The following is a 112,320-nucleotide window of genomic DNA, read 5'->3' on the forward strand; positions in this document are numbered from 1 at the left end:
CACCCGGCATAAAAGCGACGCCGTGCCTGATGCCATCGCCCGGCGGCGCTGCGCTGGCGCGGGCCTGGAGACAATCAGAGCCGGACGAGTAGGCCAGCCAGGATAAGCGCCGCTGTAGGATCAGAAGCGTAAAATTATGGCTCGCGGCGATCGGCCAGGTCCGTGAGCGGCTGCGCATCGTCGTTTGTGGAAACCTGCGGCGGCGACTTGCGCTTCCACTTCAGCTCGCTCACCAGCACCCCCGCGAGGATCAAGACGCAGCCGAGCAGAGCCAGCAGCGGCAGACGCTCACCGGCCAGCCGGCCAAAAATACCGGCCCATACCGGTTCACCAGTATAGATAAGGGTGGCCCGCGTCGGCGAGACGCTGCGCTGCGCCCAGTTCATGGTCACCTGAATGATCGCGCTGAAAATCCCCAGCCCCAGCGCGACGCCGAGCAGGGCCGGCGTCAACGGCGGAACCGCCTCACCCGCCGGCTTCATGGCGGCGAAAGCCACCAGCGACGCGGTCGCCAGCTGCACGACCGTCACCCGGCGGACATCGACTTTCCCGGCCCAGGCGCTGATAAGGATAATCTCCGCCGCGATCGCCAGCGCGCTCGCCAGAGTAATCATCTCCCCCACGCCAAGCGCCAGCAGATTATTTTCCGGCCCGGCCAGCAGGATCAAACCGATAAACGCCAGCACAATCCCCACGCAGGACATCACCCCCGGCATACGACCCAGGCACAGCCACTGCAGCAGCGGTACCAGCGGCACATACATCGCCGTGATAAAGGCAGATTTACTGCTGGAGATCGACTGCAGTCCCCAGGTCTGCAGGCCATACCCCAGCGCAATCGCCACGCCAATCGCCACCCCCGCCTTCACCTCCAGCCACGTCAGCCCTCGCAGGGTGCGCAGCGAGAGCAGGCCCACCGCCAGCGCGGCAGTCGCGAAACGCAGACCGACAAAAAACAGCGGCCCGCTGAGGCTCACCGCATACTGCACGGCAAGGAACGTCCCTCCCCAGAACATGGTGATCATGATGAGAAGAGCTTCCTGGCGGGTAATGGATAATTTTAACGAAGACATAAGGCAGCCATGACGATTAACGGGCGACCAGTGTGCAATCCGCCCGGCGGGAGCGCAACCACCGACAGATAAAAAAACCGCCGGCAGATGCCGGCGGCGAGGGCGATGCGGTTGGGTCGGGGAGATTAACACCGCATCAAAGAGAACAGTGCGAGTCGCGCGTTAACTTTCACGACTACCGTGACTGTTTTTACCCCCTTTTTTGCCAGCCTCTGAGGCGCGCTGAGGGTCATTTTTAAAATTCCCCCCGCTATGCTGGCCACCTTTACGTCCTGCTTCTGATGCTCTTTCACGGTCTTCAGCAAAGTTGCCAGAACCGCCACGATGGTTTGCCATTACTGACCTCCATTAGGTTAGACATCATAGTGCATTACGCGGGAGCGGCGACGCCGCTGTCTTACCGCGTATCTATAAGGTTAGTGAATGACTGCCGCTGACGGCGGCAAATGAAATATCCAGAAACAAACCCGGGCGAAAAAAGCCCCCTCGCGGCGCGTACGGGTTCTAACCTGCTCTGCTGGCGGAGAAAAAATAGTCGGCAAAAATGTATCCTGATGCTACACCCTTGCCACACCGGCCAAAATAGCAGGCACAACGCTTCCTCCTTCTCTCCCTTTCAGGCCGCGCGGTGCAAGGAAAAGTAAATAATGCTTTGTCATTTTGTTATAAATCAAATAAATGCCCGTTGGATTTGCACTCTCCGGCGGAGGCTTTATCTTTAAAGGTAACCAGCCATTTGGCTGGCTTATAACGCAACCGAGGAGTGATGGAAATGGCTAAAATTCTGGTGCTTTATTATTCCATGTATGGACACATTGAAACCATGGCTCACGCCGTCGCCGATGGGGCAAACCGGGTGGATGGCGTTGAGGTGGTTGTGAAGCGCGTGCCGGAAACCATGCAGGCTGAAGCATTTGCCAAAGCAGGCGGGAAAACGCAAAACGCGCCCGTCGCCACGCCGCAGGAGCTGGCAGAGTATGACGCCATCATCTTTGGTACCCCAACTCGTTTCGGCAACATGTCCGGTCAGATGCGCACCTTCCTCGATCAAACCGGCGGTCTGTGGGCGTCCGGCGCCCTGTACGGTAAGATCGCCAGCGTATTCAGCTCAACCGGCACCGGCGGCGGACAGGAACAAACCATTACCTCCACCTGGACGACGCTGGCCCACCACGGCATGATCATCGTCCCGATCGGCTACGGCGCCCAGGAGCTGTTTGATATCTCCCAGGTCCGCGGCGGTACCCCTTATGGCGCGACCACCATCGCCGGCGGAGACGGCTCGCGTCAGCCGAGCGAGGAAGAGTTAGCCATCGCCCGCTATCAGGGCGAACATGTCGCCAAACTGGCCGTTAAAGTCCACGGCTAATCTTCTGCAGGAGGAGTAACATGCCAACTCAAGAAGCAAAAGCACATCGCGTCGGCGAATGGGCAAGTTTACGTAACACCTCGCCGGAGATCGCCGAGGCGATTTTCGAAGTCGCCCACTACGATGAAAAACTGGCGGAGCAAATCTGGGAGGAAGGCAGCGACGAAGTGCTGGCGCTGGCCTTTGCCAAAACCGATAAAGATGCGCTGTTCTGGGGTGAACAGACGATTGAGCGTAAAAACGTCTAGGACGTTTATTTCCGCCAGGTCTCGCCCTAACCTGCTAAAAAACCCGGAGTACTCCGGGTTTATATGCCGCGCAATACTTTGAATCTTAAAGGATTAAAATTCAACGCATCCACTTAGCATCCATCAAGCCCCGTCTAGTGCGGGGTTTTTCATGTATCGTTGACGTTGCGTTAAAACGTAGACAGCGTTGACAAACAAGCCACGAGTAATCGTGGCTCAATTTGACTTCAACTATTCTCTATTTCCAGCCACACGCCTGCTGCAGGGGCTTTAATGCATTGTTCAACCCAGTTAACTCAAATGTGACCGATACGGGGCTTTCGTTGTAGGGGGTTATCCTTGCAAACATCTTTTCAGATTTAGCTAGAGCCTTAACAAAATCTATATCTCTGCCACTATAAAAGACCGCTTTGGTGTCGGTAGAAATCGACCAGCTTCTTTCCACGGCTTTCTGCTTATCAAGCCGGTAAAGCATACTTGTTTCCTCAAGTCCTAAGTACACATCCCAATTAATAAAAACTTCAGTTTTCTTTTCACGACAGGCCACAAAAATCGTTGGTGTGACTGTTTCGCCAAATGGGGTTCTGATGGAATCATTGCTAGGTAACATTAAAACCACGTTTTTTGAATCATCAACCGGAGATGTTGTTATATGGGTCAGCCATTTTCCGGGGTTCGGAGTCGCTTCTGCTACGGCAGGCTCATCCTCTTCTGCTGCATCCTGCGGAAAAAGCTTGTCATAACATGCTAATCGCTTGGTGCCATTTAATTCTGAGCGGCACTCATGGACCTTTTCTTTACTGATTGCCTCGTTTTTAACAACTTCAGCGTCTAAAGGTGCATTTTTGACTGAACTCGCCGGTTTGAAAGTTGGCGAGAAAAATCTGTCATAGCAGGTCAGACGTCTCTCATCCGTTTTTTCATCGGGGCATTGCTCTCTACTTTCAAATTTTTCAGCACTCTTCGTTCGCGAAGGAGGAATTGAATTGTCGTAACAAGAAAGACGCAGCGAGCTATCCTCAATCGACCGGCACTGAAGAACCCCTTTAAAGTCCCTTGACTCCTCTTGAGCGTGAGTAGCTAAAGAAACGGAAGCAGCTAAAAATGTCGCAATGAAAATAAAACTTTTCTTCATGAGGTCATCCTTTTGGTCTAGTAAGAAACACCAGTATTCCAATAACTATGTCGCCGATGACCCAAATAGTACCAATGGCCATCATTCCCAAACCCGCGCCTAAAGCGGCTCCTGCCCTTTCCGCTTCAGATGTAGCATGGCTTATAACTTCACCAGTTCCGCCTAGCCCTTTAAAAAGGACGTAGATCATGAAGATGTTAAATAAAATGAAGATCCATTTTATTAGTACCCCAAAAATTGAGCGACGCGGCTTTCTTAATTGTTTACCGCAGGATGGACACCTCAATGCTGAATCGCTCACTTCTTTCCGGCATTCCGGGCAGCTGACCAAAGCCATAGCAATCATCCCCATCGTTACTTATTAATTGTCATTTGTTACAAACAATTTTATTTTATCGGATAATTCTTCATTGACAAGAAAGAAACCCCGCGTTTGCGGGGGGGCTATTTTAAACTGGGAGGGTTAGTTGATCGCTACCGTAGTGTGAGGCAGGAAAGGCATCAGAGGGGATAAAGCCCGGCGGTAGAGTCTCACGCGGCGCGCGCTTTGTTACCAGTTTTTCAACGCTGTTTAGCGTGGTGAAAGTGATACTACATTCAAAATTCTGGCACTGGTGATAATGCCGAACCGTGGTATTGCTTAACGAGCGACTGGTGCGCGTTTTTGCAACGGCACCACAAACAGGACACTTAAACATGTTGGCCTCCCGGGGCGGGAGTTGAACTCGCTCATATTATGGCCGTTAACTCGCACTTTCTGCAATCCATTCAGGTATTTTCGCCTCAAGCTCCAGCCTGGTTTTGAATCCGCTGTCGTCTACCGTATGCCCCACCTTCGCGATTATCCAGTCCTGCTTGTCTATCGCATCTTTAAATCCCGTCACTGTTCCGTGCATCTCCGGATAAAGATCCGCGCGACCATAAGCCAGGGTTAATGAAAATTCAGCTGCGCCGCGCTGAAGCTGCTGCCACTTTGCTGCGGCCGCGCGCTGCGCCGCCATTTCGCTGCTGTATGTTGTGCGGAGTACAAACACATTACCATCTTCCCCAGCGATATAATCCCCCTCCCGGCTGCTGCTGCGCGGCTTGTTCTCCGTGGTTTTCTTGCGCTTCTTCACCGTGACTCTTTTCTTTTTGCCGAAGTTCAGATCCAGCCAGTAAGCCTGCACGCCAGTGTAAGCGTCGCGATCTGCAATACGGAACGAATGACGGTCTGCGCTACCGCGCGTAATGGCGAACTCCGGCAGCGCTTTGCCGTTCGCACTAACACCGCCCCCCGGCAGAATGAACAACAGGCAACCGTTTTTCACCGTAGCAATGGCGCCGAGAATATCCGCCATACGCGTCAGGAATGACATATCGCTCTCCTGGGTCTGGTCGGCGTGATCTATCTCGGCGTTTATCAGTTGCTCGGAAATAACCGGCTTCAGTTTGTAACGGTGAGCGATAGCCGACACGATGCGCTCTACCGTCACGTCATGCCACGACACCTCGCGTTTGATATTGAATTCATCGCGAAAATCAGCGCTGCGGGCGGTTATCTCGATGCGGTCTGGCGGCCCTGAATGCGCTACCTCATCGACAATATAAATCCCCTTGTAGATTAGCGGCTCCCCCTGCCAGCCGAGCGATAACGACAGCTCGGCGCCACGAGGTGGCAGCTCAATATCACCTTGGCTGTCATCAACGGTGATCGTCAGCTCGTCGGCGTTAAATCCCCGGTTATCCGTCAGCTCCAGAGAAATCATTTTCTCATCCAGCACGGTCAACGCCTTACCGCCAATCAGGACATTAAACGCCGGGATGCGCGACAACTCATCCTGGTATTTTTTGAAGTCCTGAGCGCCCGCATTCAGCAGGCTTTTTGCATTGTCGATTGTGTCTGTGTTCAGCGCCATGATTGCCCTCCGCCGCTGATAGTTCCATGCGCGCGCGAGGCATGCGACGGCTTTTTGTTGTCATGGAACGCCCACAACCACCGCCGCGAGACGACACCATGTATTTCAGGGATTATCACCCCGAACTCACTAAACATGATGGCGGTAGAGTATGACCGACAACTTTTTCCACGGGGCGCGCACCAAAGAAAACACCGACCTACAGACCGTAATCAACGATGTTGATTCAACGGTCATTGGCCTGGTGGCGGTTGCTGAGGATGCCGATCCCGAAACTTTTCCACTTGATACACCGGTGCTGATTACGCGAGTGATCAGCGTGCTGGGTAAGGCCGGCAAAACCGGCTCCCTGTACAAATCACTCAAGGCTATTTCCGACCAGGTCAGCACCCGCGTGATCGTCGTGCGTGTCGCTGAAGCTAAGACCGAGGAAGGCGCACAGACACAGTCTCAGCTCATCATTGGCGGAACGAAGGCAGACGGCAGCTATACCGGCATGTTTGCCCTGCTGACGGCAGAGCAAAAAACCGGTTATCGCCCGCGCATCCTCGGCGTACCAATGTATGACACGCAGGAGGTCACCGCGCAGTTACGCGTGATTGCAAAGCAGTTGCGGGCATTCTCTTACAGCTATTGCGATGGCTGCGAAACGATCACCGAAGCGAAAGCTTATCGTGAACAATTTGCAGAGCGCGAAGGCATGCTGATCTGGCCGAACTTCATCGCCTACAACTCACTAACCGGCGCCAACGAAGAATTTCCTGCCGTGGCTTATGCATTAGGGCTGCGAGCATTGATCGATAACGAGCAGGGCTGGCATAAATCGCTATCTAACGTGGCGGTTAAAAATGTGCTGGGGATTACCAAAGACGTGTTCTGGGCGCTACAGGCGGAAGACTCCGACGCCAACGAGCTGAACGCCAACGAAATTACCACACTGATTAAGCGTGACGGTTTCCGCTTCTGGGGCAACCGCACCACAGACACCGAGGAATATATTTTCGAGGTGTACACCCGTACCGCCCAGATCCTGGCGGACAGTATCGCCGAAGCGCAATTTACCACCGTTGACAGCCCACTCACCCCGGCGAACGTGAAAGACGTGGTAAGTGGTATTAACGCCAAACTTCAGGCACTCGTCACGGCGGGCAAGCTGATTGGTGCGGCGTGCTGGTTTGATATCGTCGATAACCCGACCACTGGCCTGCGCCAGGGTAAGGCTGTCGTGCGCTACAACTACAGCCCGGTTCCTCCGCTGGAAGATTTAACGCTGATCCAGACCTTCACCGATCAGTACTACGAACCGGCTTTTGCATCGCTGGGAGGTGCGTAAATGGCTATTCCTAAAAAACTGCGGCTGTTTACCCTCTTTGTGGACGGGGAAAACTATATCGGGAAAGTGCCGAGCGTCACACTCCCGAAGCTCACCCGGAAAACGGAAGACTATCAGGGCGGCGGCATGCTTGGTGCGGCAGGTGTCGATCTCGGCCTTGAAGCCGGGGCGCTTGATGCATCAATGATTGTCGGCGGCGTAGTCGAAGAGCTGATCCTGAAATGGGGCGGCGATATTGACGAATTGCGCCTGCGCTTTGTGGGTGAGATTTACAGCGGCGGTACCAGCTCGCTGCTGGAAGTCGAAATGCGCGGCCGCATCACTGAAATTGATCAGGGTGAAGCGAAACAGGGTGATGATACTAACCACACCTATGCGATCAAAAACACCTATTACAAAGAGTCAGTAGACGATAAGCCCCTGCTGGAAATCGACCTGCTGAACTTCATCTACAAACGCAACGGCAAGAGCCTCTATCCCGATCGCATTGCCTCCGCGCTGGGCCTCGGCCAGTAACTTTTTAACCACTACCAATGGCGGCCAGACCGGCCGCCCGGAGAATTATCAATGTCTGTTACTTTAAGCAAGCCTATCAAACGCGGTGATCAGGAAATTAAAACCATCGCTATCACCGACACTATCAAGCAGGCTGGCTCGCTGCGCGGCCTGAAACTGGTTGACGTGCTCAACTTCGATTATGACGCCGTTTCCACGCTGCTGACGCGCACAACCAGCCCGCAACTGACAGCTGTCGAGATTGCCACGATGGCGACCGGCGACTTTACCGCGCTGTGTGAAGAGATCACGCCTTTTTTGACGAAAGCGGAGCCGTCCGCAGTCACCGAAGCGGCGACGGCGAGCAATTAAGAGAAGCGGTTATCTCCGATATCGACGACCTGATCGCCGATATCGCTGTTATTTTTCACTGGCCGCCCTCCGAGATGTACGGCATGGAGCTGCGCGAGCTGATAGCCTGGCGCGAACGGGCGGCTATCAGAAGCGGCAACCATGACAAGGAGGATGACGACGATGGATCTTAGTATTCGCGTTGCATTCAGCGCCATTGATAAACTCACCCGTCCGGTCAACGCCGCCAGTAAAGCTATTGGCGGCCTTTCTGACTCCCTCAAGAAAACGCAGTCGTCGATCAAGGATCTGGAGAAAAGCGCAGCGGCATTCGACAAGCTACGCTCGCAGGCCAATGAAACGGCGCAGAAACTTAAAACAACCCAGCGGGCCTTTGACGGCCTCAACCAGAAACAGCGCGAAGGCGGCCAGCTTACCGAAGCCCAGGTGGCTCGTCTTGAATCGCTGCGCGGCAAGCTCTCGCGGCTAACGGATACCTACAACAAACAGACCACGCAGCTGCGCACAGCGGCGCAGGCGGTACGCCAGCACGGTGTTAATCTCTCATCCGGCAGCGGTGCAATTCAGAGTGCAATCCGGCGCACAGAGCAATATAACCAGACACTGGAGCGCGAACGCCGCCAGCTGGCGGCCACGACACGCGCACAAGCAAGCTATGAGCGCACCAAAGAAACCGCAGGGAAACTCCGTGGCGCTGGCATGGGGATGACACTTGGCGCAGCGGCTACAGGTTATGCGGCGGGGTCGTTCCTGGCGCCTGCGGTGGGTTTTGATGAGGAAATGTCTCGCGTACAGGCGTTAACCCGCCTCAGCAAAAACTCATCCCAGCTGGCCGACCTTCGCGCGCAGGCGAAAAAGCTCGGCGCCGAAACAGCCTTTACTACCCGCGACGCTGCGAGCGGTCAGGCATTTCTCGCGATGGCCGGCTTGACCCCTGAGGCTATTCAGGCAGCCTTACCCGGCGTGCTTAACATGGCGCTGGCCGGTGGCATGGATCTTGGCGAAAGTGCCGACATCAGTTCTAACATCCTGTCGCAATTCCGTCTCGATCCAAAGGAAATGGATCGTGTCAGTGACGTGCTGACTGCCGCCTTTACCCGCACCAACACCGATTTAACCAATATCGGTGAAGCCATGAAATACGCGGGTACCGGCATGGCCGGTCTGGGTGTTGATGTTGAACGTACCACCGCCATGATCGGCGTAATGGCGAACGTGGGACTCCGTGGCAGTATCGCTGGTACAGGTTTGCAAACGACGTTCTCCCGGCTTGCAGCGCCTACCACCACAGCACGAGCGGCGCTGAAACAGCTAGGTGTTACCGTGGCTGACGCCACCGGCAAGATGCGCCCGGCAGAAGCCATCCTCTCGGATATCTATAAATCCGTCTCGAAGTACGGCGATACCGATCAACTGTCCTTCTTCAAAGATATCGCAGGGGAAGAAGCGGCCAAATCATTCCAGGCACTGGTGAGATCTGCGGGTAGCGGTGAGCTGCAAAAGCTACTGGCAGATTTACGCGGATCACAGGGTGAAGCGCAGAAAGCGGCTAAAGTGATGGCCGACAACCTCAGCGGCGATCTGAAAAATCTGGATAGCGCATGGGAAGGCTTCCGCATCCAGGTGGAAGAAACCACCGACGGGCCATTACGTAAACTGACTCAGGGATTAAGTGACTTAATCACGTCAGCCAGTGAATGGGTTAAAGAAAACCCGCGGCTGACGCAGACGCTGATCCTTGTCGGTGGGGCGCTGACTGTCTTTGCCGGGGCGGTGGGTATTGCCAGCATTGCCGCCAGTTTTATCCTCGGCCCCCTGGCAAAACTCCGCCTGATTCTCAGCATGATCGGCATCTCATCAATTACCGCGACCGGCGGTATTTCGACGCTCGGCATGGCGTTCTCAGGCTTAAGAGTCATCCTTGCCTCACTGCTGGGGATCCCCGGCCTGATTCTGGCGGCGTTCATTACCGCTGGCCTGCTCATCTGGCGATACTGGGAGCCGATTAAGGCGTTTTTCTCCGGGCTGTTTACCGGTATCAGCCAGGGGCTTTCCCCACTGATTCAGTCATTTTCTTTTCTGGTGCCACTGTTTGATGCCATCAGCGCCGGGGTGGCGAAAGTCTGGGGCTGGTTCAGCCAGTTATTTACACCGATTGATTTTTCCCGCGATGCGCTGGATAAATGCGCCAGCGCCGGGAAAACATTTGGCGAGGTGCTGGGTGCCGCTCTTAATCTGCTTTTTACCCCGCTTCGCTTGCTGACCGAAGGAGTCAGCTTGTTGCTTGAAAAGCTGGGGCTAATCCCTTCAGGGATTGACGCTGCGCGGGCTAAGGCCAACAACCTCGAACCTAAAAAACCGACGTCGTGGGAGTGGGATCCGAAGCAAAAGAAAATGGTTCAAAAGGCGTGGGACTGGTCACCTAAAAAATCAGATTCCCCGGTTACCGCAGGCGCTCCGCCCGCTCCCTCGCCACTGTCCGGCAATACCGGCACGTTACGCCGCCTGAATAGCATTGCGGATAACACGAAGGCGACCGCCGACAACACGAAGGAAGCACGCAAAAAGATTGGCCATGGCGACATTATTTTTAAAAACCTGCCTCGCGCACTGGCCCTGCGCGGCGCCTATCAGGAGGCGCGGATCTCACCTCAGGCAGTACCGCGCGTTGCAGCTCCGGCGGCAGGCGGCATTCTCTCCGTTCCCTCAGCCACACAAGGCCCGCTGTCGGCGCCCGTTTCCGCCCCGACAAGTGGTGCGCCAGTGTTTAACCTGGTCTTTAACGAAGTAGGCCAGCATTCAGCGCGGGATCTGGAAAGAATGGTCAGGAATGCCGTTCACGATGCAATGGCCAGCACAACCAGAAGTAACCGTGGCTCGTTCCGCGACAGAGATTAGAGGTAATCAGTATGATGATGGTTTTCGGGATGTTTGTTTTTACGCTGCGCACGGCCCCCTATCAGCAGCTCCAGCACGCGCAGGAATGGCGGCACGTTAAGAACGACCGGGTTAATCAGTCTGCCGGGTGGCAGTACATCGGGCCGGGCGAGGATAATATTACCCTGTCCGGGGTGCTCTATCCGGAAATTACCGGCGGCAACCTGTCGCTTTCTGCGCTGGAGACGATCGGATATTCCGGCCGCCCCTGGCCGCTGATTGAAGGTGATGGCAGGATTTACGGGATGTACGTCATGACGCGGCTGGAGCGAGGGAAAACAGAGTTCGATCAGTTCGGTGGCGCAAAGAAAATTGAATTTACGTTAAGCCTCAGCCGGGCGGACGCGGATTTTCGTGAGAAGCTGCAATCATCCTCCATCGGCGATGCCCTGGCAGACCTTCAGAGCAGCGCCACCAAAGCCATTAATGCAACAACCAACTCACTTAATCGCCTCTTTTAATCCAACAAAAAGCCCCTCATTGAGGGGCTTTGCTATACCGGCAAACATCGCCATTTATGACCGTGCTGCAGAACGTTATTTTTGACGATGCTCGATACTATGCAACCCGCGCCCAGCACATCAGCAGGGTGTGTGATTCAACAACGCTGAACGATTTACCTTCGCCGAGGTTGGCTGTTTTGCCGTTGGCCGAGTGTTTATGCGGTGGGATCGTGACTTCGTGATCGTGCTCTCCGGCCTCATCTGTAACGCCCAGCTCTTTAGGGTTAAAGAGCTGACGCACATCACCGCCTATTTCCCAGGGATTATCTTTACCGGCTACACCACCATGATTGTGAACACCGCCGCGCGTGGTCTTCAGCTTCTGCTCTTCCTGTTCGCTGGTTTCGCCACTCACATCAATCTGTACGGCGGGCAGGTTGGCCTGCTGGAGTGTAACGGTATCGCTGCCGCCGATCTTCCCGACGTCCGAACCGTCAGCCTTGCCAACACGGATTGTTTTATTCTCGCCAGTATAAGTCCATTGCGACCACGGCCATTTCTCGTTCGGATCTACATTTTGAGCAAAGAAGCGTACCGTTCCCGGCGGGTTTTCCTCTTCCCAAAAGTCCCGGCGTGCCGCAGTGATAGCTTCGGCAATAACCTGCTGAATGCTGATATCAAGATCCCCGACTACCTGATCCGTGTAGTCCTTCGCCTCACTCTTGGCCTTATTCACTTCATCAACCGTAGCGAGGATAACTGACGGATCGGCTTTTAGCTCAACATCTGCGATATTGCTTACAGCGATCCAAAGGTTTACAGCATGCAGACGCCCTGAACCTTCCGCCAGTTGTGGCTTGTATGATGGTGGCAGACTTGCAACAGCAAGGCACACCCCATCATCATCATAGAGCGCGGCTTCCCGTAGCCAGAAACCACCAACCTGCGGAAGCATAATCATCTCTGCGCGAATAACATTCTCTGCACCATCGACAACGATAAGACGATTCAGCGGTGCGCGATAAACCTCGTTTACCAGAGATTCCTGTGCTGGATGCGGTATGACTGGGTTACCGCCGCCATCCCCAACCGCCATCACACAAAAGTTGACTGGCACACCAGACACGGCAGCAGCGGCTAACTTTTCAATACCGGCGGCGGTGAGGAATGCACTGTATTTTTTGTCGGACACAATCCGCCTCCTGTTTTATTGCTACGCCAGCGGCAGGATATCGCCGTACATTTCCATGATCACATTACACATATCCTGCTTTTGTGCGGCGGTCAGGTTGGTTCCTGACCATACGCCGGTCATGGCAATATCAACACTGCCGAGGAAGTCAGTCATGGTGTTATTCGCCCGGGCGGCCATAATCGGTTTAGCCGGTGACGGGATTGCTCGTGCAGTGACCGCCGTCAGCGCTCCGGAAACCAGCTGACCCGAAACCATCTTATGAACCTGAACGGCCTCACCGCTGACATCAAAAAACGCCAGGTGGAACTTGCCGGTATCCATCGCTACATCCAGTCTTGATTCAGCCGTACCGGCAGTACGCCCAACCACTGCACGCAGACGCCCGATCGCTGGCTCAAATACAAACGTGTCTCCCTGCGGGACAACATCTCCCCCCAGATAATTACCCATACCCAGCGAGCGCACTGCTGATGGACGGATAAGCACCATCTCTGTTTTTTTGATGTTATCAGTCACTTTGAGGTCATAGCCCCCGGTGTTGGCATCACCCGTAAAGTAATAATCGTGCTGAACCGGTGCGCCGACAGCGACCGGCGAAGCCCCCATTATCGTACGGCCATTCTGGGTTCCGTAAGTTGCCAGCGAAGCAAATGCCGCCTGAGGATAACGCGATCCGATAATGCATTCTGCGTCCCAGGTGGCCCCTGGAATATTGATTGATAAACCGTTAATTACTGCCATTTTTCACCACCGTATCAGAGGGTTAATTCGAACATAACGCTATAGTTGTCCATACGGATAACTTCGCCATTAAGACTGAATGAGACAATGTCGCCCTGACTGTCACGCAGGCAACCACGCGGCCCGCTGAGTCGGCCCGGTGATTTACCGGTCGTTCCGCCATGAAATGCATACTGGAGGATGGCCCCCTCTGGAATATCCGCAGCCGTGGAAATATTGACGGCGTCATAACGAAGGCTGACGCCAGTCAGTGGAATAACCTCACGGGTATCTGGATGCAGCAGCCGAAAACCGTAATTGCCAGGGTCAGAAACAATACTGGTATCAAAGACGAGCCGGCCAACCGGATTCAGCCACACGGTGGCAGCACGCCCCTGGCGCTTATGGCCCACAGGCATCAACGGCTTTGCCGTCTTACCGTCAACAAGTGCCCGCTTTTCCATCACGGAAATATAAAGCCCCTGAATATAGGAACTTCTGGCGGTGAGGTGTGCGCCATCCGTGTAATCGTGGATATACATCGGGTTAGTGAGATAGACATTTTCACGCGTCTGCGCCAGCTCCAGCAGCGCCATCGGGATTGTCGGATAGGCCGTGTTCGGTGTCCGGTTAATCCAGCTGCTGAACTGGTAAACAAAAATCGGCACATGAACCTCTTCGCCGCACACTGCCGATGCGTGGTCGTCTATCAGTTTCTGCATTTTGTCAAAAGTGGCCTGATAAACTGCTTTTGGCGTGCCTTTAGTCTGGTCGGCCTCTCCCTGCAGCCAGTACATAGCAACAGGGCGGTACGTTTTCCCCAGCTCCTGTGCGCGGGCGTAACCATAGGTAATGTCATCAAAAACACGCTGCATGTACCGTCCGGGATAGGCTGCCAGCACATCAATGGGCTGCCCTCCTTCGGCGGGAACGGATCCCAGTACAATGAGATCATCCGGGTTAAAACCGTAGTTCTCCGCCATCATCAGCTCGTACCAGCCGCGAATGCTGGCGCCCATTGGCGTTTCCCATGCATCACCGTTGGCGGTGCTTTTGAACGTTTCCACGTAGGGCAACAGCTTTGCGTGGTTTTCTGCTGAGGTTCCCGGACCATCCTGCGCCCGCACGCCACCGTTAAAACGCACGGCGGTATACAGGTCTGCAATCGTAATCAGCGCCTGGGTATTCACGCCCGCAGCAAGCGACTGCCCGAATCCGATTTTGTGGGCAATATCCGGCAGACGCGAAGAAATGGCCTGGCTGAAATAACGCAGAAAAGCCGGGGAAGTGATCGCCTTTACTTCCAGCGTTTCGGTACTGACACGCTTTGACTCGACCGCATTGCTTTCAATTTTCCCCGCGCACCAGGCACCGTTTTTTTTAAGTCCTACGCTTTTGTCTCCGTTATCGTCTTCCCAGGCCCACAAAAAATCGCTCATTACCCGCCGGGTCATTTCCGATGCATCCGGCAGGATCATTTTCCCGAGGCTGCGCAGAGTGTTAATCTCCGATTTACCGACTTTCAACACCCCGCCCTCAGTAATCGCCATACAGATATTCATCAGAACATCGTGTAATGCCAGCGCGTTCCCGTCGTCACCCTGCGATAAAAAAATATTACCGAGATTAAGGCGCTTCGCGTCTGCTGTACCGATTTCGGCTTTATTCATTTTTGCAAGCCCGGCAATCAGGCGGCCCACATCATCAATACCAACGGTAAAATTGCCGTTATCATCGGGGAATATGGTTTTCCAGCCGTCAGGTACGCTGCGCTTAAATAAGTCCGTCACCATGCCATAAAGCAGGTCGGTAAATTCCTTGCTTGGTAAAAACTTCCCTGTAGCCGTCGCCACGCCGTTAATATTCTGAAATTCCTGCGCCCAGGCGTGAGCATTGTCTGACCAGACAGCAAAGCGTGCCCCTTCGACGATACGGCCCGCATCAATATCAGACTGCGCCTCTTCTGCGCTGTTATAAGGACTGACACCCGACTGAAGCCCATCAACCATTTGTTTAAGCAGTAATGTACGGTTTGCCAGCTGGCGCGACTGAATATTTGCCACCCCATCAGCACCGCCCTCTACTTTATCCCCACGCTTGACCTGGTATATTCCTTCTTCCCAGCGGGGCGTTTCACTAATATTTGTCATATCACCTTCCGGTAAAATAATAATTGCCGCGGTATGTCGCTATTCCGTCGTAATAAATATCCTCATCAGGCTGGAATCCTGGCGGATAAACTGTCGTTGCCTCTCCATCAACTACCACTACCCCCGCCCATGCATAGCCATGCGTGCTGGTTGAAATTGTCATTTGTGCCAGATGACGGCTAACCGGCTTTGCTGCACCAACCAGACGGTTCAGCTCATCCAGTGTTTTGGGCGTTAATCCGACATCGTTAACATCGATCTCAATCCGGAAAGTCCCTGGTTCGTCGCCGACATCGAACCATTCCGCAAACGTCGCGGAAAAGCCCATATCTTCGATCACTCGCCGCACAGCTGCGCGGGTGCCCTTCCTGCGATGAAGCCAGTAGGATTGCTGGATTGACGCTATTTTTTTCTCTGCCGGCCAGTTCTTATCCCACCGATCAACCGACAGCGCCCACGCCAGATACGGCAATAAATCAACCGGGCATGCCGTCGGCGTCCACAGCGTGCGAATAGCTACCGTGATTCCGGACAGCTTCGCCGTGGCAGCTTCGGCGCCACGCATCCACGCGCTGGCAGAAGGAGGAAGAAGTGTGTTATTCATCCGTTCCGCCGTTTTCCAGGTTGTAGCCGATATTCCTGGCCGCCTGGATATCGCTGATCCTGATATCGTCCGGCGGGGCATTTAGCACGACACGCTGTACGCCCTGGACGTGGAGCGCCGCTGAAATGGCGGAGCGCGCCACGTCTCTGCTGATTTTTTTATCGTTCTGCTTCAGGAATTTTTGCAACGATGCATCAGCCGCATTGATGATCGGCTCTGACTCCGGCCCCGGATACAGGTACAGCGTGGCGTTAATTTCGTAATCGACGATCTCAGCGCTGCGCACCGTTACGCGATCACCCAATGGGCGAACCTCTTCATCGTTTACCGCTTCAGCAACGGCGGCCAGCAGTTCAGGCGACGCGGTGCCGTCACCCTCAGTGGACAGTACCGCAACGACTACCTCCGCCGGTGCAGGGCTGGAAGCCCGGGCATCAGCAACTTTGCCGCTGGCGCTGCGGGCAAAGTATTCATAGGCCCCCGATGGCCCGGCGACGCTCATTCCCTCAAAGGCGGACTGTGCTCGCAGACGTAATGCCTCGTCACTCTCCTTCTCAGCATCAGTTGTCTCGGTTGCTTCGGTCTTGATCAGGCGTTCGGTATCGAGATTCGCCGCGATATTATCCAGATCGTCGCCGGTCGAATGACTCAGCATGCAGGCGGCCGCCCCTTCGTTAATGCGCTGGCGCAGTAACATCTCGCGATATGCCAGTGCCTGGGCGAGTACATTTAATGGTTCAGACTCCAGCGCCAGGGCGGCAATAACGGCGGCCTGCTGATCTGCCGGATAAGCGGCTACCATCACCGCTTTCACCTCGATCAGAATTTCTTCAAAATCCAGTTCCTCGATAATGGTCGGCTGCGGCAGCTGCGAGAGGTCAATTGTCGGCATTTTTGGCGCTCCTTAACGTTACCGATCTGGTGCTCTTTTCCATGCTTTCAGTCAGCATTCCGGATAGCTCCGCCGTTACTGCACCCGAAGCAGAATAGTGAATATTGATAGCGTCAAGCGCGATCCGCGGCTCCCATGCAGCCAGCGCGATAACGGCGGCGCTCATCAGTTGCAGGCGCGTGACGTCGTTCTGCGGGCTGTCGATCAAATCCGGGCAAAGCGAGCCGTAATTGCGGCGCATAATGCGCGTATTAACTGGCGTCAGCAGAATATCGCCCACGGACTGCCACACATGATCTTCATCCGTCAGCGTCCCGGTACCGTTCGCATTCATACCGCGATAGCGCTCACTCATCTGGTGCCCTCCGTCCAGTCGCCACCGCGTTCAACTTTGCCGTGATTGTGGTTATCCACCTGCACGCCGTTAGATATAAACGCCCCGCCGGTATGATTAAAATCACCGCGCATTTCCCCGCCTTCGGTGATATCAAGATTTTTCGCGCGCAACAGGTTGGTGCAGTTCACCTCCGGCGTATCCAGAGTGACGATCACCGACGCCTCGATCACCGCCGATTTAATACCCGTCACCTGTAAGGCGCCCGCCTCGGCGTCATAACGAAAACGCGCACCATCAGGAGCCGTGACCACCATTTCATTGCGCGTCGCGCCCGGCGCCGGATTGTCGTTGCTGTACAGACTGCCGCCAATAATGGCCGTATCCGTGTTCCCGCCGAGACACAAGAGCCAGACCTGCTCGCCAATGGACGGCGGGATCCAGACCTTAAATGCCCCGGCCCGCTGCGCGTTCCAGCGCAACCAGGTCGTTTCCAGCCCGCCGCTCTGTACCCGAACGCGCCATTTTTCCTCGTCGATCTCCGTCACCGTGCCGGTGCGGCCGATGTTCTCCAGCAGGCGGATCAGTTCGGCAATATCCATCAGCGCACTCCCAGCGAATCAATCACCTGCCGGGCAATCATCATGCGATCCGTCTTACTCAGGCCCAGCAGTTCACGGCGGGGATAGCTCGCCATCGCGCCGCTGTCATTCACCCGATCACGCAATCCATACTGGTGAACGCGGGCAATACGGGCCGCCACGCCAGTGAATCCCACGCTTGCCCCTTCAGAGGTGGCGCGAGCTTTCAGAAAACGCGCGGTGCGCAGGCGGCGGAACATGGGATCGGCTTTCGTCGTATCACGGCGAGTCTCGTTGAAGCTGATATCGAGATAACGCTCGATATCAGCACGGTAAAACGACCGCACCGCGCCTCGCCCTTCATCAAATCCGGTCAACATGCGGCCACGACTACCACGCGTCGCCCGCCAGTTACGCAAGCGGCGCTCTTCCCCCTGCCAGATAAACCCGATCCCGGCCTGCGAACGCAGTACCCGGCGGTGCCGCTTCTGGTACGGTGTGCCGTCCGGCGCAACCTGCTTACCGATCCGCTGGCTCTGAGTACGGCGCAGCGTGGTGGCAATGCCTCTTGCCGTGCGCAGGCGACGTGCTGGCGTCATAGCGGAAAGGATTTCCGCGAAGACCTGATCAAGCTGTTGAAACAGCGCAGCATCGTTGCTCACGTCATCTCCCCCTCATAGCCCGGATCAAAGACCACTTCCCACGCACCGCCATTAATACGCGGACGGTCTTCCGCCAGGTGCGTAGCAACGGGTTTCCCGTTGACGTTCTCCACCATGACGCGTTCCCAGACCGGCACCTTAAACAGCACATCGGCCATGTCATCGCTGATAATGTCCGCGTCAAACTCAACTTTGCGGTTATTGTCCGGATTGAGCAGCAAATCAGGCTGGTAATGCCATACCCACGCCATAATCGGCAGCATGAGATCATCCACCTGCCCCGGAAAGTCCACGGCCAGCACCTGTATGGTGTAGCGATACATAAACGAGGGTTCGCCGGTCGCCTGCGTCTCAATGCTCCCCTTCTCCACCCAGACGGTGATCAGTTCAGGGTTGGCCTTACACCAGGTGTTTGCGGCGATCAGCGCCTCGCGTAACAATTCGGCTTTTTTCACTTTATCCCCCTGGCTATTCGCCGCAGTTCCAGCTCCTGAATGCCCGCCTTATCGGCGTTGCAGGTATCCAGCGCATCAAGCAGCGCATCAGACCAGAGCACAAGGCTCCCGTAGCGCATCGGTCTGGGCGGTGGCGCTGGCGTTTCAGTTTTTGCCGTCAGGCTTTCTGGCAAAGGCTCCTGAATGATCACCGGCGCCGACTTCGGCTGCGCGCTGGTACAGGCGGTCAGCGACAGCGTCAGGCACAAGAGCAGCAGCACAGGGATCGCCGGCCAGTTCAGTTTTGATATTTTCACGACGTTTCTCCCCGGCTTCGTTACGCTTTTGCCCCAGCGCTTTCACACTGGCTTCAATCTCGCTGACGTCCTGGCGCAGCGCCCGCACTTCGGCCAGTACATCGCTGGTCTGGTTCAGTTTTTGGGTAGCGTCTGCCAGCGCTTTTTCTGCGCCCTCTCGCTTGTTGGTTTCTATGGTTAACCGGATGCAGGCCACCGCCAGGAGGACACAGATCACCGTGATAACGGCAAGCAACCCTTTCACTTCGCCCCCTTAAACACAGGATCTGACAAGCACCACTCCCGGAACTCTTCCCGGCGGTTAACCAGTCCCTGTAAGCGCCTGCCGCCTGAGTTAACAAAATCCGTTACCCGCTCACAGACGCCGCGCCAGTCAGCCGATTGCGCGTTACGCCAGATTGTCGTTCTGACCTTCTTCCCCTGCCTGTTGGTGTACCAGGCAAGCCCGCTACAACCGACATTAAATGCGCCATCGACCAGCGCTTCGAAAACGCGCTGCGGTGCAGCTGCGCCGTTAAACTCGCGGTTAATGCAACGCTCTGCGCGCATCAGATCATTCACCCAGCGCTCTGCAATCTCCTGCTCGGCATACTCCCGGTTCTGCACTTTCCCGGTCGAGCCGATCCCCACGGTTAGTACGCCTGCCGGGCAGTAATACGGGGTCTTGCGACAATCCTCATATTTCGCCATCTTCAGTTGCGCTTCCGGGCTGGTACGCAGTGACTGCGGCCAGAGCACGGCGGCCAGCGAGATAATCGCGGCGACTGAGCAGGCAATAACGCCCTTTTTCATCGTGGCGCCTCCCTGATAGTGCGGATCAGCTCTTTCACGTCCTGCCGGTTTTCCGTGTCGTCGCGAATGGCGTCGATCAAATCGTTCAGCAGCACGTTATTGGTTTCATGGATACGGGCCATACGGCGGCGATGCATTTCACCTAACACCGCCACCACTACCCCTGTTACTGCCGCAATCGCCGTCAGCCAGTCCTTTTGCGTCATCATTCCGACGCTGCCGAGGAACACCGACCAGAGGTATGCGGCCCAATTCCAGGCGCGGTTTATTAACTCCATAGCTGCACCGTCTCCTTTGTCGCCGAGGCGCTTACCTCCGGCAGTTCCACCACCTGCCCGGCCTCCATGAAGATCTGATCAGCCAGTGACTTGTTCGCAGCAAGTACAATCTCGGTGACACCCTGGGTGGTGCCGTAATAACGCTGGCAAAGCAAATCCACCGTATCGCCCTGTAAGGCCTTCACTTTCATCAGAATGCCTCCGCAGAATTGCGAACTTCACCGCGAATATCGGAGATAGCCCAGCGCGCATCACGCCAGTGATCGTTTGCCTGGCTTGCCAGCGCAGCGGCTTTCTTCTCCCCGGCGTCGCCGGTCGTGTCCACATCACGGAACGTTTCGATCAGCAGGGCGCGGGCTATGCTGTAAACCGCGCGGCGCCAGCGGTAAACCTTCGCGCTCTGCCCGTTAATTTCCATTGCTGGCACGGTATCCAGTGATGCAAATCCGGCGTTCTGCTGTTCGATCCGCCAGGTATCGAGCTGGTCAGCGGTATGGCCCACCGCCTCGATAACAACATGCTTCAGCCGCGAAGTTGTCACCGTGCCAGTGATGCGCATCTCTTTACGGGCATCGCTCAACACGATTTCGGGCCAGAACACACCGGCGGTGACTTTCTCGCCGCCGTCGTTCACATCCGGCACATCCTCTGCTGAGGGGGTTATTGTGCGGGGGGCTACAAGGCTCATGGTGTAGTCTCCAGAAAAGGTGGCGGTGAGCGGACGGAGAAAAGAAAACGCAGTGCGTTGCAGATCTCCGACCGCGCCGCCAGCGCACGGGGCGCAAGTCGATTATTTGTTGGCGGCAGGCGCTTTTTTAGTTGTGGTTTTGCGCGCCGCTGGTTTTTTGGCTGTGCTTTTACGGACGGTTTTAGGCGCGGGCTTTCCGGCCACCACCGCCGTAACCGGTGGTGCTGCATGGCCATCACTCTGCCCCTCTTCGCCATCGTCGCCAGCAGACTCACCCCCGGTAATAGTCGCAGCAGCGGTTTTCTTCAGTTGGCTGGCGAGTTTGTCGATCAGCTTTTTCACTCCTGCGCCAGGATCCATGATCAGTGCAGTACGCAGCAGCCCTAGTGCGGTTTCCTGCTCGGCAGGCGTGCCGTTGCGCAGTGCAAAAGCGCGTGCTTTGTGGAGTTTGGCGCGCACCATATCTGGCATATCGCTGGCTGCGGTAAACTCGGCTACTTCATCGAGCACCGCCAGATATGGCGATACGTCTGTGCTGTCGTCGGCCTTAACCTGAACCAGGATCGGATCACAAATTTCATCGACCAGAGCTGTCGCCGCCGTGCGGTTAAATCGGTCTGGCATCGCCAGGTTATGCGCGATAACGTAACGCCCGATTCGCGCCGCCAGTGGATAATCACGAACATCTATCGCCCAAATCATCAGGCGCGTGATCACTTCATCCTGGCGGCCGCTATTACCTTCGAGCGTTCCCTCAATCCACCCCTCGTAATTGGGTAGCATCTGGCGCTTAAGCGCGGCTTTCGCCTGCTCGCCCTGAATTTTTTTAAGCGCGGCCATATCCATGCGCATGCGGTGCAGGATCTGCTCATGCGCAGTGCGCGCCGTATCGGACAAATCCTCAGCCTTGCCATGACGTTCAGCCATGACGCGTTGAAAATGTCGTTGTGCCGGTGTCAGCATTGTTTCTTCCCCGATGAACGGCGGGCCGAAGCCCGCCAGTGTGCGGTTACGCGCCGCCTTCCTGCGCCTCGGCAAAGGTGATGCCGTCGATAAATGCGACGTTGCCGTAGTCCTCGATCACAAAGTCATCGTTTGAGGACTGGTATGTCGCGATGCGGTTGTACTCCGGCTCTTCCTTGATCGTCCGGCGCAGTCCGCCGCGCTGGTAGTACACCGACAGGTTTTTAAACGGCGTGATCAATACGCCATTGACCGGGAAGTAAGGCGCAATGAAGGTAGGCATGTTGCCAACGCGTTCCTGCGCAACAATCAGCTGACCGGCCAGCATTTCGGTGTTCGGGTTGGTCTGGCTCATGGCGTTAATGGCCGGGAAATTACCGGTAGTCAGCAGGTCGCCTGCCAAGATCACCACGTTATCCGGATTGCGCTTGTGCCATTCATCCATAAGGCTGTTTTTCGCGTCATAGACCGCAGCGCCGAGGTTGCCGTAGGTACCTTTCGCAATGACTTTGTTATCTTCATCGCGTGAGGTGATGGTGACGCCGGAAATAACGCGGTGAGAGGCTTCAGTGCGGATTTTCTCCAGCCAGCCAATGCCGCAATCCTGCAACAGTGGGTTAGCGGCACGATCTGACGGGTCGCTGTATTTGGTGCCGTTAAAGCCAATCATGATGCGATCCAGCGACATCTGACGAGCCATCGCGGCGCTGATCAGCGGCTGGAAGTTCGGCATATGCGCCCAGGCATCGAGCTGTTCGTAGCTGATCCCGTAGTCGTAATTGACCTTACGGCACATGTAATCAAATGGCTCCATCGTATGATTTGCGCCCGGATTACGGCGGGTAGTGGTGCTGTTGTTGACACCAGCCATCGGGCCTTTGCTACCAATCAACACTTTCTGACCAATCTGCTGATTAACGCCAAACACGTTAATTTTGCTCAGGAAAGAATCGCTCTCCTGCGCTGCCTGCTCCAGCTTTTGCTGACGGGTTGGATCAACCGCAAATTTCGCAGCAACTGCCGCAGGCGATACGCCGTTTAACTGCGCCTGGCGCAAAATGTACTGGTCAAACAGCTGGCGGGTATTGTTTTCCATGTTCTCTGCTCTCGTTGTGAATATCAGTAATCAGCCAGTTGCGCGTTAGCGCCGCCGCCCGCCGGTGGTCGCTGGTTAAAGCTGGCATCGGTGGTGCTCAACTTTTGCCGCAGTTCGGCCAGCTCACTGGTGAGTTTCTCAATGGCGGCTTTGTCCTGCTGGCTCTCCTGCTCGGCGGTGTTAAAGCGGTCAATCTGCTCTGACTGCGATTGCGCCACGGCTTCAACGACCTGGTGCATCTGGCTGAAGCGCTGATCGTCGGTTTTCTGGCCCTTGCCGATGATGCTCATCACCCGGTTAAACCACTTAACCCCTTCATCACTGCGCTGGGCGGCCAGTTCGATCACCTCTGCCTCCAGGGCTTCGGTAAACATTGGCGCTTCGCCCTGCTGGTTGTTAAAGGCCATCACCGAGGCGCGTTGCTGCGCGGCAAACTTCAGGCGATCGGTACCCAGGCTCGCCGGGGTATCGGTCATCGCCAGCCCCACCACATAGGCTTTTCCGTTGAGGGCAAACTGAGGATGCAGCTCAATGCTTGAGTAGACTTTCTGGCCTTTATCGGTCATCTGCACCATGCGATCTGATGGCTCGATCTCGGCATAAAGGGCGGTTCGTCCTGCTAACGGGCCGTCGGTAATGTCTTCAGTGCTGAGTGCCACCACATCCCCCATCGCGCCAAAATCGCTATTCGGGAACATAGAGAGATAGTGCTCAATGTTGACGCGTGCGCCGTACACTTCCGGGTTGTAATTCGCTGCCGCATCGCGAAGGTGCTGCGGTTGAATTTCGCGGCCATCAACGGTATTTCCGGAGACGGCAACGCGGAATTTCTTACGTGCTTTTGCTGTGCCTGCCATGTTCGTTTACTCGCTCGGTTTCTGAGTTCCCGGAGATGATGGCAGGGGGTGACGTGCGCTCTCAACGCGTTGTTGTTGTGAGGGAATCACCACAACCAAAAGCGAGCGAAAGGGCACGCGCGCGCGGGTTAATCTCCCCGGCAGGAAGCGAGGAGGACAAATGGCGATTGAAGAAGCATTCATCATGCAGCGGGCGCGGCAGCTTTACTGGCAGGGGTACCCGCCAGCGGAGATTGCACGCCTGATGGGTATTAATCAGAACACGGTTTACTCATGGAAAAAGCGTGATGAATGGGACGCCACGCCACCGATCCAGCGCGTGACGACGTCCATTGATGCACGGTTGATACAGCTCACCACCAAAGACAAAAAGACCGGCGGCGACTTCAAAGAAATTGATCTGCTTACGCGCCAGCTGAAAAAGCTGGACAACGGCACAACAGCCACCCAGCCGAAGAAGAAGATCCGCAAGAAACAAAACTATTTCTCAGAGTCGCAGATTGCAGCACTGCGCGAGAATATTCTCGGCTCGCTGCACTGGCATCAAAGAGGCTGGTACGACAACCACCACTGGCGCAACCGCATGATCCTGAAAAGCCGTCAGGTTGGCGCGACATGGTACTTTGCGCGCGAAGCCCTGGTGCGCGCCCTTTCCGACGATGTGAAGTACAAGCATCAACGTAACCAGATCTTTCTGTCGGCGAGCCGCCGCCAGGCGTATCAGTTCCGCAGCTTTATCCGCTCTGCTGCCGCTGAGGTTGATGTTGAGCTGAAAGGCGGCGACATGATCCAGCTGTTTAACGGCGCCGAGCTGCATTTCCTCGGCACGTCCGCAGCGACGGCGCAGTCGTACACTGGCAATCTGTATTTTGATGAGTTTTTTTGGGTCGGCCAGTTTGCCAACCTGAAGAAAGTGGCCGGTGCGATGGCGACGTTAAAAGGGCTGACGCGTACCTATTTCTCCACCCCGTCAGCAGAAAGCCATGAGGCTTACCCTTTCTGGACAGGTGAAGCATTCAACAAAGGGCGCAGCCACGGAAAGCGGGTTGAATTCGATACGTCCTGGAAGACGCTAAACAGCGGGCTGATGTGCCCGGACAAAATCTGGCGCCAGATCGTCACATTGCAGGACGCCATCGATCACGGCTGGGACCTGACCGACATTGACGAAATCCGCGACGAAAACAGCCCGGAGGAATACGACAATCTGTACGGGTGCCAGTTCATCAAAAGCGGTGAAAGCGCCTTTGACTATAACCGGTTGCTGGCATGCGGCGCAGACGGCTACGACGACTGGCCCGACTGGCGCCCGTACGCCTCCCGCCCGATGGCGGATCGCCCGGTCTGGATTGGCTACGATCCCAACGGTGCCAGCGGCAAAGGCGACAGCGGCGCCATTTCAGTCAATGCCGTGCCGATGGTCGCCGGTGGCAAGTTCCGCACCGTCGAGACGCTTCGCATACGCGGGATGGAGTTCGAAGAGCAGGCCAATCTCATTATCGGCATGCTGAGTCGCTATAACGTGCAACACATCGGGATTGATGGTACCGGCATCGGTGAAGCCGTTTATCAGCTGGTTAAAAAGCACTTCCCGGCAGCAGTCTGTTACCAGTTCTCACCAGCCAGCAAACGCATGCTTGTGCTGAAGATGCAGCAGCTCGTTCGCGGCGGCCGCTGGGAATATGACCGGGGAGAGCTTGATCTCGTTGGCGCGTTCAACTCTGTTCGCAAGATTGTCACCCCCGGCGGCGTTATCACTTACGACACTGACCGCTCGCGCGGCGTCAGTCACGGCGATCTCGCCTGGGCGACGATGCTTGCCACCATTAACGAGCCGCTGGGACAGGAAGGCGGCAGCAGTATGACAGTTACGGAGTATTAACCTTGAGCAAACGAAAATCCATGCGCGGCAGGCAGTATGCCAGGGAGCAGGCCGATCTCGCCGTCTCGCTAAAAGCTGCACCCGAGCTGAACTCGTTCACATTCGATGGCCCCTGGCCGGTGAGTGGCGCGTATGACCTGCTCGATAACATGTACTGCGCCGACAACGGGCGATACTACGAAACGCCGGTTGACTGGTACGGGCTGGCGCGCCAGTTCGGCTATGCCAGCTGGCACCAGTCGGCGCTGTATTTCAAACGCAACGTGCTGGCCGGGTGCTTTATTCCGCACAAACTGCTTTCCCGCCAGGTATTCTCATCCTTCGCGCTGGACTGGTTCGTATTCGGGAACGGTTATCTGGAGATGAGGAAAAACCGGCTTGGCGGTTCTCTCGGCTTTCGTAACTCGCTGGCTAAATATACCCGTCGCGGCTCCGACCTGGACACCTACTGGTTTATTCAATCCGGGCTACAGGATCACCAGTTTACAACTGGCTCTGTCTGCCATGTTCTTAGCCCGGATATTCACCAGGAGATCTACGGTATGCCGGAGTATTTCGCCGGTTTGCTGTCGGCTAACCTGGCACATTCTGCCGACAAGTTCCGCAAACTCTATTACGACAATGGCTCGCATGCCGGGTGTATCGTCTACGTGAACAGCGCAATGGCCGATCAGGAGAGCCTCGACAAGCTGAAGAAGACGCTAACAGATACCCGACGCGGCGGGGCATTCAAAAACATTCTTCTTCACGCCCCTAACGGCGGCAAAGACTCCGTGCAGATCCTGCCGTTCAGCCAGATATCGGCAAAGGATGAATTCGTAGGGGTGAAGTCCTCCACCCGCGATGACATGTTAGCCGCGCATCGGGTGCCGCCTCAATTAATGGGCGCCATTCCGGAAGGCAACGGATCATTTGGCGATATCGAGAAGGCGGCCCGCGTCTTCGCCGTCAACGAGCTGACGCCATACATGGAAGCCATGAAGCATGTTAACGACTGGCTGGGCGAAGAGGTGATCCGCTTCAATCCTTACGCACTGCTCGAAAGCACGAAGTAACTCCAGGCCGCATCGTCATTTCTGACGGTGCGGTACCCGCCAACCCGTATCACCGCCTAGGCCACACAGGCCGCTCACTCACTTTCGAATCCCTACACTTCACCAGACGCCGCCAGCGCCATTCTGGCGCATTCACTCGTTCGCATCATCCGGATCTGCACCAGAAGTCAGCGCGCGACAGGACGTGACTGGCGAACGATACGACCCCCTCCCTTACCCCCTTTACGCGCGCTTGCTCCCCCGCCTCGCCTGCGCCCTAAACCTGCCTCTTTTTGTGCACTTTGTGCAGACCGCCCAAGCCCCGCCAGCTCTGATGATGGCCCTAATTTTGATGTATTGAAAAATTGTGCAAATTTGTTCACATTTATGCGTGGTTCGAAAAACATAAAGACAGGACGGGATGGTATGAAAATTGTGATCCAAGAACCGGATTTGAGTAACGGTTTTGATGAGGCAGATATTTTTAATCGTAAAAAACTATTTCACCAAATAGTAAGATTGATACAAAGCTCTCCCCAAAAGAGTCTTGTTTTCGCGCTTGATGATAAATGGGGCAATGGTAAAACTACATTTGTTAAAATGTTCCAATCCGAAATAGAAAAAGTAGATAGCTATGCAATAGACGCAATATACTTTGATGCCTTCGAAAATGATTATCAAAGTGATCCGTTTATATCTTTATCATCTCTTTTATATTCACACGTAGAATCAAAGAAAACCAAAGGAAAGAAGGTTGGAGATAAAATTCTTTCAGGGATAAAGAAAGTTGGCTCCAATCTCTTACTTAATGGTTCTAAATTTGCGCTAACAGCCATCTCAGGTGGGATCATATCATCCAATAAAATAGATGGGATAGGAGAAGTCATAACCGATTCTTTAAAATCAGACGTTGAGGGATTTATTGAAGACAGAATAAAATCAATAAATAATGAAAAAAAAGATATAAACGATTTCAAGGAAAGCTTAAAGGAAATAATCACAGTAACCAATAATAAAACCTTGATTATAATTGATGAACTGGATAGGGCAAGGCCTGATTATGCACTGGATCTTCTCGAACGAATAAAACATTTATTTTCAGTTGATGGTCTTGTTTTTCTTTTGGTTATGAATAGAGAGCAATTCGAAAAAAGCATTTCATGTAGATATGGAAACATTGACTCTAGAATGTATTTAAATAAATTTATTCATTACTGGTTTTCACTTCCTAAAAAAACTGTATCCTCCAAGCATGTGGTTTTAGGTAAATCACCAACAACAAATTTCGACTATATATCCCATGTTCTTGAAAAAAGTAACATCACCTCTTTTCACCCCTCAGGGGTTTTTATTAGAATACTATCATTCTTAATTGATAGAAATAACGCTTCTTTACGAGAAGTGGAGCGATGCCTATCCGTTCTCGCTGTAGTTGACAACCCTAAAGAGTTTAATGCGATTACAAATAATTACTATAATGCTGGGTTAGCACTAGTTGTATTTCTAAAAGTATTTAACCCAGCCTTGCTGGAAGAGTTGATTTTTCGTGAAACCAATTATTCTGATTTCATGTCAAAATTAAAAACCAATTTCCCTGATACCCAAAGCAATATAATCACTCAGAGTCACCTATCTTTTTTAACATCATTAGTTAGATATCATTTTTTAAGCAATGAAGAATTGAGACATATGCGCTTAAGTAAAGATCAGTGGATTATAGACATTGAGAACACAACGGTTCACAATCTTAGAACAATGATAATTGAAGATATTGCCTCGTCAATTGATAACATGCATATTAATTAAATTATTAAGACTCCGATAGGAGTCTTGATTTATAAAGCTCGCTTATAGTTCTCAACATTTAATGTTCCGTCACTTAATTTTAGCGTTTGCGCGTAGATATTAATACTAATGTTTCCGCCTATGCTGGATTATAATTAAGCATCTCTGTGTGTGTTTCAATTCTTTTTTCGGTTAACAACCTTACTCCAGCGCGTGATCAGGTCACGCACTGCCATATATTCGGAAGTTGGTTTATCTTTCTCGCCTGCCCGCCACACTTTCACCTCACGCAATTGGCCATTGTCCGCAGCGAGCAGGCTACCGCTGTGGCGAATGCGGGCGCCGCCTGCAACTGATCGCACAACTTCATCACCGACGAAAATCCAGCAATCGCGGAGCTGCGCGCCGATGCTGGCGATCATCTCTTCGGTGACGCCGTGTTTTTGCGGCGCTTCTTTTTGCTGTGCCTGGCGTAATGCGGCTTCTGCCTTTTTCTTCTGGTACTCCGCAACCGCCGCCACGTAGTTATCTGCGCGCCGTTCTGCCTCGATCCGCAGCTGTTCGCGCCAGCGCCGCTCGGCCTCTTCCGGCGTCAGTCTCATATCTTTCGCTTTCGCGGCGGTAACTTTTGGCCCCCATGTCAGCGCGGTTTCGTCATCAATCGATGTGCGCAGGCCGCGCGCGGTGCGCGTGAAGGCTTGATCTGAGCTTTCCCGAGCGGATTTTCTTAGCCTGCTGGTGATCTCCTGCCTTTGCTGGCGTGAATATCGCCTCAAAACATCGATATTCAGCGGAAGTTCTGTCACTGAACTGTCGCCGGGCGCGGTTATATCAGCTGGCACCGCCGTTTCTGACGGTGGTTTTTCGTCCGATCCGGCGCGCCCCGTACAGTTATTGACAGAACTCCGAGGGGCCGCTGCGCGGCCTTCTAAGGTCAAAACCTCCACCGGCGCGGGCTTGCGCTTCGGCACAATTTTGTAATCGGTGGTGCGGGTGAAAATGACCGACTCACGGATGGTGAGAGGGCAATAGACGCCGGTTATTTTGGCGACCGTGTCACCATAATCGTTGCCCTCTTCGGTATATTCGTAACTGATGCGAACGCGCAGGCAGTCGCGGGACACCAACGGGCCACCCTGAGCGTGGTTGTACCCCGGCCAGTCCGACGCGTCAGCGGCTGCGCGCGCCTCCTCGATCTCAGGATGCAGAACCAGCTCGCGATTACCTAACCGGCGCAGTTCGCGCCATGTAGTCACTGGAGCGCCGCCGATCTGTTGAAACTGGCGGATATTCCAGCGCGACGCCCACGCGCGCACGCGCTTCGCCATCTCTTTGACGGGCTGGCCGGATTCGTCGTCTAACTCGCCATCCATGCCGTAACCGTCAATATTTTTAGAGATGTACTTCGCGATATAGCCCGTTGCCGAGCCAAATTTTTCATCAATCGGTGTAACGGTAAAGCGGTGCTCCTGCGCGCCCGGCTCGTAGCCGTCCTCTTTCAGCGCATGCTTGCGGAAAACAGCCGTTGCAAACTCCACCTCTTCCGGGCGGAGAAACAGCAACAGATGCCAGTGTGGCGTTCCGTCATGGTGCGGTTCGGCAACGCGAAAACCGAATGCGCGGATCCCCTCGCGGCCCCATTTTGCACGGACGCGCGCCCAGACTTTGCATAAGTATTTCTGCGTTTGTCGCGGGCTGGCATCACGATATTTGTCATTGCGCTTGCCCGATTTTACGTGTGAAGAGTGATAGCGAGACGGTGCTGTTAGCGTGTAGAACATGCCAACCAGGCCCATTTCTTTTGCCATATCCTCAAAACCGCGCATGCGCACCATCAGCTCGGCGCGGGCGTTTTTAGGGTTGGACGTACTCCCCATGACCTTATCAAGCAGCGAGGTACGCTCGCCGGTGTCCTGGTCTTCCAGTTCCATTGCCTGAAGGTATTCAAAGTTCGCTTTTTTCTGGGCTATCCACTCTTTGAAGCACGGATCAGAACAATACGGCGAGGCTACCTTACTGACATAGCCAGCGGCGATCATGAGGTGCTCGCGCCAGCAGTCATGGATCCGGCGGATTTTACCTAACCACCACTTTTCTGACTGAAGGCGCGCAACGGCACGCAGCGCCTCTTCGGCCTCCAGCTTCTCTTCGCAATACCGGCTCCAGCCAGGGATCGCGATATTGAGCGCTGTCGCTTTACTGGCGATAAATCCGTATGCGTAAAGCGTGGAAAACTCAACATCAGCGGTTTTCTCATACTGAAAATCAAACTCGCGCATAAACTCGCTTTTCATCAGGTTGGCGAGCTTATAAGCCAGTCGTTTCAGGCGTTTTTTGTCCGCCCAAGGCAGCAGGTGAAAATCATCACGGAGGGGCGCAAGGATCGCCGGGAGCGCGGCCTGCGGTAGGTATTGTGCGTTTACCGCATCGACACGGCGTAAGACATGGCGTTCAAACGTACTGAACAGCCAGCGCACGGCCTCTTTTGGGTCGTGACGCTCCAGCGATTCCAGGCGCAGAGAGAACCGCTTGCGGATAAACGCCGGTAGAGTCTGAACCCGGCGGCGCAGGTAGTGGGCGCGTCCCTTGCGGTCGAATGCTTCACGCGCGGCACCTTCGCGCGGGCGCATGGGGGTGCGATAAACGGTATCGACCAAATCCGCATAGGCGAGCGTCTTCCGCTCGCCTTTCGGGGTGAGATACTCAATTTGAGGATCTGAGACGTGGTTGGGGTTGATAGCCTGCCGTTTGGCGTTCCATTCCCAAACTAAGGAGGAATAGTCAGACATGATCTGCCTTTTCTGGCTCGCCATGTGCGGCAAACTTTCTTGCCCTCAAACGCAGCAGATGGTTAGTATTGCCAACGCATACAGCAAAAAAGGGATAAAAATGAAAGATAAATATGTAGAAGGAAAAGTGAAGTCCTCCATTGATGAGAAAATCTCCGAAGTAGTCCGCAAAGCGAAGGATGCTGAACTTGGTGGCATGCCGATGCTGACAGCGATTCAAAATGAAGCTGGTGATATTTACCGCGTCATTACTGTTGATGGTCTTGGCGCATACCTGGCTCTCGTTCAAGGCATTGCTAAGCTTGGGCTGACTGATCTTCATGCAGATAACCTTAATCCTGGAAAATACGATTCATTGTTCGTTTTCAAGCAATAATCTCTGGCGGCAAAATGCCGCCTTTTGTTGCTTTTTTGACTTGTATTTATTGACATATTTCCATGCATCAACCTGTTCCAGCAGTCGATTCATTAGCTCATTTCCTTTGAGTTGATACTTCTCTTCGTACAAAGCCATTTAGTTTTCTCCTTTGATTTCACTACATTTTTATAAGAGACCACAGCGCATCCCAGACCACAGAGCCAACACGAAAGGCGAGATAGCCCATCGGGATTCAGAACAACAGCGAGCAAAGCGCACAGCAGATCACAAGGTTTCGCCAGAACCGGCGGTAATTGGTTTCTTCGTTCATTTGCGGATCCTCAGATCGTTACCGTGTCGCCGGGTTGAACCTGGCGGGCTTCTTTTTCGCTATCGCGGATGATGGTTGTGTTGCTGTATCTGCCCCAGCTCAACACCTCCACCTCGACGATCCAGAAATGGCGATATGGACGAACGTCCAAAACTCGCGTCACAACGGCATCAAGCGTGTTCATCAGATGGCTCCCCGTTATCGAATCCGGCGGCCGGGTCAAACCCGATCCATATCGCCGCCGGCCGCAGATGTTCAGTGGCGCTCGTCCAAGCTCCACATGCGCCAGAGTTGCAACCCGCATCGCCGCGAAGAGCGCCGATCACTTCACCGGCCATATCGCGGCTTTTGGCGCTGACAGAGCGGCGAACGCTGAAGGCATGGAGATTGAAAGCGGAGTAGATTTCGCGGGTTTCCGGGGTGTCGCTGTTGGATATCACCGCGCGGGTGCCGTGCTGGCGATGCGCATCGAGCAGGGTTGCAACCAGGTCGCGGTGATCGTCCAGGGTAAATGGCCTGCCGTAGGCGGTGAAGTTGGCGGTTTTGCTGGCCGGGATATAGGGGGGGTCGCAGTAAATAACGGCGTCATACGCCAGCTGCATAACGTCAGGAATGGTGTAGCGAAAATCGCCATCAATGAAAACGGCTTTTGTGTCGTTGGCCTTTTCGGCAAAGCTGCGCATCTCGTCAGCCGGAAAGTAAGGTGCGGCATACTTCCCGAGCGGGACGTTATGTTCACCCTTCTGATTGACGCGATATAGCCCGTTAAAACTATGGCGATTCAGGTACAGGAACAAAGCGGCATAAAGTAAAGCAGTGTCAGCCTTGCCCGTATCGCTCCACTGCATGGAGTTAAATAGCGCACGGCGCTTGTAATATTGCTCTTCGTTATTGCCACCCAGGAACATTCCGCGAGCGGTATCAATCAGTCGCTCGGTGTTGGAAGTCAGCACACGAAAGAAATTGATCAGCGCGCGATTGCTATCGCAGAGGATGTAACGGCGGTATTCCGTGTTCATAAACACGGTACCGCTGCCAACGAACGGCTCGATTAAACAATCGGCTTTCGGCAGTTGCATTAGCAGCTGCGGCATGACGCGGGTTTTGCCGCCAGCCCATTTGATAGGTGATTTAGTCATTGCGCGCCTCACAATGATTCGAGGTGCGGGGAGGTCAGGCGCTGCCAGATCTCGCAAACCTGCTCGGCCTGATAGATGGCGTCGGTTAAGGCGTTGTGTGCAACTGAGCGGCGCGGATGGGGGGCGTAACCGATAGCTCCGGCCACTGTAAGCAGCGAGCGGAAGCAGCATTCATTCCAATAAAGCCACGGCAGCATGGAAACGCCTTCGAGCGATGAGCGTTCAAATGCAGATTTGAGGATCGGGAAATCAAACGAACCGCCCTTGCACCACACCTTCAGATTCTTTTTCTTGGTTTCAGGGAATGCGCCTTCAATGAATTTGGCGAAATCCAGCATCACCTCAATTTCATGCGACTTCGCGCTTACCAGCTCGCTGATTGGTTCTTTATCCTGCCTGAGCCACCACATCACCGTGTCGGCGGAGATATGCGCGCCGCGATTCTGCGAGGTTCGCGGATCAATTGTTTGATAGAACGAAGGGCCGGTTTTACCGGTTGATGGTTCGAAGAAAACCGCGCCAATCGCGCAAATCACTGCATTCGGCTGGGTGCTGAGTGTTTCAATGTCGATCATTAAGTGGTTCATTGTTTGCTTTCCTCAGTGATGGTTAATTCGCGGGCGTCAGCCCACTGTTCGATTGATGAATAAATCTCTTCCGGGGTGGCGCTTTCCTTTTTCAACTGGCCAACATAAATACGCAGTAAGCCGAGCAGGTGCGCGCGTTCGTGTTTCCGTGCGTTGATGCTTATTTCCACAAAATCCGGATCGCTTATTCCGCTTTCCAGCTTGATTGACTTAACCCCCATGCGGCCTCCTGAAAAAGGCAAAACGAGTCCCCGGCAAAATGAATACCGTTGTTTTTAACGCTGGTTAATTAGTGGTTAGGGCGCGGCTTTCGTTTAATTGACTTGAATACCCTCTCATGCCAGTAATACAGAAAATCAATAAATGTCATTCGCGCACGCTCATGATTACCGCGAATTGTTTTTTCCAGACCGTAAATAATTAAATCTATTGACGGACTGTCAGGGCTAACGGCAATACGCGCACCGTTTCTCAGGTGAACCGTAAATCCCTGTTCGGCGTTTTCTATCGCCTCACGGATCAGCATCTCCTGTTCCCATGATGTTTTCTCTTCGGTGAAGATACTCATACAGCAAGCCCTACAACTGCTGGTGACGGTACCTCACCATTCATGATGGCGCTAACGAACGGACGAAGCTCGCTGAGGGCGTCATCATCATTCATGCAGAAGGCTGTACCGTAAACGTGCTGGACGCCGCTAGCTAATACGCCGTAATGCGACTTGCGGCCCTGTGGGTTGTTTTCCAGGTTGAAATAATAATCTTCCAGCATTTTATTAATCTGTTCAGCATAAAGGCGTTTCATTTCCCGTTCTCCTAATGATTAATAAAGTGGTGATTGGTGATAATACGGTCTATCGTTTTGCGCGCTTCAGATAATGCAAAGTCAATTCCGAAAGAATCACCATCTTTCATAATTTGATAACGCTTCTTGCCTACCCTGCGCGGTAATACGCGAATGGTGAAGCCGCAACAAATCCCGGCGTGCTTATTTATCCAGGTGACTTTAGGTAGATTATCGCAGTGGTTACCGCGAATGCTTCCCGCGAACTTGCCATGCTGTGAGTGGTGTTTATTCATGTAGGCCCATCCTTAAATAATAAACACCTGGATAAACTTAAGCGTCAGCGCAACAGCGATCGCGCCGATACAGACGCCTGCAATCGCAGTGACCATGAGTACTATTCTTTCTTTCAAATAAGGATTCATACCGTAGCCCCGCCACCAAACATGTTTACGCCCATATCATTCGCCAGCTTATTGGCTTTCTTGATCCAACCTGCTCGCCAGTCCTGTCGCTCAGGGGGTAGTTTCGACGTAGCTTCATGAACCATCTCAAGCCATTCGTTCCACAGAATCAGGAGGCGGCGAGTACTGCCATCAGGGCCAAGTACTTCGCGCTCAGTGACCATCGGTAAAAGGCGGCGATCCATCATGTGACGAACGGCTGACTCCGTTTTGCCGGTTCGACGAGAAAACTCATCAGCAGTGATCGGGTCTGGAATCTTAAACAGCGCGCTCAAAACTGCATCTTTCATGTGATAATCTCCACGTTTGGGGTATTGATGGTCTCAAATGCCCCAGACCACCAACCTATGAATGAAATATAATTCACATGTCGGAGAATTGCAACATGAGTATGAATGTGGCGGAAAAGTTGAAAATTATGCGCGAGAGTGAGCGCCTTACAAGTTTGCCAGAGGCGGCCAAAATGCTTGGCTTGAATCGTGACGCTTTGTGGCGTTACGAGGCAGGAAAAACAATCCCTAACACTGAGGTGATTATGAGCATTCTTAATCATCCTCGATTTGAAAAATATGCCCTGTGGTTCATCACCGGAAAGATTGCCCCTGAATCCGGGCAGATCGCACCGGCTCTCGCACACTTTGGGCAAGACGAAACAACGTCTCAGCCCTCAGACCAGAAAATTGGCTGAGCATCTTTCTTGCTTATCTCTATGAAAATCATCGCGTAACTATCTGTTACGTGACACCAGATCGCGTGTTTACCAGAGGTGACAGCTATGACCGTTAAGCTGCTCGATGGTGGACGCTATAAAGTGGATATCAGACCGCGTGGAGCGACAGGACGTCGTATACAGCGGATTTTCAACAAGAAAGCTGATGCTGTTGCTTTTGAAAAATATGTCATCAGCAATATGCACGACAAAGACTGGCTGGATAAACCAACCGATCACAGGCGGCTAAGTGAGCTGCTTGATAGATGGTGGGAGCTGCACGGCCGAAGTCATAAGTACGGTGAGAAGCGCCAGCGCGAACTTAAGCGGGTAATTAGTGATATGGGCAACCCTCGCCTTTCAAAAATCAATAAGGGGTTTATTGCTGAGTACAGAAGCCAGCGCCTTTATGAAGGGGTTAAGGCTTCGACTGTTAACCGCGACTTGAGTACGTTACGAGGCCTATTCCGTGTATTGACTGAAGCGGAAGATCTCCACGCAGAGAACCCACTAAAAGGGATCACAGATCTCAAGCAGGAAAGGCCAGAAATGTCCTATCTGAGTACTGAAGAGATCGAAAGGCTGCTTTCAGCTTTAAGTGGTGACGCCCGGCGCCTCACTGTTCTGTGCTTAAGCACCGGCGGCCGCTGGGGGGAATCGCTGAATATGCTGGCTCAGAACATGTTGCATGGAAAAGTGACGTTTACCAAAACCAAAAACGGGAAGGCACGCACCGTCCCCATTTCTGGTGAGGTCATGAAATACGTCAAAACCAAAACCACCGGCAGACTCTTCGACGTTGACTATGTCGAATATCGCAAGGTGCTAAGGGAAGTGAAGCCAGATCTACCCAAGGGCCAAGCTACGCATGTTTTGCGTCATACCTTTGCGGCGCACTTCATGATTAATGGGGGGAATATCTTGACGTTAAATAAAATATTGGGACATTCGAAAATTGAGCAGACTATGACTTATGCGCATTTTTCACCCGACCACCTTAGCGACGCAATTCACCTGAATCCGCTTAGTGATGGTATCCACATTCCATCCACTAAAATGGTGAATAGCGGTTAACGCCGATACCCCAGCAAGCAGCTAACCCCATGATCTATTAAGAATTAGCAAGTAGTTCATGGGGACAACAACCCGGATTGCTCCGGGTTTTTTACATTATTTCGCCGCCTCGTTGATCACCTTTTTAAAGGTCTCCAGCGGACAGAATCCCTGATCGTCAACCGGGCAGCCGTTAAGCGCCAGGGTGACCCGCTGCGGCGGGGCCTGCAGGGTTAACGCGTCGGCGTTACGCAGCTGTTCAGTACTTTGATAGACATACTCAATCTTCATCAGATCGCGATTACCGGCGCTGTCATGCCAGCGCTGAAACAGCAGTTTGCCGCCAATGGGCGTGCGCTCGTACTGGCCAGGTAGTTGATAAGGCTTAAAGTCCAGGGCCGTCAGCAGCGAGGCGATATTCGAGTCGTGCCCCACCAGCAGCGTGACTTTCGCCTTGTTGGCCTCCTCGCCCACCAGCGCGTTATCGATATATTTAACCAGCGGTTTGGCGACGTTTTGCGCCACTGCCGTCGAGGTAAACAGACTATCCTGGTAGCCGTTTTTCAGCTTCGACAGCACCTGCCATTGCTTATCGCTGGTGATTTCCCCCCACGCCACCTGGTCTTTCGGGAAACCTTCATAATATTGCAGGGTGAAGGCGTCCACCAGCGAGTTGCCCACCTTCAGCGGACCGGAAACCCCCGGCTCCTGTTGATAACCGGCGCTAAAGGTATCTTTACCCTCGCTCAGCGAGCAGACCTGCTTCTCTTTGCAGGAGGGCGAGTTGCGGTAATCGATCATCGTCTCCAGCAGCTTATAGCTCTCGGTCAGTTGCATCCCCTGACGCTCTTTTTCCATCGCCTGCAGCGCTTTCTCGCGAAACGCGGGGGAGTCGTCGGTAATAACCGGGTTGAAGGTCGGGTCCATGGTGCCCATCTGCGGCTGATGGTGCACCGTGATACCGCAGCCCGGGAACGCGCCGGTGATAAAGAACTGCGCGGTGGCGACGGTGCGCTGCAGGCTGTTGGCATAGGCGTAAACCGCGTTTTCCGGCGGGCACTCACCGCCGGTCACCAGCTTCTGCTGCGCCAGCCATTCGCGCATATAGTGGCCCATATACACCTCCAGCACGCCGCCTTTGGTGGTCAGCTGGCCGCCCGGCACATCCCACTGCGGCCAGGCCTTGGCGGTGGACTGCTCGAGCACGCTGCCGTTATTGGCCAGCGGCGCACGCAGGTTGTGACGGCTCATGATCAGCACCTGCTGCAGCTGATACCCCTCCGGGGCGGCCGAGTCCTGCGCCTGAGCGCCAGCGGATAACATCACCGCGCCGGCAACGGCGGCGGCAAGTAGACGTTTTTTCATCCCTTCATCCTTAGTCGTTTATTATCATCGCGTTAATTGTGACGGATTTATGACATTTTTCCTGGTAATCGCTCGCAAACTTAGACCGTAGCCGAAAATTTCCCCTGCCGGGCAAAGAGTTTTATAATGAAACAATTAACCTGGAGGCTTTCGTGAAACGTACCCGTCTGGAAAACAGCTGTTGCCCTATCGCCCGCTCCCTCGATGTTATCGGCGACTGGTGGTCGCTGCTGATCGTCCGCGATGCTCTACGCGGGGTGCGCCGGTTTAGCGAATTCCAGAAAAACCTCGGTATTGCCAAAAACATGCTCGCCGGGCGGCTGAAAATGCTGGTGGATGAAGGCATCCTGCGCCTGCAGCCGGCCTCCGATGGCAGCGCCTGGCAGGAGTATGTCCTGACCGACAAGGGCCGTGCCCTGCAGACGGTGCTGGTCGCCCTCTCCCAGTGGGCAGACGACTATCTGTTCGAGCCCGACGAACCGGCGACCCGGCTCATTGACCGTCAGCAGCGCCAGCCCCTGCGTAAGCTGGTCTTGCAGGCGGCGGATGGCCGTGAGCTGGCCCCGGCAGACATCACCATCGCTATTCCGCTGAACGACTAAACGCTGCCCGCGGCAGGCAAAAATGAAAAAGTCCGGACAAAATGGTTGCATTATTAAACCTAATATCTCATGCTGAATTTGGTTTAATAATGCAACCTTTTACGAGGCAATTCTCATGACCCAACCATCGCACACTGCTTTTATCACTGGCGCGTCCTCAGGTATCGGCGCGATCTATGCCGAACGACTCGCCGCCCGCGGCTACAACCTGATCCTCGCCGCCCGTCGTGAAGACCGGCTGCTGGCGCTCGCCGACCAGCTGCAGGCGCGCTACGCCATCCAGGCCAGCATCCTCAAAGCCGATCTTAGCGAAGAGCACGGGATTGCCGCCGTAGAGCAGCGTCTGCAGCAGGATCCCGCCATCGACCTGTTCATTAACAACGCCGGCACCGCGAAAATGGCGGGTTTTCTCGCCAGTACGCCGCGGGAGCACCAGGCGATTCATACGCTCAATACCACGGCGCTGCTGCGCCTGAGCTATGCCGCGCTGGCCGCTTTCATCTCACGACGCCGGGGAACGCTCATTAATATTGCCTCCATCCTCGCGCTACATACGCTGCCAGGTAGCGCGGTCTACAGCGCCAGTAAAGCCTGGGTGTTGAGCTTCACCCGCGGTCTGCAGGATGAGTTTGCCGACAGCGGCGTGCGTATTCAGGCGGTATTGCCGGCGGCGACCGCCACCGATCTCTGGCCGACCTCCGGCGTGGCGTTGAACGCCCTGCCCACCGGCACGGTGATGACCACAGAGGATCTGGTGGACGCCGCTCTCAGGGGGCTGGAGATGGGGGAACAGGTCACCTTACCACCGGTTCATGACCTGGGACTATGGGAGGCTTTTGAGCAGTCCAGACTGGCGCTGTTTACCAGCGCACGAACCGGACAGCCTGCGCCGCGGTATCGCTAAGCGGCACCTTGCGGCGGGCATTACTCCGGTAGCGGAACCGCCGTCAGGGTACAAATGGCCTCGTGCTCGCCGCCGCGGCGATCGGTGATCACCACCTTATCGCCCGCTTTTTTGCCTTCACACGGCTTGAGGACCTGCTCCACGATCTGCTCGCGGCTCGCCTGACGTTCACTTTCAGCCTGGCTGGCAAAGGCAGACAGCGCCAGCACCACGCCCAGCAGGCTGAGGGATTTCTTATACATGACTGACTCTCAGATCGTTCTTATTCGCGGTCAGCGTAACCCGCTGTACGCCGCACTTCTGTAAAATCACTTAACGGAGTGTTACATCCTTTCAGGTGAAACCCGGGCGGTCACATTCCTGCGGGAAATATTTTATCACAACCCCGCCGCCGGATATTCTCGCGATGAGGCGTCATCTTTCAGACATATCCCGATGTTATCTTCAAACAGAGCCCTGTATCTTTTTCCCTTTCTAAACAGAATATTAGGTTGGTCTATGTCGGGTCTTATTCTCTTTATCGTCGCGGTGGCGCTGCTGGGCGTCGCCATCTACAGCCTGGTGTCGTACCTCAAAGAGCGGCGCGCCAGTCAGTTACCTGTCCATAAAAAGAAGAAATAATACCTTCCGTTCCCCGCCGTTTTCTGCTGATTTCTTTACCGTCCTGTACTGTCCCTTACCGAACCAAAAACGAAGGCAGGCCTGTGGGCCTGCCTTCGCTCAAGCGCAGTATCAAACGTTTATGACTCCCAGGCCTGCTCCGCTTTGGTGGCATCGAACTGCGGCGGCGGTTTACGGAAGCGTCGGGTCAGGTAAGCCAGGTACAGCAGGCCAAGCGCCGCCCACACCAGACCAAGCGTTAGCGAGGTGGCCTCGAGGTTGATCCACAGCACGCCCACCGTCAACGCGCCGACCATCGGCAACAGCAGATAGTGCAGCCGATCCTTCCAGGTTTTGTTATACCCCTTGCGCCGCCAGAAGTGGTTGAACACCGACAGATTTACGAAAGTGAACGCCACCAGCGCGCCGAAGTTGATCAACGCCGTGGCGGTCACCAGGTCGAAGAACAGCGCCGACAACGCAACGATGCCCACCATAATCACGTTCAGCGCCGGGGTACGCCATTTCGGATGCACATAGCCAAAAATGCGCTCCGGGAAGACGTTGTCGCGGCCCATCACGTACAGCAGACGGGAGACGCTGGCATGCGAGGCCAGGCCCGATGCCAGGGTGTTAACAAAGGTGGTGCAGAGGAAAATCGACTGGAACAGCTTGCCGCCCACGTACAGCGCAATCTCCGGCAGCGCGGCATCGGGGTCTTTAAAGCGATGAATATCCGGGAAGAACAGCTGCATAAAGAACGACGCGACGATGAAAATAATGCCGCCGTACATCGCAGTAAGAAAAATCGCTTTCGGGATCACCCGTGCGGCGTCAGGGGTCTCTTCCGACAGCGTGGTCACCGCGTCGAAGCCGAGAAACGAGAAGCAGACAATCGTCGCGCCGGTAATAATCGGGATCAGATGCGCATTCTGGCTGATAAACGGCTGCAGCGACCAGACGGTCCCCACCCCCTCGCCTTTGTGCAGCCCCTGCACCACCAGAATGACAAACACCACCATGATCGAAATCTGCACGAGCACGAACAGGGTGTTGAAGTTGGCCACCAGGTTAACGCTTTTCAGGTTCGCGGCGGTCAGAATGGCGACAAAGGTGACCACCCACACCCATGGCGGCACCTCCGGGAACAGCGCCGAGAGATAGATCTTCGCCAGCAGGACGTTGATCATCGGCAGAAACAGATAATCGAGCAGCGACGACCAGCCGACCATAAAACCGACGTGCGGACTGATGGATTTTTGCGCGTAGGTATAGGCGGAACCGGCTTCCGGGAACTGACGCACCAGTTTGCCGTAGCTGATGGCGGTGAACAGCACCCCGGCCAGCGCCAACAGATAAGACGCCGGTACGTGGCCATTGCTGATGCCGGAGACGATGCCGAAGGTATCAAACACCGTCATCGGCGTCAGATAGGCCAGCCCCATCATCACCACTTGCCAGAGTTTGAGGGATTTACGCAGGCGTGGTCTGCCCGCCTGAGCGGCGTTATGCGCAGGAAGATTAATAGCCATCGCCCATTCCCCCCTTGCTGTTAACAGTTTGCGGGCCCAACGTCCGCGTGACAAACCTGCTTAGCAAAGGGGTAAGGCATAGATAAAAGGGTAAGACGGACCGGTGAGCGGTAGCTGGCTGGCATTCCATGCGGCCTGAACGGCCTCCCTCTCCCTGCGGATATTTGAACATCTGCATCATCTCATTTCCTCGTCACACACTGTGTCGTTAACTGAAGCCCCGTTGCCGCCTGCGCTCCTTAACGCGACATCCGGGAAATGGCTGGGCTCCCAGCAAAAAGGACGACCAGGCTCCGCTCAGGCCGTATGATGCTACTGATTACCAAACTCATGGGCCCCTCGCGGGGCGACCATCAGGCGTTTTTCAACATCCACTCAATTTCGGTTTCTGTGATAAGACGCTCAAACTGCAGTAATTCATCATGCTTACAGGCATGGAAAACGTGGCAGAAACGCTCACCGAGGCGCTCGCGCAGATGATCGTTCTGCATAAACTCCCACAGCGCATCGCTCTGGCGGATCGGGAACGGCAGGCCCTCTTGTTCCAGACCGTTACCTTCCACCTCTTCCTGCAAAGGCAGCTGGGGGTTATCCAGCCCGTGCAGAATGCCGGCAAAAATCGCCGCCATCACCAGATACGGGTTGGCGTCCGCCCCCGCCACGCGATACTCGACGCGGTGGTTCTGCCGCTCGCCGCACGGAATACGCAAGGCCACGGTGCGGTTGTTATGCCCCCACGAAGCCTGCGTCGGGACGTACATCCCCGGCTGGAAGCGGCGATACGAGTTCACGTTCGGCGCCAGCAGCGCCATCGAGGCCGGCATCAGATCGATCATCCCGGCCAGCGCGCGTTTGAGCAGCACAGAGTCTTCCCCGTCGCCGTCCACCAGCACGTTTTCCCCTTTATTGTTCAGCATGCTGATGTGGATGTGCATCCCGCTGCCCGCATGCTCTTCATAAGGCTTCGCCATAAAAGTGGCGTGCATCTTATGCTTCTCCGCCATTAAACGCACGAGACGTTTTAACGCCAGCGCATCATCGCAGGCATCCAGCACGTTATCGGTATGGTGAAGGTTGATTTCAAACTGGCCCGGCGAGGCTTCCGCCACCGCGCCGTCGGCGGGGATCAGCTGCAGTTTGGCCAGCTCGTCGATGTCATAAAGCACGTCGGCAAAGTGGTTCAGGTTATCGACGGAGTAGACCTGGCTTTGGGTGTTGCGATCGTCGGTGCCCGGCGCGCACGGCGGCTGGAGGTAGCCTTCGGCGTCGCGTTTGCGGTCCAGTAAATAGAACTCCAGCTCTACCGCTACCACGGGGAACAGCCCGCGCTGGCGCAACTGCTGCCAGAGGCGGTTGAGTACGTTCCGCGGCTCAACGTCAAAGGGAGCGCCATCTTCATCAACCATGGTCAGCTGTACCTGGGCTATCGATTGTGGGTCAGCCGCCGAAGGCGTTAAGGTGCCGGGTACCGGAATGCAGCTGCGATCCGGTTCGCCCATATCCTGACCCAGGCCGGCCTCTTCCACCACATTGCCAAGAATATCCATTGCAAACACCGAGGCCGGGAAATAACAGCCTTTCTCCAGTTTGCTCAGGCCGGCAACCGGAATGCGCTTGCCGCGGAAGCAGCCGTTCAGGTCGGTAAGGAGGACATCGACATACTGGGTATCGGGGTAGGTTTCGAGGTAGCGCTTCACTTCTTTCGCGAACGCGCTGACCCGTCTCTCTTCCGTCTGCTGAACAAAGTTCTCAACTTCTACGATATTGGTTTCCATGATTCACCGCCGTTGGTTGGGTTTCGGTCCTGTGCTCAGACCGTTAAATATAATGTCCACCCCATCGACTGTGTATGCAAATAAATTGTTTGTCAAATGTTAAATTAAGTTTGCAAAGGGCTATTTCCACTGCTAGATTGAGAAAATATTGAACGATATGGCCGTTAAACCCGCTATAGCGGTCATAATTTAGTCCACTTTGTGAGGGCGATCATGGAAAATATAATGTACAAGCCAGTTGTTGGCGTCGTGATGTGTAGAAACAGGCTTAAGGGTCACCAGACCCAGACTCTGCAAGAAAAGTACCTGAATGCCATTGTTAACCACGGCGGACTGCCGATCGCCCTGCCGCATGCGCTGGCGGAGCCGGAGCTGCTGAACGCGTTAGTCGATAAACTGGACGGGATTTACCTGCCAGGCAGCCCCAGTAATGTGCAGCCGCACCTTTATGGTGAAAACGGCGATGAGCCTGACGCCGACCCCGGGCGTGATCTTCTGAGCATGGCGCTGATTAACGCCGCGCTCGAAAGGCGCATCCCCATTTTCGCCATCTGTCGTGGACTGCAGGAACTGGTTGTCGCCACCGGCGGGACTCTGTATCGTCGTCTGTTCGAGCAGCCTGAGCTCCTTGAACATCGTGAAGATCCTGAACTGCCCGTCGAGCAGCAGTATGCGCCGTCCCATCAGGTTGAGGTTCAGGAAGGAGGATTGCTGTCGCAATTGATACCGGGCTGCAACACGTTTTGGGTAAACTCGCTACATGGGCAAGGGGCAAAAACCCTGAGTCCGCAGCTGCGCGTGGAGGCGCGAGCGCCGGATGGACTGGTGGAAGCGGTCAGCGTGAACGATCATCCTTTCGCGTTGGGCGTACAGTGGCATCCTGAATGGAACAGTAGCGAATACGCCCTGTCGCGTATGTTGTTTGATGGTTTTATCACCGCCTGTCAGGGCCATCATGCTGAAAAGCGGCGGCGCTGACCACTACCGTTAAGGAAATGCAAATATGAGCGATGACGGACTGGCGCCAGGGAAACGTCTGTCAGAGATCCGCCAACAGCTGGGTCTCTCACAGCGTCGTGCCGCCGAACTGTCTGGGTTGACACATAGTGCCATCAGCACCATAGAGCAGGACAAAGTCAGTCCTGCCATCAGTACGCTGCAAAAGCTGCTGAAAGTCTATGGGCTGTCGCTCTCGGAATTCTTTTCTGAACCCGAAAAGCCGGACGAACCCCAGGTGGTCATTAATCAGGATGACCTGATTGAGATGGGAAGTCAGGGCGTTTCCATGAAGCTGGTTCATAACGGAAATCCGAACCGTACGCTGGCGATGATTTTTGAAACTTACCAGCCTGGAACCACGACCGGGGAGAGAATTAAGCATCAGGGTGAGGAGATAGGCACCATACTGGAAGGTGAGATCGTGCTGACCATTAACGGTCAGTCGTATCACCTGGTGGCTGGACAGAGCTATGCCATTAATACCGGCATCCCGCACAGCTTCAGCAACACCTCGGCAGGCATCTGCCGCATCATCAGTGCCCACACCCCCACCACATTCTGATTATTTAGCCTGAACGAGGTTCAGGCTTTCTTCAGGCCTGTCGCGGCGGAATATCTATTTTCGTCGCGGCGAAGAAATCGTAGTAATTACGCCTGCGCCGTACGGAATATTATTTCCTGTTGGCCCCGAAATAATTAACGCCAGTGAATGGCGACTCGCTCCTGAATAATTCGGGTTGTAAACAACCTGTCGCCATTCAGGGGAATAAAACGGTATTCAACTCCGGGGATACGTTATGCCTGCGCCCGGCGCAGTGCCCCCGTGCAGCCTGAAAACGCCGAACTGATTAATGTGCCGATAATGTTTTTAAGGAGTCATGATGAATTTTCAGCACCTGGCTTACTGGCAGGAAAAAGCGAAAAACCTGGCCATTGAAACGCGCTTATTTATTAACGGCGAATATTGCGCCGCGGCCGATAATACCACCTTTGAAACTATCGACCCTGCCGCGCAGCAGACATTAGCGCAGGTCGCCCGCGGTAAAAAAGCCGACGTCGAACGGGCGGTGAAGGCCGCGCGCCAGACTTTTGATAATGGCGACTGGTCGCAGGCCTCTCCGGCCCGGCGTAAAGCGGTTCTCACTCGCTTTGCTGACCTGATGGAAACCCATTGTGAAGAGCTGGCGCTGCTGGAAACGCTGGATACCGGCAAACCGATCCGCCACAGCCTGCGCGACGATATTCCCGGCGCCGCCCGCGCCATTCGCTGGTACGCCGAGGCGCTGGATAAAGTCTATGGCGAAGTCGCGCCCACCGGCGGCAACGAGCTGGCGATGATCGTTCGTGAACCAATTGGCGTGATTGCCGCGGTGGTGCCGTGGAACTTCCCGCTACTGCTGGCCTGCTGGAAACTCGGTCCGGCGCTGGCGGCGGGCAACAGCGTGATCCTCAAACCCTCAGAAAAATCGCCGCTCACCGCCCTGCGTCTGGCCGGGCTGGCGAAAGAGGCCGGCCTGCCGGACGGCGTGTTGAACGTGGTCAGCGGCTTTGGCCACGAGGCCGGACAGGCGCTGGCCCTGCATCCTGATGTTGAAGTCATTACCTTTACCGGCTCCACCCGTACCGGCAAGCAGCTGCTGAAAGACGCCGGCGACAGCAATATGAAGCGCGTATGGCTGGAAGCGGGCGGCAAGAGCGCCAACATCGTTTTCGCCGACTGCCCGAATCTGCAAAAAGCGGTCAACGCCACCGCCGGCGGCATCTTCTATAACCAGGGCCAGGTGTGTATCGCAGGCACCCGCCTGCTGCTGGAGGAGAGCATCGCCGACGAATTTCTGACATTGCTGAAAGCGCAGGCGCAACACTGGCAGCCGGGTAACCCGCTCGATCCGGACACCACCATGGGCATGTTGATTGATAACGCCCATGCCGACAACGTGCACAGTTTTATCCGCGGTGGCGAAGCCAAAAGCACGCTGTTCCTCGACGGACGGAAAAATCCGTGGCCTGCCGCCGTCGGCCCGACCATTTTCGTTGACGTCGACCCGGCATCGACCCTCAGCCGGGAAGAGATCTTCGGTCCGGTACTGGTGGTCACGCGCTTCAAAAGCGAAGAAGAGGCGCTGCAGCTTGCTAATGACAGTGACTACGGTCTCGGCGCCGCCGTGTGGACCCGCGATCTGTCACGCGCCCACCGCATGAGCCGTCGCCTGAAGGCTGGCTCGGTCTTCGTCAACAACTATAACGATGGTGATATGACCGTTCCGTTCGGCGGCTACAAGCAGAGCGGCAACGGGCGCGATAAATCGCTGCACGCGCTGGAAAAATTCACCGAACTGAAAACCATCTGGATTGCCCTGGAGTCTTGATCATGACTGAACATACCACTAGCTACTACGCCGCCAGCGCCAATAAGTATGAACCGTTCCCGACGCTGGAGGGGTCCATCAACTGTGACGTCTGCGTCGTCGGCGGCGGCTACACCGGCCTCTCCTCAGCTCTGCATCTGGCCGAAATGGGCTACGACGTGGTGGTGCTGGAAGGGGCGCGCATCGGCTTCGGCGCCAGCGGCCGCAACGGCGGTCAGCTGGTCAACTCCTATAGCCGCGATATCGACGTCATTGAGAAGAACTACGGCCCGGATGCGGCCAAAATGCTCGGCAGCATGATGTTCGAAGGCGGCGATATTATTCGCGAGCGCATCCAGCGCTACCAGATCCAGTGCGATTACCGCCCGGGCGGCCTGTTCGTGGCGATGAACCATAAGCAGCTGGAAACCCTGGAAGAGCAGAAAGCCAACTGGGAACGCTACGGCAACACCCAACTGGAGCTGCTGGACAGAGAGGCCATTCGTCGTGAAGTGGACAGCGACCGCTACGTCGGCGCCCTGCTTGACCACAGCGGCGGCCATATTCACCCGCTGAACCTCGCCATCGGCGAAGCGGACGCCATTCGTCTGAACGGCGGCCGGGTGTATGAGCAGTCGCCGGTCACCCGCATCCAGCACAGCAGCCCGGCGGTGGTCAGCACCGCGCGCGGCCAGGTCACCGCGCGCTACGTGATCGTCGCCGGCAACGCCTATCTTGGCGATAAACTGGAGCCGGAGCTGGCGAAACGCAGCATGCCGTGTGGCACCCAGGTGGTCACTACCGCTCCGCTGTCGGAAGAGGTCGCCCGCTCGCTGATCCCGAAAAACTACTGTGTGGAAGATTGTAACTACCTGCTGGACTACTACCGTCTGACCGGCGACAACCGTCTGCTGTACGGCGGCGGCGTGGTCTACGGCGCGCGCGATCCGGACGACGTGGAGCGGCTGATTATGCCGAAGCTGCTGAAAACCTTCCCGCAGCTGCAGGGGGTGAAAATTGACTACCGCTGGACCGGCAACTTCCTGCTGACCCTGTCGCGGATGCCGCAGTTCGGCCGTCTCGATAACAATATTTACTACATGCAGGGCTACAGCGGCCACGGCGTGACCTGTACCCACCTTGCCGGACGCTTGATTTCAGAGCTGCTGCGCGGCGACGCCGAGCGGTTCGACGCCTTCGCCAAACTGCCGCACTACCCGTTCCCGGGCGGCCGCAGCCTGCGCATTCCTTTTACCGCCATGGGCGCCGCCTACTACAGCCTGCGCGACCGCCTTGGGGTTTAATCGCCTCTGCCGACGGCGCTGGCCGTCGGCTCATGCTGCGGATAGTGCTGCTGAAAGTAGTGGCGCAGAAACTCCACGGTGGTGCGAATTTTAGCCGACGTCGCCAACCGGGAGACATAGACTGCCCAGACGTTGGCAGGCTGAAAGAATTCCGGCAGCACATGCACCAGATGGCCGCTGGCGATATTCTCCCGGACGTCCCACCATGAACGTAACGCAATCCCCTGCCCGTCAAGACACCACTGATGCACAATTTCACCATGGTTGGACGACAGCGGCCCGGTCACCTTGATCGCATGCTGCCCCTCTTTGCTGTGCAACTGCCAGATGCCAAACGGATGATCGCGTTCTTTAATCACCAGGCAGGGTAAGGCGGCCAGATCGCTCAGCTGTTTCGGCGGTGGATGGCGGGCAAGGAATTGCGGCGAGGCGCAGAGCACGCGGTGGTTGGCCGCCAGCTGGCGGGCAATCAGATTCGGCGCGATATCATCGCCCACGCGAATATCGAGATCCACCCCTTCATTGACTAAATCCACCAGCCGGTCCTGGACATCGAAACGCAGTTCCAGCTGCGGGTACTGAAGGGCCAGCGCCGACAGCGCCGGGGCCACCACCCGGCGACCAAAGCCGAAGCTACTGATAATACGCAGCGTTCCCTGCGGCACCTGACGTACGTCGGAAAGCTCGTCCATCATCTCATCGACATCCTGCAAAATGCGCTGCGCCCATTCGTAGATCCGCTCCCCCTCCTCGGTAATGGTGACCCGGCGGGTAGTCCGGTGCAGCAACACCACATTCAGGGTTTGCTCCAGCAGCGAAACCCGCTTGCTGACGAACGCCGGTGATACGCCAAGCTCTTCGGCGGCGGCGGCGAACCCGGCCCGGCGAGCGACCAGCATAAAGACGCGTAAATCATTTAGCAGCGGCAGATTATTCATGATCTGTGTTTTATGTTTCACCAGTTAGCGTGATTAATTATGAACCAGTCAATTATAGGATAGGCAGGTGGTCAAACATCATCGCTAAAAAGTGAGAACCGGAATGAAAAAAACCTATCGTATTGCCGCCATCCCGGGTGACGGAATTGGCAAAGAAGTTCTGCCTGAAGGGATTCGCGTGCTGCAAGCCGCCGCACAGCGTTGGGATCTGTCATTGAGCTTCGAGCAGATGGAGTGGGCAAGCTGCGAATATTATGCCCATCACGGCAAGATGATGCCGGACGACTGGCGCGAGCAGCTGCAGGGCTTCGATGCCATCTACTTCGGCGCCGTCGGCTGGCCGGATACCGTTCCCGACCACATTTCGCTGTGGGGGTCGCTGCTGAAGTTCCGCCGTGAGTTTGACCAATACGTCAACCTGCGTCCGGTGCGTCTGTTCCCCGGCGTCCCCTGCCCGCTGGCGGGTAAAAAGGCCGGCGATATCGATTTTTACGTGGTGCGCGAAAATACCGAAGGCGAATATTCCGCCCTCGGCGGGCGCGCCAATGAAGGCACCGAGCATGAAGTGGTGATTCAGGAGTCGGTCTTTACCCGCCGCGGCGTGGACCGGATCCTGCGCTACGCCTTCGAACTGGCGCAAAGCCGCCCACGCAAAACGCTGACTTCGGCGACCAAATCCAACGGTCTGGCGATCAGCATGCCCTACTGGGATGAGCGGGTGGAAGAGATGGCCAAAAACTATCCGGATATTCGCTGGGACAAGCAGCATATCGATATCCTGTGCGCCCGCTTCGTGCTGCAGCCGGAGCGTTTTGATGTGGTGGTCGGCTCCAACCTGTTCGGCGATATTCTCTCCGATCTCGGCCCGGCCTGTACCGGCACAATCGGTATTGCGCCGTCGGCCAATCTCAATCCGGAGCGCACCTTCCCGTCGCTGTTCGAGCCGGTTCACGGATCCGCGCCGGATATCTACGGTAAAAATATCGCCAACCCGATCGCCACCGTGTGGGCCGGGGCGATGATGCTCGATTTCCTCGGCAACGGCGATGAGCGCTATCACGCCGCGCACAACGGCATCCTGGCGGCGATTGAGCAGGTGATTGCCAGCGGGCCGAAAACCCCGGATATGAAAGGCAGCGCGTCAACGCAACAGGTCAGCGACGCCATCTGCAAGGCCATTTTGGCGTAATTACCCCGCCGCTCCCCGGCGGCGCGGCGCTTACCGGGGCTACAAAAGGCACGATAATGTAAAAACACGGCCCTCAGCCCGCATCCCTGCGGGCTGCCCCGGCCTGCAGGGAACGTCTCAGCGATGTTGAGGCCGCCAACACTGGCAGTTTCAGCAACAATGCTGAATACATTAAAGGCAGGCCGCACGGACCGTAGCCCGGGTAAGGCGCAGCCGCTACCCGGGAAGACCTGCGCCAACTCCCCTCTCTTTTCGCTATGCAGAATCCCCCACGATTGACAAGTGGACCGCATCACAGCGGTGAACTTTATTAATTCCTGAAAGGACAGAACCTGCGCCAATTCACCTTTTATTATTTCCGTTCCGTGTTTTATTGCTTCACGAAACGGCCAATTGTTTAATTCATGTAACGAAGAAATAATCCGATTGTTAATAGCCTTTGCTACGAACCTTGACCCTACAGCGTGATAACAACGACAGGCTAAAGCCACCGACGGGCAATCATGCCCAGGAGATCACCCATGTTGAGCAACGTAAAGAAAAAAGATGTGCCGCTGATTGCCATCAGCCTGGCGGCCATTGTTTTCATCGCCGCTACATTAAGTCTCTTCCCGCAGCAAACCGCGCAGGCGGCTGATTCGATTTTTAACGGCGTGACCCGGCTGCTGGGTTCCACGGTACAGGTACTGGTGCTGCTGGCGCTAGGACTGGTGCTCTATCTGGCGACCAGCAAATACGGCAATATCCGTCTCGGCGAAGGCAAAGTCGAATACAGTACCCTCTCATGGCTGTTTATGTTTATCTGCGCCGGGCTCGGCTCCTCCACGCTGTACTGGGGCGTTGCCGAATGGGCTTATTACTACCAGACCCCGGGCCTGAACATTGCCCCGCAATCGCCGAAAGCGCTGGAATACAGCATCCCTTATTCTTTCTTCCACTGGGGGGTTAGCGCCTGGGCGACCTACACTCTCGCTTCGCTGATCATGGCCTATCACTTCCACGTGCGGAAAAATAAAGGCCTCAGCCTCTCCGGGATCATTTCAGCGATCACCGGAGTGAGTCCGCAGGGCTTCTGGGGCCGTCTGGTCGATCTGATGTTCCTGATCGCTACCGTCGGCGCGTTAACCATTTCGCTGGTGGTCACTGCCGCCACCTTCACCCGCGGCCTGTCAGCGCTGACCGGGCTGCCGGATAACTTCACCGTCCAGGCGTTTGTGATCCTGCTCTCCGGCGGTATTTTCTGCATGAGTTCGTGGATTGGCATCAACAACGGCCTGCAGCGCCTGAGCAAAATGGTCGGCTGGGGGGCGTTTCTGCTGCCGTTGGTGGTATTACTGGTTGGTCCGACCGAATTCATCACCAATAACATCATTAACGCCGTCGGCCTGACGACTCAGAACTTCCTGCAGATGAGCCTGTTTACCGATCCCCTCGGCGACGGCGCCTTTACCCGCAACTGGACCGTCTTCTACTGGCTGTGGTGGATCTCCTATACCCCGGGCGTGGCGATGTTCGTCACCCGCGTCTCCCGCGGGCGCAAAATCAAAGAGGTGATATGGGGACTGCTCCTTGGTAGCACCGCCGGCTGCTGGTTCTTCTTTGGGGTGATGGAAAGCTACGCCATGCACCAGTTCGTTAACGGCGTGATTAACGTACCGCAGGTGATGCAGACTCTTGGCGGCGAAACCGCCGTCCAGCAGGTCCTGATGTCGCTGCCGGCAGGTAAGCTGTTCCTCGCCGCCTATCTGTTCGTGATGATTGTTTTCCTCGCCTCGCACATGGATGCGGTGGCCTACACCATGGCAGCGACCAGCACCCGCAACCTGCGCGAAGGCGACGATCCGGATCGCGGCATGCGCCTGTTCTGGTGCGTGGTGATCACCCTCATCCCGCTATCGATTCTGTTTACCGGCGCTTCGCTTGAGACCATGAAAACCACCGTGGTGCTGACCGCCCTACCGTTCCTTGCCATTTTACTGATTAAAACCGGCGGCTTCGTGCGCTGGCTAAAACAGGACTACGCCCACGTGCCGGTCAATCAGATAGAAACCCATACGCCCGAGCCAATGATTAAAGCCGAGACGCTACCGGTTGGCACGGTACTCAAAGGCGACGGCCAGTCGCTGTAAAACCTCTTACTGACAATAATCACAAGGTGACCTTACATGAGCAATTTGAGCCCTGACTTTACTCTGCCGATTAACTTTTGCGCCAATCCGCAGGATGCCTGGACCATTCCGGCCCGTTTTTATACCGACAGCCAGGCGTTTGAGCACGAGAAAGAGCGCATCTTCGCCAATAGCTGGATTTGCGTCGCCCACGGCAGCGAGGTCGCCCGGCCGAACGACTACATCACCCGGGAGATCATTGGCGAAAATATCGTTATCGTCCGCGGCCGCGACAATATTCTGCGCGCTTTCTATAACGTCTGCCCGCACCGCGGCCACCAGCTGCTGAGCGGTGAAGGTAAAGCCAAAAACGTGATTACCTGCCCCTATCACGCCTGGGCCTTCAAGCTTGACGGCAATCTCGCCCACGCCCGCAACTGCGAAAACGTGGCGAATTTCGATAGCGAAAAGGCGCAGCTGGTGCCGGTTCGCCTGGAAGAGTATGCCGGCTTTGTGTTTATCAATATGAACCCGCAAGCGGAGAGCGTGGAAACGCAGCTGCCGGGCCTGCAGGACAAAGTGCTGGAAGCCTGCCCGGACGTGCATGATCTGAAACTGGCGGCGCGCTTTACCACTCTCACCCCGGCGAACTGGAAAAATATCGTCGATAACTATCTGGAATGTTACCACTGCGGCCCGGCGCACCCGGGCTTCTCGGATTCCGTACAGGTTGACCGTTACTGGCACACCATGCACGGCAAATGGACGCTGCAGTATGGCTTCGCCAAGCCGTCCGAGCAGTCGTTTAAATTCGAAGAAGGTACCGACGCCGCGTTCCACGGTTTCTGGCTGTGGCCGTGCACCATGTTCAACGTGACGCCGATCAAGGGCATGATGACCGTGATCTATGAATTCCCGGTGGATGAAGAGACCACTCTGCAGAATTACGACATCTATTTCACCAACGAAGAGCTGACTGACGATCAGAAAGCGCTGATTGAGTGGTATCGCGACGTGTTCCGCCCGGAAGATTTACGCCTGGTGGAAAGCGTGCAGAAGGGGCTGAAGTCCCGCGGCTATCGCGGCCAGGGGCGCATTATGGCGGATAACAGCGGCAGCGGTATCTCCGAGCACGGTATCGCGCATTTCCACAATCTGGTGGCCCAGGTGTTCCAGCCGTAATCGTTGAAGGAGTTGGCTATGTCCGTGTTTCACTCAGATCTGTTTCGCCAGCAGGCGCTGATTGCCGGAAGCTGGCGCGACGCCGACGACGGCACGACGCTTGCCGTCAGCAACCCTTCCACCGGCGCGACGCTCGGCCAGATCCCCAATATGGGTCGGGCGGAAGCGCAGCAGGCGGTGGATGCCGCCGCTGCCGCGCTGCCGGCCTGGCGCGCATTAACCGCCGCTCAGCGCGCCACGCAATTGAAAAACTGGCACCGCCTGATCCTCGAAAACAAGACCGCGCTGGCGCAGATCATGACCGCCGAGCAGGGCAAGCCGCTGGCGGAGGCGGAAGGTGAAATCGCCTATGCCGCCTCGTTTATCGAGTGGTTTGCCGAACAGGGCAAACGCACCAACGGCGAAATAATCCCCTCCCCTGGCGCGGATAAACGCCTGATGGTGATCCGCCAGGGCGTGGGCGTCTGCGCGGCGATCACCCCGTGGAACTTCCCGGCGGCGATGATCACCCGTAAGGCCGGCCCGGCGCTGGCCGCGGGTTGTACGATGGTGATAAAGCCGGCTAACGAAACGCCGTTTACCGCGCTGGCGATGGCGGAACTGGCGAATCAGGCCGGGATCCCGCAGGGCGTCATTAACGTCGTTACCGGCCAGTCGCGCGAAATTGGCGCGGTGTTCACCGGCGATGAGCGGGTGCGTAAACTCTCCTTTACCGGCTCGACCGAAGTTGGCCGCGTACTGATGCGCCAGTGCGCGGAATCCATCAAAAAGCTCTCTTTAGAGCTCGGCGGTAACGCGCCGTTTATCGTCTTTGACGATGCCGATATCGATAAAGCGGTCGAAGGAGCGCTGATCGCCAAGTTCCGCAACGCCGGGCAAACCTGCGTCTGCGTCAATCGCTTCTATATTCATCGCGCCGTCTACGACCAATTCTGCGATAAGTTCGTGGCCCGCGTCGCCGCCCTGAAAGTTGGCGATGGCAGCGAGTCCGATGTACAGATTGGCCCGCTTATCAACGCCGACGCCGGGCGCAAAGTCCAGTCCCTGCTCGACGACGCCCTGACCCGCGGCGCAACGCTGTTAACCGGCGGTAAAGCGCACCCACTGGGCGGTAATTTCTTCACCCCTACGGTTATCGGCGACGTACAGCCGGGGTCACTGCTGCTGCAGGAAGAGATTTTCGGCCCGGTGGCCGCGCTGGTGAAATTTGACGATGAGCAGCAGGTCATCGAGCAGGCGAATAACACCATCTACGGTCTCGCCTCCTATTTTTACAGCAACGATGCCGCCCGTATCTGGCGCGTCTCCGAGCAGCTGGAATACGGGATGGTCGGCATCAATACCGGGCTGATTTCCAACGAAGTCGCGCCATTTGGCGGAGTGAAGCAGTCCGGCCTTGGCCGCGAAGGGTCGGAACACGGAATCGAAGATTACCTGGAGATGAAGTATCTCTGCCAGGGGTTGTAAATGTCCTCTCCCGGCGGCGGCGCTGGCCACGCCGGGATTTTTGATGGAGTTCAGCGATGTCTGATTATCAAATGTTTGAGGCGATCGTTCGCGATGTTGAACAGATCACCGCCCAGGTGAAGCGTTTTACGCTGGTGTCGCCGACCGGCGCCCCGCTGCCGGGATTCAGCGGCGGCAGCCATATTATCGTCCAGATGCAGGATGGCGAGCAGCGCTACAGTAACGCCTATTCGCTGATGAGCTCGCCGCTGGATACCACCAGCTGGCAGATTGCGGTGCGTCTTGAGTCGCCTTCCAAAGGCGGCTCGCGTTTTATGCACCAGCAGGTGCGCCCGGGCGATACCCTGACGGTGTCCACGCCCAACAACCTGTTCGCCATCGAACCACAGGCGCGAAAACATCTGCTGATCGCCGGCGGTATCGGCATCACGCCATTCTTGTCCCATATTCCGGAACTGGAACAACGGCAGGCCGACTGGCAGCTGCACTACTGTTTCCACGACGCCGACAATAATGCTTTCGTCGATGCGCTCAGCGCCGCGCCGTGGCGAGATCGGGTCAATGTTCATGTATCAGCGCTCGGCAGCCGTCTCGACCTGCCGCGCCTGTTCGCCGACCTCGAGCCCGGAACCCACGTGTATACCTGCGGCCCGGCGGCGCTTAACGAGGCGGTGAAAGCCGCCGCCGAACGCCATCAGGTGCCCGCCAGTCAGCTGCACTTTGAGCAGTTTATCGTTGAGGATAAAGGCGGAGAGGCGTTTACCCTGGTGCTGGCGCGTTCCGGACGCGAATTTACCGTACCGCAGGACATGACCATTTTGCAGGTTATTGAGAATAACAAAGCGGCGAAGGTGGAATGCCTGTGCCGCGAAGGGGTGTGCGGCACCTGCGAAACGATGATTCTGGAAGGGGAAGCGGACCACCGCGATCAGTATTACAGCGAGGAAGAGAAAGCCAGCCAGCAGAGTATGCTGATCTGCTGCTCGCGCGCCAAAGGCGGCCGCCTGGTACTGGATTTGTAAAGCGCACACCGGCCGGCACCGCTGGCCGGTGTGCAGATCACAGTTCCAGCTCGCGGCGCAGCAGGTCGGCAATATCCTCGCTGCTCTCCGCGGATACCAGAGATTGGCGGAACTCCGCGTGCATAATGCGCCGCGCCAGCCGCGAGAAGATACGCATATGCTGATCGCCCGCCGAGTGCTTGTTCAGCGTCAGCATAATCACAAACTGCGCCTCTTCATCGCCCCACACCACCGGCTGCGCCAGACGGGCGACGCTGATGGTCGACTGCTCGATATGCTCGGATTTACTGTGCGGAATGGCGAAGCTAAAGCCCAGACCGGTGGAGAACACCGCCTCGCGGGCCCACAGGTCAGCCTCCAGCTTTCGCGGATAGCGGCAGCGTCCGGCCAGCAGCAGGTTATCCGTCATCCCTTTCAGCACCTCCTCCTTGCTGCGCCAGTCGCTATTGAGCGTAATGCACTCGGCGCTCACCAGCGGCACATCCTGCTGACGCATGCGGAACTGGGCCAACAGATGCTCCACTTCCAGTGAGGTACGGCACTGCATGGCCTGATTCAGCAGCTGGCGGCAGGCGCGGCTGTCCAGTTGCGCCAGGCGCGATTTGGTCGCCGGGATCGCCGGCGCGCTCATGCTCAATTCATCTAAACCGAGGCCTACCAGCAGCGGAAGCACCGATCCTTTGGCCCCCAGTTCGCCGCACAGACCGATCCATTTCCCCTGCCGATGCACCGCCTGTACCGCATAGTCCAGCGCGCGCAGGAAGGCGGGATTCAGGCTGTTATAATGGCGCGTCACTTTCGCATTATCACGATCGACCGCCAGCAGATACTGCGTTAAGTCGTTGCTGCCGATGCTAAAGAAATCCACCTCTTCACAACACTGATCGATGATAAACATCACCGACGGCACTTCCAGCATGATGCCGAGCGGGATCTTTTCATCAAACGGGATCTGCTCGGCGCGCAGCGACTGTTTGGCCTCCGCCAGTCGCTCTTTCACCCACAGGATCTCTTCCATTGATGAAATCATGGGGATCATAATCTTCAGCGAGCCGTGCGCCGAGGCGCGTAAAATCGCCCGTAGCTGAGTGTGAAACAGCGCCTGATACTCTTCATAGATGCGCACCGCGCGGTAGCCGAGGAACGGATTGTTTTCCGCAGGGATGTTGAGATAGGCCACCGGCTTATCACCGCCGATATCCATAGTCCGCACGATAATGCTGCGCCCGGCAGCGGGTTCCAGCGCCTGGCAGAAGATGTTGTAGAGCTCATCTTCCGACGGCGCGCTCGGGCGATCCATATACAGCATTTCAGTGCGGAACAACCCTACCGACTGCGCGCCCTGGTTGAATGCCGCCACCGCTTCCACCGAATGGGCGATATTGGTGGCGATCTCCACGCGGATACCGTCTTGCGTCTGCCCGGCTTTATCCAGCCATACCTGCTGCTGTTGCCGGATTTGCGCCTGTAGCCAGGCCTCCTGCTGATAGTAGCGCGCTACCGCCGGACTCGGATCCACCACCAGCAGCCCGGCGTTGCCGTCAATCTGCACCTGCGTATCCACCCATGGCAGCAGCGCGGCTAAATCCACGCCCACCAGAGTAGGGATATTGAATGAGCGTGCCAGAATCACGGTATGCGAGGTGGTGCCGCCGCTGCGCAGCAGCAGCCCTTTGAGATGCGTTTTATCCAGTTCCAGAAACTGGCTGGGGGTCAGCTCGTCGGCAAGACAAATGGCCGCTTCCCGCAACTGGCCCGGCGCCGGGAAACGGGCTTCGCCGTAGATATGCTGTAACAGCTGGAAGCAAACGTCGCGTACATCCAGTACCCGCTCCTGCAGATAGCTGTTGCCGGAGTCGCGGAACTGGGCGCAGAAGTGGTCGCCGGTGGCGACAATCGCCTGGGCGCAGCTCAACCCGGTGAGAATACCGCCAAGCAGGTGCTGGCGCAGCGAGGCATCCGTCGCCAGCGAACGGTGAGCTTCCAGGATCGCGCTGGCGGTGCCGTCATTGTCCAGCAGCCGCAGCTCGATATCTTTCACCAGCAGGCGCAGGCCATTATCCAGCGCCGCCTGCTCCTGTTCGGGACTGGCGGCGACGGGCAGTTCGCCCAGCTCGTGCAGATCGCGTGATTTGAGATGAACCAGCGTCCCTCCCGCGCTGCCGGCGCACACCGGGTGGGCATGAAACAGCGTCGGGTTCAGCCGCGAAAGCGACTCTGGCACCGGCTGGACATCCAGCGTTGGCGCAGCGGGCAGCGGCGCGTCACAGTGGGGAAATTCATCGCGCATAAAAGCCGTTAACGCGGCGAATGCCTCAGCTTCATCTTCGCCGCTGATAAGCAGCTGGCAGGCGTCGCCCTTCAGAGTATTGCTGCCGATAATCGCCAGCGCGCTCTTGGCATTTCCGCCGGTCTCGCGGCGCAAGTTCCGCCACTCAACCGCTGATGAAAAACGGTTACACAGCGTTTCGACCAGACTGGCCGGACGCGCATGCACGCCGTTGGGCAAATCACATGTAAATTCAATGACCAGAGCCATCGCCTTCCTCCAGAGCAATCCATTATTTCCTCAAAAAGTAATAAAAGACGGCCCCAGGGACTAGGTGATAAAACTGGCAATTACTGGACTATTGTACACACAATATTTTTTTATGCCCGCCATCACAATTCCACCCTGTTAGCGCTCATCTCTCCTGTCATCACTAAGATTTGAGGTGGATCGCAATTCTTTTCTCACCTTACAAATATCCAGTAAATGCACTTTTTCTCTACTGTTTAATACCCCGCCCTTTTTCTAATGTTGAGGCATTAATACTGTCACGGGCCCTACAGCGCTCAGGAGCAAGCAATGAACGAACTGGTGCAAATACTAAAAAATACCCGCCAGCATCTGATGACCGGCGTGTCACATATGATCCCCTTCGTGGTCTCCGGCGGGATCCTGCTGGCGGTCTCCGTCATGTTGTATGGCAAAGGCGCGGTACCCGATGCCGCCACCGACCCTAATCTGAAGAAACTTTTTGATATCGGCGTCGCCGGGCTGACGCTGATGGTGCCCTTTCTCGCCGCCTACATCGGCTACTCCATTTCTGACCGCGCCGCGCTGGCCCCCTGCGCCATCGGCGCCTGGGTGGGCAACAGCTTTGGCGCCGGTTTCTTCGGCGCGCTGATCGCCGGCATGATTGGCGGCCTGGTGGTCTATTACCTGAAAAAAATCCCCGTACATAAAGTTCTGCGCTCGGTGATGCCGATTTTCATCATTCCCATCGTCGGCACCTTTATCACCGCCGGGATCATGATGTGGGGGCTTGGCGAGCCGGTTGGCGCGCTGACCGCTAACCTGACCGGCTGGCTGCAGGGGATGCGCGAGGGCAGCATCGTGGTGCTGGCCATCATTATGGGTCTGATGCTGGCCTTTGATATGGGCGGCCCGGTGAACAAAGTAGCCTACGCCTTCATGCTGATTTGCGTTTCGCAGGGCGTCTACAGCGTGGTGGCTATCGCTGCCGTCGGTATCGCCGTACCGCCGCTGGGCATGGGGCTGGCGACGCTGATTGGCCGCAAATATTTCACCGCCGAAGAGCGGGAAACCGGCAAAGCCGCGCTGGTGATGGGCTGTGTCGGCGTGACCGAAGGGGCGATTCCCTTTGCCGCCGCGGATCCGCTGCGCGTCATTCCGGCCAATATGATTGGCGCCGCCAGCGGCTGCGTCACCGCCGCGCTGATGGGCGCCCAGTGTTACGCCGGCTGGGGCGGGCTCATCGTGCTGCCGGTGGTCCAGGGCAAGCTCGGGTTTGTTGCCGCGCTGCTGGTCGGCGCCTGCGTCAGCGCTGCCTGCGTCATCCTGCTGAAAGCCTTCGCCAAAAAGAAACCCACTGACGTCGCCGCTGACGATGAACTAGACCTTGATTTCGAAATTAACTAACAGACTGGAAGGAACAGATTATGACCCACATTATCGCTGTCACCGCCTGCCCGTCGGGCGTGGCTCACACCTACATGGCCGCTGAATCGCTGGAAAGCGCCGCCAAAGCCAAAGGCTGGCAGGTCAAGGTTGAAACGCAGGGTTCCATTGGCATTGAAAACGAACTGACGGCGGAGGAGATTGCAGCCGCCGATATGGTCATTCTAACCAAAGATATCGGCATCAAATTCGAAGAGCGTTTTGCCGGGAAAACTATCGTGCGCGTCAATATCAGCGATGCGGTCAAGCGCGCCGACGCCATCATGAACAAGATAGACAGCCACCTTTCCCAGAGCGCCTGAAGCCTTAAAAGGGCGCCTTCGCGCCCTTCGCCACAACATGGAGTTTATCATGACGAATCGTACCCAACGCCTGAAAGCCAGCCTGTTCGCCCAGCCGCGCGAAATCTCCCTTGAGCGCGCATTACTCTACACTGCCAGCCATCGGCAGACGGAGGGCGAGCCGGTGATTATCCGCCGGGCGAAAGCCACCGCGTGGATCCTCGATAAGGTGATGATTTCGATTCGTGAGGATGAACTGATCGCCGGCAACCGCACCGTCAAACCGCGGGCAGGGATTATGTCGCCCGAGATGGACCCCTACTGGCTGCTCAACGAGCTCGACGCCTTTCCGACCCGACCACAGGACCGCTTCGCGATAAGCGAAGAAGATAAGCAAATCTACCGCGAAGCGCTGTACCCCTACTGGGAAAAGCGTTCAATGAAAGATTTCATCAACGGCCAGATGACTGAAGAGGTCAAGGCCGCCGTCAACACCCAGATATTCAGCGTGAACCAGACCGATAAAGGCCAGGGCCATATCATCATCGACTATCCACGGCTGCTGAATCATGGCCTTGGCGCCCTGGTCGCCGAACTCAAAACGCACTGCGCCCGGCAACCGGAGAACCCCTTTTATCAGGCGGTACTGATCCTGCTGGAAGCTTCCCAGCGCCATATTCTGCGCTACGCCGCGCTGGCCGAGGAGATGGCTGGGCACTGTCAGGACCCGCAGCGTCAGCAGGAGCTGTTAACTATCGCCGCTATTTCGCGCCACAACGCGCAGCACCGGCCAACGGACTTCCCCCAGGCCTGCCAGCTGTTCTGGTATATGAATATCATTCTGCAGTACGAATCCAATGCCAGCTCGATTTCGCTGGGGCGTTTTGACCAGTATATGCTGCCGTTTTATCAGGCATCGCTGAATCAGGGTCAGGATCCCGCGTATCTCAAGGCGTTGCTGGAGTCGCTGTGGGTGAAATGCAACGATATCGTCCTGCTACGCTCCTCCAGCAGCGCGCGCTATTTCGCGGGTTTTCCCACCGGCTATACCGCCCTGCTCGGCGGGCTGACGGACACCGGGCGCAGCGCGGTCAACGTGCTGTCATTTTTATGCCTCGACGCCTATCAAAACGTTCAGCTGCCGCAGCCGAATCTGGGCGTGCGGGTCAACGAGCTGATTGATCGCCCGTTCCTGCGTAAAACCGCTGAGACCATTCGCCTGGGTACCGGGATCCCGCAGATTTTCAACGATGAGGTGGTCGTGCCGGCCTTCCTTAACCGCGGCGTGTCGCTGGAAGATGCCCGCGATTACGCGGTGGTCGGCTGCGTGGAGCTCTCTATTCCAGGGCGCACCTACGGCCTGCATGATATCGCCATGTTTAATCTGCTGAAGGTGATGGAAATTGTGCTGCAGGAAAATGAACATCAGCCTGACGTCAGCTGGGACGGCCTTATCTGCCAGATCCGCGACAAAATTCGCCATTACATCAAGCTGATGGTCGAGGGCAGCAACATTTGCGATATCGGGCACCGCGACTGGGCGCCGGTCCCGCTGCTCTCCTCGTTCATTGAAGATTGCGTGCAGCACGGCAAAGATATCACCGCCGGCGGCGCGCGCTATAACTTCTCCGGCGTCCAGGGTATCGGGATCGCTAACCTGAGCGATTCGCTGTACGCCCTGAAGGGTATGGTCTTCGACCAGCAGCGTCTCAGCTTTGACCAACTGATGGCCGTGCTGAAAGCCAATTTCCAGACGCCGGAAGGGGAAAAGATCCGCGCCCGGCTGATTAACCGTTTTGACAAGTACGGCAACGATATCGACGATGTCGACAATATTAGCGCCGATCTGCTGCGTTTTTACTGCAAAGAAGTCGAGCAGTATCTGAACCCGCGCGGCGGCCATTTTACCCCCGGCTCCTACACCGTCTCCGCGCACGTGCCGCTGGGTTCGGTGGTGGGCGCCACCCCGGACGGGCGACTGGCCGGCGAACAGCTGGCGGACGGCGGCCTGTCGCCGATGGTCGGTCAGGATTCCCAGGGGCCGACGGCAGTGCTGAAATCGGTCAGCAAGCTGGATAACTATCTGCTGTCGAACGGTACGCTGCTGAACGTCAAATTCACTCCGGCAACGCTGGCCGGCGACGGCGGCCTGAACAAACTGGCCGTTTTTTTACAGGCCTTCTGCAAGCTCAAGCTGCAGCATATTCAGTTCAACGTGGTCAATGCCGGCACCCTGCGTGAAGCGCAGCAGCGGCCGCAGGACTTTGCCGGTCTGGTGGTACGGGTCGCGGGCTACAGCGCCTTCTTTGTTGAGCTGTCGAAGGAGATTCAGGATGACATTATCCGCCGCACCGCGCATCAGCTGTGAGGTCATCGACACGCGCGCCGACCGGGCGCGTATTTTTAACCTCCAGCGCTACTCGCTCAACGATGGCCAGGGGATCCGCACGGTAGTCTTTTTTAAAGGCTGCCCTCATACCTGCCCGTGGTGCGCCAATCCCGAATCAATTTCACCCAGGATTCAGACCCTGCGCCGGGAGAGTAAATGCCTGCGCTGCACCCGCTGCCAGCAGGACGTCGCCGAATGTCCGTCCGGAGCGTGGGAACAGATTGGCCGCGATGTGACGCTGGATAACCTGTTGCAGGAGGTGCTGAAGGATGAGGTCTTCTTTCGCGCCTCCGGCGGCGGCGTCACCCTCTCCGGGGGCGAAGTGCTCATGCAGGCCGGGTTTGCCGCCCGCTTTCTCCAGCGCCTGCGCCAGTGGGGGATCCGCACCGCCATCGAAACCGCGGGCGACGGCGCTTTTGACCGCTTCCTGCCGGTGGCCGAAGCCTGCAATGAAGTGCTGTTTGATTTTAAAATCATGGAACCTGAGCGGGCGCGGTCGCTGCTGCGAATGAATCAGCCACGGGTGCTGGACAATTTTCGCCAGCTGGCGGCGAGAAAAATCAACCTGATCCCGCGGGTGCCGCTGATCCCGGGCTACACACTGAATACCGATAATTTTCGCCAGATTCTGGCGTTCCTCGCCCCTTTCGCGCTAAAAGAAATGCACCTGTTGCCGTTTCATCAATATGGCGAGCCCAAATACCGTCTGCTGGGCAAACCCTGGACGCTGGCCAGCGTGAAAGCGCCTGACGAAGCGGAAATTCAACCATATCGGGTGATGGCCGAAGCGGCCGGTTTCCACGTCACTATCGGCGGTTAACGCCAGGAGGATGTTATGGACTTCAATATTGTCGCCGTCACCGCCTGCGTCAGCGGGGTGGCGCATACCTACATGGCCGCCGAACGACTGGAAAAGGTCGGTCATCATGAAAAATGGCACCTGAAGGTGGAAACCCAGGGGGCGCTCGGCGTAGAAAATCGGATCACCGCGGAAGATATCGCCCGCGCCGAAGTGGTGCTGCTGGTGACGGATATCGAAATCGACGACCCTCATCGCTTTCGCGGCCTGCGGACGATTAAAACCAGCATCAAGAGCTTCCTGCTGCAGCCGCAGCAGATCGTCGAGGCCGTGAAAAGCATCATGAAAAAGCCGGTCGTCTATGTAGAACTTCCCTGACCGGCGACAGACCTTATTCTACATCCAGCAGCCACTTTTGCGCCGGCGTCAGGCGGCTTGCCGTCTCCGGCGTGAGCCAGCGCCGCTGGTCCTGCTGCGGCGTATCCGCACGATCGATATATAACCCATGCAGTACGCGTCGTCTGCTGCCTTCACGATTACGGGTGCCGCCGTGCCAGGCGTGGGCGTTGTAGATCATCACGCTGCCAGCCGGCGCGGCAAACACAATCTCATCGGGATGGGCCTGTTCCGGGTCGGCCAGCACCTCCTCTGGTAACTCGGGGCGGAGGTGGGTACCAGGAATGATCCGCGGCGCGCCGTTGGCGGCGCTCAAATCGTCTATCGCCCAGATGGTATTCACCAGGTGGACTTTGGGAAAATCCGGGCGCGGCTTTTTCCAGTCGGCGTGCAGCGGCTGGTGGCCGCCGTTATACAGCGCCTCGCGGGCGTTCAGGCTGGAGACTTTAAAATCCCCGTTGAAGATATAGCGACAAGCGGAGAGGATCAGCGGGTGTGACCAGACTTTCTCCCAGATAACCCCCTTATTAATCAGGTTAGCGATCCGCGTCGCCGTCGCCTCCTGATGGTGCTCCATCGCCAGATTATCGCCTTCGCGTTCAACCAGGGTGTCAATGAGCAGGCGCATTTCGCTCAGCCACTGGGCGTCAACGACGTTATGCACGACGGTGTAGCCGAGGGTGTCGAGCTCGTGTTTCATTTGCGCGCTGAGCGTCTGGCTGGCGCCTAACGCATCGAGAAAGTTAGCCGATGATGAGTTCATTTTACGTTCCTTTTTAACGTTCCGATAACACAAACAAACTCTACTGGTCCCTCCGCGGCATGACACGAGGCGAGCGCTACAAAAAACTGGACATACGTACGCGAGCCCACAAAGTGTGATGGACATCAATAATCTCTTTTCCGGCGATGCATGCGCTACAGCTGGCCGGCAATCCGCTGCGCAAAATGGCTAAACTAACGCTGCTGGGAAGGAAAAAATAGATTACCATCAACAGGATAATGCGCATGCTGAGGGCAAAGAATGATTGAAGATCTGCCGGATATACTGCATCGGTTAATCGGTCAAAAAGATCACCTACAGGTGAGATTTCCTGAGCCGGATATCTCCGTGCCTGCCCTCGCCTTCAACGTGCCGTTTCCGCGTCTGGAAATTGTGCTGGAGGGCCAACTGAATGAACAGGGACTGCCGCTGGCCGCCTCGACGTTAACCACGCTGCAGGTACTGTACGTGCAGGCGGGGAAGTGGACGCTGCCGCAGTGGACCGGTCCGGCCACTACCCTGAGCATTCTGTTTGGTCGGCAGAAACTGGGATTCAGTATTCAGCGCTGGGACGGAAAAAGCCTGCACACGGAAAAACAGAGCGTTTCCCGGCTTGGGCCGCGCGTGGGTTCCTACCTGTTGCTGAGCCTGAATGAAGTCAGCCTGCAGCCCGATCCGCTGACCGCGCGACTGGTGATCGCCGCGCTGCTGAGTCATTGTCGTGAACAGCTGGTCGGGCTGGAGATGCGCGTCAGCCGCAGCCGGGATCTGTTTCTCGCCGTCCAGGACTACCTCGAGGAAAATCTCAGTCTACCGCTGACGCGGGAATCGGTAGCCAAACGTTTTCACATCACGCCCAACTATCTATCGCATATTTTTCAGAAATCAGGCTCGGTGGGATTTAATGAGTATCTGACCCGGGTTCGCCTGGAAAAGGCGAAGCAGCTATTGCGCGGCTATGACCTGAAGGTGAAAGAGATTGCGCACAATTGCGGCTTTGTCGACAGCAACTATTTTTGCCGGGTTTTTAAACGCTACACAGAACGCTCGCCATCGGAGTATCGGCGACACTGCCGTAGCGCGCAGCAGGCCTAACCTGCCGCACCGGCAGATGGCGCCCACTCCACGCGGCCGCGGCCGTTATGCTTGGCCTTGTACAGCGCCTCGTCGACTTTACGGATAAACGTCTCCTGCGCTTCGCCTGGCCGCCAGGTTCCGACGCCAATGCTGATCGACAGCGGCGTCTGATGATTGATCAGGATGGTGCGGGCGTTAGCAAGGATCGACTGCGCCAGAGCGTGCAGCTCGGGCTCCGACAGGCCATCGACGATAATGGCGAACTCTTCCCCACCGATCCGCGCCGGCTGGACCTGCTCGCTGGTTAGTTTCGCCAGCTGTTTCCCCAGCGAAAATAACACTTCATCCCCCACCAGGTGGCCCCAGCTATCATTGATTTTCTTAAAAAAATCGATATCCAGAATCATGAGTCCCAGCGCATGCCCGGACTTCTCGCGAATGGTATCAATGAAAAAACGCCGGTTGGGTAACTGGGTCAGTTCATCCTTCAGGGATTGCGAGCGCGCATCGACGTACAGCAAATTGATTCGCTCAATAATTTTGTAGACCCCCACCACGGTCAGCAGCATCCCGGAGAGGCGCAGCAGATCTTCGCAGTAGTAGCCCATCCAGCGCGGCTGAACCACGATCTCATCCATCACGTCAAAGGTGCCGCCGGCAATCCACAACAGCAGCCCATAGCGTACCCAGTTGACGGCAATGTGGCTCATCCGCACCTTCGCCGAGCTCCACAGCATAAACACCAGAAACAACAACGCCAGCAGATCGATATAGAGGCCGGGGTTAGTCAGGATCTCGTGTCGTGTACCGACCGGAGGCGACACCAGGGCGCAGCCGACAGCAACAGCGACGATAACCAGCAGCGCAGGCAGGAGCGTCACCCGGGCCACAGCGGCCGGGCCGGGGCGATTCGCAGGAGTATGGAGTTCAGGCATAGCGGTGTCTCATGGTAACAACAGGGCCGATCGCGAGACAGGATAACAGTTAAGCGTAGCGGGACGAATGAAAAAGCGACGGTTCGGTAAAATGGCGGGAACTGGACTGACCCCGCGGAATTGTTCCAACGTACTACCACTCCATGGCGACGAGGTCAGTGGCGCGGATACTAGCGGCTTCATCCGCCATCTAATTAGCTTTCCGTGCGGCGCCGTCGATAGCCGGCGCCGCCTGCTCAGGGATTAGCCGCTAAACACTCGCGCCTTGCCGCTGACCGTCAGTCTCACCATCGCGCCGGGCTGCCACGCCGGCTGGCTCACGGTTCGCAGGACAATCGGCCGCTCGTGCCCAGCCATCGACAGCGTCAACGTGGAAAGCTGGCCTGAGAAATCGACATCGCGGATAATGGCGGTACTTTCCTGCGGCCCGCTCACACTGACGCTCAGCTGTTCCGGACGCAGCATCACCCTACCTTCGCCAGCAGGATGCAGTGCGTCCGTCGCCAGGTCCCCCAGCGCGCAGCTTGCCCGGCCGGGGCTCAGGCGTGCGGGGAGGATCAGGGCATCGCCAAGAAATAACGCCGTCTCTTCATCCACCGGCTGCGAGTAAACCGTCAGCGGGGTGCCAACCTGGGCGAAGCGCCCCTGACGCATTACCGCCACCTGCGTAGCGAACGACAGCGCCTCGTTCTGGTCATGAGTCACCAGAATCGAGGCGATCCCCGTCTCGGCCAGCAGGTCCGCCGTCGCTTTGCGTGTGCTGGCGCGCAGCCCGGTATCCAGTGCAGAAAACGGCTCATCCAGCAGCATCAGCGCCGGCTGCTGAGCCAGGGCGCGGGCCAGGGCAACACGCTGCTGCTGGCCACCGGAAATTTCGTGTGGCCAGTGACTCGCCAGGCCAGCGTCGAGGGCGACCATCTCCATTAGCGCCCCCACGCGGCGACGCTTCTCCTCACGGCTGGCGTCGAGCCCCCAGGCGATATTGTCCGCAACATTAAGATGAGGAAACAGCGCCCCTTCCTGCGGAACATAGCCGATCCGTCGCTGGTGGGCGGGGACAAACACACCATCGGCAAACAGAGACTTACCGTGCATGACGATCCGCCCGCGATCGGGCGTTTCAAAACCGGCGAGAATGCGCAGCAGCGTGGTTTTTCCCGAACCCGACGGACCAACAATGGCCGTCCGGCTCCCCGGCGCTACGGTCAGATTGAGATTATCGAGGACCAGCGCATCAGCGAAGGATTTCGAAATAGAAGACAATTCCAGCATGTTACAACCCTGCCATTTTTTTCGACTGCATATAAAGAACCGCGGTCAGCGGCAGCGAAATGACGATCATCAATAGCGCGTACGGTGCCGCCGCTACGTAGTCGATCTCACTGGTTAACGCCCAGAAACCGGTCGACAAGGTGCGGGTGCCTAACGGCGAAAGCAGTAGTGTGGCGGTGAGCTCATTGCTGACGCCAAGGAACACCAGCGCGGCACCTGCAGCCGCGCCCGGCGCGGCAAGCCGCATAGTGATACTCCACAGGGCGCGGGCCGGACTGCGTCCGAGACTACGGGCAACGTTTTCCAGCTCCACCGGCGCCTGCGCGATACCGGCGCGCAGGTTAATCAGCGCTCGCGGCATAAACATCAACAGATAGGCCAGAAACAGCGTCACTTCGGTCTGGTACACCGGACGGGCGTAGTGGATGGTGACCGTCACCAGCGCCAGCGCGGTGACAATACCGGGCAGCGAGCTGGTGATGTAATTACACCCCTCCAGCAGGCGGAACAGCGGGCGCGGATAGCGCACGCCGAGCCACGCAATGGGGATCGCGCAAACCGTTGTCAGCAGCGCCCCGCCCGCCCCCAGGAGCAGGGTCTGGCGCAGAGAATGCCAGAGATCGGCATGCAGCCAGTTGTCGATGCCGCCCAGCCATAGCCAGCGGCACAGGACCAGTAAGGGAACCCCCATCGCCAGCATCACCAGCAGCAGAAGCAGTAGCTGCGCGCCAAAAGCGGCCCCTTTACCCAGCACAAGCCGCTTCTGCTCGCGGGCTGCCCCGGCGCCGATACGCGCGTAACGCGCTTTACCGCGTGAGGCGCTCTCCAGCAGCAGGATCGCCAGGCAGCACAAGGCCAGCACTCCTGCCAGCATATTGGCGGCCGGACCGCTGAAGGTCGACTGGAACTGATCGTAAATAGCGGTCGTGAAGGTATCGAAGCGGATCATCACATACAGGCCATATTCCGCCAGCAGATGCAGGGCCACCAGCAGCGCACCGCCGCAGATTGCCAGACGCAGCTGCGGGAGCACCACCCGGAAGAACACTTTCCACGGCGGCGTGCCCAGCGACGCGGCGACATCTTCAAGGGTGGGATCGAGGCGGCGCAGCACGGCCGCCACCGGCATATAAATAAACGGATAGTAGGCGAGCACCGAGAGAAACACCCCGGCGGAGAGGCCATGCAGCGAAGGCACGGCACTGACCCAGGCGTAGCTCTGGACAAAGGCCGGGATCGCCAGCGGGGCTACCGCCAGCGCCGACCACAGCTGCCGACCGGCAAGGGCAGTACGTTCCGTCAGCCAGGCCAGCGTCACGCCGAGCACAATGCTGATGGGGACCGCCAGCACCGTCAGCCACAGGGTATTGCTGAGCAGCTCCCCTACCCGCGGACGAAAGACCAGCGCTTTAATGGTCGGCCAGCCGGTGTCGAACCCAACCGCCACCACAAACCCTAACGGCAACAGCGCCAGCAATGAAAACAGCAGCGCTAACGCCACCATCGGAAATGCAGGACGCCTGCGCTCGGGCAGGCGTCCTGTTTTCTTTCCGAGCGACAAACTCAGAACAGACATAGCAACATCACTTCCTCAGGATCAGAGCAGGCCAGCCTGCGTCATCAGCTCAATGACCTTTTTACTGTTCAGCGAGGAAGGTTCTACCTTCGGTGCATCCAGATCTTTCAGCGGGGTCAGTTTCGGGTTAGAGGCCGCATCTACCCCCACGGCATACTCGAAGGCGTTATTGGTGCGCAGTGCATCCTGCCCCTGCTTGCCGGTGATCCATTTAATAAAGGCCTGCGCCTGCGCCTTATGTTTGCTGGAAGCCAGCACACCGCCTCCGGAAATGCTGACGAAGGCGCCCGGATCCTGGTGTTTAAAGTAATACAGTTGGGTGTTTTTGCTGTTCTCGCCGGTTTTGGACTGATCGACGAAGCGATAGTAGTGGTAGATCACCCCGCCGTCGATCTGTCCGGCGTTGACCGCTTTCATCACCGTGCTGTTGCCTTTATAGGCGACAAAGTTGGTTTTCATCGCCTTCAGCCAGTCGAGAGTCGCCTGCTCACCCTTCAGCGCCAGCATCGCGCTGACGATAGCCTGGAAATCAGCCCCCGATGGCGAAGCCGCCCAGCGCCCTTTCCACTCCGGTTTTGCCAGATCCATCAGGGAATGCGGCAGCTGCGCCTCGCTGATTTTCGCCGGGTTGTAGACAAAAACGGTGCTGCGCGCGGCAATGCCGATCCAGCGCCCATGCTGCGGACGGTACTGCGCCGGAACCTGCTGCAGGGTGGCGGCATCCAGCGGGGCGAAAAGTTTGGCATTATCGACCAGCACCATCGACGGCGAGTTCTCGGTCAGAAACACATCGGCCGGCGACGCGGAGCCTTCCTGAACCAGCTGATTACCCAGTTCACTGTCATCGCCATTGCGCAGCGTGACCTTAATACCGGTCTCTTTGGTGAATCCATCCACCCACGACTTCACCAGATTTTCGTGCTGGGCGTTGTAAACCACAATCCCGTTCTGAGCGTCAGCCGCCATCCCCTGCGGCGCCAGAAACAGAGAAGCGGCAACCAGCGCTGCCGTACGGAGGGGCGATAAGCGAAATTTCATGAACGCATCCTTAATGAAATAGGGCAATAAACGGTAAATAGCCTGAGCGGAGAGGATTAAATCACAGCAAAAAAAGAATGATAATGAAAACAATTATCATAAACTTAAAAAAGCAAAAAATAGCGCCGGTCGGTTATTAGGGATTAGAAAATGCTTAAAACCATCCACTCCCGAAATTTAGATTAAGAAAACATTAAGCTGCGATTTTTTTATTACCTTCGTGACAGAACAGCCGCCTCTGCACGTTATCTGAGGTCTTTGCTGGCGGGTATTGTGATACTGATCATGTTTTTAATATGCGCCGTCATCACGAAAGATATCCCCCTTCTACGATCATTAAAAAGCCTTTACCGTCAGAGGGATGATTAACTTTATGCACACTCACCCTGGCACGCACGATAAATGAAAGAGATAAAGCGGCGAAACGCATGGATTGCCTTTTCCCTGGCGCTGGTGGTGTTTCTTGCTGGCGTGTTCGTCATTAACTGGCAACTGTGGCATTCGGACCAGGCGACTCATGTCGCGGCCGCCCGCCAGGCGGCGAAAAAGATCGCAGCCATTCTGGATGAGGCCCATGCGGCGACGGCCACGGCGCTGAACGTTAGCCGCAGCGGTTGCTCTGGTCAGGGTCAATTTCAGCTCGGAACGGAGGCCGCCCTGCAGCCGCATCTGCGCACTATTCTGCTGATAAAAGATGGCCAGGTGTGGTGCTCATCACTCCCCGGCAACCGAGTCCTGACGCTCCATCCGGAATCCTTGCCTGATGAGAAGCTGCAGCTGCTGCCCGCCAGGATGATGGTTAACAAGCGGCCGGTGCTGATCTATCATACGCATTCAGCGCAGGTGAGAGTCATTGTCAGTATCAGCGACATCCATTTGCGCGATGCCTTGTATAGCGATGAGGATAACGCCGGACTGGCGCTCTCGGTCAACCATCAGATGATCGCCAGATATGGCGATGTGGGGCCGCTGAAAGCCAGCCCGCATCAGGATATATTTAGCTCACCGGACTACCCGTTTCGCATTATCTATCCCGAGTCGCCTTTTTTTAGCCCCAGTCGCTTATTTCAAAATGGCTTCGGTCTGCTGATTTTCATTTTCTCTGTCTCGCTATTATTTTATTTCCTGCTGCGCAAATACCTGAATGTCTATACCTCTGAAGAAGAAAACCTGCGCTACGCCATCGCCCAGGGGTATATCGTTCCCTTCTACCAGCCCGTCGTGAATGGGAAGACGGGGGAGATATACGGTGTGGAAATTCTCGCCCGCTGGAAAAATGCTACCACGCAGCGGCGTTCGCCCGCGGAATTTATTCCACTGGCCGAACGTACCGGCTTAATTATCCCGCTGACCCGCAGCCTGATGGCGCAGGTCGCCGCCCAGATGAATCCCATCTTCAGTAAGCTGCCGGATGGGTTTCATATTGGCCTGAATATCAGCGTGTCACACATTAACGCCCCGTCGTTTATCGATGACTGCCTGCACTATCAGCGCGGCTTTGAGGGGAAAGCGGTGAAGCTGATGCTGGAGATCACGGAGCAGGAGCCGCTGTTGCTCAACGACGCGGTCGTGGACAAGCTCAATACGTTACACTCCCGCGGGTTTTCCATCGCGCTGGACGACTTTGGCACCGGCTATTCCGGGCTTTCCTGTCTCCACGAGCTGATTTTCGACTATATCAAAATCGATCAGAGTTTTGTCGGCCGGGTAACCGGGGAGGCGCCGTCAAGCAAGCTGCTGGACTGCGTGATAGAGATGGCCCGGACGCTGTCACTGCGCATCATTGCCGAGGGTGTCGAAACCCAGGTCCAGCTGGAGTATCTCAATCGCCAGAATATTCATCTGCTGCAGGGCTACTATTTCTGGAAGCCGATGCCCTACGTCGCGCTGGTGATGCTCCTGCTGAGCAAACCGAAGGCGCGGATTGTCGAAGAATGAGGGGCGTTGTGAAAAGTCCTGCCATGCGACGGGCTATGTATCCGTCAGCGCGCTGGGAATGAAAACATCGTCGGTCACTGTCCGGGTCATGCACGACCGACCGGACAAAGCAAAAAGGGGTTACCTTTCGGTAACCCCTTCTTTTATATGGCGGAAGCGCAGAGATTCGAACTCTGGAACCCTTTCGGGTCGCCGGTTTTCAAGACCGGTGCCTTCAACCGCTCGGCCACACTTCCGGTGTGAGGCGCACTATAAACACCTCGGCGGATGCTGTAAAGCACCATTTTGTTCAACTGCCTTAAAAACAAACAATTTTGTGTTATTCGTCTGAATTTCAGGCGGTTCGCACAGAAAATCAGCGCCCATGACCGCTATCCAGAGGGCTATTTTTTAATGTACATGTCTTTGGTGTAGTAATACCCCAGCTTATCCGGCGTGAAACCGCCCACCCTGGGTTTCACTAAATGGGTACGCACATAGTGATAGACCGGAATGGCGGGAACATCCTGCACCAGCAGATCTTCCGCCTGCTGATAGTATTTGCCCCGTGTCGCTACGTCGGAGGCTTTCGCCGCATTGCGCAGGGCCTCATCGTAAGCAGGGTTGCTGTACTGACTGGTGTTCTCGCTATCACCGGTACGGAACGTATTGAGGAAAGTGGCGGCATCGTCGTAATCGGCGATCCAGGCATAGCGGACGGCGTCAAAGTTATGCGTATGCATGGTATCCAGCATCGTCTTCCACTCCTGGTTCTGCAGCTTCACCTCGACGCCGAGGTTTTTCTTCCACATAGAGCTGGCGGCGATGGCGATACGCTGGTGCGACTCATAGGTGTTATACAGCAGGGTAAAGACCAATGGGTGACTGTCATCATACCCCGCCTGCGCCAGCAGTTTTTTCGCCTCAGCAATCCGCTTCTCGCGCGGCCAGCTGGCGTAGTCCGGGTTGTGCAGCGTCACGCCGCCGATATCCGGCTGGCTGATCACCCAGGCCGGGCGCTGCCCCTGGCCAAGCACTTTTCCGGCAATGATATCTTTATCAAGCGCCATATTCAGCGCGCGCCGCACGCGGGCGTCGTTAAACGGCGGGCGGGTAGTATTGAATTCGTAGTAATAGGTCGCCAGCTGCGGCGAAACGTCCAGCTGATCGCCCATGGTTTTCTGCAACTGCGCAAACTGATTGATCGGCACCGTATAAACAATATCGATCTCCCCCGCTTTGTAGCGGTTGACATCGGCAGCCTCCGAAGAGATGGGCAGGTAAGTCACTTTATTAATAACGGTGTGCGCATTATCCCAGTACTTCGCATTACGTTCAGCCACCAGCCGCTCATTCACCACCCATTGGGTCAGCTTATACGGGCCGCTGGTGACGATATGCTCTGGTCGGGTCCATTTATCGGCAAAACGCTCCACCAGCACTTTGTCGATCGGTACCAGCGAAGGGTGCGCCAGCATCGCCAGGAAAGCGGCATTCGGCTGGCTCAGAGTGACCTGCAGCGTGGAGTCATTCAGCGCTTTCACCCCCAGCGTCTCGGGTCCCTTTTGCCCCAGGGCAATTTCGCGAGCGTTGGCGATATGCATATTGCCGGGATAGCTCGCATAGGGCGAGGCGGTGGCCGGCGAGACCAGCCGTTGCCAGCTCCAGACGATATCCTGCGCCGTGATGGCCGTGCCGTCGGACCAGGTCAGACCGGGGCGTAAATGGAAGGTCCATAACAGGTTGTCCTTGTTTTCCCAGCGCTCCGCCAGCCGGGGCTGGATCGCCCCCGCAGGCGTCACGCTGACCAGCCCTTCAAAGAGATCGCTAATGATGTTGAATTCAATGTCGCTCTCGACTTTATGCGGATCGAGTGAGGCAGGTTCACTGCCGTTATTTCTGACCAGCTCCTGCTTTTCCGCCAACTGGGTGCCAGGCGGCACCTGTGCCGCCAGCGCCCCGCCGGTTATGACCATCAGACTCATTGCCAGGAGCGTCCGCGTGATGTGATTGTTTTTGTGTAATGTCATTTCCCTTTGCCTTTAACGTACGGAGTTATTCCCCCTTCCACACTTAGTCGCAGAATTTAAATAAAGCAATATATTTCAGCAACCTATAAGATTTCGATCGGCTCACCGAAGCGAAACGCGAAAACATATCGCTTTTCCCAATCCATGTAGAATTTTATGCTGGACAAAAGCGGCAAAAGCTAAGTAAAGATGGGTAAAAGCATTAGGGCTTCACGCTTGTTTTTCTTATTCTTTATCCCTAATTACATCTGTCATAAGAGAGTGACTCATGGATCGCATAATTACATCATCGCGTGACCGTTCCTCGCTGCTCAGCACGCACAAGGTTCTGCGTAACACCTACTTCCTGCTCAGCCTGACGCTGGCGTTTTCCGCTATCACCGCCACCGCCAGCACGGTGCTGATGCTCCCTTCCCCGGGGCTGATTTTAACCCTCGTGGGGATGTACGGTCTGATGTTCCTGACCTACAAAACGGCGAATAAACCCACCGGGATTATTTCCGCCTTCGCTTTCACCGGCTTCCTCGGCTATATCCTTGGGCCGATGCTGAACGCGTACCTTTCTGCCGGCATGGGCGATTTGATCGGCCTGGCGCTGGGCGGCACCGCACTGGTCTTCTTCTGCTGCTCGGCCTACGTGCTGACGACGCGCAAAGATATGTCCTTCCTCGGCGGAATGCTGATGGCGGGCGTGGTGGTCGTCCTGATTGGTATGGTCGCTAACCTGTTCCTGCAGCTGCCGGCGCTTCATCTGGCGATTAGCGCGGTGTTCATCCTGATCTCTTCGGGTGCCATCCTGTTCGAGACCAGCAACATCATCCGCGGCGGTGAAACCAACTACATCCGCGCCACGGTCAGCCTGTATGTCTCGCTGTACAACATCTTTGTCAGCCTGCTGAGCATCCTGGGCTTCGCCAGCCGGGACTAACCGCTCCCCTGCTTCACCGAGGCCTCGCTTATGCGGGGCCTTTTTTTTTGCTACACTGCGGCCAGTTTCAGGCGGTATGTGAAAAATCATGTTTATTTTTGAAGGCAACGAAATTGAAACGGATAGCGAAGGCTATCTGAAAGATACCACCCAGTGGAGCGAGGCGATGGCGGAAGTCATTGCCGCGCAGGAAGGGATAACGCTCGCCGTTGAACACTGGGAAGTGGTGCGCTTTGTGCGCGAGTTTTACCTTGAGTTCAACACCTCTCCGGCGATCCGCATGCTGGTGAAGGCGATGGCCAACAAGTTTGGCGAAGAGAAAGGCAACAGCCGCTATCTCTATCGCCTGTTCCCGAAAGGCCCCGCCAAACAGGCGACCAAAATCGCCGGGCTGCCGAAGCCGGTGAAGTGCATCTAATAGAGAATCGCGAATTTTTCCCAGCTGCGGGTGGGTTGATGGGGTTCGGTTAACACCCGGTCAACCCGCGCGCTGCGCGGCCCCCCGGCTTTCAGCCAGGCGATGAGTTTCTCCACCTGCTCTGCCTCGCCGCAGGCAAGCACTTCCACCCCGCCGTCGTCCAGATTACGGGCATAGCCGGTCAACCCCAGTTGCAGCGCTTCCCGCTGTGTTGAATAGCGAAATCCCACGCCCTGAACCGAACCGTAAACCCATGCCATCGTGCAGATACTGGCCATTATCATCTCCTTTTCGCTCACACTTTACGCTGAGGATAGCAAATTCGCTCAGCGTACGTGCTTCGGCAGTAAACCATAATGCTGACGGAAGCGCGCGGTAAAGCGCGATCCCGACTGATATCCGCTGTTCTGCGCGATTTCGCCTATTGGCCGCGAGGTGGTCTGCAGCTGCCCCAGGGCGTGAGCCATCCGCACCTCCTCGACGATCTGGCGAAAACTCTGCGATTCCTGCTGCAGCCGACGGCGCAGCGTGGACTCGCCGAGAAAGAGCATTTTCGCCACCCGCGACACGCTCCATGCCTGCGCCGGCGACAGCATGACCAGTTGTCGAACCTGCGCCGACAGATCCTGCTGCCGCTCGACGAGCAGCGGGCCCGCATAGCCCGCCTCGTGCAGGGCCAGCAGCAGGCCCATAGTCTGGTGGAGCTGTAGAGAGGTGGATAATCCCTCCCGCACCGCCTGCAGAACGCTTTGCCACATAAACGCCAGCTCTGTCGTCACCGGGGCGCAGAGCGAGGTCAGACGCCCTGGGGGTGGTTCGCTGAGATAACGGGTCTTAAACGTCGTCAGCAGCTCGGGGGTCAGCGACAGCAGATCGGAGCAAAACAGGCCGTTCTCCGGCTGGTTAATCACCTCCAGCTCAACGTCAGCCGGCAACACAATCAGCTGTTGCGGCGTCGCCAGCACCCGGCTCTCCCCTTGCACAATCACTTTGCTGCCGCGTTTCACCCGACAGAGCGCCGGGGAGAACAGCCGCACCCGATGCAGTCTGCACAGCCGTCGGGTGGTGACCTCTGCCGCGGTTAAGGCGTTATGCTGAAAGTGGATACTCTCCATCGGATCGACCCTTTATTTTAGCGCCCGGCCATCGCCGTCAACTGTACGCTGGCGAGAGCATGGCTGTGTAACAGATAGCCGACCAGCGCCCCGCTGGCCCCGGCATCCACCGGCAGCGTAGGGACATCCAGCGCCCATACCGTAAAGCGGTAGCGATGCGGTTTATCTCCCGCCGGCGGACAGGCGCCGCCGAAACCGGCATAGCCAAAATCGTTGCGGCCCTGTACCGCTCCGCCCGGCAGTGTAGCGCTGTTTTTATCTCCCGCGCCAGCGGGCAGCGAAAAGACGCTGCTGGCGATATTGACCACCGTCCAGTGCCACCAGCCGCTGCCGGTAGGCGCATCGGGATCTCTGACAGTGACCGCGAAGCTTCGCGTCCCCGCCGGGGCATTTTTCCATGCCAGCTGCGGAGAGACATTGCCTCCGGTACAGCCGAAACCGGCAAACCAGTGCTTCCGGGCCAGCGCCTGCCCGTCATGCATATCATCGCTGCTCACGCTAAACGGCGCAGCCATCGCGCCACTACTCACTGCCGCGACCATCGCCACGGCCATGCGGATACCTGTTTTCATCGTCTGCTCCTCGTTGGGGTGAGAAAACAGGGTATGAGAGTCCGCACAAGCTGAATGTGCCGAAGCGCCTGCATTTTGTGCCGAAACGCTCATCTGTGCCTGCCGGGCGAAAGATGCTTGCGTGCGCCAGGTGTGCTACTCTACGCGCCATTTTTCGGTGCCGACATTCCCGTTGCTTAAAGGTAGCTCCATGACAGATTCCCTATTCCCCCGCTTAGTGTTAGCCAAAGGACGCGAGAAATCCCTGCTGCGTCGCCATCCGTGGATTTTCTCAGGCGGCGTCGCCCGCATGGAGGGTAAAGCCCGCAGCGGTGAAACCATCGATATTGTTGACCATCAGGGAAAATGGCTGGCCCGCGGCGCTTACTCGCCGTCGTCGCAGATCCGCGCCCGCGTGTGGACCTTCGACCGCAATGAAGCCATCGATAGCGCCTTCTTTGAACGCCGCCTGCAGCAAGCGCAAACCTGGCGGGCATGGCTGGCCGAGCGCGATGGTCTCGACAGCTACCGTCTGATCGCCGGCGAGTCCGATGGGCTGCCGGGCGTCACTATCGACCGCTTTGGCAACTTTTTCGTGCTGCAGTTGCTCAGCGCAGGCGCCGAATACCAGCGGGCCGCCATCATCAGCGCCCTGCAGAACCTGTTCCCGGACTGCGCCATTTACGATCGCAGCGATGTCGCCGTGCGTAAAAAAGAGGGACTGGAGCTGGCCCAGGGGCCGGTGGTGGGCGAGCTGCCCCCGGCGCTGCTGCCGATCACCGAGCACGGCATGAAACTATTGGTTGATATCCAGGGCGGGCACAAAACCGGCTACTACCTCGACCAACGCGACAGTCGCCTGGCTACTCGCCGCTATGTCGCGGATAAGCGGGTGCTGAACTGCTTCTCTTATACTGGCGGCTTTGCGGTGTCAGCGCTGATGGGCGGTTGCCGCCAGGTTACCAGCGTGGATACCTCTCAGGAAGCGCTGGACGTCGCCCGACAGAACGTCGAGCTCAACAGACTGGATCTGTCCAAAGCGGAATTTGTGCGCGACGACGTGTTCAAACTGCTGCGTAAATACCGCGATCAGGGAGAGAAATTCGACGTGATCGTGATGGATCCGCCGAAATTCGTGGAAAACAAAAGCCAGCTGATGGGCGCCTGCCGCGGTTATAAAGATATCAATATGCTGGCGATCCAGCTGCTGAACCCCGGCGGCGTGCTGCTGACTTTCTCCTGCTCCGGCCTGATGACCACCGATTTATTTCAGAAAATCATCGCCGATGCCGCAATTGATGCCGGGCGTGATGTACAATTTATAGAACAGTTCCGTCAGGCTGCCGACCACCCGGTGATCGCAACCTACCCGGAAGGGCTGTATCTGAAGGGGTTTGCCTGTCGCGTCATGTAACTTGAAAAACGAAACATGAGCCTCATATAGGGAGTATTCATGTTTCCCAGGAGGTGCCTATGATAGCCAGCAAATTCGGTATCGGCCAACAGGTCCGCCATACGCTCTTGGGCTACCTGGGTGTCATCGTCGATGTCGATCCCGAGTATTCACTCGCGGAACCGGAAGAGGATGAGATTGCCGCCAATGACGAACTGCGTGCGGCGCCCTGGTACCATGTGGTGATGGAAGATGATGATGGTCAGCCGATCCACACCTATCTGGCAGAAGCGCAGCTGAGCAGCGAAACCCGCGACGAACACCCGGAACAGCCGTCCCTCGACGAACTGGCCAAAACGATTCGTCAGCAGCTGCAGGCTCCGCGCCTTCGCAACTAAAACAAAACCCCGCCAGGCGGGGTTTTTTGTTATTTTGCTAATCCCAGTCGCGGTAGCTCAATGGCCGGGCAACGATCCATCACCACGTTCAATCCGGCTTCTCTGGCCAGCACCGCGGCCTGCTCATTGATCACCCCCAGCTGCAGCCACAGCGTTTTCGCGCCGATGGCTATCGCCTCCTGCGCCACGCCCCACGCCGCTTCTGAATTACGGAAGACATCAACCATGTCGACCTTTTCCGGAACGTCGGCGAGCGTCGCATACCCTTGCTGTCCCAGCAGCGTCTTGCCCGCCACCTTCGGCGAAACCGGGATAACGTGATACCCCTGATCCAACAGATACTTCATGACCCGGTAGCTCGGGCGGTCAGGTTTATCGCTGGCGCCAACCAGCGCAATCGTCCGTGTCGACGTCAGGATGCCGGCAATATCGTTCTCTTTCATGGGTTCCTCCTGCTATTTCACCTAAGTGTATGCTAATCCGCAGCAGGCGGCCATCCAGGCTAACCCACAGATTCGACAAAATTTTCACCCCGATGCTTGCAGCGGCAGCCACATTCAGTAATCTGTCTGCAGGTCAAAATGTGGAATGAAAATATGGAACTGACAACTCGTACCCTGTCCGCGCAAAAACATATCGCGCTGGTGGCTCACGATCACTGTAAAGATATGCTGATGAAATGGGTCGCTCGCCATCAGGCGTTGCTGGCGCAACACGTTTTGTATGCCACCGGCACCACCGGTAACCTGGTCTCGCGGGCTACCGGACTGGAGGTCAATGCCATGCTGAGCGGCCCGATGGGCGGTGACCAGCAGGTTGGCGCGCTTATTTCAGAAGGCAAAATCGACGTGCTGATCTTCTTCTGGGATCCGCTGAACGCCGTGCCTCACGACCCGGACGTCAAAGCGTTGCTGCGCCTGGCCACCGTCTGGAACATTCCGGTCGCCACTAACGTCTCCACCGCTGACTTTATCATCCAGTCACCGCACTTTAATCAGCCGCTCGATATTCTGATCCCGGATTATCCGCGTTATCTTGCCGAGCGCCTGAAATAACCCACACGTGATTAGGGTTTCCTGGCCACCGGCACATCCAAGGCCTGCAGGATGTCGACAAACGGCGAAGGTTGCGCTTTGTTAAACAACAACCACACCCGATGACGTGCGCGGGTTATCGCCACGTACAGTAGTCGACGCTCCTCCGCATCAGGAAAATCTTCCGGCTGCGGCAGGAGCGCCTGCTCCATGATCGACTCGCGCGCCGGCGCGGGAAACGCATCCTCTCCCTCCTGCAGTCCCAGCACAATCACATAGTCCGCCTGCTGGCCCTTGCTGGCATGAATAGTCATAAAATCAAGCTGCAGATGCGGCCAGCGCGTCGCCGCCTTGTTGAGCGCGTCGGGCTTCAGATGATGGTAACGGGCAAGCAGTAGGATCCGCTGCTCGGGCTTAACGTAGCCGCTCAGTTTATCCAGTAAATCATCCAGCTTATCGTCGGCTAACAGCGTGACGGCCTTTTTATCGCCCGCCGTCAGGCTGTTCAGCGGCTTACTTAACTGATGCGGATTCTGCTGGATAAAGCCATTGGCGATTTCGCCAATGCGGCCGTTAAAGCGATAGGTGGTATCCAGCGCGCAGCTATCCCCTTCGCCAAAGTAATGATTAAACGCGGTGGTCAGGGAAAGCTGGGCCCCGCTGAACCGGTAAATCGCCTGCCAGTCATCCCCGACGGCAAAGAGCGTGGTTTGGCTGTTCTGCCGGCGTAATGCAGCCAACAGCGAGGCCCGCTGCGGCGAGATATCCTGAAATTCATCCACCAGAATGTGTTTCCATGGGCTGACGAAGCGGCCTTTATCGAGAATATTGACCGCCTGATGGATCAGGCCGGAAAAATCGACCGCATTCTCGGCCTTCAGCGCCGCCTTCCACTCTTTCATCAGAGGCGACATCAGTTTCACCCGTTTACTGAACTGATCGCGTACCGCCTCCGGCGCCCCGGCAATCATCTCTGCCTGGGAGCCGCCGTGCATACGCATCAGGCTGACCCAGCGGTCGAGACGGCTGGCCATACGCCGCTGCACCTTCTTGTCCTGCCAGAAATCGCCTTCCGGCAGTTGCCAGCCCATCTCCTCTTCCAGCCACAGGCGCCAGCCTTTCGCCTGCGCTTTTTTCTCCTGACACTGCTGCTGCCAGCTTTTCACGAGCAGCGCCTGACGAGCTGCGCTATCGCTTTCCAGTTTGCTGATGGTGGGGACTTTTTTGCTGCCCTGCTGAATAATATGTAGCGCCAGCGAGTGGAAGGTACGCGCGGTGATATCGTCGGATGCAAGACGCTCGCGGATCCGCGCATCCATCTCCTGCGCCGCCTGGCGGCCGAATGCCAGTAACAAAATTTGCTCTGCCGCCGCTTCTCCCCGCGCCAGCAGCCAGCCTGCCCGCGCCACCAGCACCGAGGTTTTGCCGCTGCCCGCGCCCGCCAGCACCAGCAGGGAACGCTCGCCGTTCACCACCGCCCGCGCCTGTGAGGCATTAAGAGGGGACGACTCAACGCCGTCAAAAAAGCCGCGATACTGCTCAAGCATCGCCTCGGTGAAGGCCTGGTTATGGGCCAGGCGTGTCGCTTCAATATCCCCTAACCAGCGCTGACACTCCCGCCACAGCTCCCGACAGTTGTCAAAGGCCTCAAGCCGGCTGGTGGGCATCGGCAAACCAGTCAACGCCTGGCGAATGTTATCCTGCACATCCGCCACCTGCTGACGCGTCAACCATTTGCCTTCCGCACGGGTGCGCTCGATCGTCGCCAGCTGCCGCTTCAGTACACCAGCGGCGATGTCGCTCATTTCCGCGCTCCACTGCTCCCAGAGCGTTTGTAAATGGTGATAGAAGCGCTGCGTTTCGCTCCACTCGGTACCGTGCAAACGCACGACTTTGCTGTCAGGCAACACAAACTCCAGTTCGCCCCAGACCAGACCGCGCTTACAATGCACTGACAATAACTGATTGAAAGGGATAAGATACTCGTGACGGTCGCCGGAAACCTTTACGCCGGCGTTCAGTAACTGCACCCGATCATAAGGGTGCTGAGCCATGCGTTTGCCCAATGTTGTCGCTTTAAGTTCCATATAATGTCGATTTTCAATCAGGGTGGATTGTTTTTCAGTTTAACCGCCCGGGACCAGGTGCTCCAGCGCAAAAAAACGTTACAATTGTCAGGTCTTATTATCCACAGGGCAAAACCGAGGCTTTATGCGTACCATTCTGAATATTTTGAACTTTATCCTTGGCGGTTTCGCCACCACTCTAGGCTGGCTGCTCGCCACGCTGGTTAGCATCATTCTGGTCGTCACGCTGCCGCTGACCCGCTCCTGCTGGGAAATCACCCGACTCTCCTTATTCCCATACGGTAACGAGGCGATTCATGTGGATGAGCTGGAGCCGGGCCGTAAAAATGGCCTCCTCAACGCCGGCGGCACCGTGCTGAATATTCTGTGGTTCATTTTTTTCGGCTGGTGGTTGTGCCTGATGCATATTTTCAGCGGCATAGCTCAATGTCTGACCATTATTGGCATCCCGGTGGGGATCGCGAACTTTAAAATTGCTGCCATTGCCCTTTGGCCGGTAGGGCGCCGGGTCGTCTCTGTGGAAACCGCGCGTGCCGCACGTGAAGCCAATGCGCGTCGTCGCTTTCAGTAACCGAACGGAACACGGACATGATTAGCCCCCTGCTACGCCGCTATACCTGGAACAGTGCCTGGCTTTATAACGTACGGATCTTTATCGCGCTCTGCGGCACAACGCTGTTTCCCTGGTGGATCGGCGAAGTCAAACTGACCATCCCTCTCACCCTTGGCGTTGTTGCCGCGGCCCTGACCGACCTCGACGACCGGCTGACCGGTCGTCTGCGCAACCTCGCCATTACCCTGGTCTGTTTTTTTATCGCCTCCGCCTCCGTGGAGCTGCTGTTTCCGTGGCCGCCGCTGTTTGCCCTCGGCCTGACCGTGTCTACCATCGGCTTTATTTTGCTCGGCGGCCTCGGCCAGCGCTATGCCACCATCGCCTTCGGCGCCCTGCTCATCGCCATCTACACCATGCTCGGCGTCACACTGTACGATCACTGGTATCTACAGCCGTTGTTCCTGCTGGCGGGGGCCGTGTGGTACAACCTGCTGACGCTGTCCGGGCACCTGATTTTTCCGATTCGTCCATTGCAGGACAACCTGGCGCGTAGCTATGAGCAACTGGCTCGCTATCTGGAGCTCAAATCCCGGCTGTTTGATCCTGACCTGGAGGATGAGAGCCAGGCGCCGCTGTACGATCTGGCCCTCGCCAACGGCCAGCTGGTTGCTACGCTTAACCAAACCAAGGTCTCGCTGCTAACCCGACTGCGAGGCGATCGGGGCCAGCGCGGCACCCGCCGCACCCTGCAGTACTACTTTGTGGCCCAGGATATTCATGAACGCGCCAGCTCATCGCATATTCAGTACCAGACTCTGCGCGATCAATTCCGCTACAGCGACGTGATGTTCCGTTTCCAGCGCATGCTCTCGATGCAGGCCCAGGCCTGCCAGAAGCTCTCGCGGGCGATTTTACTGCGCGAACCCTACCAACATGACGCCCATTTTGAACGCGCGTTTATGCATCTCGACGCGGCGCTTGACCGTGTGCGCGCCAGCGGCGCGTCTGACGAGCAGATCAATGCCCTTGGGTTTTTACTCAATAACCTGCGCGCTATCGATGCGCAGCTGGCCACGATTGAATCGGTGCAAACGACCGCGCCTGCCGGGAGCAACACCGAGACGCTGTTGGCCGACGACAGACTCGGCGGGCTGAACGACATCTGGCTGCGTCTGCGGCGCAACATGTCACCGGAGTCCGCTCTCTTTCGCCACGCGGTACGTATGTCGCTGGTGCTCTGCGCCGGCTATGCCTTTATCCAGTTTACCGGGCTCCAGCATGGCTACTGGATCCTGCTGACCAGCCTGTTTGTCTGTCAGCCGAACTATAACGCCACCCGCCACCGACTAGCGCTGAGGATCATCGGCACGCTGGTGGGGGTGGCGATCGGCCTGCCCGTCCTGCTGCTGGTGCCTTCGATTGAAGGGCAACTGGTGTTGATCGTGCTCACCGGCGTGCTGTTCTTTGCCTTTCGTAACGTGCAGTACGCCCATGCCACCATGTTTATTACGCTGCTGGTGCTGCTGTGCTTTAACCTGCTTGGCGAAGGTTTTGAGGTCGCGCTACCGCGCATTATTGATACCCTGATCGGCTGCGCCATCGCCTGGGCGGCGGTCAGCTTCATCTGGCCGGACTGGAAATTTCGCAATCTGCCGCGCGTCCTGGACCGGGCGATGAACGCGAACTGCCGTTATCTGGATGCCATTCTGGAGCAGTATCACCAGGGCCGCGACAACCGTCTGGCCTATCGTGTCGCCCGCCGTGATGCCTACAACCGTGATGCCGAACTGGCCTCCGTGGTCTCGAATTTGTCGACTGAACCGCGCGCGGATGGCGCCCAGCGCGAGACCGCTTTTCGCTTGCTGTGTCTCAACCATACCTTCACCAGCTACATCTCCGCTCTCGGTGCGCATCGGGAAAAACTGTCCACCCCCGATATTCTTGCCCTGCTGGATGATGCTGTTTGTTATGTTGATGACGCCCTGCACCATACCCCCGCCGATGAACATCGGGTGCAGAAGTCTTTGACCAGCCTGCAAAGCCGGATCCAGCATCTGGAACCGCGCGCGGACAGTAAAGAGCCGCTGGTATTACAGCAGATTGGCTTGTTGCTCGCGCTGCTGCCTGAAATTTGCCGCCTGCAACAACGCGTTCACGCTCAGACAGAATAACGGCGGCTGTCCGCTAGCGGGCTCCAGCCCATTCGAGCAGCTCCTGACGCCGCAGCGTCGGGAGCGCGGCGGCGTGAACGCCGACAATCGCCCCCTCCAGCGCCAGCAAGACGTTGAGCGACAGAGAGGCGTTGTTTTCTCGTAGCCGTTGCCAGGCCTGCTGAGCGCCTACCTCCCGAAGCGTCCTGACATCCGGTATGCCCGCGTGGATCAGCTGCAATTCCATATGAAAGCTGATATTGGGTAAATCCTTCAGACGGCCCGACGCCCGTCGGTGGTTCTTTTCACGCTGCGCACTCTGCCACGACAACAGCGACAGCCGAAAAAGCTGAGTCTCATCGCGCCACAATGCGTCGTCAATTTGATAATACTTCATCGGCACGATGCGCCCATGTCGGCGCAGCGTTAATAAAGGATTGCGATGTTCAACCCGATACGCGGCGCTCTGCTCGCAGGCCCTCAGGTAAATATCGCCCTCTGCCACCATCGCAAACACCGTATCATCAATGGCCAGGCTATAGCCGCCAAAAAGCGGACGAGAATGTAACTGACCCAGCGGCGAGACGCAGGCCTGAAATTGCGGGAACCGCGGACATACTAGTTTTCTCATGATCATTCCTTTGTTAATCATGTAATTAAACTTAAGTTGTTAACGGATCCGCTAAGAGAAAACATAAGGGACTTCCCGAACAGCAGCAAGATGATTTTCGCCGACTTTTCTACCAGAATGCGGTTTTGCGAGACGCTTTCAGAAAATCACTGACGTTGCTGCAATCAACAGGGTGGAAAGAAATCATTAGCCGGCATTAAGGATATCGTTGAGGAGAGGTGCGCATAGCTATAAATCAGACGCGGCGGGAAATGATTAAATTTCAGCCAGCAAAATGGCAAATTGCGGTTGATCTTTTCCCCAGGTAGATATACTGTATATGCATACAGTAACTACAGGCGGGATAGACTATGTTTACTTCAGCTCACGCAAATCGTTCAGCACAGGCTTCTGCTTCTGCAGGCCACTACGCTCATCGTTCTGGCGAACAGACCGCCAATGGGCTGATCAGTGAAATTGTCTATCGTGAAGATCAACCCATGATGACACAGTTACTGCTGCTACCTTTATTACAGCAGCTGGGTCAACAGTCTCGCTGGCAGCTGTGGCTCACGCCGCAACAAAAGCTTAGCCGTGAGTGGGTCCAGTCTGCCGGTCTGCCGCTGTCTAAAGTCATGCAAATTAGCCAGCTGTCACCCTGCCATACCGTAGACTCAATGATCCGCGCGCTGCGCACCGGTAATTATAGTGTGGTTATCTGCTGGCTAACGGAGGAGCTAACCGCGGAAGAGCACGAGCGTCTGGTCAATGCCGCCCAGGAAGGTTGCGCGATGGGATTCATCATGCGCCCGGTGAGAAATCAAGGCACGCTCGGCAGACAACTCAGCGGGCTAAAAATTCACTCAAATTTGTATCATTGAGTGAAATTAGGATTATTCCTGGAATTTTTTTTACCGATGGTAAAGACACAGCGTTTTTCAGGGACTTTTTCGCGCAATGCCTGTCACACGGGGATTTCTGCCTTTTTTCTGCGTACGAAAATCAACCATATTTGTTAAATATTGTGTACACAACCCTTTTTTTTCATATGCCTGACAGAGTTCACACTTGTAAGTTTCGAACTAAGTTGTAGACTTTACATCGCCAGGGGTGATCGGCTTACGCTGCATGTATCAGCATAGTTAACAACAAGTCACGCCCCGGGTGAAGGATTTAACCGTGAGGTCTTTTGTAACTTCATGGCGAATTTTGGATGATAATGAGGCGCAAAAAATGAAAAAGACAGCTATCGCGATTGCAGTGGCACTGGCTGGCTTCGCTACCGTAGCGCAGGCCGCTCCGAAAGATAACACCTGGTATGCAGGTGGTAAACTGGGTTGGTCCCAGTTCCATGACACTGGCTGGTACAACAGCTCTCTGAACAACAATGGTCCGACCCACGAAAGCCAGCTGGGCGCTGGTGCGTTCGGTGGTTACCAGGTTAACCCGTACCTCGGTTTCGAAATGGGTTACGACTGGCTGGGCCGTATGCCGTACAAAGGCGACCAGGTTAATGGCGCATTCAAAGCTCAGGGCGTTCAGCTGACCGCTAAACTGGGTTACCCGATCACTGACGATCTGGACATCTACACCCGTCTGGGCGGCATGGTATGGCGCGCAGACTCCAGCAACAGCATCGCTGGCGACAACCACGACACTGGCGTATCTCCGGTATTTGCTGGCGGCGTAGAGTGGGCTGTGACTCGTGACATCGCTACCCGTCTGGAATACCAGTGGGTTAACAACATCGGCGACGCGGGCACCGTTGGCGTTCGTCCGGACAACGGCATGCTGAGCGTGGGTGTTTCCTACCGTTTCGGTCAGGAAGATGCTGCACCGGTTGTAGCTCCGGCTCCGGCTCCGGCTCCGGAAGTGACTACCAAGCACTTCACCCTGAAGTCTGACGTTCTGTTCAACTTCAACAAAGCAACCCTGAAACCGGAAGGTCAGCAGGCTCTGGATCAGCTGTACACCCAGCTGAGCAATATGGATCCGAAAGACGGTTCTGCAGTTGTTATGGGCTTCACCGACCGTATCGGTTCCGAAGCTTACAACCAGCAGCTGTCTGAGAAACGTGCTCAGTCCGTTGTTGACTACCTGGTTGCTAAAGGCATCCCGGCTGGCAAAATCTCCGCACGCGGTATGGGTAAATCCAACCCGGTTACTGGCAACACCTGTGACAACGTGAAAGCTCGCGCTGCACTGATCGACTGCCTGGCCCCGGATCGTCGTGTAGAGATCGAAGTTAAAGGCTACAAAGAAGTTGTAACTCAGCCAGCGGCTTAAGTTATAACTGATGAAAAAACCCGCCTCGGCGGGTTTTTTTATGCCTTCTCTCCCGCTTTTGCGGTGGTGGGCCCCATATCAGAGTAGCCTCTGACAGGCCGCCGTAAAGACTACTCTTTGCCTAACAGTTCCTGCAGATCGTGTTTCAGGCTCGACATTTTGCTGGCGTACTTCTCTTTATGCTCAGCATCCTCAATCAGCTGCACGATGGTTTCGGACAAGGTTTTACCCCGCCGCTGTGCCAGGCCGGCAAGACGCTGCCAGACGACAAACTCCAGATCGATAGACTTCTTACGCGTGTGCTGATGCTCCGCGTTAAAATGCCGTTTCCGTCGCGCGCGGATGGTCTGCTTCATGCGGTTCATCAGCGCCGGATTCATATGCTGCTCAATCCAGGCATGCACCAGCACAGGTTCATTCTCGAGCGTCAGCAAGTCATCTACCGCAGCTTGCGCAGCGCTGGCCTCAATGTAGCGGGTAATCAGCTCACCTTCCCGGTGCTTCTTTACCAGATATTTCCATTTCCAGCCGCTTTCAAGATTTTCCAGTTGTTGATATTTCATTGCGATCTCAATGTGACCGTGTAACTCATTTCAGGATATCAGTTTTTTCCTGATGTGCTGAATATAAATCATTATTCGTGAGGTGTATGGCCGGGGAATCATCGGGGTAATCATAATCCTCCGTGTGCTCAGTCGCGGCATCAGGTATAATTGCGCGCTTTACATCTAACTAAAAAACAGCGACTTTGACCATTACGAAACTGACCCGAACCGACCTTGCGCCCGATATGGAACCTTTTCAGGCGCTGTTTGCCCAAGCTGATCTCTCTCAACCGGCCCCCTCCCTCTCGGGCGATCTGCAGCCGCGTCTGTTCTACGCGCTTGAGCAATTGCTGTGCACGCCGGCAGTCTCCTCCTTCATGCTGGTGAAAGCCCCCGAAGAACCGGAGTATCTGCAATGGCTGACGGCAGAAACCCGTACGCTGCATGAACCTACCGCCCCGCTCTACGGGGTCCGCTATGACGTTGACGGCGCTCGCGTGACGCTCTCCCCGGCGCAACGGGCTGAGGATAATTTTGCCAGCACCGCCCCGGTCGTCGCGGCCGATTGGGTAGAGGCGGAACAGCTGTTTGGCTGCGTACGCCAGTTTAACGGCGACATCACCCTCCAGCCAGGCCTGGTTCATCAGGCCAATGGTGGCGTGCTGGTAATCTCGCTTCGCACACTGCTGGCGCAGCCGCTGCTGTGGGTGCGCCTGAAAAATATGGTGACCCGTCAGCGGTTTGACTGGCTCTCCATCGATGAGTCGCGCCCGCTGCCGGTCAGCATTCCCTCCATGCCGCTGAGCCTGAAAGTCATGCTGGTCGGCGAACGCGAATCGCTGGCGGATTTCCAGGAAATGGAACCAGAGCTTTGCGCTCAGGCGATCTACAGTGAGTATGAAGACACTTTGCAGTTTGCTGACGCCGAGACGCTGAAAGCCTGGTGCCAGTGGGTATGGCAAAATGCCCAGCAGCTGACGCTGCCAGGTCCGGCGGCCGACGCCTGGCCACTGCTGATCGATGAGGGGACGCGCTACACCGGCGATCAGGAGACCCTGCCACTCAGTCCGCTATGGATAGCCCGCCAGCTGCGAGAGGCCGCCGCGTTCTGCGAAGGCGAGGAGATTACTGGCGAAGAAATGCAGACGATGCTGGCACGCCGGGAGTGGCGTGAAGGCTACCTCGCAGAACGAATGCAGGATGAAATCCTGCAGGAACAGATCCTGATTGAAACCGAAGGCGAATGCGTCGGGCAGATCAACGCCCTGTCGGTGATTGAATTCCCCGGCCATCCGCGCGCATTCGGTGAACCTTCGCGCATCAGTTGCGTCGTGCACATTGGTGATGGCGAGTTTATTGATGTCGAACGCAAAGCCGAGCTCGGCGGCAATATTCATGCGAAAGGCATGATGATCATGCAGGCTTTTCTGATGTCCGAGCTGGAGCTGGAGCAGCAGCTTCCGTTCTCCGCTTCGCTGACCTTCGAACAGTCCTACAGTGAAGTGGACGGCGACAGCGCCTCCATGGCTGAACTCTGCGCCTTAATCAGCGCGCTGGCCAATGTGCCGATTAATCAGAGCATTGCGATTACCGGTTCTGTTGACCAGTTTGGTCGCGTGCAGCCGGTCGGCGGTCTGAACGAAAAAATTGAAGGTTTCTTCACTATCTGTCAACAGCGCGGGCTAACCGGTAAACAGGGCGTCATTATCCCTGCGGCCAACGTTCGTCATCTCAGTCTTAGCCATGAGCTCCGTCAGGCCGTTGCCGAAAACCAGTTTGCCATCTGGGCCATTGACGATATTACCGAAGCGCTGCCGATGCTGACCCAACTGATGTGGGACGGTGAAGGGCAGACGCTGCGACAAACCATTCAGGAGCGGATAGCGCAGGCGACCCAGCAAGAGACTCGCCATCGTTTTCCGTGGCCGCTACGCTGGTTAGGTGGGACAAGTTCTAACTGATCGGACTTGTTCAGCTTACACGTGTTAGCTATCCTGCGTCCCGAACTTAAAATAAGGCTTACTGAAAACATGGTAGATAAACGCGAATCCTATACAAAAGAAGATCTTCTTGCCTCTGGTCGTGGTGAACTGTTCGGCGCGAAAGGCCCGCAGTTGCCAGCACCAAACATGCTGATGATGGACCGCGTCATCAAAATGAGCGAAACCGGTGGTAACTATGACAAAGGTTATGTTGAGGCGGAACTCGACATCAACCCGGACCTGTGGTTCTTCGGTTGCCACTTCATCGGCGATCCGGTGATGCCGGGCTGCCTGGGCCTGGATGCGATGTGGCAGCTGGTCGGGTTCTATCTTGGCTGGCTCGGCGGCGAAGGCAAAGGCCGTGCGCTGGGCGTTGGCGAAGTGAAATTCACCGGTCAGGTTCTGCCGACCGCGAAAAAAGTCACCTACCGCATCCACTTCAAGCGCATTGTTAACCGTCGTCTGATTATGGGCCTGGCGGATGGCGAAGTGCTGGTTGACGATCGTCTGATCTATACCGCGAACGATCTGAAAGTCGGCCTGTTCCAGGATACTTCCGCTTTCTGATAATTATCGGCAGCGATTAAAAGGCGAAGCCCCCGCTATGCGGAGGCTTCTTTTTTAAAGAGACAGTGTCAGGCCGTTAGTACCCTGTCCTCCATGGCTTCTCGCCAGCCTCCCAGCCACCATGAGCGTTGATTCAAGCTCTGGTATGGACACATTTCTTTCGATCTCCCCGCGATACCCGCTTGATATCCACGTTGATGTGCCCGTTCCAGGCGATCTCGTTTTTGTCTCTTCATGCCTCGTTTCCCTCATTCTTTGATCTGGTGGAAAAGAAAACAGTGGTCGCAAATTGTGCAGCCACGGGTTACGAATACCGCGAAATGAAGACAACGTCAATGCGCAAAATTCACGCCAGTGTCATATTTGTGACCTATATAAGAGTTCATTTTTTGTTCATTCGGCGCAGCGCTCGGTAACAAACTGACCTGGCAAAAAAAATGCCGCGCGGCTCAGATGAACCACGCGGCATATCACTTTTATGAAATTTACTTATGGCAGACGGTTAAGCTCGCCGGCAATGGCCACCGCCTCCTGGCTCCACGCCTGGGCCAGGGTCTTCACCATCGCGTCATAGCCATCCTGCTGCTGCTTGAGCACGATGTTAAACGGGCGCTTAATCAGCTGTCCCTGATGCTTCAATAGCCACTCGCCGCTGACGATAACCCGCCCGTCGTAGCGCCCGTGAAAGCCATTTACCGCCACATTGAGCGTATCCTGCTCGCTGCCCAAGGGTTGGGACGACACTACCCAGCCCGGCAACTGCTGGCTGAGGTTTGCCACCAGCGTAGTACGCAACTGCTGGTCCAGCGGGCTGGCCCACAGATTATTATTGGCGATTACATACTGCACATCGGTGGTTTGATAGACCACTCCATTGCCCGCCAGATAATCCGGGATGCTGACCTGCTCAACCCACAGCAGACGTGCCCCCTGGCTGGCGGCGCTCTGCGCGCCGCCCTGCACCACCGGCAACTGGTAATATGTTTTGCTCTCACCGCCGCTACTGCACGCCGTCATCACGCAAACGGCTGCCACCAGTAACCATTTTTTCATTATTTCGCTCCCTTCGGCTGTGGGTCTTTTTTATCCTTCGCCTCAAATACCAGCGCATTGCTCTTATCATTGAGCGTTTTCAGGACCGGCTGCAGCTCACGCAGCACCTGATCCAGACGCTGCATATCGGCCACCATCTTATTGTAGGCCGCGGAGCCCGGCTGGAAGCCCTGCATGCTGCGGTTCAGCTCGCGCAGCGTCGTCTGCATATCGGCAGGTAGCTGCTGCATCGACTGACTGGAGGTGATCTTATTCAGACTATCCAGCGTGGTCTGTACATGCTGCATGGTCTTCTCGCTTTGCGCCAGCGTACTGGTTGCCTGTTCCAGTAGCGGATTGAGCGGCAGGTTATTGATTTTATCCAGCGCATCCATCAGACGCTGCTGGATCTGCGCCAGTCCACCGCTAATGGTCGGGATAATCGGATAGCCGTTAAACTCCTGAATTTTCCCACGCGGCGGCGCTTTCGGATAGAAGTCGAGATCGATATACAGCGCGCCGGTCACCAGGTTACCGGTTTTCAGCGAGCCGCGCAGTCCGCGGTTGATCAGATCGTCAATGTGAGCGCGAATATTCGGATCGCCGCCGAGCTGGTTGACCAGACGCTGCGGTTCAACCCGCACTTCCACCGGAATGCGATAGTCATCGTTCAAACGCTGCTTCAGCCCAGGAATAAAGAACGGCACTTTGCCGACGGTTCCCAGACGGATGCCACGGAACTCCACCGGCGCGCCGGGCTGCAGGCCACGAACCGAGTCTTTGAAGAACATCACGTAATCGATATGCTCGGTAAAGACCGAATCCTGGATGCTCTTCTGATCGTCAAACAGGTGATATTCCGTTTTGTTCGCCACCGGCTCGCCGAGGTCCAGTCCTTCCGGAATATCGAAGCTCACCCCGCCGCCAAACAGCGTCGACAACGAGCCCATCTCGACGCGCATCCCCGCAGCGGTCAAATCAACGGCGATCCCGCTGTCCTTCCAGAAGCGAACGTTAGTGGTCACCAGGCGGTCATTAGGCGCGTTGATGAACAGCTGATAAGTGATATGACGTTTCTGCGCATCAAAGGTGCTGGTTTCCACCGACCCCACGCGATAACCGCGGAACAGCACCGGGTCGCCTGGCGACAGCTGGCCTGCCTTGCTGCTTTCCAGCAAAATCCGGATCCCCTTGGCATCCGGCGAGGCCAGCGGCGGAGAATCCAGCAGCGGATACTGCGCCGGCACCGAACCTTTCGACCCCGGCTGCAGTTCAATATAGGCCCCGGACAATAATGTCCCGAGACCACTGATCCCCTCGCGCCCTACCTGCGGTTTCACCACCCAGAAGACGGAATCGTTATGCAGTAATTTCTGCATGCCGGAATTGAGGCGAGCTTTGATTTCCACGTGGGTTAAATCGTCGGTCAGCGTCGCGCTCTCTACCACCCCAACATCCACGCTGCGGCTCTTGATCCGGGTTTTTCCCCCTTCAATGCCTTCCGCGTTAGTGGTGATCAGCGTGACCTCTGGTCCCTGATGGCTGTAATGATAAAACAGGATCCACGCTCCGATCAGCGCAGTGACGATAGGGAAGATCCACACCGGTGACCAGTTCTTCACCTTCTGCACTTTCGCTTCTCCGCTCTTATTTTCCATGTTGTTGTATTTCCTCATGGCTTGAATCTGGCTCACGATCCCACAGTAAACGGGGATCAAACGTCATCGCTGAAAACATGGTCATCACCACCACCAGCGCAAACATGACCGCGCCGATGGCGGGATAGATATTCATCAACCCTCCCATGCGCACCAGCGCAGAGAGCACGGCGATGACAAAAACGTCAATCATTGACCAGCGGCCAACAAATTCCACCACTTCATAAATCAGATGCATGCGTTCCGAATCGCGCGCGCCGTTGCCGTTAGCATTCCAGCACAGCCAGGCGATAGCGATCATCTTCAGCGTCGGCACCATAATACTGGCGATAAAGATCACCAGCGCCACCGGATAGGAGCCCTCGCTCCACAGTAACACCACCCCGGCCATAATGGTCGACGGCATTTTATCGCCCAGCAGATCGGTGATCATGATCGGCATAATATTGGCGGGAAGATAGAGAATAAATGAGGTCACCAGCAGCGCCAGCGTCCACTGCAGGCTATTTTTACGCCGCGCCGTCCCTTTGCTGTGACAGCGCGGGCAGACGGTCTGGTCGGCCGGTAACACCGCCGTGCAGCAGCCGCAGGAGCGCAGCCCCTGGCGGATCCCGGCTACCCCGACCTTCAGCGGCTGGGTAATCGCCGGCATAGGGGCAATATCATCCCATAGCCAGCGGCGGTCGACGCACTGGAAGGTGCGTAACTGCAGCAGGCAAAACATGCACCAGGGAATAAAGCTCAGGCCGATGCCGATATCGCCGTAGGCCATCAGTTTGACGAAGCTCACCAGCACGCCGGCAAGAAAGATCTCCGCCATGCCCCAGGTCTTGAGGTGAAACAAAATGCGCGCCAGAAACGCCTTCAGCCCAGCGGGCATCCTGACCCGATTGACCAGCAGCAAAATGGTGACCAGACAAAAGGCCGGTACCAGTTGTACAAAGAGCAAAAAGAAGGTGCCGAGGCTGGCGTAATCCTCGGTAAACAGCACGTTGGGAATTTCCAGCAGCGCTATTTCGCTGCTGATGCCACCCACTTTCATATAGATAAAAGGAAATAGGTTGGCCAGCAGCAGCATAAACAGCGCGACCAGCGCGTAAGCCGTGGGACGCTGGCGAGGCGCGTCCCACGTGGTGGTTAACGTTGTACCGCAGCGCGGGCAGGCGGCTTTCTGGCGATGCTCAAGCTGCGGCAAAGCCACCAGCAAATCACATTGGGGACATAAAATATGTCGCGCAGCATGATGGTGATCGCACATGACAACTCCTCGGCTCAGGCGCCGTTCTTTAATCCTTCGAGATATTCCCAGCGTTCAAAGGCGGCTTCCAGCGCCTGCTCCGCTTCGGCCAGCTGCGCCAGCACTTGCTGCGTACGATCGTGCGATTGGCCAAAGAAGTCAGGATCGGCTACCTGCTCCTGCAGCGTTTGCAGTTCGGCCTCAAGCGTTTCCAGCTTCTGCGGCAGTTGCTCCAGCTCGCGCTGCAGGTTATAGCTTAGTTTGTTCCCGCCGCGTTTGACAGTTTCTGCTTTTGGCTGAGCGACTTCCGTCGTTTTTTTAACGATCGTCTGCTTTTGCGCCAAAGACTGGGCCTGCTGACCGCGGGCGTCGTGATAACCGCCGACGTACTGACCAATATGGCCGCCGCCTTCGAAGATCCAGCACTCGGTCACGGTATTGTCGACAAACTGACGATCGTGGCTGACCAGCATCACGGTGCCCTGATAGCCATCGATCAGCTCTTCCAGCAGCTCCAGCGTTTCGACATCAAGGTCGTTTGTCGGTTCATCGAGAATCAATAAGTTACTGGGTTTCAGGAACAGTCGCGCCAGCAGCAGACGGTTACGCTCCCCGCCGGACAGCGCGCGGACTGGCGTCATCGCCCGTTTCGGATGGAACAGGAAGTCCTGCAGATAGCCCAGCACGTGCCGCGGCTTACCGTTAACCATCACCTCTTGCTTACCTTCGGCGAGGTTATCCATCACCGTCCGGTCCGGATCCAGCTCTGCACGGTGCTGGTCGAAGTAGGCGACTTCCAGCTTGGTGCCAACGTGGATCCGTCCGCTGTCGGCCTGCAACTGGCCAAGCATCAGCTTCAGCAGCGTGGTTTTCCCGCAGCCATTGGGGCCGATCAGGGCAATCTTATCGCCGCGCTGGATTTGCGCGGAGAAATCTTTCACCAGCACTTTGCCGTCAACCTGATAGTTGACGTTCTCCATTTCGAAAACGATTTTGCCGGAGCGCGAAGCCTCTTCTACCTGCATCTTCGCACTGCCCATCACTTCCCGGCGCTCGCCGCGCTCGCGACGCATCGCTTTCAGGGCGCGAACGCGGCCTTCGTTGCGGGTACGACGCGCTTTAATCCCCTGGCGGATCCACACCTCTTCCTGGGCCAGCTTGCGGTCGAATTCAGCATTCTGCAGCTCTTCAACCCGCAGCGCTTCTTCTTTATCCAACAGATACTGATCGTAATTGCCCGGATAAGTCACCAGCTTGCCGCGATCGAGATCGACGATGCGCGTCGCCATGTTGCGGATGAAGGAGCGGTCGTGCGAAATAAAGATAATGGTGCCTTTAAAGCTTTTCAGGAACCCTTCCAGCCAGTCGATAGTTTCGATATCGAGGTGGTTCGTCGGTTCATCCAGCAACAGCACGCGCGGCCCGCTGACCAGGGCACGGCCCAGCGCCGCTTTACGCAACCAGCCGCCGGAAAGCGAAGCCAGCTGCGCGTCGGCGTTAAGACCAAGCTGCTCGATCACTTCATTGATGCGGCTATCCAGCTGCCACAGGCCCAGGTTATCCAGCTGTTCCTGCAGACGGGCCAGTTCATTTAAATTTTTGTCGCTCGGGTCGGTCATCACCTGATGCGAAACATCATGGTAGGCCTTCAGGTAAGCGGCCTGTTCGGCGATCCCTTCGGCGACGAAATCGTACACCGTACCGGCAACGTTGCGCGGCGGATCCTGCTGCAGACGCGCGACGATCAGATCCTGTTCATAAATAATACGCCCGTCATCCAGCCCCTGTTCACGGTTAAGGATCTTCATCAGGGTCGATTTACCGGCGCCGTTGCGCCCAACCAGACAGACGCGTTCGTTATCTTCGATATGCAGTTCAGCATTATCCAGCAGCGGCGCATCGCTGAATGAAAGCCAGGCGCCGTGCATACTAATCAGTGACATTCTTTATTCCTTTCAGGCTGCAGTAATCAGCCAGCAGTTGTGGATCTGACGGTTGCGGGCAAAATCCTGCGACAGCGTTTTTTGCGAAATCTCTTGCGCCTTCAGGCCCAGCGCCGCCAGCCCGTCATGATCCATACGGAAACCGCGTTTGTTGTTCGAGAACATAATGGTGCCGCCTTTACGCAGCAGACGTTTCAGATCGGTCATCAGGCGAATATGATCGCGCTGCACGTCAAAGGCATCTTCCATTCGTTTGGAGTTAGAGAAAGTCGGCGGATCGATAAAGATCAGATCGAACTGCTCGGTGCTTTCCCGCAGCCAGCCCAGCACGTCAGCCTGCATCAGGCGATGCGCACGACCGGTCAGGCCATTGAGACGCAGGTTGCGCTCCGCCCACTCCAGATAGGTACGCGACATATCCACCGTGGTCGTAGAGCGCGCGCCGCCCAGACCGGCGTGGACGCTGGCGCTGCCGGTATAGGAGAACAGGTTAAGGAAATCCTTACCCTTGCTCATCTGGCCGAGCATACGACGGGCGATACGGTGGTCGAGGAACAGACCGGTATCGAGGTAGTCGGTGAGGTTAACCCACAGGCGCGCGTTGTACTCCTGCACCTCGATAAAGTCGCCCTTCTCCGCCATCTTCTGATACTGGTTTTTACCCTTTTGCCGCTCGCGGGTCTTCAGCACCAGCTTGTTGGGGGCGATTTCCAGCACGGCGATGGTCGCCGCGATAATATCAAACAGACGCTGGCGCGCTTTGTGCGCATCGACGGTTTTCGGCGGCGCATACTCCTGGACCACCACCCAGTCACCGTAGCGATCGATCGCCACGTTATATTCCGGCAGATCGGCATCGTACAGGCGATAGCATTCAATGCCTTCCTGACGGGCCCACTTTTCAAATTTCTTCAGATTCTTACGCAGACGGTTGGCAAAATCTTCCGCCAGCATCGCCGGCTTGCCGCCTTCGCTTTCCGCCAGGTGATAGTTTTTCTGTATGCAGTCCAGCGGGCCGTTCTTCGCTTTGAACTGTTTATCGGCACGCAGCTGCAGGCAGCTCAGCAGTTCCGGCGAGGCGCTGAACACCGACAGGTTCCAGCCGCCAAACTGACTTTTCATGATCCGGCCCAGCAGGCTGTGCAGGGCAATCAGCGCCGGTTCGCTTTCCAGGCGCTCGCCGTACGGCGGGTTGCTGATCACGGTGCCGTACGGGCCTTTCGGCAGCGGGTTATTCAGCTGGGCGACGTCTTTGACTGCAAAATCGATCAGCTCGCCGATGCCGGCCCGGCGGGCGTTGCGGCGCGCGCGCTCAATGACGCGCTCGTCGACGTCAGAGCCATAGAAGCGCGACCCATAGGCCGCCAGCCCCTGGCGGGCGCGGGTTTGCGCTTCCGCCTTCACCTCTTTCCAGATAGCGTCATCGTGCTGCGCCCAACCGCCAAAGCCCCAGTGGCCGCGGTGCAGACCCGGCGCACGATCGGTCGCCAGCATCGCCGCTTCAATCAGCAGGGTACCGGAGCCGCACATCGGATCGAGCAGCGGCGTACCCGGTACCCAACCAGAGCGCATGACGATCGCCGCCGCGAGGTTTTCTTTGATCGGCGCCATACCGGTACCATCGCGGTAGCCGCGCAGATGCAACCCTTCCCCGCTCAGATCCAGGGAGATATGCGCCGTCTCTTTGTTCAGCCAGACGTTGATCCGCAGATCGGGCGACTCACGATCGACATTCGGGCGCGGCAGGTTTTTACGCGTGAAGCTGTCGACGATGGCGTCTTTGACTTTTAATGCGCCATACTGGCTGTTGCGGATCTCGTCATTGAGGCCGCTAAAATGTACCGCGAAGGTGGCGCCAGGGTTAAACATCTCCGTCCACGGAATGGCCTGTACGCCGAGGTACAGATCCAGATCGCTGTATACGCGACACTCGCCCAGCGGCAGCATGATGCGCGAAGCCAGCCGGCTCCACATCAGGCTTTGATACAGCAGGCGCGTATCCCCCTGAAAATGGACCCCGCCCTGGACGACCTGGCAGTCCGTCGCGCCAAGTCCTTCCAGTTCAGTTTTTAACAGCTCTTCCAGCCCACGAGCCGTACTGGCAAACAGAGAATTCATATCGTCACTTTTACTTAAAGAAAATTGGTGCGCATTATAGCCAATATGTGCCCTATGTCATAAAGTTATAGGCTTATTTTTGGAACCCGGAGGCAGCGTATGGTAACGCTCTCGCGACTTTTTATTCATCCCGTTAAATCCATGCGCGGCATGGGCCTGACCCACGCCTTTGCTGATATCAGCGGCCTGGCCTTCGATCGCCTGTTTATGGTCACCGAAAACGACGGGACCTTTATTACCGCCCGCCAGTTTCCGCAAATGGTAAAATTTATTCCGGCGCCGCTGCATGATGGCCTTCACCTGACCGCGCCGGACGGCAGCAGCGCCGTGGTGCGTTTTAGCGATTTCGCCCTGCAGGCCGAGCCCACCGAAGTCTGGGGCAACCATTTCACCGCCCTTATCGCACCCGCCGCCGTTAACCAGTGGCTCAGCGGCTTTTTCAAGCGCGATGTCCAGCTGCGCTGGCTGGGGCCGCAGTTAACCCGCCGGGTGAAGCGCCACGATGCGGTACCGCTCTCCTTCGCCGACGGCTACCCGTACCTGCTGGCTAACGAGGCCTCGCTGCGCGATCTGCAGCAACGCTGCCCGGCCAGCGTAAGCATAGAACAGTTTCGTCCTAACCTCGTGGTCACCGGCGCGGCCGCCTGGGATGAAGATAGCTGGAAAGTGATCCGCGTCGGCGAAGTGGTGTTTGACGTCGCTAAGCCATGCAGCCGCTGCATTTTTACCACCGTCAGTCCAGAGCGCGGGCAGAAGCATCCCACCGGGGAGCCGCTGGAAACCTTAAAGCGTTTTCGTACTGCGCTGGACAATAGCGATGTCGATTTTGGCCAGAACCTGATTGCCCGCAACAGCGGGGTGATCCGGGTGGGTGATGAAGTCGAAATCCTCGCCCGCGGCCCGGCGAAAGCCTACGGCGCCGGCGAGAGCGACGATACTCCGGCCCCGGAAGCGCAGCAGCAAGCTACGGTTGCCATCGAATGGCAGGGTCAACAGTTTAGCGGGAATAACCAGCAGGTGCTGCTGGAGCAACTGGAGCAACAGGGCATTCGCGTACCCTATTCGTGTCGGGCAGGGATCTGCGGCAGCTGCCGCATTCGGCTGGAAGAGGGCGAAGTCAGCGCGTTAAAGAAAAATGCGGTCGCCGGGGACGGCACCATTCTCGCCTGCAGCTGCGTACCGAAAACGGCGCTGCGCCTGGCGCCTTAAACCGCCTGTCCCAGGCTGTAGCTGACCGCGCTCTGCGCCGGCTGCAGCCTGTCGTTCATGATTTTAATAACGTCGCCTAACTGCATCACGCGCCCGGCAAGGGTGAGACCCGGCTGGGCCAGCAGACAAAGCGCGGCGTTATCTCCCGGCTCCACCACCAGCAAATTCACCTGCTCCCCGGTATCGCTCAGCCAGACGCAGGCGGCGTCGCCGCCGCTCGGCTGCCACTGGTGGGGATGAGCGATAAAGTGCCAGCTTTTCGGCATCTGCGGTTTGAGAAAACGGATCGCGGTTAACGCATTGAGGACTAATTCCGCTCGCTGTTCTTTCGACAGTTCGAGATCGCGACATTTTTCTTCAAAGGAGAAATAGAGCGCGGCGTCATCGACGCAGAATCCCGACGGCGCAAAGGCATCCGGGGTCAGCATTCGCCGGGCGAAGCGCGAGCGAAATAACATGCCATTGGCCAAATCGAGCATCATGCGGTCATGCTGTTCATCGTAATACCAACGCCAGTTATCGTCAGGTTTAATGCGCATTTTTCCCCCTGTCCCCTTTCATACGCCTCTGCAAAGTTGTTGCGACTTGCCGCAGAATATTTTCTAAAATTAAGAAAAGTCTAAAATGTTTAAATAAGCAACAGTGAGGGAATATAAAACAACCAGGGCCGGAAATAAAGCCCTGGGTGGGTTTCAGCGGAGGAAAAGATTAGATGTGGGTAACAATTTCTTTAATCAGCGGCGGACCTTTAAAAATAAATCCGGAATAGATCTGCACCAACGATGCTCCGGCGGCTATCTTTTCTCGCGCAGCAATCACCGAATCAATACCGCCCACGCCGATGATAGGCAAACGACCATTCAGCTCAGCGGAGAGCATACGGATAATTTCAGTGCTCTTTAATTGTAATGGACGACCGCTAAGCCCACCGGTCTCATCACAATGTTTCATTCCCTGAACCAGAGAACGATCGAGGGTGGTATTGGTTGCAATTACCCCATCAATATTATGACGCACGAGGCTATCGGCAACCTGGATCAATTCCTCTGGTAAAAGATCCGGCGCGATCTTCACGGCGACCGGAACATATTTCTGATGCTTTTGCTGCAGCTCAAGCTGCTTATTTTTAATACCGGAGAGTAAATCATCGAGCGCTTCACCGTATTGCAGCGTACGCAGTCCCGGGGTATTCGGTGAGGAGATATTAATGGCGATATACCCGGCGTAAGGATAGACTTTTTCCATACAAATCAGGTAATCATCTTTACCGTGCTCCACCGGCGTATCTTTATTTTTGCCGATATTGATGCCCAGCACGCCGTCAAAATGCGCCTTTTTCACGTTCTCAACCAGGTTATCAACGCCATGGTTATTAAAGCCCATGCGGTTGATCAACCCCTCGGCATCCACCAGACGGAAGATCCTCGGTTTATCGTTGCCCGGCTGCGGACGCGGGGTGACGGTGCCGATCTCAATCGAACCAAAACCCATCGCGCCCAGCGCGTCAATGCATTCCCCATTTTTATCCAGCCCGGCCGCCAGACCCAGCGGATTTTTAAAGGTCAGCCCCATGCAGGTAACGGGCCTGGCCGGTACCTTCTGGCGAACCAGCATTTCCAGCGGCGTCCCGGTGACACGGCGTAATTGTTGAAAGGTAACTTCATGAGCGCGCTCAGGATCGAGCTGAAAAAGGGCTTTACGAACGAAGGGGTAGTACATGAACTCTCCTGGATTCCCGGTGTGCAAACCGGGGGCGTATTATGTGCGATCCTCAGCTGAAAGGGAATTGACCTGCGACAAAAAATCACCCATCAGCGCAAACGATTACCTCTCCCCGCGCCGTTATGCGCTTTTCGGCTATCTAACGGTGGATAAATCATTTAGGGAAATAATGGTGCTCTGTCACACTCACTGCAAATGTTATCAATTATAGATAAATGCAAACATTTAGTTATAAGGAGAGAGAGATGCGCGTCATTACGCTTGCGGGCAGCCCGCGTTACCCTTCCCGTTCCAGCGCCCTGCTGGAATATGCCAGAGAGACGCTCACCGCCGCCGATATCGAAGTCTGCCACTGGCATCTGCAGAACTTTGCCCCGGAAGACCTCCTGTACGCTCGCTTTGACAACCCGGCGCTACAAACGCTCAATGAGCAACTGGCCGGGGCCGACGGTCTGATTATCGCCACGCCGGTGTATAAAGCCTCGTTTTCCGGCGCCCTGAAAACCCTGCTCGATCTGCTTCCTGAGCGCGCGCTGGAGGGCAAAATCGTGCTACCGCTGGCCACTGGCGGCACCATCGCCCACATGCTGGCGGTGGACTACGCTCTGAAACCCGTCCTGAATGCCCTGAAGGCCCAGGAGATCCTCCATGGCGTCTTCGCCGATGACAGCCAGGTCACGGATTACCAGCATAAGCCGCAGTTCACCCCTAACCTGCAGCGGCGCCTGGATGAGTCCCTGGAGACCTTCTGGCAGGCGCTGCATCGTCCCAGCAGCCGCGCCCCGTCGTTAACGTCTCTGCGTGGGGTGGAACATGTTTAATCCTCTCCGCGCGCTGACCCTCGGCGGACTGCTGTTGTTCTCCGCGCTGGGCCACGCCGCCCCGGCGGCGCCCGATGCCCTGCGCATTGGTTATCAGAAAGGCAGCGTCAGCATGGTGCTGGCGAAGAGCCATCAGCTGCTGGAGCAGCGCTATCCGGGCACCCATATCTCGTGGATTGAATTCCCGGCCGGTCCGCAGATGCTGGAGGCGCTGAACGTCGGCAGCATTGACATCGGCAGTACTGGCGACATTCCGCCTATCTTTGCTCAGGCGGCGGGCGCCGATCTGGTCTATATCGGTTCGGAGCCGCCCAAGCCGAAAGCGGAAGTCATCCTGGTGGCGCAAGGCAGTCCTATTCACAACGTTGCCGAATTAAAAGGGAAAAAGGTCGCTTTCCAGAAAGGTTCCAGCTCCCACAATCTGCTGCTGCGCGCCCTGCAGCTGGCGGGCCTGAAATTTAGCGATATTCAGCCGGTTTACCTTGCCCCCGCCGATGCGCGCGCCGCCTTCCAGCAGGGTAATGTCGACGCCTGGGCCATCTGGGATCCGTACTACTCCGCCGCGCTGCTGCAGGGCGGCGCCCGGGTACTCACTGACGGAACCGATCTGAAACAGACGGGATCGTTCTATCTTGCTTCCCGCCCCTACGCTGAACGCAATGGCGCTTTCATTGAAGGCGTACTCGATACCTTTACTCAGGCCGATGCCCTGACCCATAGCCAGCGCGCGCAAAGCATTACGCTGCTGGCGAAAACGATGGGATTACCGGAAGCGGTGATCGCCAGCTATCTGGACCATCGTCCCCCCACCTCAGTAACCCCGGTGAGTGCCGAAACTGCCGCTCGCCAGCAGCAGACGGCCGACCTGTTCTATGAGAACAAGCTGGTGCCGAAAAAAGTTGATATCCGGGCCCGTATCTGGCAGCCCGCCGCCGCACAAGGAGCGAAATCATGAGTCTGAATATGTTCTGGTTTTTACCGACCCATGGTGATGGTCGTTATCTGGGCACCGAAGAGGGCGCCCGTCCGGTCGATTACGGCTATCTGCAGCAAATCGCGCAGACGGCGGATCGGCTGGGGTTCACCGGCGTGCTGATCCCGACCGGACGCTCATGTGAAGATGCCTGGCTGGTTGCGGCCTCGATGATCCCGGTGACGCAGCGGCTGAAATTTCTTGTCGCCCTCAGGCCTAGCGTGGTGTCGCCGACGGTAGCCGCCCGCCAGGCGGCGACCCTGGACCGACTGTCAAACGGCCGGGCGCTGTTCAATCTGGTCACCGGCAGCGATCCCGCCGAGCTGGCCGGCGACGGCGTCTTCCTCGACCACACCGAGCGCTATGAGGCCTCAGCTGAATTTACCCACATCTGGCGCAAGCTGATGGAGGGAGAAACCGTCACCTTTAACGGCAAGCATCAGCGCGTTCGCGACGCTAAGCTGCTGTTCCCGCCGCTCCAGCAGCCCCGTCCACCGCTCTATTTCGGCGGATCGTCTGACGTCGCGCAGGATCTGGCCGCCGAGCAGGTCGATCTCTATCTCACCTGGGGTGAACCGCCGAAGCAGGTGGCAGAGAAGATTGCTCAGGTCCGGGAGAAAGCGGCCCGGCATGGGCGCCGGGTGCGTTTTGGCATCCGTCTGCACGTGATCGTGCGGGAAACCAACGAGGAAGCCTGGCAGGCGGCGGACAGCCTTATCTCCCACCTTGATGATGAAACGATCGCCCGCGCCCAGGCGGCCTTCGCCAGAACCGACTCCGTCGGTCAACAGCGAATGGCTGCGCTGCACAACGGTCGACGCGATCAGCTCGAGATCAGCCCCAACCTGTGGGCCGGCGTCGGCTTAGCGCGCGGCGGCGCCGGTACTGCGCTGGTGGGCGATGCCGCCACCGTTGCCGAACGAATCAATGAATACGCTGCGCTGGGTATTGATAGCTTTATCTTCTCCGGCTATCCGCATCTGGAAGAGGCGTATCGGGTCGGCGAGCTGTTGTTCCCCCTGCTCGACGTCGCCGTGCCGTCTATCCCGCAGCCGCAAAACCTGCGCCTGCAGGGGGAAGCGGTCGCCAACGAGTTTATCCCGCGTAAAGTGGCGCAAAGCTGAGGAGACACTGATGGCAAAATCAACCCATCCCCTGTTGTTACGCCTCGCCCCCTGGCTGCTGCCGGTGGGGACGGTCATTGTCTGGCAGCTGGCCTCGTCCGTCGGCTGGCTCTCGACGCGGGTGCTTCCCTCGCCGGAGGGGGTATTGAAAGCGTTCTGGACGCTCTCGGCCAGCGGTGAGCTGTGGCAGCATCTGGCCATCAGCTCGTGGCGGGCGCTGGTCGGCTTCGCCATCGGCGGCTCCATCGGGCTGGTGCTCGGCCTGATCAGCGGCCTGTCACGCTGGGGCGAGCGTCTGCTGGACACCTCGATCCAGATGCTGCGCAATGTCCCGCATCTGGCGCTGATCCCGCTGGTAATTCTGTGGTTCGGCATCGACGAGACCGCCAAGATCTTCCTTGTGTCGCTGGGCACCCTGTTCCCGATCTATATCAACACCTGGCATGGGATCCGTAATATCGACCGTGGGCTGGTAGAGATGGCGCGCAGCTATGGTTTATCCGGCTTCGCGCTGTTCCGTCACGTGATTTTACCCGGCGCCCTGCCCTCAATTATGGTCGGCGTGCGTTTCGCTCTTGGCCTGATGTGGCTGACGCTTATTGTCGCTGAAACCATCTCGGCGAATGCCGGTATCGGTTATCTGGCGATGAATGCGCGTGAATTTCTACAAACCGACGTGGTGGTGGTCGCCATCATTCTTTACGCCATCCTTGGCAAACTGGCCGATGTCTGCGCCCAGCTGCTGGAACGGCTCTGGCTGCGCTGGAACCCGGCGTATCATCTTCAGGAGGCTAACGCATGAACACTGCCCGTCTGACCCCAGGTATCCCGCTGCTGCTGAACGGGGTGACGAAACGCTATGGCGATAACACTATTCTTAACGAGCTGGATCTGCATATTCCCAGCGGCCAGTTTGTGGCGGTGGTGGGCCGCAGCGGCGGCGGCAAGAGTACCCTGCTGCGCCTGCTGGCGGGTCTGGAAAAACCGAACGCTGGAGAGCTGCTGGCGGGCGCGACACCCCTGGCGGCGATCCAGGACGACACCCGGATGATGTTTCAGGATGCGCGCCTGCTGCCGTGGAAAACGGTGATTGATAACGTCGGGCTGGGGTTAAAAGGCGCCTGGCGCGACGCCGCCCTACAGGCATTGGCCAGCGTCGGACTCGAGAGCCGTGCGCAGGAGTGGCCGGCGGCGCTGTCAGGTGGGCAAAAGCAGCGCGTTGCGCTGGCCCGCGCGCTGATCCATCGCCCGCGCCTGCTGCTGCTGGACGAGCCGCTGGGAGCGCTGGACGCCCTCACCCGTCTGGAGATGCAGGAGCTGATCGTCTCCCTGTGGCAGGAGCATGGTTTTACGGTCCTGCTGGTGACGCACGACGTCAGTGAAGCGGTGGCCATGGCCGACCGGGTGCTGTTAATTGAAGAGAAGAAAATTGGCCTCGATTTGAACGTGGATATTGCGCGACCGCGGCGCACCGGTTCGGCGAAGCTGGCCGAGCTGGAGGCAGAGGTGCTGGATCGGGTGATGAAACGCGGCGACAGCGAGCGTGCGCCGCGTTTGTTTAGTCATGGCTAACTAACGTCCCCGGCCCGCGCTTCGCTCGGCCGGGCTACCAAATCGCACAGCGCTGTAGCCCCGGTAAGCGAGAGCGCAACCGGGGATTTTGCCACCGTTACGCCAGCGCCTTACTGATTTTCTCGAACAGATCGCCGGAGAGATTCTCCAGCCCCTTTAACTGCTCCAGCGCAGCGCGCATCAGCGCCTGTCGCTTCTCATCATAACGCTTCAGACGAATCAACGGCTCAATAAGACGCGACGCCACCTGCGGGTTGCGCTGGTTAAGTTCGGTCAGCATCTCCACCAGGAACTGGTAGCCGCTGCCGTCTTCAGCATGGAACGCCGCCGGGTTGCTGCTGGCGAAAGCGCCGATTAACGAACGCACACGGTTCGGGTTGCTCATGCTGAATGAACGGTGATTCAGCAGACCACGCACTGTTTCCACCACATTGGCCGCCGGGCTGGTGGACTGCAGGATAAACCACTTATCCATCACCAGACCGTCCTGATGCCATTTATCGTCATACTCCTGCATCAGCGCATCGCGGCTCGGCAGCTCGGCGGCAACCGCTGCCGACAGGGCGGCCAGCGCGTCGGTCATGTTATCCGCCTGGTGATACTGCGCCGACACCAGCTTATCGCCCAGCGTTGGCTCCGCAAACGCCAGATAGCGCAGACAGGTATTGCGCAGAGCACGCTTACCAATATCGGCGTGCTCCACCCGGTAGCTGTCGAGTTTATTGGCGTGATAAACCGCGAGGAATTCGTCCGCCAGTTCGTTCGCCAGAGTGCGGGTGAGCGCTTCGCGCACGGTGGCGATGGCGATCGGATCGATAATGGCGAACATCTCGGCGATTTCGTTGGCCGACGGCAGGGTTAAGATCTCGGCGGCCAGCGCCGGGTCAATCTTCTCGTCCAGCAGGATGGCGCGGAAGGCGTCCGCCACGTGTACCGGCAGCGACAGCGGCTGTCCCTGCTGATGACGGTTGACGTTCAGCTTGATGTAGGTCGCCAGCAGGCTCTGCGCCGCATCCCAGCGCGAGAAATCATTCCGCGCATGGCGCATCAGGAAGGTGAGCTGCTGATCGCTCCACTTATATTCCAGTTTCACTGGTGCTGAAAATTCGCACAGCAGCGCCGGCACCGGCTGGAAATAGACGTTATCGAAGACGAAAGTCTGCTCGGCCTGAGTTACATTGAGCACCGGGTGCAGCGGATGGCCGCCCTTCTGCAGGGGGATCACCTTGCCTTCGTTATCGTACAGCTCAATGGCAAACGGGATATGCAACGGCTGTTTCTCGGCCTGCTCAGCGGTCGGCGGCGTACGCTGGCTGATGGTCAGCGTGTACTGCTCGGTTTCCGGGTTGTAGTCGTCATGCACGGTGACGATTGGCGTACCGGACTGGCTGTACCAGCGGCGGAAGTGTGACAGATCGACGTTAGAGGCATCCTCCATCGCCTGGACGAAATCATCGCAGGTGGCGGCGCTGCCGTCATGGCGTTCAAAGTACAGCTGCATCCCTTTCTGGAAGTTTTCTTCACCCAGCAGGGTGTGCAGCATGCGGATCACTTCGGCACCCTTTTCATAAACCGTCAGGGTGTAGAAGTTGTTCATTTCGATAACCATATCCGGGCGGATCGGGTGCGCCATCGGGCTGGCGTCTTCGGCAAACTGCAACCCGCGCATGGTGCGCACATTGTTGATGCGGTTAACCGCCCGTGAGCCGAGGTCGGAGCTGAACTCCTGATCGCGGAACACGGTCAGCCCTTCTTTCAGGCTGAGCTGGAACCAGTCGCGGCAGGTGACGCGGTTGCCGGTCCAGTTATGGAAATACTCATGACCAATCACCCGCTCGATATCAAGATAGTCTTTATCGGTGGCGGTATCGGTACGGGCCAGGACATATTTGGAGTTAAAGACGTTGAGTCCTTTGTTCTCCATCGCGCCCATATTAAAGAAGTCGACAGCGACAATCATATAGATGTCGAGGTCGTACTCGAGGCCAAAGCGCTCCTCATCCCATTTCATGGAATTTTTCAGCGAGGTCATTGCCCACGGCGCGCGGTCGAGATTGCCGCGATCGACGTACAGCTCCAGCGCCACTTCACGACCGGAGCGAGTGGTAAAGGTGTCACGCAGGACGTCAAAATCACCGGCCACCAGCGCAAACAGGTAGCACGGTTTCGGGAACGGATCCTGCCACTGTACCCAGTGACGGCCATTCTCCAGCTCTCCCTGCGCCATGCGGTTGCCGTTGGAGAGCAGGAACGGGTATTTCGCTTTGTCGGCGATGATTTTGGTGGTAAACCGCGCCAGCACGTCCGGGCGGTCCAGGTACCAGGTAATATGGCGGAAACCTTCCGCTTCGCACTGAGTACACAGCGCTTCGCCTGACTGATACAGGCCTTCCAGCGCGGTGTTTGCCGCCGGGCTGATCTCATTGACGATGGTCAGGGTGAAATGCTCCGGCAGACCGCCGATCACCAGCTGATTGTTTTCTTCTTTATAGTTACTCCACGGCTGGCCGTTCACTTGCAGCGCGATCAGGGTCAGATCTTCGCCGTCGAGGCGCAATGGCACATCAGACGCAGCCGCGTGGCGGGAGACCTTGCTCTCGGCCGTAACGACGGTTTTTGCGGCATCCAGGTCAAAGGTCAAATCGATATCGCTAATCAGATACTCCGGCGCACGATAGTCGTGGCGGTATTTGGCTTGGGGCTGTTGTGTCATAAAAAACCTTTCGCATCTTGGGTAAAGTGTCGTCCCAGTCTATTCCCGTTGTGTCAATCGCGCTATGCAGAATCTTCATCTTTTCAATGTGAAACACGAAAACCGCTACATTTTGTTAACACGCGCGGCACGAAATGCCCTCGACCCGACGCAAAGCTTGTGGTGTGATCCATGTTCAATATATTAAACTAGGCCTCGCAAATGACCGTCAGCGTCGCCATCGCTCGCCATCGCGGGACAGAGCCGGGTAATAAAGGTATACTCCGCCTCCTTTTTTCGCGTTGGTTTGGATGGAACGCTCCAGTGAGAGGATGCTACTGCGCACCATGACACAATTCACTTCTCCTGTACTGCACTCGCTGCTTGATACGGATGCCTACAAGCTGCACATGCAGCAGGCTGTCTTCCACCGCTACGGCGATGTGCATGTGGCGGCGGAGTTTCGCTGCCGCGGAGACGACCTTCTCGGCATTTATGCCGACGCGATCCGCGAGCAGGTGGAGTCCATGCGCGACCTGAGACTGCGGGATGATGAATATCACTGGTTGTCCACCCTTCCCTTTTTCCGCCAGGATTATCTCGACTGGCTGCGCGATTTTCGCTATGACCCGCGCCAGGTCACGGTCAGCAATGACAACGGCAAGCTGAACATTCGCCTTACCGGCCCGTGGCGTGAAGCCATCATGTGGGAAGTCCCGCTGCTGGCGGTGATAAGCGAGCTGGTCCATCGCTATCGTTCACCAGAAATGGGCGTCGATCAGGCGCTGAACACGCTGGAACATAAGCTAGGCGACTTCGCCAGCATGACCGCTGGCCTCGATATGCGCGCCTTCCGCCTGATGGACTTCGGCACCCGCCGTCGTTTTTCACGCGAAGTGCAAGAGGCCATTGTGCAACGTCTGCAGCAGGAGCCGTGGTTTGTCGGCACCAGCAATTACGATCTGGCTCGTCGTTTACATTTAACCCCGATGGGCACCCAGGCGCACGAATGGTTCCAGGCCCACCAGCAGATCAGCCCGAACCTCGCCAGCAGCCAGCGGGCGGCCCTTGCCGCCTGGCTGGAAGAGTATCCCGACCAGCTGGGCATCGCGCTGACCGACTGCATCACCATGGATGCGTTCCTGCGCGATTTTGGTCCGGAATTCGCTACCCGCTATCAGGGTTTGCGCCATGACTCCGGCGACCCGGTGGAATGGGGTGAAAAAGCCATCGCCCATTATCAGAAGCTGGGCATCGATCCGCTGAGCAAAGTGCTGGTCTTCTCCGATAATCTCGATCTCGCCAAAGCGGTCGATTTGTATCGCCACTTCGCCTCGCGGGTGAAATTGAGCTTTGGTATCGGCACCCGTTTAACCTGCGATCTGCCGCAGGTTAAACCGCTCAATATCGTGATTAAGCTGGTGGAATGTAACGGCAAACCGGTGGCGAAACTCTCCGACAGCCCGGGGAAAACCATCTGCCACGATAAGGCCTTCGTCCGCGCCCTGCGCGAGGCGTTCGACCTGCCGCCGATTAAAAAGGCGAGCTAATTCCCCTAAGGAGCCTTTCAGGCTCCTTTTTCTTTATTATTTATTGCCGAATTATCCGCTTATGATGCGAAATCTACTTGTCTGATGGAAGATGACAGGTAACATAGATATCCCCCCGCTGTAGGGGGAAGAGACTTTTTTATTGGACTACATAGAGAGATTATTATGAGCGTTGTGCCTGTAGCCGACGTACTCCAGGGCCGCGTTGCCGTTGACAGCGAAGTCACGGTCCGCGGATGGGTGCGTACCCGCCGAGATTCTAAAGCTGGCTTTTCATTCCTCGCCGTCTATGACGGTTCCTGCTTTGATCCTGTACAGGCCGTTATTAATAATTCTCTGCCCAATTACAATCAGGAAGTGCTGCGTCTGACCACCGGTTGCTCGGTGATTGTCACCGGTAAAGTCGTGGCTTCCCAGGGCCAGGGTCAAAGCTTTGAGATCCAGGCGACCAGCGTGGAAGTCACCGGCTGGGTGGAAGACCCGGACACCTACCCGATGGCGGCCAAGCGCCACAGCATCGAGTATCTGCGTGAAGTAGCGCACCTGCGTCCGCGCACCAACCTGATTGGCGCGGTAGCTCGCGTGCGTCATACCCTGGCGCAGGCGCTGCACCGATTCTTCGACGAACAGGGCTTCTTCTGGGTTTCCACCCCGCTGATCACCGCTTCCGATACCGAAGGCGCCGGCGAAATGTTCCGCGTGTCGACGCTGGATCTGGAAAACCTGCCGCGTAACGATCAGGGCAAAGTCGACTTCGATAAAGACTTCTTTGGTAAAGAGTCGTTCCTGACCGTATCCGGCCAGCTGAACGGCGAGACCTATGCCTGCGCACTGTCGAAAATCTACACCTTCGGCCCAACCTTCCGCGCCGAAAACTCCAACACCAGCCGCCACCTGGCGGAGTTCTGGATGCTGGAGCCGGAAGTCGCCTTCGCGAGCCTGAACGATGTTGCTGGTCTGGCGGAAGCGATGCTCAAGTACGTCTTTAAGGCGGTACTGGAAGAGCGTGCGGATGACATGCAGTTCTTCGCCGAGCGCGTAGACAAAGACGCTATTGACCGTCTGCAGCGTTTCGTCTCCGCTGATTTTGCTCAGGTGGATTACACCGATGCCGTCACTATCCTGGAAAACTGCGGCAAGCAGTTTGAGAACCCGGTTTACTGGGGCGTGGATCTCTCCTCCGAGCACGAGCGTTATCTGGCCGAAGAGCACTTCAAAGCGCCGGTCGTGGTGAAAAACTACCCGAAAGACATTAAGGCCTTCTACATGCGCCTTAACGAAGACGGTAAAACCGTCGCGGCAATGGACGTGCTGGCGCCGGGCATCGGCGAGATCATCGGTGGTTCCCAGCGTGAGGAGCGTCTCGACGTGCTGGACGCGCGTATGGCAGAGATGGGGCTCAACAAAGAAGACTACTGGTGGTATCGCGACCTGCGCCGCTACGGCACCGTACCGCACTCCGGCTTCGGTCTGGGCTTCGAACGTCTGATCGCTTACGTC

112 protein-coding genes, 1 tRNA gene and 3 pseudogenes (1 of these 116 only partly in view) are annotated in these 112,320 nt (G+C 56.6%); 54 read left to right on the forward strand and 62 right to left on the reverse strand.

Features of this window, described 5'->3' with window-relative positions; all coding sequences use genetic code 11:
- Window positions 1–134: 134 nt before the first annotated feature.
- Together NKJ21_RS17795 and NKJ21_RS17800 are read right to left on the reverse strand one after the other, a co-directional pair.
- Window positions 135–1,073: a DMT family transporter gene (locus NKJ21_RS17795; protein WP_064170873.1), complete on the reverse strand. Its 939-nt coding sequence runs from the start codon at window positions 1,071–1,073 to the stop codon at window positions 135–137.
- A 162-nt stretch (window positions 1,074–1,235) separates the two neighbouring features.
- Window positions 1,236–1,409: a general stress protein gene (locus NKJ21_RS17800; protein ID WP_002898708.1), complete on the reverse strand. Its 174-nt coding sequence runs from the start codon at window positions 1,407–1,409 to the stop codon at window positions 1,236–1,238.
- Between the two features lie 117 nt (window positions 1,410–1,526).
- On the opposite strand from NKJ21_RS17800, the gene NKJ21_RS17805 reads away from it, so the two are divergent.
- From NKJ21_RS17805 to NKJ21_RS17815, 3 genes are all read left to right on the forward strand, one after another.
- A complete protein-coding gene (locus NKJ21_RS17805) occupies window positions 1,527–1,628 on the forward strand; it encodes a hypothetical protein (protein WP_224224868.1) in 102 nt (33 codons plus the stop codon).
- A 217-nt stretch (window positions 1,629–1,845) separates the two neighbouring features.
- Window positions 1,846–2,442 (forward strand): NAD(P)H:quinone oxidoreductase, encoded by a 597-nt coding sequence (gene wrbA / locus NKJ21_RS17810; protein WP_008805935.1) that lies wholly within the window; start codon window positions 1,846–1,848, stop codon window positions 2,440–2,442.
- 20 nt (window positions 2,443–2,462) lie between these two features.
- On the forward strand, window positions 2,463–2,690 hold the full coding sequence (locus tag NKJ21_RS17815) for a YccJ family protein (protein WP_008805934.1): 228 nt from the start codon (window positions 2,463–2,465) through the stop codon (window positions 2,688–2,690).
- Between the two features lie 238 nt (window positions 2,691–2,928).
- On the opposite strand, the gene NKJ21_RS17820 is transcribed toward NKJ21_RS17815, so the two are convergent.
- From NKJ21_RS17820 to NKJ21_RS17835, 4 genes are all read right to left on the reverse strand, one after another.
- Window positions 2,929–3,825 (reverse strand): type VI secretion system-associated protein TagO, encoded by an 897-nt coding sequence (locus NKJ21_RS17820; RefSeq protein WP_254733076.1) that lies wholly within the window; start codon window positions 3,823–3,825, stop codon window positions 2,929–2,931.
- A gap of 4 nt (window positions 3,826–3,829) precedes the next feature.
- Window positions 3,830–4,162: a zinc ribbon domain-containing protein gene (locus NKJ21_RS17825; RefSeq protein WP_032436279.1), complete on the reverse strand. Its 333-nt coding sequence runs from the start codon at window positions 4,160–4,162 to the stop codon at window positions 3,830–3,832.
- Window positions 4,163–4,274: 112 nt separating this feature from the next.
- Window positions 4,275–4,523: an ogr/Delta-like zinc finger family protein gene (locus tag NKJ21_RS17830; protein ID WP_072353965.1), complete on the reverse strand. Its 249-nt coding sequence runs from the start codon at window positions 4,521–4,523 to the stop codon at window positions 4,275–4,277.
- Window positions 4,524–4,568: 45 nt separating this feature from the next.
- The gene (locus NKJ21_RS17835; RefSeq protein WP_064189050.1) at window positions 4,569–5,723 is read right to left on the reverse strand and encodes a phage late control D family protein; all 1,155 of its coding nucleotides are present in this window, start codon (window positions 5,721–5,723) and stop codon (window positions 4,569–4,571) included.
- Window positions 5,724–5,874: 151 nt separating this feature from the next.
- Between NKJ21_RS17835 and NKJ21_RS17840 the strand changes: the two genes are divergently transcribed.
- Genes NKJ21_RS17840 through NKJ21_RS17865 form a run of 6 tightly spaced genes read left to right on the forward strand, consistent with a single transcriptional unit; the run spans window position 5,875 to window position 11,321 of the window.
- On the forward strand, window positions 5,875–7,056 hold the full coding sequence (locus NKJ21_RS17840) for a phage tail sheath subtilisin-like domain-containing protein (RefSeq protein ID WP_032442273.1): 1,182 nt from the start codon (window positions 5,875–5,877) through the stop codon (window positions 7,054–7,056).
- Window positions 7,057–7,572, forward strand: coding sequence for a phage major tail tube protein (locus NKJ21_RS17845; protein ID WP_004187274.1), 516 nt, complete (start codon window positions 7,057–7,059; stop codon window positions 7,570–7,572).
- A gap of 51 nt (window positions 7,573–7,623) precedes the next feature.
- Window positions 7,624–7,923, forward strand: coding sequence for a phage tail assembly protein (locus NKJ21_RS17850; protein WP_254733078.1), 300 nt, complete (start codon window positions 7,624–7,626; stop codon window positions 7,921–7,923).
- A gap of 32 nt (window positions 7,924–7,955) precedes the next feature.
- A complete protein-coding gene (locus tag NKJ21_RS17855; RefSeq protein ID WP_040209255.1) occupies window positions 7,956–8,096 on the forward strand; it encodes a GpE family phage tail protein in 141 nt (46 codons plus the stop codon).
- A complete protein-coding gene (locus NKJ21_RS17860) occupies window positions 8,086–10,821 on the forward strand; it encodes a phage tail tape measure protein (RefSeq protein WP_254733146.1) in 2,736 nt (911 codons plus the stop codon). Before NKJ21_RS17855 ends, NKJ21_RS17860 begins: the two co-directional genes overlap by 11 nt.
- An 11-nt stretch (window positions 10,822–10,832) precedes the next feature.
- Window positions 10,833–11,321, forward strand: a complete 489-nt coding sequence (locus NKJ21_RS17865) for a phage tail protein (RefSeq protein WP_117256637.1) — start codon at window positions 10,833–10,835, stop codon at window positions 11,319–11,321.
- A gap of 97 nt (window positions 11,322–11,418) precedes the next feature.
- Here the strand turns inward: NKJ21_RS17865 and NKJ21_RS17870 are convergent, their stop codons facing one another.
- From NKJ21_RS17870 to NKJ21_RS17950, 17 genes are all read right to left on the reverse strand, one after another.
- Entirely contained in the window at window positions 11,419–12,495 is a 1,077-nt protein-coding gene (locus NKJ21_RS17870; protein ID WP_254733081.1) for a phage tail protein, read from the reverse strand.
- 21 nt (window positions 12,496–12,516) lie between these two features.
- On the reverse strand, window positions 12,517–13,239 hold the full coding sequence (locus NKJ21_RS17875) for a hypothetical protein (protein ID WP_069734317.1): 723 nt from the start codon (window positions 13,237–13,239) through the stop codon (window positions 12,517–12,519).
- A 14-nt stretch (window positions 13,240–13,253) separates the two neighbouring features.
- Window positions 13,254–15,368, reverse strand: coding sequence for a hypothetical protein (locus NKJ21_RS17880; RefSeq protein ID WP_228365195.1), 2,115 nt, complete (start codon window positions 15,366–15,368; stop codon window positions 13,254–13,256).
- A 1-nt stretch (window position 15,369) separates the two neighbouring features.
- A complete protein-coding gene (locus tag NKJ21_RS17885; protein WP_064189044.1) occupies window positions 15,370–15,972 on the reverse strand; it encodes a phage tail protein I in 603 nt (200 codons plus the stop codon).
- Window positions 15,965–16,864, reverse strand: coding sequence for a baseplate J/gp47 family protein (locus NKJ21_RS17890; protein ID WP_135733179.1), 900 nt, complete (start codon window positions 16,862–16,864; stop codon window positions 15,965–15,967). Before NKJ21_RS17890 ends, NKJ21_RS17885 begins: the two co-directional genes overlap by 8 nt.
- Complete coding sequence (locus NKJ21_RS17895) at window positions 16,851–17,219, reverse strand: GPW/gp25 family protein (RefSeq protein WP_004187254.1); 369 nt, start codon at window positions 17,217–17,219, stop codon at window positions 16,851–16,853. Before NKJ21_RS17895 ends, NKJ21_RS17890 begins: the two co-directional genes overlap by 14 nt.
- Complete coding sequence (locus tag NKJ21_RS17900; RefSeq protein WP_159188571.1) at window positions 17,216–17,800, reverse strand: phage baseplate assembly protein V; 585 nt, start codon at window positions 17,798–17,800, stop codon at window positions 17,216–17,218. Before NKJ21_RS17900 ends, NKJ21_RS17895 begins: the two co-directional genes overlap by 4 nt.
- Window positions 17,800–18,441: a phage virion morphogenesis protein gene (locus NKJ21_RS17905; protein WP_004187250.1), complete on the reverse strand. Its 642-nt coding sequence runs from the start codon at window positions 18,439–18,441 to the stop codon at window positions 17,800–17,802. The genes NKJ21_RS17900 and NKJ21_RS17905 overlap by 1 nt, the downstream gene beginning before the upstream one ends.
- Window positions 18,438–18,896 (reverse strand): phage tail protein, encoded by a 459-nt coding sequence (locus tag NKJ21_RS17910; RefSeq protein ID WP_254733084.1) that lies wholly within the window; start codon window positions 18,894–18,896, stop codon window positions 18,438–18,440. Before NKJ21_RS17910 ends, NKJ21_RS17905 begins: the two co-directional genes overlap by 4 nt.
- 144 nt (window positions 18,897–19,040) lie before the next feature.
- On the reverse strand, window positions 19,041–19,436 hold the full coding sequence (locus tag NKJ21_RS17915) for a DUF2570 domain-containing protein (RefSeq protein WP_117328715.1): 396 nt from the start codon (window positions 19,434–19,436) through the stop codon (window positions 19,041–19,043).
- The gene (locus tag NKJ21_RS17920; protein ID WP_072353955.1) at window positions 19,433–19,984 is read right to left on the reverse strand and encodes a lysozyme; all 552 of its coding nucleotides are present in this window, start codon (window positions 19,982–19,984) and stop codon (window positions 19,433–19,435) included. Before NKJ21_RS17920 ends, NKJ21_RS17915 begins: the two co-directional genes overlap by 4 nt.
- Entirely contained in the window at window positions 19,981–20,262 is a 282-nt protein-coding gene (locus tag NKJ21_RS17925) for a hypothetical protein (protein WP_004187237.1), read from the reverse strand. The genes NKJ21_RS17920 and NKJ21_RS17925 overlap by 4 nt, the downstream gene beginning before the upstream one ends.
- Window positions 20,253–20,453, reverse strand: a complete 201-nt coding sequence (locus NKJ21_RS17930; RefSeq protein ID WP_004187236.1) for a tail protein X — start codon at window positions 20,451–20,453, stop codon at window positions 20,253–20,255. The genes NKJ21_RS17925 and NKJ21_RS17930 overlap by 10 nt, the downstream gene beginning before the upstream one ends.
- Entirely contained in the window at window positions 20,453–20,950 is a 498-nt protein-coding gene (locus NKJ21_RS17935; RefSeq protein WP_060528035.1) for a head completion/stabilization protein, read from the reverse strand. Before NKJ21_RS17935 ends, NKJ21_RS17930 begins: the two co-directional genes overlap by 1 nt.
- Before the next feature lie 102 nt (window positions 20,951–21,052).
- Entirely contained in the window at window positions 21,053–21,913 is an 861-nt protein-coding gene (gpM, locus tag NKJ21_RS17940) for a phage terminase small subunit (protein ID WP_069376332.1), read from the reverse strand.
- Window positions 21,914–21,959: 46 nt separating this feature from the next.
- Window positions 21,960–23,009 carry a phage major capsid protein, P2 family gene (locus tag NKJ21_RS17945; RefSeq protein WP_060528036.1) on the reverse strand — a complete coding sequence of 350 codons (1,050 nt, stop codon included), beginning with the start codon at window positions 23,007–23,009 and terminating at the stop codon, window positions 21,960–21,962.
- Between the two features lie 23 nt (window positions 23,010–23,032).
- Window positions 23,033–23,866 (reverse strand): GPO family capsid scaffolding protein, encoded by an 834-nt coding sequence (locus NKJ21_RS17950; RefSeq protein ID WP_254733087.1) that lies wholly within the window; start codon window positions 23,864–23,866, stop codon window positions 23,033–23,035.
- Window positions 23,867–24,026: 160 nt separating this feature from the next.
- Here NKJ21_RS17950 and NKJ21_RS17955 point away from each other — a divergent pair, with 160 nt between their 5' ends.
- From NKJ21_RS17955 to NKJ21_RS17965, 3 genes are all read left to right on the forward strand, one after another.
- Entirely contained in the window at window positions 24,027–25,748 is a 1,722-nt protein-coding gene (locus NKJ21_RS17955; protein WP_060528038.1) for a terminase large subunit domain-containing protein, read from the forward strand.
- A 2-nt stretch (window positions 25,749–25,750) separates the two neighbouring features.
- Window positions 25,751–26,803 carry a phage portal protein gene (locus tag NKJ21_RS17960; protein ID WP_032414438.1) on the forward strand — a complete coding sequence of 351 codons (1,053 nt, stop codon included), beginning with the start codon at window positions 25,751–25,753 and terminating at the stop codon, window positions 26,801–26,803.
- Window positions 26,804–27,208: 405 nt separating this feature from the next.
- Window positions 27,209–28,588 (forward strand): P-loop NTPase fold protein, encoded by a 1,380-nt coding sequence (locus NKJ21_RS17965; RefSeq protein ID WP_254733090.1) that lies wholly within the window; start codon window positions 27,209–27,211, stop codon window positions 28,586–28,588.
- A gap of 155 nt (window positions 28,589–28,743) precedes the next feature.
- Here the strand turns inward: NKJ21_RS17965 and NKJ21_RS17970 are convergent, their stop codons facing one another.
- The gene (locus NKJ21_RS17970) at window positions 28,744–31,356 is read right to left on the reverse strand and encodes a replication endonuclease (RefSeq protein WP_254733093.1); all 2,613 of its coding nucleotides are present in this window, start codon (window positions 31,354–31,356) and stop codon (window positions 28,744–28,746) included.
- On the opposite strand from NKJ21_RS17970, the gene NKJ21_RS17975 reads away from it, so the two are divergent.
- A complete protein-coding gene (locus NKJ21_RS17975; protein WP_004201499.1) occupies window positions 31,355–31,732 on the forward strand; it encodes a hypothetical protein in 378 nt (125 codons plus the stop codon). The two genes, NKJ21_RS17970 and NKJ21_RS17975, sit on opposite strands and share 2 nt — an antisense overlap.
- Here NKJ21_RS17975 and NKJ21_RS17980 read toward each other — a convergent pair.
- The 9 genes from NKJ21_RS17980 to NKJ21_RS18020 all read right to left on the reverse strand — a co-directional run bounded on the left by NKJ21_RS17980 (window position 31,709) and on the right by NKJ21_RS18020 (window position 35,308).
- Window positions 31,709–31,870 (reverse strand): hypothetical protein, encoded by a 162-nt coding sequence (locus NKJ21_RS17980; RefSeq protein ID WP_158236918.1) that lies wholly within the window; start codon window positions 31,868–31,870, stop codon window positions 31,709–31,711. The genes NKJ21_RS17975 and NKJ21_RS17980 overlap by 24 nt on opposite strands.
- Before the next feature lie 185 nt (window positions 31,871–32,055).
- On the reverse strand, window positions 32,056–32,229 hold the full coding sequence (locus NKJ21_RS17985; RefSeq protein WP_023279599.1) for a hypothetical protein: 174 nt from the start codon (window positions 32,227–32,229) through the stop codon (window positions 32,056–32,058).
- The gene (locus NKJ21_RS17990; protein ID WP_131034373.1) at window positions 32,216–33,184 is read right to left on the reverse strand and encodes a Dam family site-specific DNA-(adenine-N6)-methyltransferase; all 969 of its coding nucleotides are present in this window, start codon (window positions 33,182–33,184) and stop codon (window positions 32,216–32,218) included. Before NKJ21_RS17990 ends, NKJ21_RS17985 begins: the two co-directional genes overlap by 14 nt.
- Before the next feature lie 8 nt (window positions 33,185–33,192).
- Entirely contained in the window at window positions 33,193–33,759 is a 567-nt protein-coding gene (locus NKJ21_RS17995; protein ID WP_254733096.1) for a 3'-5' exonuclease, read from the reverse strand.
- 8 nt (window positions 33,760–33,767) lie between these two features.
- Entirely contained in the window at window positions 33,768–33,992 is a 225-nt protein-coding gene (locus NKJ21_RS18000; protein WP_023279602.1) for a hypothetical protein, read from the reverse strand.
- A gap of 68 nt (window positions 33,993–34,060) precedes the next feature.
- A complete protein-coding gene (locus tag NKJ21_RS18005; RefSeq protein ID WP_032415217.1) occupies window positions 34,061–34,333 on the reverse strand; it encodes a hypothetical protein in 273 nt (90 codons plus the stop codon).
- A gap of 2 nt (window positions 34,334–34,335) precedes the next feature.
- Window positions 34,336–34,575: a DUF4754 family protein gene (locus NKJ21_RS18010; RefSeq protein ID WP_101999318.1), complete on the reverse strand. Its 240-nt coding sequence runs from the start codon at window positions 34,573–34,575 to the stop codon at window positions 34,336–34,338.
- 11 nt (window positions 34,576–34,586) lie between these two features.
- On the reverse strand, window positions 34,587–34,850 hold the full coding sequence (locus NKJ21_RS18015) for a hypothetical protein (protein ID WP_023279604.1): 264 nt from the start codon (window positions 34,848–34,850) through the stop codon (window positions 34,587–34,589).
- A gap of 125 nt (window positions 34,851–34,975) precedes the next feature.
- Window positions 34,976–35,308, reverse strand: a complete 333-nt coding sequence (locus NKJ21_RS18020; protein WP_004201487.1) for a Cox family DNA-binding protein — start codon at window positions 35,306–35,308, stop codon at window positions 34,976–34,978.
- A 95-nt stretch (window positions 35,309–35,403) separates the two neighbouring features.
- Between NKJ21_RS18020 and NKJ21_RS18025 the strand changes: the two genes are divergently transcribed.
- Both NKJ21_RS18025 and NKJ21_RS18030 read left to right on the forward strand, forming a co-directional pair.
- A complete protein-coding gene (locus tag NKJ21_RS18025) occupies window positions 35,404–35,706 on the forward strand; it encodes a helix-turn-helix transcriptional regulator (RefSeq protein ID WP_032421664.1) in 303 nt (100 codons plus the stop codon).
- Window positions 35,707–35,793: 87 nt separating this feature from the next.
- Window positions 35,794–36,801, forward strand: coding sequence for a tyrosine-type recombinase/integrase (locus tag NKJ21_RS18030; RefSeq protein ID WP_032442294.1), 1,008 nt, complete (start codon window positions 35,794–35,796; stop codon window positions 36,799–36,801).
- A gap of 96 nt (window positions 36,802–36,897) precedes the next feature.
- On the opposite strand, the gene agp is transcribed toward NKJ21_RS18030, so the two are convergent.
- Entirely contained in the window at window positions 36,898–38,145 is a 1,248-nt protein-coding gene (gene agp / locus NKJ21_RS18035) for a bifunctional glucose-1-phosphatase/inositol phosphatase (protein ID WP_023322299.1), read from the reverse strand.
- A 152-nt stretch (window positions 38,146–38,297) separates the two neighbouring features.
- On the opposite strand from agp, the gene NKJ21_RS18040 reads away from it, so the two are divergent.
- Both NKJ21_RS18040 and NKJ21_RS18045 read left to right on the forward strand, forming a co-directional pair.
- Window positions 38,298–38,747, forward strand: a complete 450-nt coding sequence (locus tag NKJ21_RS18040; RefSeq protein ID WP_012542276.1) for a helix-turn-helix domain-containing protein — start codon at window positions 38,298–38,300, stop codon at window positions 38,745–38,747.
- 115 nt (window positions 38,748–38,862) lie between these two features.
- A complete protein-coding gene (locus NKJ21_RS18045) occupies window positions 38,863–39,651 on the forward strand; it encodes an SDR family oxidoreductase (RefSeq protein WP_254733099.1) in 789 nt (262 codons plus the stop codon).
- Window positions 39,652–39,671: 20 nt separating this feature from the next.
- Here the strand turns inward: NKJ21_RS18045 and NKJ21_RS18050 are convergent, their stop codons facing one another.
- Window positions 39,672–39,893: a hypothetical protein gene (locus NKJ21_RS18050; RefSeq protein WP_008805930.1), complete on the reverse strand. Its 222-nt coding sequence runs from the start codon at window positions 39,891–39,893 to the stop codon at window positions 39,672–39,674.
- 256 nt (window positions 39,894–40,149) lie between these two features.
- Here NKJ21_RS18050 and NKJ21_RS18055 point away from each other — a divergent pair, with 256 nt between their 5' ends.
- A complete protein-coding gene (locus tag NKJ21_RS18055) occupies window positions 40,150–40,272 on the forward strand; it encodes a small membrane protein (RefSeq protein WP_002898600.1) in 123 nt (40 codons plus the stop codon).
- A 119-nt stretch (window positions 40,273–40,391) separates the two neighbouring features.
- On the opposite strand, the gene NKJ21_RS18060 is transcribed toward NKJ21_RS18055, so the two are convergent.
- Together NKJ21_RS18060 and NKJ21_RS18065 are read right to left on the reverse strand one after the other, a co-directional pair.
- Entirely contained in the window at window positions 40,392–41,783 is a 1,392-nt protein-coding gene (locus tag NKJ21_RS18060) for an APC family permease (protein WP_008805929.1), read from the reverse strand.
- 353 nt (window positions 41,784–42,136) lie between these two features.
- On the reverse strand, window positions 42,137–43,558 hold the full coding sequence (locus NKJ21_RS18065; RefSeq protein ID WP_008805927.1) for a glutamine synthetase family protein: 1,422 nt from the start codon (window positions 43,556–43,558) through the stop codon (window positions 42,137–42,139).
- Between the two features lie 225 nt (window positions 43,559–43,783).
- On the opposite strand from NKJ21_RS18065, the gene puuD reads away from it, so the two are divergent.
- The 4 genes from puuD (at window position 43,784) to NKJ21_RS18085 (ending at window position 48,209) form a co-directional block, all read left to right on the forward strand.
- Complete coding sequence (gene puuD / locus NKJ21_RS18070) at window positions 43,784–44,536, forward strand: gamma-glutamyl-gamma-aminobutyrate hydrolase (protein ID WP_162493279.1); 753 nt, start codon at window positions 43,784–43,786, stop codon at window positions 44,534–44,536.
- Between the two features lie 25 nt (window positions 44,537–44,561).
- Window positions 44,562–45,119 carry an HTH-type transcriptional regulator PuuR gene (gene puuR, locus NKJ21_RS18075; protein WP_002898590.1) on the forward strand — a complete coding sequence of 186 codons (558 nt, stop codon included), beginning with the start codon at window positions 44,562–44,564 and terminating at the stop codon, window positions 45,117–45,119.
- 319 nt (window positions 45,120–45,438) lie between these two features.
- A complete protein-coding gene (gene puuC, locus NKJ21_RS18080; RefSeq protein WP_080782642.1) occupies window positions 45,439–46,926 on the forward strand; it encodes an aldehyde dehydrogenase PuuC in 1,488 nt (495 codons plus the stop codon).
- Between the two features lie 2 nt (window positions 46,927–46,928).
- Window positions 46,929–48,209, forward strand: coding sequence for an FAD-binding oxidoreductase (locus NKJ21_RS18085; protein WP_008805924.1), 1,281 nt, complete (start codon window positions 46,929–46,931; stop codon window positions 48,207–48,209).
- Here NKJ21_RS18085 and NKJ21_RS18090 read toward each other — a convergent pair.
- Window positions 48,206–49,168, reverse strand: a complete 963-nt coding sequence (locus tag NKJ21_RS18090; protein ID WP_008805923.1) for a LysR substrate-binding domain-containing protein — start codon at window positions 49,166–49,168, stop codon at window positions 48,206–48,208. The two genes, NKJ21_RS18085 and NKJ21_RS18090, sit on opposite strands and share 4 nt — an antisense overlap.
- A gap of 82 nt (window positions 49,169–49,250) precedes the next feature.
- Here NKJ21_RS18090 and NKJ21_RS18095 point away from each other — a divergent pair, with 82 nt between their 5' ends.
- The 5 genes from NKJ21_RS18095 to NKJ21_RS18115 all read left to right on the forward strand — a co-directional run bounded on the left by NKJ21_RS18095 (window position 49,251) and on the right by NKJ21_RS18115 (window position 56,115).
- Complete coding sequence (locus NKJ21_RS18095; RefSeq protein WP_022065457.1) at window positions 49,251–50,336, forward strand: tartrate dehydrogenase; 1,086 nt, start codon at window positions 49,251–49,253, stop codon at window positions 50,334–50,336.
- A 521-nt stretch (window positions 50,337–50,857) separates the two neighbouring features.
- A complete protein-coding gene (locus NKJ21_RS18100; protein ID WP_004201469.1) occupies window positions 50,858–52,465 on the forward strand; it encodes a BCCT family transporter in 1,608 nt (535 codons plus the stop codon).
- Window positions 52,466–52,501: 36 nt separating this feature from the next.
- Window positions 52,502–53,626, forward strand: a complete 1,125-nt coding sequence (gene yeaW, locus NKJ21_RS18105) for a carnitine monooxygenase, oxygenase subunit YeaW (RefSeq protein ID WP_004201468.1) — start codon at window positions 52,502–52,504, stop codon at window positions 53,624–53,626.
- An 18-nt stretch (window positions 53,627–53,644) separates the two neighbouring features.
- Window positions 53,645–55,093: an NAD-dependent succinate-semialdehyde dehydrogenase gene (locus NKJ21_RS18110; protein WP_094917664.1), complete on the forward strand. Its 1,449-nt coding sequence runs from the start codon at window positions 53,645–53,647 to the stop codon at window positions 55,091–55,093.
- Between the two features lie 56 nt (window positions 55,094–55,149).
- Entirely contained in the window at window positions 55,150–56,115 is a 966-nt protein-coding gene (locus NKJ21_RS18115) for a PDR/VanB family oxidoreductase (RefSeq protein ID WP_008805919.1), read from the forward strand.
- A 37-nt stretch (window positions 56,116–56,152) separates the two neighbouring features.
- On the opposite strand, the gene ptsP is transcribed toward NKJ21_RS18115, so the two are convergent.
- Window positions 56,153–58,654, reverse strand: coding sequence for a phosphoenolpyruvate--protein phosphotransferase (ptsP, locus tag NKJ21_RS18120; RefSeq protein WP_254733102.1), 2,502 nt, complete (start codon window positions 58,652–58,654; stop codon window positions 56,153–56,155).
- 309 nt (window positions 58,655–58,963) lie between these two features.
- Here ptsP and NKJ21_RS18125 point away from each other — a divergent pair, with 309 nt between their 5' ends.
- The 5 genes from NKJ21_RS18125 to NKJ21_RS18145 are packed head-to-tail and all read left to right on the forward strand — an operon-like array spanning window position 58,964 to window position 63,926.
- Complete coding sequence (locus NKJ21_RS18125; protein WP_008805917.1) at window positions 58,964–60,040, forward strand: PTS fructose transporter subunit EIIC; 1,077 nt, start codon at window positions 58,964–58,966, stop codon at window positions 60,038–60,040.
- 20 nt (window positions 60,041–60,060) lie between these two features.
- The gene (locus NKJ21_RS18130) at window positions 60,061–60,381 is read left to right on the forward strand and encodes a PTS fructose-like transporter subunit IIB (RefSeq protein ID WP_004179264.1); all 321 of its coding nucleotides are present in this window, start codon (window positions 60,061–60,063) and stop codon (window positions 60,379–60,381) included.
- A gap of 49 nt (window positions 60,382–60,430) precedes the next feature.
- Complete coding sequence (locus NKJ21_RS18135; protein WP_254733104.1) at window positions 60,431–62,728, forward strand: formate C-acetyltransferase; 2,298 nt, start codon at window positions 60,431–60,433, stop codon at window positions 62,726–62,728.
- A complete protein-coding gene (locus NKJ21_RS18140; protein ID WP_008805914.1) occupies window positions 62,694–63,569 on the forward strand; it encodes a [formate-C-acetyltransferase]-activating enzyme in 876 nt (291 codons plus the stop codon). Before NKJ21_RS18135 ends, NKJ21_RS18140 begins: the two co-directional genes overlap by 35 nt.
- A 15-nt stretch (window positions 63,570–63,584) precedes the next feature.
- The gene (locus NKJ21_RS18145) at window positions 63,585–63,926 is read left to right on the forward strand and encodes a PTS fructose-like transporter subunit IIB (RefSeq protein WP_004179260.1); all 342 of its coding nucleotides are present in this window, start codon (window positions 63,585–63,587) and stop codon (window positions 63,924–63,926) included.
- Window positions 63,927–63,939: 13 nt separating this feature from the next.
- Here the strand turns inward: NKJ21_RS18145 and NKJ21_RS18150 are convergent, their stop codons facing one another.
- Entirely contained in the window at window positions 63,940–64,707 is a 768-nt protein-coding gene (locus tag NKJ21_RS18150) for a phytanoyl-CoA dioxygenase family protein (protein WP_004183607.1), read from the reverse strand.
- A 261-nt stretch (window positions 64,708–64,968) separates the two neighbouring features.
- On the opposite strand from NKJ21_RS18150, the gene NKJ21_RS18155 reads away from it, so the two are divergent.
- Complete coding sequence (locus NKJ21_RS18155; RefSeq protein ID WP_008805911.1) at window positions 64,969–65,802, forward strand: helix-turn-helix transcriptional regulator; 834 nt, start codon at window positions 64,969–64,971, stop codon at window positions 65,800–65,802.
- On the opposite strand, the gene NKJ21_RS18160 is transcribed toward NKJ21_RS18155, so the two are convergent.
- The 4 genes from NKJ21_RS18160 to NKJ21_RS18175 form a co-directional block, all read right to left on the reverse strand.
- The gene (locus tag NKJ21_RS18160) at window positions 65,799–66,719 is read right to left on the reverse strand and encodes a GGDEF domain-containing protein (RefSeq protein ID WP_008805910.1); all 921 of its coding nucleotides are present in this window, start codon (window positions 66,717–66,719) and stop codon (window positions 65,799–65,801) included. The two genes, NKJ21_RS18155 and NKJ21_RS18160, sit on opposite strands and share 4 nt — an antisense overlap.
- A gap of 243 nt (window positions 66,720–66,962) precedes the next feature.
- Window positions 66,963–67,991 carry an ABC transporter ATP-binding protein gene (locus NKJ21_RS18165; protein WP_004179253.1) on the reverse strand — a complete coding sequence of 343 codons (1,029 nt, stop codon included), beginning with the start codon at window positions 67,989–67,991 and terminating at the stop codon, window positions 66,963–66,965.
- Between the two features lies 1 nt (window position 67,992).
- A complete protein-coding gene (locus NKJ21_RS18170; RefSeq protein ID WP_008805909.1) occupies window positions 67,993–69,567 on the reverse strand; it encodes an iron ABC transporter permease in 1,575 nt (524 codons plus the stop codon).
- Window positions 69,568–69,588: 21 nt separating this feature from the next.
- The gene (locus NKJ21_RS18175; RefSeq protein ID WP_004179245.1) at window positions 69,589–70,605 is read right to left on the reverse strand and encodes an iron ABC transporter substrate-binding protein; all 1,017 of its coding nucleotides are present in this window, start codon (window positions 70,603–70,605) and stop codon (window positions 69,589–69,591) included.
- A gap of 402 nt (window positions 70,606–71,007) precedes the next feature.
- Between NKJ21_RS18175 and NKJ21_RS18180 the strand changes: the two are divergent.
- Window positions 71,008–71,622: pseudogene (locus NKJ21_RS18180) on the forward strand (CSS-motif domain-containing protein); the annotation flags it as partial.
- A gap of 159 nt (window positions 71,623–71,781) precedes the next feature.
- Window positions 71,782–72,543 (forward strand): annotated as a pseudogene (locus NKJ21_RS18185) (EAL domain-containing protein); the annotation flags it as partial.
- 148 nt (window positions 72,544–72,691) lie between these two features.
- Here NKJ21_RS18185 and NKJ21_RS18190 read toward each other — a convergent pair.
- Window positions 72,692–72,779: transfer RNA gene (locus tag NKJ21_RS18190), tRNA-Ser, on the reverse strand.
- Between the two features lie 147 nt (window positions 72,780–72,926).
- Window positions 72,927–74,552 (reverse strand): ABC transporter substrate-binding protein, encoded by a 1,626-nt coding sequence (locus tag NKJ21_RS18195; RefSeq protein WP_254733107.1) that lies wholly within the window; start codon window positions 74,550–74,552, stop codon window positions 72,927–72,929.
- 268 nt (window positions 74,553–74,820) lie between these two features.
- On the opposite strand from NKJ21_RS18195, the gene yccA reads away from it, so the two are divergent.
- Together yccA and tusE are read left to right on the forward strand one after the other, a co-directional pair.
- Entirely contained in the window at window positions 74,821–75,480 is a 660-nt protein-coding gene (gene yccA, locus NKJ21_RS18200) for an FtsH protease modulator YccA (protein WP_002898458.1), read from the forward strand.
- 88 nt (window positions 75,481–75,568) lie between these two features.
- A complete protein-coding gene (gene tusE / locus NKJ21_RS18205; protein ID WP_002898457.1) occupies window positions 75,569–75,898 on the forward strand; it encodes a sulfurtransferase TusE in 330 nt (109 codons plus the stop codon).
- Here the strand turns inward: tusE and yccX are convergent.
- The 3 genes from yccX to NKJ21_RS18220 are packed head-to-tail and all read right to left on the reverse strand — an operon-like array spanning window position 75,895 to window position 77,585.
- Window positions 75,895–76,176 (reverse strand): acylphosphatase, encoded by a 282-nt coding sequence (gene yccX / locus NKJ21_RS18210; protein WP_012542291.1) that lies wholly within the window; start codon window positions 76,174–76,176, stop codon window positions 75,895–75,897. The genes tusE and yccX overlap by 4 nt on opposite strands.
- A 48-nt stretch (window positions 76,177–76,224) precedes the next feature.
- Entirely contained in the window at window positions 76,225–77,013 is a 789-nt protein-coding gene (locus NKJ21_RS18215; protein ID WP_008805902.1) for an AraC family transcriptional regulator, read from the reverse strand.
- A gap of 17 nt (window positions 77,014–77,030) precedes the next feature.
- Complete coding sequence (locus NKJ21_RS18220) at window positions 77,031–77,585, reverse strand: YbhB/YbcL family Raf kinase inhibitor-like protein (protein ID WP_008805901.1); 555 nt, start codon at window positions 77,583–77,585, stop codon at window positions 77,031–77,033.
- 190 nt (window positions 77,586–77,775) lie between these two features.
- Between NKJ21_RS18220 and rlmI the strand changes: the two genes are divergently transcribed.
- Together rlmI and hspQ are read left to right on the forward strand one after the other, a co-directional pair.
- Window positions 77,776–78,978, forward strand: coding sequence for a 23S rRNA (cytosine(1962)-C(5))-methyltransferase RlmI (rlmI, locus tag NKJ21_RS18225; protein WP_040975193.1), 1,203 nt, complete (start codon window positions 77,776–77,778; stop codon window positions 78,976–78,978).
- 59 nt (window positions 78,979–79,037) lie between these two features.
- On the forward strand, window positions 79,038–79,355 hold the full coding sequence (gene hspQ / locus NKJ21_RS18230; protein ID WP_002898441.1) for a heat shock protein HspQ: 318 nt from the start codon (window positions 79,038–79,040) through the stop codon (window positions 79,353–79,355).
- A 29-nt stretch (window positions 79,356–79,384) separates the two neighbouring features.
- On the opposite strand, the gene NKJ21_RS18235 is transcribed toward hspQ, so the two are convergent.
- On the reverse strand, window positions 79,385–79,798 hold the full coding sequence (locus NKJ21_RS18235) for a CoA-binding protein (protein ID WP_002898434.1): 414 nt from the start codon (window positions 79,796–79,798) through the stop codon (window positions 79,385–79,387).
- A 153-nt stretch (window positions 79,799–79,951) separates the two neighbouring features.
- On the opposite strand from NKJ21_RS18235, the gene mgsA reads away from it, so the two are divergent.
- Complete coding sequence (gene mgsA, locus NKJ21_RS18240) at window positions 79,952–80,410, forward strand: methylglyoxal synthase (RefSeq protein ID WP_008805898.1); 459 nt, start codon at window positions 79,952–79,954, stop codon at window positions 80,408–80,410.
- A gap of 11 nt (window positions 80,411–80,421) precedes the next feature.
- Here mgsA and helD read toward each other — a convergent pair whose 3' ends face one another.
- Entirely contained in the window at window positions 80,422–82,476 is a 2,055-nt protein-coding gene (gene helD / locus NKJ21_RS18245) for a DNA helicase IV (RefSeq protein WP_012968608.1), read from the reverse strand.
- Window positions 82,477–82,600: 124 nt separating this feature from the next.
- Between helD and NKJ21_RS18250 the strand changes: the two genes are divergently transcribed.
- A complete protein-coding gene (locus NKJ21_RS18250; RefSeq protein ID WP_012542294.1) occupies window positions 82,601–83,047 on the forward strand; it encodes a YccF domain-containing protein in 447 nt (148 codons plus the stop codon).
- A gap of 17 nt (window positions 83,048–83,064) precedes the next feature.
- On the forward strand, window positions 83,065–85,200 hold the full coding sequence (gene yccS, locus NKJ21_RS18255) for a YccS family putative transporter (RefSeq protein ID WP_008805895.1): 2,136 nt from the start codon (window positions 83,065–83,067) through the stop codon (window positions 85,198–85,200).
- Between the two features lie 13 nt (window positions 85,201–85,213).
- On the opposite strand, the gene NKJ21_RS18260 is transcribed toward yccS, so the two are convergent.
- Window positions 85,214–85,810 (reverse strand): TfoX/Sxy family DNA transformation protein, encoded by a 597-nt coding sequence (locus NKJ21_RS18260; RefSeq protein WP_012542296.1) that lies wholly within the window; start codon window positions 85,808–85,810, stop codon window positions 85,214–85,216.
- Between the two features lie 350 nt (window positions 85,811–86,160).
- On the opposite strand from NKJ21_RS18260, the gene sulA reads away from it, so the two are divergent.
- Both sulA and ompA read left to right on the forward strand, forming a co-directional pair.
- Window positions 86,161–86,670, forward strand: coding sequence for an SOS-induced cell division inhibitor SulA (gene sulA, locus NKJ21_RS18265; protein ID WP_008805893.1), 510 nt, complete (start codon window positions 86,161–86,163; stop codon window positions 86,668–86,670).
- 352 nt (window positions 86,671–87,022) lie between these two features.
- Window positions 87,023–88,075: a porin OmpA gene (gene ompA / locus NKJ21_RS18270; RefSeq protein WP_008805892.1), complete on the forward strand. Its 1,053-nt coding sequence runs from the start codon at window positions 87,023–87,025 to the stop codon at window positions 88,073–88,075.
- Window positions 88,076–88,185: 110 nt separating this feature from the next.
- On the opposite strand, the gene matP is transcribed toward ompA, so the two are convergent.
- The gene (gene matP / locus NKJ21_RS18275) at window positions 88,186–88,638 is read right to left on the reverse strand and encodes a macrodomain Ter protein MatP (RefSeq protein WP_008805891.1); all 453 of its coding nucleotides are present in this window, start codon (window positions 88,636–88,638) and stop codon (window positions 88,186–88,188) included.
- Window positions 88,639–88,823: 185 nt separating this feature from the next.
- Here matP and NKJ21_RS18280 point away from each other — a divergent pair, with 185 nt between their 5' ends.
- A complete protein-coding gene (locus NKJ21_RS18280) occupies window positions 88,824–90,581 on the forward strand; it encodes a Lon protease family protein (RefSeq protein ID WP_046882325.1) in 1,758 nt (585 codons plus the stop codon).
- A 69-nt stretch (window positions 90,582–90,650) separates the two neighbouring features.
- Complete coding sequence (gene fabA / locus NKJ21_RS18285) at window positions 90,651–91,169, forward strand: bifunctional 3-hydroxydecanoyl-ACP dehydratase/trans-2-decenoyl-ACP isomerase (RefSeq protein WP_012542300.1); 519 nt, start codon at window positions 90,651–90,653, stop codon at window positions 91,167–91,169.
- A gap of 68 nt (window positions 91,170–91,237) precedes the next feature.
- Here fabA and rmf read toward each other — a convergent pair whose 3' ends face one another.
- From rmf to rlmKL, 6 genes are all read right to left on the reverse strand, one after another.
- Window positions 91,238–91,405: a ribosome modulation factor gene (gene rmf, locus NKJ21_RS18290; protein WP_002898396.1), complete on the reverse strand. Its 168-nt coding sequence runs from the start codon at window positions 91,403–91,405 to the stop codon at window positions 91,238–91,240.
- A gap of 253 nt (window positions 91,406–91,658) precedes the next feature.
- The gene (pqiC, locus tag NKJ21_RS18295) at window positions 91,659–92,222 is read right to left on the reverse strand and encodes a membrane integrity-associated transporter subunit PqiC (protein WP_008805888.1); all 564 of its coding nucleotides are present in this window, start codon (window positions 92,220–92,222) and stop codon (window positions 91,659–91,661) included.
- Window positions 92,222–93,859, reverse strand: a complete 1,638-nt coding sequence (gene pqiB / locus NKJ21_RS18300; RefSeq protein ID WP_008805887.1) for an intermembrane transport protein PqiB — start codon at window positions 93,857–93,859, stop codon at window positions 92,222–92,224. The genes pqiC and pqiB overlap by 1 nt, the downstream gene beginning before the upstream one ends.
- Window positions 93,849–95,117: a membrane integrity-associated transporter subunit PqiA gene (gene pqiA / locus NKJ21_RS18305; protein WP_012542302.1), complete on the reverse strand. Its 1,269-nt coding sequence runs from the start codon at window positions 95,115–95,117 to the stop codon at window positions 93,849–93,851. The genes pqiB and pqiA overlap by 11 nt, the downstream gene beginning before the upstream one ends.
- Before the next feature lie 14 nt (window positions 95,118–95,131).
- Window positions 95,132–97,039 (reverse strand): ABC transporter ATP-binding protein, encoded by a 1,908-nt coding sequence (locus NKJ21_RS18310; RefSeq protein WP_012542303.1) that lies wholly within the window; start codon window positions 97,037–97,039, stop codon window positions 95,132–95,134.
- A 12-nt stretch (window positions 97,040–97,051) separates the two neighbouring features.
- On the reverse strand, window positions 97,052–99,157 hold the full coding sequence (rlmKL, locus tag NKJ21_RS18315; RefSeq protein WP_008805884.1) for a bifunctional 23S rRNA (guanine(2069)-N(7))-methyltransferase RlmK/23S rRNA (guanine(2445)-N(2))-methyltransferase RlmL: 2,106 nt from the start codon (window positions 99,155–99,157) through the stop codon (window positions 97,052–97,054).
- Between the two features lie 99 nt (window positions 99,158–99,256).
- On the opposite strand from rlmKL, the gene NKJ21_RS18320 reads away from it, so the two are divergent.
- The gene (locus tag NKJ21_RS18320; RefSeq protein WP_254733110.1) at window positions 99,257–100,366 is read left to right on the forward strand and encodes a YcbX family protein; all 1,110 of its coding nucleotides are present in this window, start codon (window positions 99,257–99,259) and stop codon (window positions 100,364–100,366) included.
- Here the strand turns inward: NKJ21_RS18320 and zapC are convergent.
- Complete coding sequence (gene zapC / locus NKJ21_RS18325; protein ID WP_254733113.1) at window positions 100,363–100,905, reverse strand: cell division protein ZapC; 543 nt, start codon at window positions 100,903–100,905, stop codon at window positions 100,363–100,365. The two genes, NKJ21_RS18320 and zapC, sit on opposite strands and share 4 nt — an antisense overlap.
- Window positions 100,906–101,074: 169 nt before the next feature.
- Entirely contained in the window at window positions 101,075–102,085 is a 1,011-nt protein-coding gene (pyrD, locus tag NKJ21_RS18330) for a quinone-dependent dihydroorotate dehydrogenase (RefSeq protein WP_002898303.1), read from the reverse strand.
- Window positions 102,086–102,333: 248 nt separating this feature from the next.
- Between pyrD and ssuE the strand changes: the two genes are divergently transcribed.
- The 5 genes and pseudogenes from ssuE to ssuB all read left to right on the forward strand — a co-directional run bounded on the left by ssuE (window position 102,334) and on the right by ssuB (window position 106,578).
- Complete coding sequence (ssuE, locus tag NKJ21_RS18335) at window positions 102,334–102,909, forward strand: NADPH-dependent FMN reductase (RefSeq protein ID WP_008805880.1); 576 nt, start codon at window positions 102,334–102,336, stop codon at window positions 102,907–102,909.
- Window positions 102,902–103,901 (forward strand): annotated as a pseudogene (locus NKJ21_RS18340) (sulfonate ABC transporter substrate-binding protein). The gene ssuE and the pseudogene NKJ21_RS18340 overlap by 8 nt, the downstream one beginning before the upstream one ends.
- Window positions 103,861–105,006: an FMNH2-dependent alkanesulfonate monooxygenase gene (ssuD, locus tag NKJ21_RS18345; RefSeq protein WP_012968613.1), complete on the forward strand. Its 1,146-nt coding sequence runs from the start codon at window positions 103,861–103,863 to the stop codon at window positions 105,004–105,006. The pseudogene NKJ21_RS18340 and the gene ssuD overlap by 41 nt, the downstream one beginning before the upstream one ends.
- A gap of 10 nt (window positions 105,007–105,016) precedes the next feature.
- The gene (ssuC, locus tag NKJ21_RS18350; protein WP_008805877.1) at window positions 105,017–105,808 is read left to right on the forward strand and encodes an aliphatic sulfonate ABC transporter permease SsuC; all 792 of its coding nucleotides are present in this window, start codon (window positions 105,017–105,019) and stop codon (window positions 105,806–105,808) included.
- Window positions 105,805–106,578, forward strand: a complete 774-nt coding sequence (gene ssuB, locus NKJ21_RS18355; protein WP_008805876.1) for an aliphatic sulfonates ABC transporter ATP-binding protein — start codon at window positions 105,805–105,807, stop codon at window positions 106,576–106,578. The genes ssuC and ssuB overlap by 4 nt, the downstream gene beginning before the upstream one ends.
- Window positions 106,579–106,675: 97 nt before the next feature.
- On the opposite strand, the gene pepN is transcribed toward ssuB, so the two are convergent.
- Entirely contained in the window at window positions 106,676–109,291 is a 2,616-nt protein-coding gene (gene pepN / locus NKJ21_RS18360) for an aminopeptidase N (protein WP_060876108.1), read from the reverse strand.
- Between the two features lie 326 nt (window positions 109,292–109,617).
- Between pepN and pncB the strand changes: the two genes are divergently transcribed.
- Window positions 109,618–110,820, forward strand: a complete 1,203-nt coding sequence (gene pncB / locus NKJ21_RS18365; protein WP_032691145.1) for a nicotinate phosphoribosyltransferase — start codon at window positions 109,618–109,620, stop codon at window positions 110,818–110,820.
- Between the two features lie 165 nt (window positions 110,821–110,985).
- Window positions 110,986–112,320 carry the 5' portion of an asparagine--tRNA ligase gene (gene asnS / locus NKJ21_RS18370; protein WP_012542310.1) on the forward strand. The gene runs 66 nt beyond the window's last position, so 1,335 of the gene's 1,401 nt are visible here — the first part of the coding sequence; the start codon lies at window positions 110,986–110,988; its stop codon lies beyond the right edge, outside the window.

Source organism: Klebsiella sp. SWET4, from assembly GCF_024296565.1.
In the GTDB taxonomy this organism is placed as follows: Bacteria; Pseudomonadota; Gammaproteobacteria; order Enterobacterales; family Enterobacteriaceae; genus Klebsiella; species Klebsiella variicola.

What these genes read in the sequence shown, in the direction of transcription:
- NKJ21_RS17795 (WP_064170873.1), bottom strand. Translation starts at nt 1,073, where the DNA reads ATGTCTTCGTTAAAATTATCCATTACCCGCCAGGAAGCTCTTCTCATC.
- NKJ21_RS17800 (WP_002898708.1), bottom strand. Translation starts at nt 1,409, where the DNA reads ATGGCAAACCATCGTGGCGGTTCTGGCAACTTTGCTGAAGACCGTGAA.
- wrbA (WP_008805935.1), top strand. Translation starts at nt 1,846, where the DNA reads ATGGCTAAAATTCTGGTGCTTTATTATTCCATGTATGGACACATTGAA.
- NKJ21_RS17815 (WP_008805934.1), top strand. Translation starts at nt 2,463, where the DNA reads ATGCCAACTCAAGAAGCAAAAGCACATCGCGTCGGCGAATGGGCAAGT.
- NKJ21_RS17820 (WP_254733076.1), bottom strand. Translation starts at nt 3,825, where the DNA reads ATGAAGAAAAGTTTTATTTTCATTGCGACATTTTTAGCTGCTTCCGTT.
- NKJ21_RS17825 (WP_032436279.1), bottom strand. Translation starts at nt 4,162, where the DNA reads ATGGCTTTGGTCAGCTGCCCGGAATGCCGGAAAGAAGTGAGCGATTCA.
- NKJ21_RS17830 (WP_072353965.1), bottom strand. Translation starts at nt 4,523, where the DNA reads ATGTTTAAGTGTCCTGTTTGTGGTGCCGTTGCAAAAACGCGCACCAGT.
- NKJ21_RS17835 (WP_064189050.1), bottom strand. Translation starts at nt 5,723, where the DNA reads ATGGCGCTGAACACAGACACAATCGACAATGCAAAAAGCCTGCTGAAT.
- NKJ21_RS17840 (WP_032442273.1), top strand. Translation starts at nt 5,875, where the DNA reads ATGACCGACAACTTTTTCCACGGGGCGCGCACCAAAGAAAACACCGAC.
- NKJ21_RS17845 (WP_004187274.1), top strand. Translation starts at nt 7,057, where the DNA reads ATGGCTATTCCTAAAAAACTGCGGCTGTTTACCCTCTTTGTGGACGGG.
- NKJ21_RS17850 (WP_254733078.1), top strand. Translation starts at nt 7,624, where the DNA reads ATGTCTGTTACTTTAAGCAAGCCTATCAAACGCGGTGATCAGGAAATT.
- NKJ21_RS17860 (WP_254733146.1), top strand. Translation starts at nt 8,086, where the DNA reads ATGGATCTTAGTATTCGCGTTGCATTCAGCGCCATTGATAAACTCACC.
- NKJ21_RS17865 (WP_117256637.1), top strand. Translation starts at nt 10,833, where the DNA reads ATGATGATGGTTTTCGGGATGTTTGTTTTTACGCTGCGCACGGCCCCC.
- NKJ21_RS17875 (WP_069734317.1), bottom strand. Translation starts at nt 13,239, where the DNA reads ATGGCAGTAATTAACGGTTTATCAATCAATATTCCAGGGGCCACCTGG.
- NKJ21_RS17880 (WP_228365195.1), bottom strand. Translation starts at nt 15,368, where the DNA reads ATGACAAATATTAGTGAAACGCCCCGCTGGGAAGAAGGAATATACCAG.
- NKJ21_RS17885 (WP_064189044.1), bottom strand. Translation starts at nt 15,972, where the DNA reads ATGAATAACACACTTCTTCCTCCTTCTGCCAGCGCGTGGATGCGTGGC.
- NKJ21_RS17890 (WP_135733179.1), bottom strand. Translation starts at nt 16,864, where the DNA reads ATGCCGACAATTGACCTCTCGCAGCTGCCGCAGCCGACCATTATCGAG.
- NKJ21_RS17895 (WP_004187254.1), bottom strand. Translation starts at nt 17,219, where the DNA reads ATGAGTGAGCGCTATCGCGGTATGAATGCGAACGGTACCGGGACGCTG.
- NKJ21_RS17900 (WP_159188571.1), bottom strand. Translation starts at nt 17,800, where the DNA reads ATGGATATTGCCGAACTGATCCGCCTGCTGGAGAACATCGGCCGCACC.
- NKJ21_RS17920 (WP_072353955.1), bottom strand. Translation starts at nt 19,984, where the DNA reads ATGAAAAAGGGCGTTATTGCCTGCTCAGTCGCCGCGATTATCTCGCTG.
- NKJ21_RS17925 (WP_004187237.1), bottom strand. Translation starts at nt 20,262, where the DNA reads ATGGAGTTAATAAACCGCGCCTGGAATTGGGCCGCATACCTCTGGTCG.
- NKJ21_RS17930 (WP_004187236.1), bottom strand. Translation starts at nt 20,453, where the DNA reads ATGAAAGTGAAGGCCTTACAGGGCGATACGGTGGATTTGCTTTGCCAG.
- NKJ21_RS17935 (WP_060528035.1), bottom strand. Translation starts at nt 20,950, where the DNA reads ATGAGCCTTGTAGCCCCCCGCACAATAACCCCCTCAGCAGAGGATGTG.
- gpM (WP_069376332.1), bottom strand. Translation starts at nt 21,913, where the DNA reads ATGCTGACACCGGCACAACGACATTTTCAACGCGTCATGGCTGAACGT.
- NKJ21_RS17945 (WP_060528036.1), bottom strand. Translation starts at nt 23,009, where the DNA reads ATGGAAAACAATACCCGCCAGCTGTTTGACCAGTACATTTTGCGCCAG.
- NKJ21_RS17950 (WP_254733087.1), bottom strand. Translation starts at nt 23,866, where the DNA reads ATGGCAGGCACAGCAAAAGCACGTAAGAAATTCCGCGTTGCCGTCTCC.
- NKJ21_RS17955 (WP_060528038.1), top strand. Translation starts at nt 24,027, where the DNA reads ATGGCGATTGAAGAAGCATTCATCATGCAGCGGGCGCGGCAGCTTTAC.
- NKJ21_RS17965 (WP_254733090.1), top strand. Translation starts at nt 27,209, where the DNA reads ATGAAAATTGTGATCCAAGAACCGGATTTGAGTAACGGTTTTGATGAG.
- NKJ21_RS17975 (WP_004201499.1), top strand. Translation starts at nt 31,355, where the DNA reads ATGATCTGCCTTTTCTGGCTCGCCATGTGCGGCAAACTTTCTTGCCCT.
- NKJ21_RS17970 (WP_254733093.1), bottom strand. Translation starts at nt 31,356, where the DNA reads ATGTCTGACTATTCCTCCTTAGTTTGGGAATGGAACGCCAAACGGCAG.
- NKJ21_RS17980 (WP_158236918.1), bottom strand. Translation starts at nt 31,870, where the DNA reads ATGGCTTTGTACGAAGAGAAGTATCAACTCAAAGGAAATGAGCTAATG.
- NKJ21_RS17985 (WP_023279599.1), bottom strand. Translation starts at nt 32,229, where the DNA reads ATGAACACGCTTGATGCCGTTGTGACGCGAGTTTTGGACGTTCGTCCA.
- NKJ21_RS17990 (WP_131034373.1), bottom strand. Translation starts at nt 33,184, where the DNA reads ATGACTAAATCACCTATCAAATGGGCTGGCGGCAAAACCCGCGTCATG.
- NKJ21_RS17995 (WP_254733096.1), bottom strand. Translation starts at nt 33,759, where the DNA reads ATGATCGACATTGAAACACTCAGCACCCAGCCGAATGCAGTGATTTGC.
- NKJ21_RS18000 (WP_023279602.1), bottom strand. Translation starts at nt 33,992, where the DNA reads ATGGGGGTTAAGTCAATCAAGCTGGAAAGCGGAATAAGCGATCCGGAT.
- NKJ21_RS18010 (WP_101999318.1), bottom strand. Translation starts at nt 34,575, where the DNA reads ATGAAACGCCTTTATGCTGAACAGATTAATAAAATGCTGGAAGATTAT.
- NKJ21_RS18015 (WP_023279604.1), bottom strand. Translation starts at nt 34,850, where the DNA reads ATGAATAAACACCACTCACAGCATGGCAAGTTCGCGGGAAGCATTCGC.
- NKJ21_RS18020 (WP_004201487.1), bottom strand. Translation starts at nt 35,308, where the DNA reads ATGAAAGATGCAGTTTTGAGCGCGCTGTTTAAGATTCCAGACCCGATC.
- NKJ21_RS18025 (WP_032421664.1), top strand. Translation starts at nt 35,404, where the DNA reads ATGAGTATGAATGTGGCGGAAAAGTTGAAAATTATGCGCGAGAGTGAG.
- NKJ21_RS18030 (WP_032442294.1), top strand. Translation starts at nt 35,794, where the DNA reads ATGACCGTTAAGCTGCTCGATGGTGGACGCTATAAAGTGGATATCAGA.
- agp (WP_023322299.1), bottom strand. Translation starts at nt 38,145, where the DNA reads ATGAAAAAACGTCTACTTGCCGCCGCCGTTGCCGGCGCGGTGATGTTA.
- NKJ21_RS18045 (WP_254733099.1), top strand. Translation starts at nt 38,863, where the DNA reads ATGACCCAACCATCGCACACTGCTTTTATCACTGGCGCGTCCTCAGGT.
- NKJ21_RS18050 (WP_008805930.1), bottom strand. Translation starts at nt 39,893, where the DNA reads ATGTATAAGAAATCCCTCAGCCTGCTGGGCGTGGTGCTGGCGCTGTCT.
- NKJ21_RS18055 (WP_002898600.1), top strand. Translation starts at nt 40,150, where the DNA reads ATGTCGGGTCTTATTCTCTTTATCGTCGCGGTGGCGCTGCTGGGCGTC.
- NKJ21_RS18060 (WP_008805929.1), bottom strand. Translation starts at nt 41,783, where the DNA reads ATGGCTATTAATCTTCCTGCGCATAACGCCGCTCAGGCGGGCAGACCA.
- NKJ21_RS18065 (WP_008805927.1), bottom strand. Translation starts at nt 43,558, where the DNA reads ATGGAAACCAATATCGTAGAAGTTGAGAACTTTGTTCAGCAGACGGAA.
- puuD (WP_162493279.1), top strand. Translation starts at nt 43,784, where the DNA reads ATGTACAAGCCAGTTGTTGGCGTCGTGATGTGTAGAAACAGGCTTAAG.
- puuR (WP_002898590.1), top strand. Translation starts at nt 44,562, where the DNA reads ATGAGCGATGACGGACTGGCGCCAGGGAAACGTCTGTCAGAGATCCGC.
- puuC (WP_080782642.1), top strand. Translation starts at nt 45,439, where the DNA reads ATGAATTTTCAGCACCTGGCTTACTGGCAGGAAAAAGCGAAAAACCTG.
- NKJ21_RS18085 (WP_008805924.1), top strand. Translation starts at nt 46,929, where the DNA reads ATGACTGAACATACCACTAGCTACTACGCCGCCAGCGCCAATAAGTAT.
- NKJ21_RS18095 (WP_022065457.1), top strand. Translation starts at nt 49,251, where the DNA reads ATGAAAAAAACCTATCGTATTGCCGCCATCCCGGGTGACGGAATTGGC.
- NKJ21_RS18100 (WP_004201469.1), top strand. Translation starts at nt 50,858, where the DNA reads ATGTTGAGCAACGTAAAGAAAAAAGATGTGCCGCTGATTGCCATCAGC.
- yeaW (WP_004201468.1), top strand. Translation starts at nt 52,502, where the DNA reads ATGAGCAATTTGAGCCCTGACTTTACTCTGCCGATTAACTTTTGCGCC.
- NKJ21_RS18110 (WP_094917664.1), top strand. Translation starts at nt 53,645, where the DNA reads ATGTCCGTGTTTCACTCAGATCTGTTTCGCCAGCAGGCGCTGATTGCC.
- NKJ21_RS18115 (WP_008805919.1), top strand. Translation starts at nt 55,150, where the DNA reads ATGTCTGATTATCAAATGTTTGAGGCGATCGTTCGCGATGTTGAACAG.
- ptsP (WP_254733102.1), bottom strand. Translation starts at nt 58,654, where the DNA reads ATGGCTCTGGTCATTGAATTTACATGTGATTTGCCCAACGGCGTGCAT.
- NKJ21_RS18125 (WP_008805917.1), top strand. Translation starts at nt 58,964, where the DNA reads ATGAACGAACTGGTGCAAATACTAAAAAATACCCGCCAGCATCTGATG.
- NKJ21_RS18130 (WP_004179264.1), top strand. Translation starts at nt 60,061, where the DNA reads ATGACCCACATTATCGCTGTCACCGCCTGCCCGTCGGGCGTGGCTCAC.
- NKJ21_RS18135 (WP_254733104.1), top strand. Translation starts at nt 60,431, where the DNA reads ATGACGAATCGTACCCAACGCCTGAAAGCCAGCCTGTTCGCCCAGCCG.
- NKJ21_RS18140 (WP_008805914.1), top strand. Translation starts at nt 62,694, where the DNA reads ATGACATTATCCGCCGCACCGCGCATCAGCTGTGAGGTCATCGACACG.
- NKJ21_RS18145 (WP_004179260.1), top strand. Translation starts at nt 63,585, where the DNA reads ATGGACTTCAATATTGTCGCCGTCACCGCCTGCGTCAGCGGGGTGGCG.
- NKJ21_RS18150 (WP_004183607.1), bottom strand. Translation starts at nt 64,707, where the DNA reads ATGAACTCATCATCGGCTAACTTTCTCGATGCGTTAGGCGCCAGCCAG.
- NKJ21_RS18155 (WP_008805911.1), top strand. Translation starts at nt 64,969, where the DNA reads ATGATTGAAGATCTGCCGGATATACTGCATCGGTTAATCGGTCAAAAA.
- NKJ21_RS18160 (WP_008805910.1), bottom strand. Translation starts at nt 66,719, where the DNA reads ATGCCTGAACTCCATACTCCTGCGAATCGCCCCGGCCCGGCCGCTGTG.
- NKJ21_RS18165 (WP_004179253.1), bottom strand. Translation starts at nt 67,991, where the DNA reads ATGCTGGAATTGTCTTCTATTTCGAAATCCTTCGCTGATGCGCTGGTC.
- NKJ21_RS18170 (WP_008805909.1), bottom strand. Translation starts at nt 69,567, where the DNA reads ATGTCTGTTCTGAGTTTGTCGCTCGGAAAGAAAACAGGACGCCTGCCC.
- NKJ21_RS18175 (WP_004179245.1), bottom strand. Translation starts at nt 70,605, where the DNA reads ATGAAATTTCGCTTATCGCCCCTCCGTACGGCAGCGCTGGTTGCCGCT.
- NKJ21_RS18195 (WP_254733107.1), bottom strand. Translation starts at nt 74,552, where the DNA reads ATGACATTACACAAAAACAATCACATCACGCGGACGCTCCTGGCAATG.
- yccA (WP_002898458.1), top strand. Translation starts at nt 74,821, where the DNA reads ATGGATCGCATAATTACATCATCGCGTGACCGTTCCTCGCTGCTCAGC.
- tusE (WP_002898457.1), top strand. Translation starts at nt 75,569, where the DNA reads ATGTTTATTTTTGAAGGCAACGAAATTGAAACGGATAGCGAAGGCTAT.
- yccX (WP_012542291.1), bottom strand. Translation starts at nt 76,176, where the DNA reads ATGGCCAGTATCTGCACGATGGCATGGGTTTACGGTTCGGTTCAGGGC.
- NKJ21_RS18215 (WP_008805902.1), bottom strand. Translation starts at nt 77,013, where the DNA reads ATGGAGAGTATCCACTTTCAGCATAACGCCTTAACCGCGGCAGAGGTC.
- NKJ21_RS18220 (WP_008805901.1), bottom strand. Translation starts at nt 77,585, where the DNA reads ATGAAAACAGGTATCCGCATGGCCGTGGCGATGGTCGCGGCAGTGAGT.
- rlmI (WP_040975193.1), top strand. Translation starts at nt 77,776, where the DNA reads ATGACAGATTCCCTATTCCCCCGCTTAGTGTTAGCCAAAGGACGCGAG.
- hspQ (WP_002898441.1), top strand. Translation starts at nt 79,038, where the DNA reads ATGATAGCCAGCAAATTCGGTATCGGCCAACAGGTCCGCCATACGCTC.
- NKJ21_RS18235 (WP_002898434.1), bottom strand. Translation starts at nt 79,798, where the DNA reads ATGAAAGAGAACGATATTGCCGGCATCCTGACGTCGACACGGACGATT.
- mgsA (WP_008805898.1), top strand. Translation starts at nt 79,952, where the DNA reads ATGGAACTGACAACTCGTACCCTGTCCGCGCAAAAACATATCGCGCTG.
- helD (WP_012968608.1), bottom strand. Translation starts at nt 82,476, where the DNA reads ATGGAACTTAAAGCGACAACATTGGGCAAACGCATGGCTCAGCACCCT.
- NKJ21_RS18250 (WP_012542294.1), top strand. Translation starts at nt 82,601, where the DNA reads ATGCGTACCATTCTGAATATTTTGAACTTTATCCTTGGCGGTTTCGCC.
- yccS (WP_008805895.1), top strand. Translation starts at nt 83,065, where the DNA reads ATGATTAGCCCCCTGCTACGCCGCTATACCTGGAACAGTGCCTGGCTT.
- NKJ21_RS18260 (WP_012542296.1), bottom strand. Translation starts at nt 85,810, where the DNA reads ATGAGAAAACTAGTATGTCCGCGGTTCCCGCAATTTCAGGCCTGCGTC.
- sulA (WP_008805893.1), top strand. Translation starts at nt 86,161, where the DNA reads ATGTTTACTTCAGCTCACGCAAATCGTTCAGCACAGGCTTCTGCTTCT.
- ompA (WP_008805892.1), top strand. Translation starts at nt 87,023, where the DNA reads ATGAAAAAGACAGCTATCGCGATTGCAGTGGCACTGGCTGGCTTCGCT.
- matP (WP_008805891.1), bottom strand. Translation starts at nt 88,638, where the DNA reads ATGAAATATCAACAACTGGAAAATCTTGAAAGCGGCTGGAAATGGAAA.
- fabA (WP_012542300.1), top strand. Translation starts at nt 90,651, where the DNA reads ATGGTAGATAAACGCGAATCCTATACAAAAGAAGATCTTCTTGCCTCT.
- rmf (WP_002898396.1), bottom strand. Translation starts at nt 91,405, where the DNA reads ATGAAGAGACAAAAACGAGATCGCCTGGAACGGGCACATCAACGTGGA.
- pqiC (WP_008805888.1), bottom strand. Translation starts at nt 92,222, where the DNA reads ATGAAAAAATGGTTACTGGTGGCAGCCGTTTGCGTGATGACGGCGTGC.
- pqiB (WP_008805887.1), bottom strand. Translation starts at nt 93,859, where the DNA reads ATGGAAAATAAGAGCGGAGAAGCGAAAGTGCAGAAGGTGAAGAACTGG.
- pqiA (WP_012542302.1), bottom strand. Translation starts at nt 95,117, where the DNA reads ATGTGCGATCACCATCATGCTGCGCGACATATTTTATGTCCCCAATGT.
- NKJ21_RS18310 (WP_012542303.1), bottom strand. Translation starts at nt 97,039, where the DNA reads ATGTCACTGATTAGTATGCACGGCGCCTGGCTTTCATTCAGCGATGCG.
- rlmKL (WP_008805884.1), bottom strand. Translation starts at nt 99,157, where the DNA reads ATGAATTCTCTGTTTGCCAGTACGGCTCGTGGGCTGGAAGAGCTGTTA.
- NKJ21_RS18320 (WP_254733110.1), top strand. Translation starts at nt 99,257, where the DNA reads ATGGTAACGCTCTCGCGACTTTTTATTCATCCCGTTAAATCCATGCGC.
- zapC (WP_254733113.1), bottom strand. Translation starts at nt 100,905, where the DNA reads ATGCGCATTAAACCTGACGATAACTGGCGTTGGTATTACGATGAACAG.
- pyrD (WP_002898303.1), bottom strand. Translation starts at nt 102,085, where the DNA reads ATGTACTACCCCTTCGTTCGTAAAGCCCTTTTTCAGCTCGATCCTGAG.
- ssuE (WP_008805880.1), top strand. Translation starts at nt 102,334, where the DNA reads ATGCGCGTCATTACGCTTGCGGGCAGCCCGCGTTACCCTTCCCGTTCC.
- ssuD (WP_012968613.1), top strand. Translation starts at nt 103,861, where the DNA reads ATGAGTCTGAATATGTTCTGGTTTTTACCGACCCATGGTGATGGTCGT.
- ssuC (WP_008805877.1), top strand. Translation starts at nt 105,017, where the DNA reads ATGGCAAAATCAACCCATCCCCTGTTGTTACGCCTCGCCCCCTGGCTG.
- ssuB (WP_008805876.1), top strand. Translation starts at nt 105,805, where the DNA reads ATGAACACTGCCCGTCTGACCCCAGGTATCCCGCTGCTGCTGAACGGG.
- pepN (WP_060876108.1), bottom strand. Translation starts at nt 109,291, where the DNA reads ATGACACAACAGCCCCAAGCCAAATACCGCCACGACTATCGTGCGCCG.
- pncB (WP_032691145.1), top strand. Translation starts at nt 109,618, where the DNA reads ATGACACAATTCACTTCTCCTGTACTGCACTCGCTGCTTGATACGGAT.